The organism is Nonomuraea sp. NPDC052265 (assembly GCF_044547985.1).
Lineage (GTDB): Bacteria > Actinomycetota > Actinomycetes > Streptosporangiales > Streptosporangiaceae > Nonomuraea.
On sequence record NZ_JBIUBJ010000027.1, the window covers coordinates 1 to 93,112 of the forward strand.

Annotated in this window: 77 protein-coding genes and 1 pseudogene; 45 read left to right on the forward strand and 33 right to left on the reverse strand. The window is 71.6% G+C overall.

Annotated features, from left to right (window positions below):
* Positions 1–625: 625 nt before the first annotated feature.
* Positions 626–1,006, forward strand: a complete 381-nt coding sequence (locus ACIHAD_RS42945) for a DUF5655 domain-containing protein (protein WP_397360588.1) — start codon at positions 626–628, stop codon at positions 1,004–1,006.
* Between the two features lie 558 nt (positions 1,007–1,564).
* Here ACIHAD_RS42945 and ACIHAD_RS42950 read toward each other — a convergent pair.
* Entirely contained in the window at positions 1,565–1,786 is a 222-nt protein-coding gene (locus tag ACIHAD_RS42950; protein WP_397360589.1) for a hypothetical protein, read from the reverse strand.
* A gap of 95 nt (positions 1,787–1,881) precedes the next feature.
* On the opposite strand from ACIHAD_RS42950, the gene ACIHAD_RS42955 reads away from it, so the two are divergent.
* Positions 1,882–2,457, forward strand: coding sequence for a TetR family transcriptional regulator (locus ACIHAD_RS42955; RefSeq protein ID WP_397360590.1), 576 nt, complete (start codon positions 1,882–1,884; stop codon positions 2,455–2,457).
* A 54-nt stretch (positions 2,458–2,511) separates the two neighbouring features.
* Here the strand turns inward: ACIHAD_RS42955 and ACIHAD_RS42960 are convergent, their stop codons facing one another.
* On the reverse strand, positions 2,512–3,633 hold the full coding sequence (locus ACIHAD_RS42960; RefSeq protein ID WP_397360592.1) for an FAD-dependent oxidoreductase: 1,122 nt from the start codon (positions 3,631–3,633) through the stop codon (positions 2,512–2,514).
* Positions 3,634–3,696: 63 nt separating this feature from the next.
* Here ACIHAD_RS42960 and ACIHAD_RS42965 point away from each other — a divergent pair, with 63 nt between their 5' ends.
* Positions 3,697–4,149, forward strand: coding sequence for a MarR family winged helix-turn-helix transcriptional regulator (locus tag ACIHAD_RS42965; RefSeq protein WP_397360593.1), 453 nt, complete (start codon positions 3,697–3,699; stop codon positions 4,147–4,149).
* Positions 4,150–4,248: 99 nt separating this feature from the next.
* Here the strand turns inward: ACIHAD_RS42965 and ACIHAD_RS42970 are convergent, their stop codons facing one another.
* A complete protein-coding gene (locus ACIHAD_RS42970; RefSeq protein ID WP_397360594.1) occupies positions 4,249–5,187 on the reverse strand; it encodes an alpha/beta fold hydrolase in 939 nt (312 codons plus the stop codon).
* A gap of 88 nt (positions 5,188–5,275) precedes the next feature.
* On the opposite strand from ACIHAD_RS42970, the gene ACIHAD_RS42975 reads away from it, so the two are divergent.
* On the forward strand, positions 5,276–5,863 hold the full coding sequence (locus ACIHAD_RS42975) for a TetR/AcrR family transcriptional regulator (protein ID WP_397360595.1): 588 nt from the start codon (positions 5,276–5,278) through the stop codon (positions 5,861–5,863).
* Positions 5,864–5,905: 42 nt separating this feature from the next.
* Here the strand turns inward: ACIHAD_RS42975 and ACIHAD_RS42980 are convergent, their stop codons facing one another.
* Together ACIHAD_RS42980 and ACIHAD_RS42985 are read right to left on the reverse strand one after the other, a co-directional pair.
* Complete coding sequence (locus ACIHAD_RS42980; protein ID WP_397360596.1) at positions 5,906–6,157, reverse strand: hypothetical protein; 252 nt, start codon at positions 6,155–6,157, stop codon at positions 5,906–5,908.
* 264 nt (positions 6,158–6,421) lie between these two features.
* Positions 6,422–6,667 (reverse strand): hypothetical protein, encoded by a 246-nt coding sequence (locus tag ACIHAD_RS42985; RefSeq protein ID WP_397360597.1) that lies wholly within the window; start codon positions 6,665–6,667, stop codon positions 6,422–6,424.
* On the opposite strand from ACIHAD_RS42985, the gene ACIHAD_RS42990 reads away from it, so the two are divergent.
* Both ACIHAD_RS42990 and ACIHAD_RS42995 read left to right on the forward strand, forming a co-directional pair.
* The gene (locus ACIHAD_RS42990) at positions 6,666–6,842 is read left to right on the forward strand and encodes a hypothetical protein (protein WP_397360598.1); all 177 of its coding nucleotides are present in this window, start codon (positions 6,666–6,668) and stop codon (positions 6,840–6,842) included. The two genes, ACIHAD_RS42985 and ACIHAD_RS42990, sit on opposite strands and share 2 nt — an antisense overlap.
* Positions 6,843–6,989: 147 nt before the next feature.
* The gene (locus ACIHAD_RS42995) at positions 6,990–7,241 is read left to right on the forward strand and encodes a hypothetical protein (protein WP_397360599.1); all 252 of its coding nucleotides are present in this window, start codon (positions 6,990–6,992) and stop codon (positions 7,239–7,241) included.
* Positions 7,242–7,318: 77 nt separating this feature from the next.
* Here ACIHAD_RS42995 and ACIHAD_RS43000 read toward each other — a convergent pair whose 3' ends face one another.
* Positions 7,319–7,903 carry a hypothetical protein gene (locus tag ACIHAD_RS43000; protein WP_397360600.1) on the reverse strand — a complete coding sequence of 195 codons (585 nt, stop codon included), beginning with the start codon at positions 7,901–7,903 and terminating at the stop codon, positions 7,319–7,321.
* Between the two features lie 24 nt (positions 7,904–7,927).
* Positions 7,928–8,098 (reverse strand): hypothetical protein, encoded by a 171-nt coding sequence (locus ACIHAD_RS43005; protein ID WP_397360601.1) that lies wholly within the window; start codon positions 8,096–8,098, stop codon positions 7,928–7,930.
* A 228-nt stretch (positions 8,099–8,326) separates the two neighbouring features.
* On the opposite strand from ACIHAD_RS43005, the gene ACIHAD_RS43010 reads away from it, so the two are divergent.
* Together ACIHAD_RS43010 and ACIHAD_RS43015 are read left to right on the forward strand one after the other, a co-directional pair.
* Positions 8,327–8,887 carry an RNA polymerase sigma factor gene (locus tag ACIHAD_RS43010; RefSeq protein WP_397360602.1) on the forward strand — a complete coding sequence of 187 codons (561 nt, stop codon included), beginning with the start codon at positions 8,327–8,329 and terminating at the stop codon, positions 8,885–8,887.
* Positions 8,884–9,564 carry a hypothetical protein gene (locus ACIHAD_RS43015; RefSeq protein ID WP_397360603.1) on the forward strand — a complete coding sequence of 227 codons (681 nt, stop codon included), beginning with the start codon at positions 8,884–8,886 and terminating at the stop codon, positions 9,562–9,564. The genes ACIHAD_RS43010 and ACIHAD_RS43015 overlap by 4 nt, the downstream gene beginning before the upstream one ends.
* 22 nt (positions 9,565–9,586) lie before the next feature.
* On the opposite strand, the gene ACIHAD_RS43020 is transcribed toward ACIHAD_RS43015, so the two are convergent.
* The 3 genes from ACIHAD_RS43020 to ACIHAD_RS43030 all read right to left on the reverse strand — a co-directional run bounded on the left by ACIHAD_RS43020 (position 9,587) and on the right by ACIHAD_RS43030 (position 12,491).
* On the reverse strand, positions 9,587–10,087 hold the full coding sequence (locus ACIHAD_RS43020; protein WP_397360604.1) for a hypothetical protein: 501 nt from the start codon (positions 10,085–10,087) through the stop codon (positions 9,587–9,589).
* A 64-nt stretch (positions 10,088–10,151) separates the two neighbouring features.
* Positions 10,152–11,663, reverse strand: a complete 1,512-nt coding sequence (gene glpK, locus ACIHAD_RS43025; protein WP_397360605.1) for a glycerol kinase GlpK — start codon at positions 11,661–11,663, stop codon at positions 10,152–10,154.
* Positions 11,664–11,684: 21 nt separating this feature from the next.
* Positions 11,685–12,491 (reverse strand): MIP/aquaporin family protein, encoded by an 807-nt coding sequence (locus ACIHAD_RS43030; RefSeq protein WP_397360606.1) that lies wholly within the window; start codon positions 12,489–12,491, stop codon positions 11,685–11,687.
* 110 nt (positions 12,492–12,601) lie between these two features.
* Between ACIHAD_RS43030 and glpD the strand changes: the two genes are divergently transcribed.
* Positions 12,602–14,284, forward strand: coding sequence for a glycerol-3-phosphate dehydrogenase (glpD, locus tag ACIHAD_RS43035; protein ID WP_397360607.1), 1,683 nt, complete (start codon positions 12,602–12,604; stop codon positions 14,282–14,284).
* A gap of 10 nt (positions 14,285–14,294) precedes the next feature.
* On the opposite strand, the gene ACIHAD_RS43040 is transcribed toward glpD, so the two are convergent.
* Positions 14,295–15,281 carry a S66 peptidase family protein gene (locus ACIHAD_RS43040; RefSeq protein WP_397360608.1) on the reverse strand — a complete coding sequence of 329 codons (987 nt, stop codon included), beginning with the start codon at positions 15,279–15,281 and terminating at the stop codon, positions 14,295–14,297.
* Positions 15,282–15,495: 214 nt separating this feature from the next.
* On the opposite strand from ACIHAD_RS43040, the gene ACIHAD_RS43045 reads away from it, so the two are divergent.
* Positions 15,496–16,008, forward strand: coding sequence for a hypothetical protein (locus tag ACIHAD_RS43045; RefSeq protein WP_397360609.1), 513 nt, complete (start codon positions 15,496–15,498; stop codon positions 16,006–16,008).
* A 170-nt stretch (positions 16,009–16,178) separates the two neighbouring features.
* Here ACIHAD_RS43045 and ACIHAD_RS43050 read toward each other — a convergent pair whose 3' ends face one another.
* Together ACIHAD_RS43050 and ACIHAD_RS43055 are read right to left on the reverse strand one after the other, a co-directional pair.
* Positions 16,179–16,676, reverse strand: coding sequence for a hypothetical protein (locus ACIHAD_RS43050; RefSeq protein ID WP_397360610.1), 498 nt, complete (start codon positions 16,674–16,676; stop codon positions 16,179–16,181).
* A 75-nt stretch (positions 16,677–16,751) separates the two neighbouring features.
* The gene (locus tag ACIHAD_RS43055; RefSeq protein WP_397360611.1) at positions 16,752–19,265 is read right to left on the reverse strand and encodes a collagenase; all 2,514 of its coding nucleotides are present in this window, start codon (positions 19,263–19,265) and stop codon (positions 16,752–16,754) included.
* 153 nt (positions 19,266–19,418) lie between these two features.
* Between ACIHAD_RS43055 and ACIHAD_RS43060 the strand changes: the two genes are divergently transcribed.
* The gene (locus ACIHAD_RS43060) at positions 19,419–20,375 is read left to right on the forward strand and encodes a LysR family transcriptional regulator (protein WP_397360612.1); all 957 of its coding nucleotides are present in this window, start codon (positions 19,419–19,421) and stop codon (positions 20,373–20,375) included.
* Positions 20,376–20,385: 10 nt separating this feature from the next.
* Here the strand turns inward: ACIHAD_RS43060 and ACIHAD_RS43065 are convergent, their stop codons facing one another.
* From ACIHAD_RS43065 to ACIHAD_RS43080, 4 genes are read right to left on the reverse strand one after another with little or no spacing between them, the layout of a single operon-like run.
* Positions 20,386–23,382, reverse strand: coding sequence for an alpha-mannosidase (locus tag ACIHAD_RS43065; RefSeq protein ID WP_397360613.1), 2,997 nt, complete (start codon positions 23,380–23,382; stop codon positions 20,386–20,388).
* 25 nt (positions 23,383–23,407) lie between these two features.
* A complete protein-coding gene (locus ACIHAD_RS43070; RefSeq protein ID WP_397360614.1) occupies positions 23,408–24,289 on the reverse strand; it encodes a carbohydrate ABC transporter permease in 882 nt (293 codons plus the stop codon).
* A 1-nt stretch (position 24,290) separates the two neighbouring features.
* Positions 24,291–25,163: a carbohydrate ABC transporter permease gene (locus tag ACIHAD_RS43075; RefSeq protein ID WP_397360615.1), complete on the reverse strand. Its 873-nt coding sequence runs from the start codon at positions 25,161–25,163 to the stop codon at positions 24,291–24,293.
* 7 nt (positions 25,164–25,170) lie between these two features.
* Entirely contained in the window at positions 25,171–26,460 is a 1,290-nt protein-coding gene (locus ACIHAD_RS43080) for an ABC transporter substrate-binding protein (protein ID WP_397360616.1), read from the reverse strand.
* A gap of 100 nt (positions 26,461–26,560) precedes the next feature.
* Between ACIHAD_RS43080 and ACIHAD_RS43085 the strand changes: the two genes are divergently transcribed.
* From ACIHAD_RS43085 to ACIHAD_RS43095, 3 genes are all read left to right on the forward strand, one after another.
* The gene (locus ACIHAD_RS43085; RefSeq protein ID WP_397360617.1) at positions 26,561–27,586 is read left to right on the forward strand and encodes a LacI family DNA-binding transcriptional regulator; all 1,026 of its coding nucleotides are present in this window, start codon (positions 26,561–26,563) and stop codon (positions 27,584–27,586) included.
* 114 nt (positions 27,587–27,700) lie between these two features.
* Positions 27,701–28,933 carry a glycosyl hydrolase gene (locus ACIHAD_RS43090; protein WP_397360618.1) on the forward strand — a complete coding sequence of 411 codons (1,233 nt, stop codon included), beginning with the start codon at positions 27,701–27,703 and terminating at the stop codon, positions 28,931–28,933.
* Positions 28,934–28,947: 14 nt separating this feature from the next.
* Entirely contained in the window at positions 28,948–31,350 is a 2,403-nt protein-coding gene (locus ACIHAD_RS43095) for a discoidin domain-containing protein (RefSeq protein ID WP_397360619.1), read from the forward strand.
* Positions 31,351–31,390: 40 nt separating this feature from the next.
* Here ACIHAD_RS43095 and ACIHAD_RS43100 read toward each other — a convergent pair whose 3' ends face one another.
* From ACIHAD_RS43100 to ACIHAD_RS43115, 4 genes are all read right to left on the reverse strand, one after another.
* Complete coding sequence (locus ACIHAD_RS43100; protein ID WP_397360620.1) at positions 31,391–33,382, reverse strand: dipeptide ABC transporter ATP-binding protein; 1,992 nt, start codon at positions 33,380–33,382, stop codon at positions 31,391–31,393.
* 12 nt (positions 33,383–33,394) lie between these two features.
* Entirely contained in the window at positions 33,395–34,300 is a 906-nt protein-coding gene (locus ACIHAD_RS43105) for an ABC transporter permease (protein ID WP_397360621.1), read from the reverse strand.
* Positions 34,297–35,259 carry an ABC transporter permease gene (locus ACIHAD_RS43110; protein ID WP_397360622.1) on the reverse strand — a complete coding sequence of 321 codons (963 nt, stop codon included), beginning with the start codon at positions 35,257–35,259 and terminating at the stop codon, positions 34,297–34,299. Before ACIHAD_RS43110 ends, ACIHAD_RS43105 begins: the two co-directional genes overlap by 4 nt.
* A 67-nt stretch (positions 35,260–35,326) precedes the next feature.
* Positions 35,327–37,138 (reverse strand): peptide ABC transporter substrate-binding protein, encoded by a 1,812-nt coding sequence (locus tag ACIHAD_RS43115; protein ID WP_397360623.1) that lies wholly within the window; start codon positions 37,136–37,138, stop codon positions 35,327–35,329.
* 220 nt (positions 37,139–37,358) lie between these two features.
* Between ACIHAD_RS43115 and ACIHAD_RS43120 the strand changes: the two genes are divergently transcribed.
* From ACIHAD_RS43120 to ACIHAD_RS43190, 15 genes are all read left to right on the forward strand, one after another.
* Entirely contained in the window at positions 37,359–38,507 is a 1,149-nt protein-coding gene (locus ACIHAD_RS43120) for an ROK family protein (RefSeq protein ID WP_397360624.1), read from the forward strand.
* A gap of 17 nt (positions 38,508–38,524) precedes the next feature.
* A complete protein-coding gene (locus tag ACIHAD_RS43125; RefSeq protein WP_397360625.1) occupies positions 38,525–40,000 on the forward strand; it encodes a M81 family metallopeptidase in 1,476 nt (491 codons plus the stop codon).
* A gap of 163 nt (positions 40,001–40,163) precedes the next feature.
* A complete protein-coding gene (locus ACIHAD_RS43130) occupies positions 40,164–41,948 on the forward strand; it encodes a serine protease (protein ID WP_397360626.1) in 1,785 nt (594 codons plus the stop codon).
* A 133-nt stretch (positions 41,949–42,081) separates the two neighbouring features.
* Entirely contained in the window at positions 42,082–42,471 is a 390-nt protein-coding gene (locus ACIHAD_RS43135) for a VOC family protein (protein WP_397360627.1), read from the forward strand.
* Between the two features lie 212 nt (positions 42,472–42,683).
* Positions 42,684–42,890 carry a cold-shock protein gene (locus ACIHAD_RS43140; RefSeq protein ID WP_055509312.1) on the forward strand — a complete coding sequence of 69 codons (207 nt, stop codon included), beginning with the start codon at positions 42,684–42,686 and terminating at the stop codon, positions 42,888–42,890.
* A 158-nt stretch (positions 42,891–43,048) separates the two neighbouring features.
* Positions 43,049–44,863, forward strand: a complete 1,815-nt coding sequence (gene asnB, locus ACIHAD_RS43145) for an asparagine synthase (glutamine-hydrolyzing) (RefSeq protein WP_397360628.1) — start codon at positions 43,049–43,051, stop codon at positions 44,861–44,863.
* 16 nt (positions 44,864–44,879) lie between these two features.
* A complete protein-coding gene (locus tag ACIHAD_RS43150; protein ID WP_397360629.1) occupies positions 44,880–45,770 on the forward strand; it encodes an SseB family protein in 891 nt (296 codons plus the stop codon).
* Positions 45,767–46,171: a hypothetical protein gene (locus ACIHAD_RS43155; protein WP_397360630.1), complete on the forward strand. Its 405-nt coding sequence runs from the start codon at positions 45,767–45,769 to the stop codon at positions 46,169–46,171. The genes ACIHAD_RS43150 and ACIHAD_RS43155 overlap by 4 nt, the downstream gene beginning before the upstream one ends.
* 95 nt (positions 46,172–46,266) lie before the next feature.
* Positions 46,267–46,662: a YbaB/EbfC family nucleoid-associated protein gene (locus tag ACIHAD_RS43160; RefSeq protein ID WP_397360631.1), complete on the forward strand. Its 396-nt coding sequence runs from the start codon at positions 46,267–46,269 to the stop codon at positions 46,660–46,662.
* The gene (locus tag ACIHAD_RS43165) at positions 46,659–46,994 is read left to right on the forward strand and encodes a hypothetical protein (protein ID WP_397360633.1); all 336 of its coding nucleotides are present in this window, start codon (positions 46,659–46,661) and stop codon (positions 46,992–46,994) included. The genes ACIHAD_RS43160 and ACIHAD_RS43165 overlap by 4 nt, the downstream gene beginning before the upstream one ends.
* A 3-nt stretch (positions 46,995–46,997) precedes the next feature.
* A complete protein-coding gene (locus ACIHAD_RS43170; protein WP_397360634.1) occupies positions 46,998–57,317 on the forward strand; it encodes a hypothetical protein in 10,320 nt (3,439 codons plus the stop codon).
* Between the two features lie 46 nt (positions 57,318–57,363).
* Positions 57,364–57,888 (forward strand): hypothetical protein, encoded by a 525-nt coding sequence (locus ACIHAD_RS43175; protein WP_397360635.1) that lies wholly within the window; start codon positions 57,364–57,366, stop codon positions 57,886–57,888.
* On the forward strand, positions 57,881–58,432 hold the full coding sequence (locus tag ACIHAD_RS43180) for a hypothetical protein (protein WP_397360636.1): 552 nt from the start codon (positions 57,881–57,883) through the stop codon (positions 58,430–58,432). The genes ACIHAD_RS43175 and ACIHAD_RS43180 overlap by 8 nt, the downstream gene beginning before the upstream one ends.
* 118 nt (positions 58,433–58,550) lie before the next feature.
* Positions 58,551–59,654, forward strand: coding sequence for a family 2 encapsulin nanocompartment cargo protein terpene cyclase (locus tag ACIHAD_RS43185; RefSeq protein WP_397360637.1), 1,104 nt, complete (start codon positions 58,551–58,553; stop codon positions 59,652–59,654).
* A 41-nt stretch (positions 59,655–59,695) separates the two neighbouring features.
* On the forward strand, positions 59,696–60,550 hold the full coding sequence (locus ACIHAD_RS43190) for a geranyl diphosphate 2-C-methyltransferase (RefSeq protein WP_397360639.1): 855 nt from the start codon (positions 59,696–59,698) through the stop codon (positions 60,548–60,550).
* On the opposite strand, the gene ACIHAD_RS43195 is transcribed toward ACIHAD_RS43190, so the two are convergent.
* Together ACIHAD_RS43195 and ACIHAD_RS43200 are read right to left on the reverse strand one after the other, a co-directional pair.
* Positions 60,551–61,354 carry an MBL fold metallo-hydrolase gene (locus ACIHAD_RS43195; RefSeq protein WP_397360640.1) on the reverse strand — a complete coding sequence of 268 codons (804 nt, stop codon included), beginning with the start codon at positions 61,352–61,354 and terminating at the stop codon, positions 60,551–60,553.
* A gap of 40 nt (positions 61,355–61,394) precedes the next feature.
* A pseudogene (locus ACIHAD_RS43200) lies at positions 61,395–62,612 on the reverse strand (4-hydroxybenzoate 3-monooxygenase); the annotation flags it as partial.
* Between the two features lie 82 nt (positions 62,613–62,694).
* Between ACIHAD_RS43200 and ACIHAD_RS43205 the strand changes: the two are divergent.
* The gene (locus tag ACIHAD_RS43205; protein ID WP_397360641.1) at positions 62,695–62,910 is read left to right on the forward strand and encodes a hypothetical protein; all 216 of its coding nucleotides are present in this window, start codon (positions 62,695–62,697) and stop codon (positions 62,908–62,910) included.
* Between the two features lie 37 nt (positions 62,911–62,947).
* Positions 62,948–63,307 (forward strand): ArsC/Spx/MgsR family protein, encoded by a 360-nt coding sequence (locus tag ACIHAD_RS43210; protein ID WP_397360642.1) that lies wholly within the window; start codon positions 62,948–62,950, stop codon positions 63,305–63,307.
* Between the two features lie 4 nt (positions 63,308–63,311).
* On the opposite strand, the gene ACIHAD_RS43215 is transcribed toward ACIHAD_RS43210, so the two are convergent.
* The gene (locus tag ACIHAD_RS43215) at positions 63,312–64,166 is read right to left on the reverse strand and encodes an FRG domain-containing protein (RefSeq protein WP_397360643.1); all 855 of its coding nucleotides are present in this window, start codon (positions 64,164–64,166) and stop codon (positions 63,312–63,314) included.
* Positions 64,167–64,299: 133 nt separating this feature from the next.
* Between ACIHAD_RS43215 and ACIHAD_RS43220 the strand changes: the two genes are divergently transcribed.
* The gene (locus ACIHAD_RS43220) at positions 64,300–64,914 is read left to right on the forward strand and encodes a PHP-associated domain-containing protein (RefSeq protein ID WP_397360645.1); all 615 of its coding nucleotides are present in this window, start codon (positions 64,300–64,302) and stop codon (positions 64,912–64,914) included.
* 107 nt (positions 64,915–65,021) lie between these two features.
* On the forward strand, positions 65,022–65,504 hold the full coding sequence (locus tag ACIHAD_RS43225) for an aldo/keto reductase (protein ID WP_397360673.1): 483 nt from the start codon (positions 65,022–65,024) through the stop codon (positions 65,502–65,504).
* Positions 65,505–65,808: 304 nt separating this feature from the next.
* On the opposite strand, the gene ACIHAD_RS43230 is transcribed toward ACIHAD_RS43225, so the two are convergent.
* Entirely contained in the window at positions 65,809–66,648 is an 840-nt protein-coding gene (locus tag ACIHAD_RS43230) for an NmrA family NAD(P)-binding protein (RefSeq protein ID WP_397360646.1), read from the reverse strand.
* A gap of 223 nt (positions 66,649–66,871) precedes the next feature.
* On the opposite strand from ACIHAD_RS43230, the gene ACIHAD_RS43235 reads away from it, so the two are divergent.
* The 4 genes from ACIHAD_RS43235 (at position 66,872) to ACIHAD_RS43250 (ending at position 70,095) form a co-directional block, all read left to right on the forward strand.
* On the forward strand, positions 66,872–67,555 hold the full coding sequence (locus tag ACIHAD_RS43235; protein WP_397360647.1) for a response regulator transcription factor: 684 nt from the start codon (positions 66,872–66,874) through the stop codon (positions 67,553–67,555).
* Between the two features lie 88 nt (positions 67,556–67,643).
* The gene (locus ACIHAD_RS43240; protein WP_397360648.1) at positions 67,644–68,243 is read left to right on the forward strand and encodes an NADPH-dependent FMN reductase; all 600 of its coding nucleotides are present in this window, start codon (positions 67,644–67,646) and stop codon (positions 68,241–68,243) included.
* Between the two features lie 11 nt (positions 68,244–68,254).
* On the forward strand, positions 68,255–69,256 hold the full coding sequence (locus tag ACIHAD_RS43245) for an ATP-binding cassette domain-containing protein (RefSeq protein ID WP_397360649.1): 1,002 nt from the start codon (positions 68,255–68,257) through the stop codon (positions 69,254–69,256).
* Positions 69,253–70,095: an ABC transporter permease gene (locus tag ACIHAD_RS43250; protein WP_397360650.1), complete on the forward strand. Its 843-nt coding sequence runs from the start codon at positions 69,253–69,255 to the stop codon at positions 70,093–70,095. Before ACIHAD_RS43245 ends, ACIHAD_RS43250 begins: the two co-directional genes overlap by 4 nt.
* A gap of 165 nt (positions 70,096–70,260) precedes the next feature.
* Here ACIHAD_RS43250 and ACIHAD_RS43255 read toward each other — a convergent pair whose 3' ends face one another.
* Complete coding sequence (locus ACIHAD_RS43255) at positions 70,261–73,434, reverse strand: AAA family ATPase (RefSeq protein WP_397360651.1); 3,174 nt, start codon at positions 73,432–73,434, stop codon at positions 70,261–70,263.
* Between the two features lie 47 nt (positions 73,435–73,481).
* Positions 73,482–74,678 (reverse strand): cytochrome P450, encoded by a 1,197-nt coding sequence (locus ACIHAD_RS43260; RefSeq protein WP_397360653.1) that lies wholly within the window; start codon positions 74,676–74,678, stop codon positions 73,482–73,484.
* Positions 74,679–74,818: 140 nt separating this feature from the next.
* On the opposite strand from ACIHAD_RS43260, the gene ACIHAD_RS43265 reads away from it, so the two are divergent.
* Both ACIHAD_RS43265 and ACIHAD_RS43270 read left to right on the forward strand, forming a co-directional pair.
* Positions 74,819–76,336 (forward strand): FAD-dependent monooxygenase, encoded by a 1,518-nt coding sequence (locus ACIHAD_RS43265; protein WP_397360655.1) that lies wholly within the window; start codon positions 74,819–74,821, stop codon positions 76,334–76,336.
* 19 nt (positions 76,337–76,355) lie between these two features.
* Complete coding sequence (locus tag ACIHAD_RS43270; RefSeq protein ID WP_397360656.1) at positions 76,356–77,309, forward strand: NAD-dependent epimerase/dehydratase family protein; 954 nt, start codon at positions 76,356–76,358, stop codon at positions 77,307–77,309.
* Positions 77,310–77,327: 18 nt separating this feature from the next.
* Here the strand turns inward: ACIHAD_RS43270 and ACIHAD_RS43275 are convergent, their stop codons facing one another.
* The gene (locus tag ACIHAD_RS43275; protein WP_397360657.1) at positions 77,328–78,968 is read right to left on the reverse strand and encodes a glycoside hydrolase family 2 TIM barrel-domain containing protein; all 1,641 of its coding nucleotides are present in this window, start codon (positions 78,966–78,968) and stop codon (positions 77,328–77,330) included.
* 77 nt (positions 78,969–79,045) lie between these two features.
* Between ACIHAD_RS43275 and ACIHAD_RS43280 the strand changes: the two genes are divergently transcribed.
* From ACIHAD_RS43280 to ACIHAD_RS43290, 3 genes are read left to right on the forward strand one after another with little or no spacing between them, the layout of a single operon-like run.
* On the forward strand, positions 79,046–79,894 hold the full coding sequence (locus ACIHAD_RS43280; RefSeq protein ID WP_397360659.1) for a carbohydrate ABC transporter permease: 849 nt from the start codon (positions 79,046–79,048) through the stop codon (positions 79,892–79,894).
* Positions 79,895–79,924: 30 nt separating this feature from the next.
* Complete coding sequence (locus tag ACIHAD_RS43285) at positions 79,925–80,938, forward strand: LacI family DNA-binding transcriptional regulator (protein ID WP_397360661.1); 1,014 nt, start codon at positions 79,925–79,927, stop codon at positions 80,936–80,938.
* A gap of 11 nt (positions 80,939–80,949) precedes the next feature.
* Entirely contained in the window at positions 80,950–81,699 is a 750-nt protein-coding gene (locus tag ACIHAD_RS43290; RefSeq protein ID WP_397360662.1) for a sulfite exporter TauE/SafE family protein, read from the forward strand.
* Here the strand turns inward: ACIHAD_RS43290 and ACIHAD_RS43295 are convergent.
* The 3 genes from ACIHAD_RS43295 to ACIHAD_RS43305 form a co-directional block, all read right to left on the reverse strand.
* Positions 81,696–82,898, reverse strand: a complete 1,203-nt coding sequence (locus tag ACIHAD_RS43295) for an FAD-dependent monooxygenase (RefSeq protein ID WP_397360664.1) — start codon at positions 82,896–82,898, stop codon at positions 81,696–81,698. The genes ACIHAD_RS43290 and ACIHAD_RS43295 overlap by 4 nt on opposite strands.
* A complete protein-coding gene (locus ACIHAD_RS43300; protein WP_397360666.1) occupies positions 82,895–83,491 on the reverse strand; it encodes a PadR family transcriptional regulator in 597 nt (198 codons plus the stop codon). Before ACIHAD_RS43300 ends, ACIHAD_RS43295 begins: the two co-directional genes overlap by 4 nt.
* A gap of 65 nt (positions 83,492–83,556) precedes the next feature.
* Complete coding sequence (locus ACIHAD_RS43305; protein ID WP_397360667.1) at positions 83,557–84,276, reverse strand: hypothetical protein; 720 nt, start codon at positions 84,274–84,276, stop codon at positions 83,557–83,559.
* A gap of 198 nt (positions 84,277–84,474) precedes the next feature.
* On the opposite strand from ACIHAD_RS43305, the gene ACIHAD_RS43310 reads away from it, so the two are divergent.
* Complete coding sequence (locus tag ACIHAD_RS43310) at positions 84,475–86,034, forward strand: cellulase family glycosylhydrolase (protein WP_397360668.1); 1,560 nt, start codon at positions 84,475–84,477, stop codon at positions 86,032–86,034.
* Between the two features lie 54 nt (positions 86,035–86,088).
* Here the strand turns inward: ACIHAD_RS43310 and ACIHAD_RS43315 are convergent, their stop codons facing one another.
* On the reverse strand, positions 86,089–86,667 hold the full coding sequence (locus ACIHAD_RS43315) for a TetR/AcrR family transcriptional regulator (RefSeq protein WP_397360669.1): 579 nt from the start codon (positions 86,665–86,667) through the stop codon (positions 86,089–86,091).
* A 144-nt stretch (positions 86,668–86,811) separates the two neighbouring features.
* Here ACIHAD_RS43315 and ACIHAD_RS43320 point away from each other — a divergent pair, with 144 nt between their 5' ends.
* Both ACIHAD_RS43320 and ACIHAD_RS43325 read left to right on the forward strand, forming a co-directional pair.
* Positions 86,812–88,341, forward strand: coding sequence for an MDR family MFS transporter (locus ACIHAD_RS43320; protein ID WP_397360674.1), 1,530 nt, complete (start codon positions 86,812–86,814; stop codon positions 88,339–88,341).
* 162 nt (positions 88,342–88,503) lie between these two features.
* Entirely contained in the window at positions 88,504–91,407 is a 2,904-nt protein-coding gene (locus tag ACIHAD_RS43325; protein ID WP_397360670.1) for an AAA family ATPase, read from the forward strand.
* Here ACIHAD_RS43325 and ACIHAD_RS43330 read toward each other — a convergent pair.
* Positions 91,404–93,112 (reverse strand): M28 family peptidase (locus ACIHAD_RS43330; protein ID WP_397360672.1); only part of this gene is annotated, 1,709 nt, incomplete at its 5' end. The genes ACIHAD_RS43325 and ACIHAD_RS43330 overlap by 4 nt on opposite strands.

The window sequence follows — 93,112 nt, forward strand, 5'->3', positions numbered from 1 at the left end:
ATGGGTGCAAAGCCGAAATCCGCATTGGACGGATTCCGCGTCGCCGCGATAGGACCACACACCCGGAGATGACCGGAAAACAAAAAATGCACCTGGGGCTACATACCGTCAGGTGCACACAAGTTCTTATGGGTACCACAACTGCAACTGAGCCCAATCTAGCACATGTGCCGTCGTGCTGCGCATGCCCCCCGCCAACGCCGACATCATCCGCGCGCCATTGCCGCCTTGACCTGCAAGTTCCAGGTTCAACTGCGCTGTTGCCCGCACCGCGCCACCCCGATCGGCCAGGCAATCTCCTCGTCCTGCAGCTCATCGAAGAGGCCGCCATTCAGGCTGGGAAAGGCTCACGGTTCCGGGCCCCGCAGGTGTCCCGGCCAGCGCGGCCTGCCTGAACGACCGAGCAGACCAGCAGGTCGGCGAGGTACCCGGCGGCAGCGGGCCGCTCGCCGGTCGAGGATCGGCTGAGCGCGTAGCGCCTGCACCTGCGTTACCAGGCGGCACCGGCCAGGACGGACGAACCTTGCAGCCGGAGCAGCCCCGGCGCTGGTTAGCGCGCCACCCAGCGCCGCGCTCGGGTTCTCGGCCCGGAAACCGTCGCTACCGCCTGCTACTTTCTCGGTCCATGGACCTGAGGACCTGGACGATCGACGGTCACCTCGACGGCAAGCCCGACACATCGGTAGCCCTGTACCACGAATTCGTCAGGCTGGTTGAGGCGTGCGGACCCTTCACGTACGCGGTGTCCAAGAGCATGATCACCGTCAAGGGGACACGTCGAGGATTCGCCGGGGCAAAGCCAGACGCGCGAGGGCTCCGAGGGTACTTCGACATCCAGCGCACGATCGGCGACGACGCTCGCATCACCAGCGTGTCTCCGTACACGAAGCGGCTATACGTTCATGCCTTCCGAATCTCTGATATCGCCGAGCTTGATGAGGAATTCGCCGGCTGGCTCCGCGAGGCGTACGAAGTGGGTCAAGGCGGACATCTGGGAGCTTCTTGAGAAGGCCGGCCCCGACACGTGGCGTGAAGTCCCTGGTCGTCAGCTGATCGTCGGGCGATTGGACAGGGAACGAGTGGTCGATCACGGACGCTCACGGCCGGCCTTCCGTCCAGCTCAGCGCCCCGCCCCCGGGTGATCGTCGTAGTTCCCGAGCTGACAACGCCGCTTCCATCACAACTCCGCCTGCATGCCCAGGAGGACAAGCAAGATCCGGAACGTGCCTGGAATGGCCTTGCCGCAGTCGTGAGGGGCTGGGCGATCACACGCAGGTCAGCACATCGTTGGTCCACCGAAGGACAATCCACTTCTGATCCGACGCCGTTCGAAGCCGCGTGCCCGTACGGTCGGCAGGGCACATGATCTTGAGAGACTTCCCAGGCTGATGTTGACTTGGCCGTACAGCCATCTGAACACGTGTGGCTCGCTGCGGTGGTTGAGCCGATCCGATCGGCGTTCCCGTCGGCGACGGTCAGAAGGCGACCGGGAGCGGGGTGTAGTCGTTCAGGATGATGGAGCCGGTCTTCTCGGCCGGCTTGGCGCCGAGCCTCTCGCCCCCACCTAGCGGGGACGTCGGCGAAGGCGGGCCTGGACGCGCAGGAGGCTGGGGACGACGGCGTACACCACGGCGGGGACCACGATCGCGGTGAGCACCAGAGTGCGCAGCGGCAACGGCAGCGGCGCGAGGACAGGCCCCATCACGGCCTGGACCAGCATGATCATTGAGTAGACCGACAGCCAGGTGATCGCGGCGCGGTGGTGCACAGACGGGGTGGAAGCCATGATCCAGCCTTTCGAGACGTATTTCCAACTCGCTGGTTGGATACTGCCATGCACAACTCCAACTGTCCAGTTGGAGTTGCGGGTATGCTGCGACCATGGCCTGGAACACGGAGAGGACGCGGCAGCTCCTGCTGGACGCGGCTGTGCGGGAGTTCGCCGACCACGGCCCGGAGGCGGCCCGGCTGGATCGCGTGGCCGCCGCCGCGGGCGTCAACAAGGAGCGCATCTACCAGTACTTCGGCAACAAGGAACAACTGTTCTCCGCCGTGCTGACCTGGGCGCTGAAGCGGCTGGCCGAGGCCGTGCCGCTGGACGAGGGTCTGGCCGGCAACCTGCCGGAATACGCCGGACGCGTGTACGACTACCACCGTGAGCATCCGCAGTTCATCCGCCTGCTGCACTGGGAAGGGCTGCACCGCGGCGACGCCCCCGTCGCGGCGGAGGAGCAGCGCGCCGCCCACTACGCCACCAAGCTGGCCACGCTCGCCGCCGGTCAGAGGACAGGCGCCCTGAACGCGGACTTCGCGCCCGGCGAACTGCTCTACGCCGTGATCGCCCTGGCCGGATGGTGGTACGCCACTCCGCAGCTCGTTCACCTGATCATGGGAGAGGCGGGCGCGGACGGCGCCCGGGACACCCTTGTCCGACTGGTCGCCAAGCTCGTCGGCTGACGTCGTTTCCCTGTCGGGGCCAAGGCTGTCGCTCGCTTCTTCTGATGCCCGTTCTCAGCCGGAGAGGGCGGTGAGGCGGTTGCTGAAGCGGGCGAGCATCCCGCTCTGGGACGTCTCGGACACCATCCGGCCGATGAGCGGGGGGATCCGCCAGTTGGCGGGGCTGCGCCTGGCCAGCCGGGACACCAGGTTGACGTGCGGGTAGCGGGCCCGTTCGTAGGCGCGTAGCCGTTGCGCCGGGTCGCCGCCCTTGGCGAGCTCGCGCCCGAGCACCCACACGTCCTCAAGGGTCTGGTTGGCGCCCTGGCCGAGGGTGGGCGGCATGAGGTGGGCGGCGTCGCCGAGCAGGGTGACGCGACCCTTGCCCCACTCCCGGCGTACCTTCTGCCAGTGATGACCGAAGAAGTCGAGGTCGTCCTCGGACGCCTGGGCGAGCAGTTCGGGGACGGGGGACGCCCAGTGGCCGAAGCGGCGCCCCAGCTCGGCCAGGGGCGCGGCGGGGCGCGGCTCGCCGGGGGTCCAGCGCACGTCGAACCACCACTGGAGGTTGCCGTCCCCGGCGGGGATCATCCCGCACGCGCCCTCCCGGCCGGTGATCATGAGGTGGAGGTGGGTGCGGGTGAGGTCGATGTCGATCCGGCTCAGGGCCTGCCAGGTGCCGAACGTGGCCGTCCGGATGGGGACGTCGCCCCACAGCTCGCGCCGGACGACCGAGTGGTGGCCGTCGGCTCCGACGAGGAGGTCCCCTGTGATCGTCGAGCCGTCGTCGAAGGTCGCCGTGACGCTGTCGCCGTCCTGGGTCACCGTCCGGCAGGCCGTGCCGTAGCTGATCAGGTCGTCGGGCAGCCCCTCGGAGAGCCGCTCCAGCAGAAGGCGGCGGGAGATCGACTTGTTGGGGAAACCGAAGAGCGTGGCCGCATGGGCCATGTCCGAGCTGAGCCGCAGTCGGCCGTCGGCTGTCAGCGCGTCGATCCGGTCGAACCGGCCACCGACGCCGTCGAGGCTCACACCGAGATCGTGCAGCACCGCCGCGCCGTTGCTGAAGATGCTCAGCCCGGCGCCGCCCGTCCGCAGGTCCGGCGCCTGCTCGAAGATCCGCACCTGGTGCCCGGCAGCCAGCAGGCTCCGCGCGACGGCCAGGCCGCCCACCCCGGCGCCGATGACAAGAACGTCCATTTTATCTCCAAATCGAAGTTACTTCGATTCAAAGATACATCGGTGTGAAGTACATTGGGTGGAGTGACCGACAAGCACCCAGAAGAGGACGTCTTCCGCGAGTTCCTGATCGCGGTCATGCTGCACATCGAGGCGATCGCGGACCGGCTCGGCGTGCACCACGTGGACGTGGCCGCCCTCATCCTGCTGGAGATGCGCGGCCCGCTCCCCGTGGGAGTCATCTCCGAGGAACTGGGGCTGCCGTCCGCCTCCGCGACCCGGCTCATCGACCGTCTGGAGAAGGCCGGTTATGTACGGCGGGTGCGCGGCGAGCGCGACCGGCGCATGGTCACCGTGGAACTGCTTGAGGGTGGCATGGCCGAGTACCACGCCACCCGCATCACCTCCGAGCGGCACCTGGGTGAGATCCGCGCGGACTACACGCCGGAGCAGGTGCCGTTGATGCTGGGCATTCTCACCGGCGTCGCCCGGGCCTACCGCTCGGCGACCAAGGAACTGCGCGAGCAGTCAGGCTGAACGGCCGCGACGGCTGCATCCGCTCACGCGACGACTGTTTCCGCTCTGGCGGCGGCAGGCCGGGAGGCTCTGCCTCGCTCTCACCGGCTCGCGTTGGGGTCACGGCGTGTCGCGGGTACGGTCGACCTCGTCGGCGAACGCCAGGACCCGGGCGTTGACGCGCTCGGGGAACTCGCCGTTGATGGCGTGGGAGGCGTCCGGCCACAGCTCGACGACGCCCTGGGCGAGCAGTCGGCGAGCACGCAGGGCGGCCTTGCGCGGGTTGTGGATGATGCTGCGTCCGGCGATCAGGGCGAGCACGGGCACGTCGAGCCCGGCCACCTGGTCGTCGGTGGGGTACGTCGGCGGCGGCAGGAAGGCGGTGAAGTCCCGCATCCCGGCCGAGATCAGGTTGGCGACGGGTTCGTCGTCGGAGGCGTCGGCTCCGCCGGAGATCCAGCTCAGCAGCTTCCTGCGCCACGACTCGGGGAAGGACGGCACCACCGAGCCCAGCGACACGACGACCACCTTCCAGGTGATCCGGCCGAAGACGACGGCGGGATCGAGCAGGCTCACCGAGGCGATCTTGTCGGGGACCTTCAGAGCGAGATGGAAGGCGCTCCACCCGCCGATGGACACCCCGAAGAGGTGGACCCGGTCAAGGCCGAGCCCGGCCAGCAGCTCCGCCAGCCAGCTCGCCTGGTCGGCCGCGCTCGCGAACGCCCGCGTCTGCACCGAGAGGCCGGGCTCGCCGAGCAGGTCGACCGCGTAGACCGGCCGGTGGGCGATCAGGCCGGCCACATTCGCCTCCCACATCGGGGTGGACGCGGTGCGTCCTGGCAGCAGGAGAAGCGGCACGCCGTCGCGGGCGCCGAAGCGATAGACCCGGACGGTCCCGAAATGAGTTGTCACGTCCTGGATCTGGCTGGGTTCGGGTAGCTCGCCCATGGCCTGGTCGTAGGCGTTCCGGTAGCGCGCGAAGGCGGACGCGTCGCGGAAGTGGCCGAGCCGCCGCCGGCGGAACGCGGCCCCGATGTTGGGTTCCACAAGGTCGTTCACGTACGGGATCCTCCGCTCGCCTTTCGCGATACGGTCGTATCGCATCCCTGTCACGATACACTCGTATCGCGAAGACAGGAGGCGGGCCGTGCCGAAACAGGTGGACCACGCGGCGCGGCGGGCCGAGATCGCCCACGCCGCCCTCAGGCTGTGCGCTCGGGACGGCCTGACCGGCGTGAGCATCGGGCGGGTCGCCCAGGAGGCCGGCGTCTCCAAGGGGCTGGTGCAACACTATTTCCCGGCGAAGGCCGATCTGCTGCGCGCGAGCGCGTACCTGCTCAGGCAGGAGATCGAGCGCCATGTCCGCGCGGCGCTGCTGGACGCCGTCAGCCCGGCCGACATTCTGCGGCGCACGCTGCTCGCCGTCGTCGAACTGGGGACGCGCGCTCCCGTGTTGCTGCTCGCCGGCCACGCGTTCCTGGCCACGGCCGTCTCCGACCCTGACGTACGCGAGCTGTACCGCGCGGGCGGTGACATGGTCCATCGGGAGATCGCCGCGCTCGTGGCCGCCACCGCGCCGGAGCCGGGCATCGATGCCGGGGCCGAGGCTCACGTACTCCTCAGGCTCGCGCGCGGCCTGGCCGACGGGGTGCTGGTCGGGGAACTGGGCGTCGCGGAGGCGGTCGCGGTCCTCGACCACCAGCTCGGGCGGATCGGCTTGCCCGCGGACCTGTGACCGGAAGGCGGGTTCCCGACAGGACGCCGACCGTGCCGGTGTTCAGGCGATCCCGGCACTGCCTTCGCGGTTGACCACCACTGCCCTCTCCGTGGCAGGCACATTCTTGTATCCCTGGTCGATTTCATGCTCAGGCGAATGGAGAGTGCGGAACCTGCGAACGGACGCAATTCGTTGAGGAGACCGACTATAGGTGGAAGCACGTTGATCGAGGGCCGAGAGGAGAGTCATGCGATTGTCAGACTGGTTGCAATCAGCATCCTTCTTCGGGGTGGTGGTCGCCTTGCTGCTCACGACTCTCCAGCTCAGACTGGCGGCGCGCCAGTCACAGGCCTTCACGCGCTCGATGCAGTACGCGAGGGTTCTCGGGCACGAGATCGGCCGACCTGAACAACCGGCGCATCTACATGATCGGGAAGGTGGACATCTTCGAGGGCTGTTATTTGAGCCGCAAGAACGGGCTCATGCCGGACGACGTATGGCTCACCTGGCAGCGCATCATGCGGGCGGACGTGCAGATAAAGAGTTCCAGGAAGTCCGGCCCATCGCGCGAGTGTATTACGACCTCGAATTCGGCACGAGGGCCGGCTCGTCCACGGCGGGCAGGTGACGCACCTGACGCCGCTTCAGCGTGTGGTCAGCGAGATGGCGCATCAGATCCGTCATTACCCTTTCGACGGAGACGGCTGCCTTGATCCGGAGCTGCCTCTGATGAAGCTGGCCGGTGTCGTCGTACTCAAGCCGGATGCCGTCCCCATAGGGATGGAGGGAAATCGCCATCGCCTTTCTCAGCAGGTTCGACATGGCCGAGGAACACCACAACGGCACCCTCGCCTTCCGCCCGGTCCGCGATCGCGCCTTCAGCGACAACATCCTCTCGCTGGTCCGCCGCGAGAAACACGGCCACGGCCTCGCCGGCCTCCTGTTCGCCGAAGAAATCATCCAGACCCTGGAATCCGTGACCTACCCGTCCCTCTGACGACACGGCCGACCAGGACGGCCAAGACGGGCTGCCCGTCTTCGGCCCAGGCATTCCAGACAGCCCATCCTTCAACCCGCGCTAGACTCCCACCCGCGCACAGACCTCGCCATAGCGGACGCGACGTTGGCGTTCGGGCTGTTCCTGATGATCCGGGCGAATCTGGTGCTCATGCCGGTCGACATGTTCGTCAACACGGTCTTCAAGCGGACGGGCTACAAGTGGGGCAACATCAAGACGGCCTTCGACTGCACGTTGCTGCTCGTCTCCGCGGCGATCGGGCTGATCTTCCTCGGCGGGCCGCAGTTCATCCGCGAGGGGACCATCATCAACGGCATCCTCGTCGGGCAGTACATCAAGCTCTACTTCTTCCTGTTCAAGAAGTTCTCGCGGGCGTGAGCTGACGTCCGTCGCGACAGGGGCCTCCGGGACCGGGCACACCGGCTCCCCGGCGGCCCCTTCGCCGTTCTCGGGGGTCAGGTGCCCGGGACGAGGAGGTCCTCCACCGGCTGCCGGCGGGCGGCCGGGAGGTGGCAGGCGTCCATCGCGCGCCGCAGCAGGGCGGGGTCGAAGCCGTGGGTGCTCAGGTGATCGATGATCGGGCCGTACCGATCGGCGCGGTCGCGCAGGAGCTCGGTGGCCAGCCGGATCTCCAGCCGGACCGCCGGCACCCGGTGCGAACCGCACGCGACCAGGACGTGGTGCCGCCACGGCCCCTCCCCGACGCATTCCAGGGCGTCCGAACCGGCCTGCCGCTCGACGGTGCTGAGCTCGACCTCGACCCCGTTCACCGCGAACCTGGCGAAGTACTGCGCGGACTCCGGCAGCCACGCGGCGGCGTGGACGCGGGGGAACGACGAGAGGGCCGCGGCGAACGTGTCGAGCTCCGCCCGGCCGGACATCAGCAGGTCGATGTCCCCGGCCGGCAGGGGGACGCCCTGCAGAAGTGCGGCGCTCGTGCCGCACAGGCGGTAGGGGATGGCGGTGCCCGCGGCGTCGAGTGTCATGGCCAACGCCGTGGTGACGTCCGCCCGGCTCAGGGATCTCGTTTCGTGGCCCATGCCGGGCAACGTAGCAACGCGCGGCTAGCTCTTGCCACGTTCGTGCAGGAACTCGGCGATGGAGATCCAGGAGTCGGCGAGGCGCTCAAGCCGTTCCATCAGCGCCAGGTCGGTGATCGTCTCCGCGTTGTAGAGCAGGCGGGCGGCGTTCGCGATGGCGATGTCCACTGTGGTGGTGACGTCTGGCTGGTTCACCGTGCGTTCCGTCCGTCTTCGCTGCTGGGGGGATGGCCGACGGTTTGCCGTGGCATCAGGAGCATAAGCCACGCTCGTGCCGGGTGTCGTCCGGGTTTCGGCGTCCGGGCGCGGGTGGTGGGAGGCGTCCGGGCGCGGGTGGTGCGGGGCGTCTGTTCTGTCAGCTCTCATAACGTTTTCTCGGCTGCTGACCAAGAAGGGGTGTAATCGACGAAGGGAGCACGGCCGGTGCGTCGCAAACAGCCGGACATCGCTACGGATCCGGGCGCGTTCGAGGCCTTCTACCGGCGCCACGTCGATGCGATCACCTCGTTCCTCGCACGCCGGGTCGACGATCCGCACACGGTCGCCGACCTGGTGGCCGAGGTGTTCGTGGCGGTGCTCGACTCCGCGCACACCTACCGGCCCGGACGTGGCAGTGAGATCGCCTGGCTGTACGGCGTGGCGCGCAACACGCTCTCGGCCGAGCGGCGGCGGGCGTTCAAGGAGTCGAGACTGGCCGATCGCGTCGGCGGGCGAAGGCACCTCGACTCCGACGACATGACCGCCCTGGTGGACCGCATAGACGCCGAGAACCTGGCCAGAAGCGCCTTCCGGGCCATGGCCGGACTGCCCGACGGTGACCGCGCGATGCTCGAACTGGTCGTCATCGACCAGCTCACGATCGGCGAGGCGGCCACCGCTCTGGGGATCCGGCAGGGAGCCGCCCGGGCCAGGTTGCATCGCGCCCGCCACGCGCTCAGGGACGTGCCGGAGATGGCCCCCTTCGTCATGGAAGGAATCCGATGAACTTCAAGGAGCACGTACTGATGGAGCTCAAAGCCGAGATCGAGGCCCGCAACGGAGCCAGACGCCGGCGCGCCAGGCGGCGCCTGCTCACCGGCGCGGCGGTGGCCGCCGTCGCCGCCGCGGCGGCCGTCGTGACCCCGTTCCTCAACGGCTCGGACGCCCCCGCCTACGCGGTCACCAAGAACACCGACGGCACGATCACGCTGAGGATCAACGAGTTCCGGGACCCCGCCCAGGTGGAGAAGGACCTGAAGGCGCTCGGCCTGGCCGCCGACGTCTCGTACCTCAAGCCCGGCACCCGTTGTGCCCCCGACCGCGCACCCGCCGACGCCGGCCCCTTCTTCACCAAGGAAGAGCTCCAGAGCAAGGACCCCGCGGTCCACGAGAGGATCAGGAAGGCGATCGAGAACAGCCCCAACGCGAAGACGTTCCGGCTGGGCAACGGTCAGGTTCAGATCGACCCGAAGCGCATCAAGCCAGGGCAGACCGCCGTCATGGAGTTCACCGAGGACGACGACCAGACCTCGGGTCCGGAGAAGCCCAGGGCGCTGTGGCAGTTCGGCGGCTTCCTGGTCGACGGGCCTGCCAAGCCCTGCAAGGTGATCGACGACCCGTCCTGGAACCAGATGCCCGACCCGAAGGAGCACCCGGAGGCGTACCCGCCGCCCGGCATGTGAACAACCGCCCCCCGTAATCCGGTCAGGGGCACCCCGCGACGGCCTCCAGGCAGGCCGTCGCGGGGTCGTTCCTCAGCGACCGGGAAGGCTGATCGTCCTCGGGACCCTGGAGGTCGATGCGCTGGTGGGCCAGCGTGCTCTCGGAGAGTTTGCGGGCCGTCGCGGTCATCTTGGCGACGGGCCGCAACGCCCGGTCGGCGACCAGATGACCGAAGACCAGCGCGAACAGGCCGACGCCCAGCAGGATCAGCACGGACTGCTGGACCATGAGGTGCAGGATCTGCTCGTTCAGCTTGACGGCCTGGATCTCTATCTGGTGCCGCCAGATCGTCACCAGCGCGCCGGGCGTGCCCGGCGGCACGTCGAGCGAGAACTCCACGTTGTCGAGCACCGAGCGCAACAGCAGGTAGGTGACGGTCAGGAGGAGCGTGCCGCCGACGAACAGAATGGATCCGTACGTGAGCGTGAGGCGGGCGCGGATGCTCAGCCTTCCGAACAGCTCTCCATGGGACGGTAATCGCACGCGGTCTCCTTCCGCCGGAGACCTCATTGTGGGTGCCGCGCCGCTAAGCGCACGGTAAGGGCGGTCAGGACTCCCAGTCGAGGGTGCGGCTCACCGCGCGTTTCCAGCCCGCGTACCCCTTCTCGCGCTGCTCGTCGCTCCACTCCGGGTTCCAGCGCCGGTCCTCGGCCCAGTTGGCGCGCAGTTCATCGGTGTCCTTCCAGTAGCCGACGGCCAGCCCGGCGGCGTACGCGGCGCCCAGCGCGGTGGTCTCGGCCACCACGGGACGGCTGACCGGCACGCCCAGGATGTCGGACTGGAGCTGCATGCACAGGTTGTTCGCGGTGACCCCGCCGTCGACCTTCAGCACGTCCAGCACCACGCCGGAGTCCTGCTGCATGGCCTCCACGACGTCCCTGCTCTGGTAGCAGATGGCCTCCAAGGTGGCCCGCGCGAGATGGGCGTCCCTGTTGTACCGGGACAGGCCGACGATCGCGCCGCGCGCGTCGGGCCGCCAGTACGGTGCGAACAACCCCGAGAACGCCGGGACGAAGTACATCCCGCCGTTGTCGGTCACCTGCCGGGCCAGGTCCTCGCTCTGCGCGGAGGAGCGGATGATGTGCAACTGGTCGCGCAGCCACTGCACGGCCGACCCCGTCACGGCGATCGAGCCCTCCAGCGCGAACACGGCGGGTTGCCCGGCGAACTTGTAGGCGACGGTGGTGAGCAGGCCGCGCTCGGAGCGTACGAGGTCGGTGCCGGTGTTGAGGAGCATGAAGTTGCCGGTGCCGTAGGTGTTCTTGGCCTCGCCGGGCGAGAAGCAGACCTGGCCGACGGTGGCCGCCTGCTGGTCGCCGAGGATCCCGGTGATCGGCACCTCACCGGCGAACGGGCCGTACCTGCTGGTCATGCCGTAGGAGGCGGGCTCGGACGACGGTCGGATCTCCGGCAGCATCTCGCGCGGGATGCCGAAGAAGGACAGCAGCTCGTCGTCCCACTCCAGCGTCTCCAGGTCCATGAGCATGGTGCGGCTGGCGTTGGTCACGTCGGTGACGTGCACGCCGCCGCGGACGCCGCCGGTGAGGTTCCACAGGGTCCAGGTGTCGGTGTTGCCGAAGACGGCCTCCCCCCGCTCGACCGCCTGGCGTACGCCCTCGACGTTCTCCAGGATCCACTGGATCTTGCCGCCGGAGAAGTACGCGTCCGGCCGCAGGCCCGTCTTCCTGCGGATGACCTCGCCGCGGCCGTCCTGTTCGAGCCGCGCGGCGATCCTGGCGCTCCTGGTGTCCTGCCACACGATGGCGTTGCAGTACGGGCGGCCGGTGCGCGGGTTCCACACGACCGTGGTCTCGCGCTGGTTGGTGATGCCCACGGCGGCCAGGTCGGTGTCGTGCAGCCCGGTGCGCTGGAGCGCGGTCTCGATCACCGCGGAGGTCCTGGTCGAGATCTCGATCGGGTTGTGCTCCACCCAGCCTGCCCTGGGGAGGATCTGCTCGTGTTCGAACTGGAACTTGCACACCTCCAGGCCGCCATGGTTGAAGATCATGAACCTGGTGCTGGTGGTGCCCTGGTCGACGGCCCCCACGAAATCGGGCATGGTCGTTCTCCTCCGGTCGGGTCAGACGCGGCCCGCGTCCTCAAGGTCGGGCTCGGGCTCGGGGAGGAACCGGGCGATCATCAGCTGGTAGAGCCCGGCGCCGGCCACGCCGCCGAGCAGGGGGCCGACGATGGGCACCCAGAAGTACAGGCCGCCGTACTGGTCGCGCCAGGCGCCCGAGTAGCCGGTGAGGAAGCTGGCCAGGCGCGGGCCGAAGTCGCGCGCGGGGTTGATCGCGTAGCCGGCGTCGGCGCCCCACGCCATGCCGATGCCGACGATGAGCAGGCCGATGACCACGGGGCTGAGGTTGGCGCTGGGCGCGAGGTTGTGCGAGTCGGACAGAGCGAACAGGACGAACATCAGGATGGCGGTGCCGATGATCTGGTCGCGGAACCCGCCCCACATGCCCACCGGCAGCGAGCCGTTGCCGGGCAGGGTGGAGAAGACGATCTGGGTCTTCAGCGTGTGCCCGGGGTCCACCTTGGTCAGCACCTCGGTGTAGTTCCAGCGCACCAGCAGCGCCCCGGCGAACGCCCCCACGGTCTGCGCCAGCGAGTACGGCACCACCTTGGCCCAGGGGAACCCCCGGAAGGTCGCGAACGCCAGCGTGACGGCCGGGTTGAGATGGGCGCCGGTGATCCGGCCCGCGACGTAGACGCCGAGCGCGACGCCGATGCCCCACGCCCAGGCGATGCTGTCGTGGTCGCCGATGCCGGCCGCGACCACCTGGGCGACGACGCCGACCCCGAACAGGACGAGCACCATCGTGCCGGCGAACTCGGCGATGAGCTCACCGGCCAGTTCCAGCCGCTTGACACGTTCGACCACCGCTGCCCCCGCTTTCGTGGTGTCGGCGTTGTGTGCCATTCCCCGATCGGGGAAACGTATACGGATTGTGAGCAGTTGAGCACTAAACGTTGTTCGGGGGATCGATGAACATGACCGGGGCGATGGACGCCAGGAACCGTCAGGCCGCCATCGACCGGCTGGCGGAGCAGTCCTTCGACGTGCTCGTGATCGGCGGCGGCGTGACCGGCGCGGGCGCCGCGCTGGACGCCGCCTCCCGCGGGCTGCGCGTCGCGCTCGTGGAGAGCCGCGACCTGGCCTCCGGCACGTCCAGCCGGTCCAGCAAGCTCATCCACGGCGGGCTGCGCTACCTGGAGCAGTTCGACTTCAAGCTGGTTCGCGAGGCGTTGAAGGAGCGCGACCTGCTGGTCTCGCGGCTGGCCCCGCACCTGGTCAAGCCGGTCACGTTCCTGTATCCGCTGCAACACGGGCTCATCGAGCGGCCGTACGTGGGAGCCGGGCTCACCCTGTACGACACGCTGGAGGGCATGCGCCGGCCGATGCCCCGGCACCGGTACCTGTCGGTCAAGGAGTCGCGCCGGATGGCCCCCGGCCTCCGCGCCGACGCGGTGTCGGGCAGCATGATCTACTTCGACGCGCAGGTGGACGACGCGCGCTTCACGCTCACCCTGGCCAGGACGGCCGCCGCGCACGGCGCCGTGATCGCCACCCGGACGCGGGTCGTCGAGATGCTGCGCGACCAGGGCAGCGAGCGGATCGTCGGGGCCCGCGTCCATGACGAGGAGACCGGCCGCGAGCTCGACGTCAAGGCCGACGCCGTGGTGGTGTGCGCGGGCGTGTGGACCGACCCGATCAACGGGCTGCCCGGCTCGGCGCCGGCCGGCTTCAAGGTCAGGATGTCGAAGGGCGTGCACGTCATGGTGCCCGGCGAGGCCATCGCCTCGTCCACCGGCATGATCATCCCGACCGAGAAGAGCGTGCTGTTCATCATCCCGTGGACGCGGCGGCGGTGGATCGTCGGCACCACCGACACCGAGTACGACGGCGACCGGGAGGAGCCGTCGGCCACCGGCGAGGACATCGACTACATCCTCGACCGCGCCAACGCCGTGCTGGCCAGGCCGCTGACCCGCGACGACGTGGTGGGCGTCTACGTGGGGCTGCGCCCGCTGGTGGCGGCCGACGAGAGCTCGGCGACCACCAAGCTGTCCCGCGAGCACGTCGTGGACGTGCCGATGCCCGGCCTGGCCACGATCGCCGGGGGCAAGTTCACGACGTACCGGGTCATGGCCAAGGACGTGGTCGACGCGGCGCTGGAGGGCTTCGACGTGCCGGACTCGGTGACCGACCGGCTGCCGCTGATCGGCGCGGACGGGCTGCCGGCGGTGCGCGCGTCCGTACGGCGGCTGGCCGAGGACCACGACGTGGACGCCGACGTCGTGGAGCACCTCGTCCAGCGCTACGGCACGCTGGCGCCAGAGGTGCTCGCCCTGGTCGACGGCGACCACTCGCTCGGCGAGCCGCTGGTGGAGGGCTGCCCGTGGATCAAGGCCGAGGCCGTGTACGCCGTCACCCACGAGGGCGCGCTGCACGCCGAGGACGTCCTGTCGCGCCGGACCCGGATGCTCATCGAGGCGTTCCCCGCCGCGCTCGACGCGGCCCCGGTGGTGGCGCGGCTGATGGCCGGGCTGCTCGGCTGGGACCAGGACCGGGTCGAGGCTGAGGAGGCGCGCTGCCGCACCCTGATCGAGGCCGAGCGAAAGGCCCTGGCCGAGGCCACGGCCCCGCGCCGCGAGGCCGCGGCCGCGTCCTAGCGGCGGGTGGTCAGTGGCGCAGGAGGGTCAGGGACGGTTCGGGGGTGACCGTCAGACGGGCCCGGCCGCCGATCGGGAAGGTGGCCAGCGGGTTGGTGTGGCCGACGTCGACGTTGGCCAGGACGGGGACGTCCCGCAACCCCGGCTGCGTCTCGACGATCTGCTCCAGCAGGGCGCGGGTCATGTGGCTGGCCTGCTGGAACCGTCCGATGACCAGGCCGCGGACGGTCTCGGCGCCCGGGAGCTGGAGCAGCGAGGTGAGGTTGCGGGCGAAGGTGGCCGGATGCGACTCCAGGTCGTCCTCCACGATCAGCAGCGCGCCGTCGAGTGACGGCATGTACGGCGTGCCCTGCAGCAGGTTCAGGGTGCACAGGTTGCCGCCGACGACACGCCCCTCGGCGGCGCCGGGCCGCAGCGGCCACCAGCCCTCGCCGCGGATCGGCTCGCGCTTGTCCTGGTCGAGGAACCACAGGTCGTCGGTCCAGTACTCCGCCGCCGCCAGCTCGACCGGCGCGTCGCCGAACAGGACGGAGGTGAACCACTCCAGGGTCTGCTCGAAGTGGTCCCGCATCCCGAACGTCGACCAATGGGGCCCCGAGTACGTGACCAGCCCGGCGCGGGCGAGGACGGCGTTCTGCAGCGCGGTGATGTCGGAGTAGCCACAAAGGATCTTGGGGTTGGCCCGGATCAGCTCCCAGTCGAGGTGCGGCAGGAGCTCGTTGCAGTTGTAGCCGCCGATGACCGTCAGGATCGCCGCCACCGACGGGTCGGCGAAGGCGTCGTGCAGGTCGGCGACGCGGGAGGCGACGCCGGTGGAGTTGAAGGCGTCCCGTTCGTCGACGTGGCGGCCGTAGGTGAGCGTCAGGCCGAGCTCGGCGAAGCGGGCGTCGATGAGAGCGGTGTGGTCGTGTTCCATGACCATCGCGCGCGAGCAGGCCGGCGCGACCACGCGGACCACGTCGCCCGCCTTGAGTTTGGGGGGATGGATGACGTCCATCCAGCGAAGCATAGGCGAGCCGCTTTCCGCCTCCGCCCATACCGCGAACGAGGCCGCGTCGGGGGATCGGCGCGGCGTGGCCGGTCACCAGCCGGATCGCCACCTGCCTCGACGACGTGATCGGACGGTGTTCGCGGCCGTCGCGCGGGGTGCGGCACGCCGGGTGAGGAGCAACTCCGGGGTGGGGTCCGTCCTGGCGTCTAGGGTGTTTGCCATGGTCAAGTGGCTCGTACTCCTGCTGGCTTGCTCGTTGACCGGGTGCGCCGGTCCCGTCGGGACGGCCGGGCGCACGTCGGCGCCCACGTCCGCGTCCACGTCCGGGTCCGGGTCCGGGTCCGGGCCGTCCTCGTCCATGACGCCGAGCGCGTCGTCGCCCGACGCCGCCGGCGCGGGTGGGAGGGAGTTCGGCGGGTGCGGGGACGCCCGGTGCGAGGTCACCCTCAAGGCGGGGGACGTCCTGCGGTTCGGGCAGCGTCACGGGATCTCCCGGTTCGCCGTCGGGAGCGTCGAGGGCGACAAGGTCACCTGGGAGGCGGACTTCACCGGGGGCGGGGACATGAGCTCCCAGGGCGAGCAGGGCGGCTCGTCCACCTGCAAGTTCGACGAGGGCGGGGGCTGCTCGGGCTACATCCGGGGCGTCACCACGCTCACCCTGAACGACGTCGTCCTGCGTTTCCTGTCCTTCGAGCGCGGCCGCGCCGTCGTACGGGTGACACCGAAGCGATGACCGCGTCCCGCTGACGTCCCCCGAGATCCGGCGATTACCGGCCGTGCTCATCTTGACCACGACCCACACGATCACGGACGTCCTGCGCTGGTCAGACTGGCGGCGTCGCCATCAGGCAACCGCCCGACACCGCCACTACCAGCGCAGATCCCAACCATGATCGCGATGTGTCACTGGAGTGCTGAGGCTGTACCGGGGCGACCGGGAACGAGGTCTACGTCACGCCGGTCGCCCCGGAATGAGCCCTCGACCTCTCGCGGCGCGGCACCGGCACCCAGGGGTGAGGGCGCGGGTCCTGGAGCAGTGGCGGGTCGGGGTGCGGGCGGGGCTCCTGGAGGAGATGGCCCGCTGGAGCCGCCGGACGAGCAGCGCACGCGCCCGGCTCCGCCCGCCGGGCAGCCGGTCGAGCAGGCGCCGGGGCCAGCAGGTAGAGGGCGTGCCAGGTGGGCGAGCCGGGGAGGAAGCCCATGCCGGGCCTTCAGGTCGTCGAAGGGCGGCTTGGAGGTGTTGAAGCCGATCAGGTCGGTGCATCCGGACATGGCGTTGATCAGCCGGGACTTCACGTCGGGCCGGGGCAGGATCTTGGCCAGGCCGGCGGCGCTGACGTCGGTGTAGGCGATCGAGGTGGCGTCCTCGCCCCTGCTCTCGATGAGCCGGTCGTCGATCACGCCCTGCCGCAGGCCCTGCTTGGCCCGGGCCGGGACCGGCGGGAGGGGGCTCGCCGGCCCCGGCGCCCGGGTGGTCTAGTACTCGGTCTTGACGCTCGCGCCCGAGAAGGTCTGCGCGGCGTGGAGGCTGATGTAGTTGTAACCGGCGGGCGGGTTGTTGATCACCAGGGTCTCGGCGTTGCCCGACGCGGTGGAGCGCTGGGTGTAGGCCGAGGTGGTGGCCCAGGTGGCGGCGTTGTAGTAGAGGTCGGCGTTCCCGGTGCCGCCGGAGGCGGTGATGGTCAGCCGGGCCGTGCCCGCGGGCAGGTAGATGTAGAGGTAGGCGTAGTTGCCCTGGGTGGCCGACAGGTTGCCGCGCTTGCAGTTCTTGTCGAGCTCGCGGGTGTCGGAGGCGGTGCACTCCGGCGTCGAGCCGCCGCCGGTCGACACCGTGACCTGCTTCGACGCGGTCGCGGTGGCGCCGCCGTTGTCGGTGACGGTCAGCGTGACCGTGTACGTGCCCTGCGCCGCGTAGGCGTGCGACGGGTTGGCCGCGGTGGAGGTGGCGCCGTCGCCGAAGTCCCAGCGGCGGGCGGCGATGGTGCCGTCGGAGTCGGTGGAGGTGTCGGTGAAGGCGGCCGTCAGCCCACTGGCCGTGGAGGTGAAGTTCGCGGTGGGCGCCTGGTTGCCGGTGCCGCCCCCGGAGCACGCCCCGGCCGCGCAGGCGGCGAGCCAGGTGTACCAGTCGGAGTCGTAGCGGCTGCCGATCGTGCTGGTCAGGAAGGACCTGGCGGTGCTCCACGCGCCGGTCCGGTACGAGCCGAGCAGCGTCGCGACGTCGGCCGGGTGCTTGTCGAACATGTAGCGGACGGCCAGGTAGCCCCACCGGTAGATGCGGGTGGTGTCATGGTCGTAGGTGGTGTTCCACAGCGTGCTGAGGGCGTACGTGCGGTTGCCTGCCTCGGTGATCGCCGCGTCGTAGACGACCTTGCGGTAGGAGTAGGAGACGTACTCGGCGAAGCCCTCGATCCACCAGATGGTCGGCGTGCTCACCCCGGCGTTGAAGTCGCCGTACATGTCGAACCGGCCGTCGAGGTAGTGGGTGTACTCGTGGTTGAGGTTCCAGATCTGGAAGTCGGGGCGCAGCCACTCGGCCTCGTAGGCGATGAACCTGGGCTGGTTGCCCGCGGCGGCGGGGTCGCCCTCCAGGTACATGCCCCCGTTGTTGGTGTCGATGCCGAACATCGCGCCGGCGTAGGTCTGGTAGTCGGTGCTGGAGTCGAAGACCACCACCTCCAGCGTGGTGTTGTTGTCGCTCGCGACCGGGCCGTTGTCCTTGACCAGGTTGTGGAAGAAGGCGTCCTGGTTGGCCAGGCTGGCGCAGGTGGAGGCGAGCTGGCCGGCGGTGACGTCCTGGGCGCGGATCCTGATGCTGGCGCTGCACGTGTGGGTGATCGGCAGCACGCTGGCCGCCAGGCGGTTCGCCAGGTCGCAGGTGCCGTAGTAGGAGCAGTTGGCCTTGTCGTAGGAGTCGGTCATCTCGGCCACGCCCACCCACAGCGGCGCGGTGGCGCCGGTCATGGCGCTGCGGCCGAGCAGGTTCTTGGCCAGCGGCCGGACGGTGGCCTGCAACGTCGTGTGCTGCAGGAAGCGGCCCAGCTCGCGCCCGGCGTTGGAGGCGAGGTAGGCGCGGTCGGTGCCGAGCAGGTTGAGGTGGTTCGTGGCGAAGGAGTTCAGGGAGTCCAGGACGCTGCGGTCGGCCTGCACGGCGCTGACGAACGCGGGCACCTGGTGGCCGCGGAAGAGCACGGTGTAGACGTTGTTGACCGCGTTGAGCATCCACCACGACGCGTCGTAGGAGCTGTTGTAGCCGTCGAGCAGGCGCTTGACCACGTACAGGTAGCGGTCGTTCTGCTCGGCGCTGTCGATGAGGGTGACGGCCTCGGCCAGCACCTCGCCGTTGGCGTCGCTGACGGTCGAGGACCGGGAGCTGCCGAAGAAGGCGTCCAGGCCCGAGCGGATCGCGGTGGTGAGCGCCTGGCCGTACGTGCCGACGTCACCGGAGTTGTACCAGTGGACGTAGTAGCCGGCGCGCAGGTAGAGGACCAGTTGCGCGGTGCCGGTGGTGTTGTCGCCCGGGTAGTTCGCCGAGTTGTCGCGCAGGGCGTAGGCGACGGTCGTCATCTGCGCCTCGCGGAAGGCGTTGTAGGCGTCCGAGCCGGTCAGGTTGAACAGGGTGTTGACGCAGTCGGTGGCGCTGGCCTTGATCTGCTGGACCAGGGCGCTGCCGGTGCGGCTGGTGAAGTCGGAGATGTTGCAGGCGGCCGCCGCCGCGACGCTCTTCCGCGCCGACGGTCTCGGGTGCTCCGGCCGCGTGGCGGGTTCGTCGTAGTCGCGGCGCAGGGCGTCCTTGGCCGCGGGCTGGGGGGCCCGGTCGCGGGTGTCGAGCCGGGTCTTGCCGACGTGCGGGGCTTCGTCGGCCGGGACCGCGAGGCGGGCGGCCGGGGGCGGTTCGGCCGCCGCGCTCGCCGGTGTCGCGGCGAACGGTGGGAGAAGGGCTAATGCGGCCAGGGGAACGATCAGCCGCCAGCCGTGCAGGACCTTGCGCACAAGAACCTCCGGGGGGTATCCGCATGGATGCGAGGTCGGGTACGAGTGTGCGGTCCGTCCGGAGGGCGTGGTCATACGACGCCGCATAAGTGTTGCCTATGGGCGTTCCGAATGCGTCGCCAAGAGCCATCACATGTCACATAATCCTGAGCTATGGACCTGGATCTCCGGCATCTCCGAATGGTCTGTACGATCGCCGAAGCGGGCAGCGTCACCAAGGCGGCCGCGCGCCTCGGGCTGTCCCAACCGGCGATCACCACCCAGCTCCGCAGGATCGAGGACATGGTGGGTGGCGAGCTGTTCACCCGCAGCCGGAGCGGCGTCGAACCCACCCAGCTCGGACGTCAGGTCATCGCCCGCGCCCGGATCGTCCTGTCGGAGATCGACGCGCTCTTCGGCGACCTGCACGACGCGAACCCGGCCGTCACCGGGCTCCGGCTCGGGTGCAGCCATCTGGCGTGCGTGGCCAGCGTGGTGGACCGGGTCGGCGAGGCGTTGCCCGGCCGGTCGATCTCCCTGCGCATCGAGCCGTCCAGCGTGCAGCTCGCCGACGCGCTCACCCACGGCCAGCTCGACGCCGCGCTCATGGGCATGATCGAGGGCTTCGACGTCACCCTCACGCCGCCGGTCGTCACCCGCACGCTGGTGCCCAGGTATCCCATCTTCGTGGCCATGTCCGCCGGGCACCCGCTGGCCGAGCAGCCCGAGGTGCACCTGTCCGACCTCAGGGACGAGCGCTGGATCAGCCCGCCCGGCGCCGACGACGGCTCACTCGCCGCCCTGCGCGCCTCCTGCCGGGCCGCCGGCTTCGAGCCGGACGTGCGCTACGACGCCCCCAGCGGGGCCGGGCGCCCGCTGGTCGCCGCCGGGCTGGGCGTGCGCCTGGTGGACCCGACCTGGCCGGTGCCCGAGGGCACCGCCGTACGGCCGCTGGTGGGCGAGCCGCAGGTCGGGCACCTGGTCATGGCCTGGCGCAGGGACCTGATCGGCCCGGACGCGGCGGCGGCCATCTACCGCGGGCTCGCCGCCGCCTTCGAGGATCACATCGACGACAACCCCATCTTCCGCCAGTGGTGGGACGAGCACCCGGGCGCCCATCCCCTCCGCTGACCCCCCGCGATCAGCGCGCCAGCCGCAGAGTCACCAGCTCGAACGGCCGCAACGTCACCGGGATCGACCGGCCGGGCCGCTCCGGCTCGGCCAGCGGGCGTTCCAGCAGGTCGGTCACGGTCACCGAGGTGACGGGGAAGCCGGCCGTGAGCGTGGCCGCCGCCCGGCCGCCGCGCGACTCGTGGAAGCGCACGACCACGTCGCCGCTGCCGTCGTCGGCCAGCTTGACCGCGGTGACGACGACCGCGTCGTCGTCCACCGTGACCAGCGGCGCCACCTCGGCGTCGCCGGACAGCACCCGCTCGGGCAGGTTGACGAACCAGCCCTCGCGCACCGCGTCGCCGATCGTCGCGCCGGGCAGCAGGGCGTGCCGGAAGGTGTGCCTGCCCTGGTCGGTCTCGGGGTCGGGGAAGCGGGGGGCGCGCAGCAGCGACACCCGCAGGGTCGTGGTGGTGCCGCCGTCCTCGCGGACCGTGCGGGTCACGTCGTGGCCGTAGGTGGAGTCGTTGACCACGGCCACGCCCCAGCCGGGCTCCTCCAGGTGCACGAACTTGTGGTTGCACGCCTCGAACTTGGCCGCCTCCCAGCTCGTGTTGGTGTGGGTGGCGCGGTAGGCGTGGCCGTACTGGCTCTCGGAGGCGTAGCGCTCGGCCCGCACGTCGAGGGGGAAGGCCAGCTTGAGGAACTTCTCGGTCTCGTGCCAGTCGACCTCGGTGGCGATGTCGACGCGCCGCTCGTGCAGCGAGATCACCTGCGTGACGGACGAGCCGCCGAACGAGCGGGTGACGACGACCGAGCCCGGCTGCTCGCCGGCCCTCACCTCGTCGGCGGCGGTGAGGTCGAGGACGGTGTTGCGGTAGAACTCGTCCACGTCCCAGGCGTCCCACATGTTCGGGAAGTCCTGGTGGAGCTGGAGCAGGTTGGCGGCCTGGCCGGGGGGCAGGGTCTCGCGCCGGGCGCGCAGGTCGTAGGCGGAGACGATCAGGCCGTGCCCGTCCACCTCGACCCGGAGCAGGCCGTTGTCCAGCACGTAGCCGCCGCCCTCGCGGGGCTCCCTGCTCGTGGCGGCCCCCGGTACGGCCGGGGCCGCGCCGCCGGCCGGCACGCCGTCGCGGGCGTGCGGGGCCGCGTTGAAGACGAGCTCGCGGGAGCCGTCCCCGGCCAGGGCCCGCTGGGCGTCGCCGATCAGGCCGGTCAGCTCCTCGGCCAGCGCCGCGTAGGTGTTCCTGGCCTCGCGGTGCACCCAGGCGATCGACGACCCGGGCAGGATGTCGTGGAACTGGTGCAGCAGCACCGTCTTCCAGATGCGGTCGAGCTGCTCGTACGGGTACGGCGCGCCGGCCCGTACGGCGGCCGTCGCGGCCCACAGCTCGGCCTCGCGCAGCAGCGACTCGCTGCGCCGGTTGCCCTGCTTGGTCTTGGCCTGGCTGGTCAGCGTGGCCCGGTGCAGCTCCAGGTAGAGCTCGCCCACCCAGACCGGCGGGTTGGGGTATTCGGCCTCGGCCTTGGCGAAGAAGCCGGCGGGGGTCTCCCAGGTGACGGTGGCCGAGCCCTCCAGGTCGCGCAGCCGGGCGGCCTTGGCCACCATCTCGCGGGTCGTGCCGCCGCCGCCGTCGCCCCACCCGGTGGGGGCCAGCGAGTGCCGGGCGACGCCCTTGTCCTTGAAGTTGCGGGCCGCGTGCGCGATCTCCCTGCCGCTCATCGAGCAGTTGTAGGTGTCGACCGGCGGGAAGTGCGTGAACACCCGCGTCCCGTCGATGCCCTCCCACAGGAACGTGTGGTGCGGGAACGTGTTCGTCCGGCTCCAGGAGATCTTCTGCGTGAGCAGCCGCTTCGAGCCGGCCGCCTTGATGATCTGCGGCAGCCCGGCCGCGAAGCCGAACGTGTCCGGCAACCACACTTCCTCGTTGTCGACGCCGAACTCGTCGATGAAGAAGCGCTTGCCGTGCACGAACTGGCGGGCCATGGCCTCGGAGCCGGGCATGTTCGTGTCGGACTCCACCCACATGCCGCCGGCCGGGACGAACCGCCCGGCCGCCACGGCCTTGGTCACCTTGGCCCACACCTCGGGCCGGTGCTCCTTGATCCACGCCCACTGCTGGGCCTGCGACATCGCGAAGACGAACTCCGGCTCGTCGGCCAGCAGCGCCGTCATGTTGGAGGCCGTACGGGCCACCTTGCGGACGGTCTCGCGCAGCGGCCAGAGCCAGGCCGAGTCGATGTGCGCGTGCCCGACCGCGCTGATCCGGTGGGCCGAGGGTACGGCGGGCGCGGACAGCACGCCGGCCAGCTCGGCGCGGGCCGCCTCGGCGGTGGCGTTGACGTCCTGGAGGTCGATCGCGTCCAGGGCGCGGTCGATCGCCCGGGTCAGCTCCGCGCGGCGGCCGCTGTCGGCGGGCAGCTCGTGCATCAGCTCCCCGGCGACCTCCAGGTCGAGGATCAGGTTCCACACCGTCTCGTCGAACACGGCCAGGTCCATGCGCACCAGCCGGTACTGCGGCTCGCCGCCCGCCGTCTCCCGGTCGCCGAGCGGGGTGGGCACGAACGGCTTGTAGCCGAGCACGACCGGGTTGGAGGCCGCCTCGATCCGCAGCTCGACGTGCTCGCCGCCGGTCGCCGGCGCGCCGACGCGCACCCACTGGTTACGCGGGTTGAGCCCCTTCACCGGCGTGCCGTCGGGCAGGTGGACCAGGCCCTCGCACTGGAAGCCCGGCATGTTCTCGTCGAAGCCGAGGTCGAGCACCGCCTCGACGGTCCGGCCCGCCCAATCCAGCGGGACCGTGCCGGTCACCGTGAACCAGCTCGTGCCCCACGGCGCGCCCCACGCCGTGCCGACCGCGATCGGCTCGGCGGGCGCGGCCAGCCCTTCGGCGACGGGTACGGGCTCGCCCGGCGCGTGCCAGACGCGTACGTCCATCGGCACGGACTCGGGATAGACGGCCGGGCGCAGACGTTCGTCCAGCACGCGCTTGAGACGGGCTTCGACCAGTGTGCGGTCGTCATGCATCGGAGAGCTCCCTAGAGGTGAGGGGTCAACCCTTGATCGCGCCTTCCGCGACGCCCCTGAAGAAGAAGCGCTGGAGGGACGCGAACACGATCACGATCGGCAGGAAGGAGATCATCGTGCCCGCCGCGATCAGGCGGGGGTTGGCCGTGAACGTGCCGTTGAGGTACTGCAGGCCCACGGTCAGCGTGTAGTGGTCGGGATCGTTGAGCACGATGAGTGGCCACAGGAAGTCGTCCCAAGCGCCGATGAACGCGAAGATCGTGATCACACTCAGCATGCCACGGACGTTCGGCAGTCCGATATGGCGCAACCGCTGCCATGCGGTCGCGCCGTCGATGATCGCGGCCTCGTCCATCTCGGGCGGGATCGAGCTGAAGGCGACCCGCATGAGCAGCACGTTCAGCATGCCGATCGCGCCGGGCAGCGCCACGCCGGGCAGCGTGTCGGCCAGGCCCAGGTCGCGGACGATCACGTACTTGGACACGATCGTCACCTCCTCCGGCAGCACCAGCGTGGCCAGGAACGCGCCCAGCAGCAGCTTGGCACCCCGGAAGCGCAACTTGGCCAGCGCGTAGCCGGCCAGCGTGGCGCCGACGGCGTTGCCGGTGACCACGATGGCCGCCACGACCACCGAGTTGGCGGCGTACGACCAGACCGGGATCGTGCGGGCGACCTCCACGAAGTTGTCCAGCGTGGGGCGCTCGGGCAGGAAGGCCGGTGTGCTGGTGTAGATGTCCTCGTCCAGGCTCTTCAGCGACGTGGACAACTGCCACAGGAACGGCGAGACGGTGATCGCCAGCACCAGCAGGAGCAGCGCGTACCGCAGCGCCCGCTCCCCCGGCGAGATCGTGTTGAACGAGCCCCCGCCCGGACGGCGGCGCCGGTGGGTCGGATCGGTCCGTGCCACCTCAGGCCGCCTTCCTGTCGAGCCGCAGCAGCAGGAGCATCGGGCCGATCGTGATCACCAGCAGCACGAGGCTCAGCGCGGAGGCGTAGCCGAGATGGCCGGAGAAGCCGCGGCTGTACATCTGGATCAGCATGACCACCGACATGTCGCGCCCGCCGGGGCCGCCGGTGCCGTTCGACAACACGTACAGCTCGGAGAAGACGCGCAGCGCCGACACCGACACCAGGACCGAGACCAGCAGCATGGTGTTGCGCACGCCGGGGACCGTGACGCTCCAGAACCTGCGGATCGCGCTCGCGCCGTCCACGGCGGCCGCCTCGTGCAGCTCGCGCCGGACGTTCCCGAGCGCCGACAGGTAGATGATCATGTAGTAGCCGAGGCCCTTCCACACGGTCAGGCTGATCGCGCTGAACAGCAGCAGCCACCGGTCGGTCAGGAACGGCACCGGCGCGGCGATCACGCCCAGCCACTGCGCGAAGCCGTTGACCAGGCCGCGGTCGTCCAGCAGCCAGCCCCAGATCAGCGCCACCACCACGGCCGAGGCCACGACGGGGGTGTAGAAAGCGGTGCGGAAGAACATGATCCCGGGCAGCCGCTTCTCCACCAGGATGGCGATCAGCAGCGGCAGCATCGTCAGCAGCGGCAGGCAGACCAGCATGAACACGACGCTGTTGACCAGCGCGTCCACGAGCTGGTCGTCGTTCAGCACCCGTTCGGCGTTGGCCAGGCCGGTGAAATGCCCGCCGCCGAGCGGCTTGGCGTTCGTGAACGACAGCACGACCGTGTTGATCGATGGCCAGACGTTGAACGCCACCAGCCAGACGGCGGCGGGCAGCACCAGCAGCCACGGCGTGAACCAGCGGCGGTGGGTCATCGGCTGCTCAGCCCTTGAGCAGTTCGTTGCACTTCGCCACCGACTTGTCCAGCGCCTCCTTGGAGCCGATCTCGCCGCTGATCGCCGCCGCGAACTGCTGCCTGACGTACTTGCTCATGGCCTCGGTCACCTCGTACGGCTGCAACACCTTGGCCTTGGCCAGCGAGGTGAACGCGGTGACCTTGGCGTCGCCGGAGTTCGTGCCGTCGCTCCTGCTGAAGAACGGGTCGGCGGACGACGCCTTGGTGCTGGGGAAGATGTTGACCAGGTGGGCGAAGGCGGCCTGGTTCTCGGCGTCGGTCACCCAGCGGGCCAGGGCCAGCGCGGCGGGCGGGTTCTTGGTCTTCCCGGAGACCGACAGGCCCTGGACGTACAGCGGGGGCACGTCCCAGACCGGCGAGGAGACCACCTTGGGGGCCAGCGTCGGGTTGTCGGTGGCCAGGCTGGTGATGTAGTTGCCGCCGCCGGTCGTCCAGGCGACCGTGCCCTCGTTGAACAGCTTGGCGTTGCCCGCGTACGTGTCGGTCAGCACGTCGCGCGGCAGCAGGCCGTCCTTGAACGCCGCCCGGTAGCGGTCTAGCACGGCGACGGCCTCGGGGGTGTTGAAGACGAAGCTCCGGCCGTCCTCGGCCAGGATCTTGACGCCCGCCTGGGTGAGGTCGCCCAGCTCGGGGCGGCGGCTCATCAGGTAGACCTTGCCGCCGGACTTCTCCTTGACCGTTTTCGCCTGCGCGACCAGCTCGTCCAGGCCCGCCGGCGGCTTGGCCGGGTCGAGGCCGTACTTCTTGAGCAGCTCGGAGTTCCAGTAGTTGACGTCGGTGTTGAGGTACCAGGGGTAGCCGTAGACGCCGTCGTACCCGGAGAACCGGTACGCCTCGACGCCGCCGGGGACGTACTCGTCGGCCAGCTTGGCGTCGGCCCGGCCGACGTCGAGTAACAGGCCCTGCTTGACCAGGGGCAGCGCGAAGTCCGGCGGCAGGTTGGTGACGTCGGGCAGGGTGCCGCCGGCCGCCTGGCTCAGCACCTTCTCGGAGTAGCCGTCGGCCGGCTGGTCGAGCCATTCGACCTCGACACCCGGATACTTCTTCTCGAAGGCGTCGATGACGCCCTGGACGTAGTCGGTGAACTTGGGCTTCAGCGCCCACGTCTGCAGGCTCACCTTGCCCTTGACCTCGCCGGTCAGGCTCGCGCTCGGCACGGCCGGCCCTTGTTCCGAACCCTGCTCCGCGCCGCCGAGCCCGCAGCTCGTGGTGATCATCGTGGCGGCCACGGCCAGTCCTGCCCAGTACCTTCGCATGAAGCACTCCTTCTGGGTACTAAACCGCTCTAGTTGCGGGACTATCCACCGGGCTACACTGCGGTGTCAATAGATGAGACGAATCCGTGAGGAGCCAGCCGTGGGCCGACCGACGATCGCCGACATCGCCGAGAGGGTCGGGGTGTCGAAGGGCGCGGTGTCGTTCGCACTCAACGGCCGTCCCGGCGTCAGCGAGGCGACCAGGGCCCGCATCCTCCAGGCGGCCAAGGAGATGAACTGGCGGCCCCACAGCGCGGCCAGGGCGCTCGGCGGGTCCAGGGCCGAGGCCGTGGGGCTGGTGATCGCCAGGCCGGCCAGCACGCTGGGCGTGGAGCCGTTCTTCGCCCAGCTCCTGTCGGGGCTGCAGGCCAGCCTGTCGGCCCAGTCGGTGGCCATGCACCTGCTGGTGGTCGAGGACGTCGAGGCCGAGATCGAGGTCTACCGCGAGTGGGCCTCCGCGCACCGCGTGGACGGGTTCATCATGGTCGACCCGCAGGTCCGCGACCCGCGCATCGACGCGCTCCAGGAGCTGGAGGTGCCCGCCGTGGTGCTCGGCGGGCCGGGCGGCCACGGGTCGCTGTCGAGCGTGTGGGCCGACGACCGGGAGGCGATGTTGTCGGTGGTGGACTACCTGGCCGCGCTCGGCCACCGGCGCGTGGCGCACGTGGCCGGGCTGCCGCGCTTCCGCCACACGCAGCGGCGGATGCGCGCGCTGCGCGACTCCGTGCGCAGGCTCGGACTGGTCGAGGCGGTGTCGGTGCCGACCGACTTCAGCGACGCCGAGGGCGCCGCCGCCACCAGGACGCTGCTGTCGCGCGGGCGACGGCCCACCGCGATCGTCTACGACAGCGACGTGATGGCGCTGGCCGGGCTCGGGGTGGCGGGCGAGATGGGGGTGCGCGTGCCGGACGAGCTGTCCATCGTGGCCTTCGACGACTCGGTGCTGACCCGGGTCACGCATCCGGCGATCACGTCGTTGTCGCGGGACACGTTCGCGCTGGGCGGGCAGGTGGCCGAGGTGCTGCTCGAACTGATCGCCGACCCGGGGCGCAGGCGCGACCTCAGGACCGCCACGCCGCGGCTGGTCGTCCGCGAGAGCACCGCGCCCCCGTCCCGCGGCGCCTGACCGCGTCCCGGGCTTCCCCGGCGGGCCGCCGGGGCGTCCTGGAAGCGGTGTCTTGGCAAGCGGACTAAACCGATTTAGGGTTCGGGGAGTTCGAATCGACTCCTCGGAGGACGTGTGCCCTTCCCCTTGCGTTTCGGCGCCAACTACGTGCCCTCGGAGGGCTGGTTCTACAGCTGGCTCGACTTCTCGGCCGACGCCGCCCGCCGCGACCTGGCCGACCTGGCCGGGATCGGCCTCGACCACATCCGGATATTTCCGGTCTGGCCGTGGATTCAGCCCAACCGCGCGCTCATCCGGCAGCCCGGCATCGACGACGTGCTCGCCCTCATCGACATCGCCGCCGAGTTCGGCCTCGACGTCTGCGTCGACCTCCTCCAGGGCCACCTGTCCAGCTTCGACTTCCTGCCGTCCTGGGTGCTCACCTGGCACCGGCGCAGCCTGTTCACCGACCGGGACGTCCGCGACGGCCTGGCCGCGTACGTCGACCGGCTCACCCGCGAGGTCGCCACCCGCGGCAACGTGTTCGCCGTGACGCTGGGCAACGAGGTCAACAACCTCTTCCCGGCCAACGGGACCACCCCGGAGTCCTCCTCGGCCTGGGCCGCCGAACTGGTCGGCGTGGCCCGCGCCGCCGCCCCCCGCCTGCTCGCCCTCCACTCCCTCTACGACGCCACCTGGTACGACCCCGGCCACCCCTTCCACCCGGCCGACAACGTCGATCTGGGCGACCTGACCACCGTGCACTCGTGGGTGTTCAACGGCGTGTCCGCCCTCGACGGCCCGCTCGGCCCGGCGACCGTCTCCCATGCCGACTACCTGGTCGAGCTGGCCGCCGCCACCGGCGCCGACCCGGCCCGCCCGGTCTGGCTCCAGGAGGTCGGCGTGCCCGCCCCTGACGTGCCCGCCGCCGACGCGCCCGCGTTCGTGCGCGGCATGCTCGACCTGGTCACCGCCAACCCGGCGCTCTACGGCGTCACCTGGTGGTGCTCCCACGACCTCGACCGCTCGCTGGCCGACTTCCCGGACCGCGAGTACGACCTCGGCCTGTTCACCGTCGACCACCGGATCAAGCCGGCCACTCGGGAGCTGGCCGCCGTGATCGCCGAGCACCGCCGCTCCGGCGGCGCCCGGCAGGGTGACGGCGGCGGCAGGCCCGCGCTCGTCTGCGAGGCCGACCTCGCGACCGAGCCCGGCCGGCGCGGCGAGGTCGCGCCGGGCAGCCCCTTCCACGCCGAGTGGGTACGGCTGCGCCGATCGGGGCCGGTGGCCATCGTCACCAAGGCCCGGAGCGCGGACGCCGCGCATCTCGAAGCTCGGGGGATCGACACCGTCCTGACCCAGGCATGAGACAAGGAGCTCAGATGCCACGCAGGCTGTTATCCATCTTGTGCGCGGCGGCCTCATTGGCCGCCGCGCTGGTCGCGGGCCCGGCCCAGGCCGCCGCGGCCCAGCCCGGCGACCAGCCGTACGCCTCCTACTGGTACCCGGACACCATCCTGTCCTGGGACCCGGCGACCGACCCCGACGCCCGCTTCAACCGCTCCCGGGTGCCGCTGCGGCCCAGGATCCAGGACCCGGCGCTGAAGGCCAACGCCGACGCCCGCGCCGGCGAGGGCCGCATCGCCTCGCTGGTGTCGTTCGGCCCGACCTCGAACAACCCGTCGCAGGGCTCGTACGACCCGAACTACTACGCCTTCGGCTACTGGCAGTACGTCGACACGCTGGTCTTCTGGGGCGGCTCGGCGGGCGAGGGCCTGATCCTGGCGCCCAACCCGACGGTCATCGACGCCGCCCACCGCAACGGCGTGAAGGTGTACGGGACGGTCTTCTTCCCGCCCACCGCCTACGGCGGCCAGATCCAGTGGGTGCGCGACTTCGTCCGCAGGTCCGGCTCCTCGTACGTGGTGGCCGACAAGCTCGTCCAGGTGGCCCAGCACTACGGGTTCGACGGCTGGTTCGTCAACCAGGAGACCGCCGGCGGCGACGCGGCCCTGGCGACCGAGCTGCGTTCGCTGATGAAGTACGCCAGGGCCAAGGGCCCGGTCGAGTTCATGTGGTACGACGCCATGACCGAAAGCGGCTCGGTCTCCTGGCAGAACGCCCTGACCACCGCCAACGACGCCTTCCTGGCCGACCCGGCCAAGGTCTCCGACTCGATGTTCCTGAACTTCGGCTGGTCGGCGAGCGGCCTGGCCTCCTCCCGCGACCGGGCCGGCTCGCTCGGCCGCAGCGGGTACGAGCTGTACTCGGGCATCGACACCGAGGCGAACGGCTACGGGACGGGCGTGTCCTGGGACGCGCTGTTCCCCGCCGGCCGGCCGCACGTCACCTCGCTCGGCCTCTACCGCCCGGAATGGACGTGGAAGTCCTCCTCCAGCCGGGACGACTTCCGCACCAAGGACGCCCGCTACTGGGTGGGCGCGAACGGCGACCCGTCGGACACCTCGACGTCCTCCTCTTGGAAGGGCCTGGCGACGTACGTCGCGGAGTCCAGCGCGGTCACCGCGAAGCCCTTCGTGACCGGGTTCAACGCCGGGCAGGGCGACTTCTACAACGTCGGCGGCGTCCGGGTGCGGACCGGCGGCTGGAACAACCTGTCGCTCCAGGACGTGCCGCCCACCTACCAGTGGCTGGTCTCGTCCGCCGGGACCAGGCTCACGCCCTCGATCGACTTCGGCGACGCCTACGAGGGCGGTTCCTCGCTGCGCCTGCGCGGCCGGCTGGACTCGGTCAACACCGTCCGGCTCTACCAGACGAAGCTGCCGGTGGCCGCCGACACCAAGCTCTCGGTCGTCTTCAAGGCCCCGGCGGCGGGCGCGACGAACCTGCGGGCGGCCGTCGCCTTCACCGACGCGCCCACCACGTTCACCACGTTCGACCTCGGCTCGGCCGCGGGCACCGGCTGGGAGCGCAGGACGCTCGACCTGTCCGCCCACGCCGGCCGGACGATCGCGCAGCTCGGCCTCCAGGTCAGCGGCGGCAAGGACGCCTACGACATCCGCGTCGGCCAGATCGCGGTCTACGACGGCGCGGTGGACGTCCCTCCCGCCCCCACCGGCGTGACCGTGCTCGGCGCCACCGACGTGTCGGCCGGTCGCAAGTCGCTCCGCCTGTCCTGGACGGGCTCCGGCCAGGTCCACCACTACGACGTCTACCGGCGTGATCCCGACGGGACGCGTACCCACCTGGGCGCCACCCCGAACGACGCCTACTTCGTCCCGCAGCTCGACCGGGTGGGCACGGAGACCTCGACCACGATCGACGTCGAGGCGGTCTCCCCCGAGTACGGCCGCTCCCCCGCCGCCTCCACCACGGTCACCTGGGGCGGCGGCCCCGGCGACAGCAACCTGGCGCTCGGCCGGCCCGCCACCGCCTCGGGTCAGTGCAACGCGGCCGAGGGCCCGGCCAAGGCCGTCAACGGCAGCGTGACCGGCGGGAACGCCGACAAGTGGTGCGCCCTGACCAGCGCGAAGTGGCTGGAGGTGGACCTCGGCGCGGCGAAGGAGCTCACCCGGTTCGTGGTCAGGCACGCCCAGGCCGGCGGCGAGCAGGCGAGCTGGAACACCCGTGACTTCACCGTCCAGGTCCGCTCGTCCGCCTCGGACCCGTGGACCACGGCCGTCACGGTCACCGGCAACACCTCCGGGACCAGCACGCACCCGGTCACCGCGACCGCCCGGTACGTGCGGCTGAACATCACCCGGCCGGCCCAGGACGCCGACCCGGCGGCGCGGATCTACGAGTTCGAGGTCTGGGGCTCCTGACGGGGGCCGAGGTGCCGGCCCGCCTGCCCGGGCCGGCACCTCACTCCGCCGTGCGCAGCGGGAAGTGGCAGGCCACCTGGTGCGCGCCGCCCGCCAGCGGCGGTTCGGTCCCGCAGATCTCCTGGGCGAGCGGGCAGCGCGTCCTGAACCGGCATCCCGTGGGCGGGTTCTGCGCGCTGGGCAGCTCGCCCTTGATGGCGACGCTCGTGCGCGGGGCCACGCCGGGCTCGGCGGAGGGCACGGCCTCGATCAGCGCCTGCGTGTACGGGTGCCGGGCGGCCCTGACGACGTCGCGGGCGGGCCCGACCTCGACGAGCTTGCCCAGGTACATGACGCCGATCCGGTCGGACATGTAGTCCACGACGGACAGGTCGTGGCTGATGAACACGTACGACAGGCCCAGCTCGCGCTGGAGGTCCCGCATGAGGTTGAGCACCTGGGCCTGGATGGAGACGTCGAGCGCGCTCACCGGCTCGTCGCACACGATCAGCCGCGGCTCCAGGGCCAGCGACCTGGCCAGCCCGATGCGCTGGAGCTGGCCGCCGGAGAACTCGTGCGGGTACCGGTCGAGCACCCGTCGCGGCAGTCCCACCTGGTCCAGCAGGGTGCCGATGCGGGAGCGGCGGCCGGCCCGGTCGCCGGCCTGCTGGATCTCCAGCGGTTCGGCCAGGATGGAGTCGATGCGCATGCGCGGGTTCATCGCCGCGTAGCTGTCCTGGAACATGAGCTGGACCCGCCGGTGCATGCGGCGGCGGGCGCGCCGGTCGAGCGTGGCGATGTCGGCGCCGTCCACCACGATCCGGCCGGAGGTCGGCTCCTCCAGGCCGACGATCAGCCGGCCCACGGTCGACTTGCCGCAGCCCGACTCGCCCACGAGCCCGAACGTCTCGCCGGGGCGCACGTCGAAGCCGACCCCGGCGACGGCGCTCACCTGCGGCGCCTTGCGGCCCAGCGAGCCCGTGCCGTCGTAGTTCTTGACCAGTTCGCGGACGGACAGGATCGGCGCGGCCCCCTCCTGCGGCCCGGCCCGGTCGGGCCGCGGCGCGGCGGCCTCGGCGCGCGCCCGCGGCTGGAGCACCGGGTGCAGGCAGGCGTGCTGGTGCTCGCCGCCGGACAGGGTCACGTCGGTGGTACGGCACTCCTCGGTCGCGAACCGGCAGCGGGGCGCGAACCGGCAGCCGGTCATCGGCCGGGACAGGTCCGGCGGCAGGCCGGGGATGCTGTAGAGCGCGCCGCCCTCGTGGTCGGCCGCGCCGGGCAGCGACTCCATGAGGGCCTCGGTGTAGCGGTGGCGCGGCTGCCGGAACAGCTCGGCGGTGGTCGCGGCCTCGACCACGCGGCCGGCGTACATGACGGCGACGCGGTCGGCGCGGCTGGCGATCACGCCCAGGTCGTGGGTGACCAGGATGACCGCCATCTGGAACTCCTCGCGCAGGTCGTCGATGAGTTCGAGGATCTGGCGCTGGGTGGTGACGTCGAGCGCGGTGGTCGGCTCGTCGGCGATGAGCAGCCGGGGCGAGCAGACCAGGGCCATGGCGATGACCACGCGCTGGCGCATGCCTCCGGAGAGCTGGTGCGGGTAGGCGTCGGCGATCTTGTCGGGACGCGGCATGCCCACCCGGCGCAGGATCTCCACGGCCCGCTCGCGCGCCTCGGCCTTGCCGACGCCCTGGTGGACCCGGAGCGGCTCGGCGACCTGGGCGCCGATGCGCATCGTGGGGTTGAGCGAGGTGAGCGGGTCCTGGAACACCATGCCCATCTCGACGCCGCGGATCCTGCGCATCTCGGCGGGCGGCAGGGACAGCAGGTCGCGGTCCTCGAACAGGATCTCGCCACCGACGACCCGGCCGCCGGACGGCAGCAGGCCCATGATCGACAGTGCGGTCATGGTCTTGCCGCTGCCCGACTCGCCCACGATGCCGAGCGTCTCGCCCTGCCGCACCTCCAGGTTGACGTGGTCGAGGGCGTGCACGACGCCCTGACGCAGCGGGATGTCGGTGCTGACGTCGCGCAGGCGCAGCAAAGGGCTCATGTTCCGTTCCTCCTAGCGCCGCCGGAGGCGGACCTCGAAGACGTCCCTCAGCCCGTCGCCGATGAAGTTGAAGGCGAGGACGATGAGGATGATGGCGATCCCTGGCGGGTACAGCAGCCACCAGTAGCCGCTGTAGGTGTTGGCGAGGCCGTCGGAGAGCATCCCGCCCCAGTTCGCCGCGGGTGGCGGCACGCCGAGGCCGAGGAAGGACAGGTAGGCGACGTACAGGATGGCGTCGGCGACCTGGAAGGTGGCGTTGACGATCACGGTCCCGATGGCGTTGGGGATGATGTGCCGCCGTACGGCCCTGCCGCCGGTGCCGCCCATCGACCGCATGGCGTGGACGTACTCGCGGGAGCGCAGGGTCAGCGCCTCGCCGCGGACCAGCCGGGCCGGGCCCAGCCAGGCGAAGGCGCCGATGATGAGGATGAGCATCGGCACGGTCGGCGTGACGATGGTCGCCATCAGCATGAACAGGAACAGCGAGGGGATCGACATCATCGCGTCGACCACCCGCATCATGGCCGCGTCCACCCAGCCGCTGGTGAAGCCGGCGATGGCGCCCCAGATCGTGCCCACGACCGTGGCCAGCACGCCGGCGGCCAGCCCGACCACGATGGACGTCTGCCCGCCGAGCAGCAGGCGGCCGAGCTGGTCGTAGCCGACGCCGTCGGTCCCCAGCGGGTGCCCGGGGGTGCCGGGGGCCAGGTAGACCGAGGCGAGGTCGGTGTGCACCTGGTCGGTCCGGTAGAACAGCGGCCCGAGGAAGCACAGGCCGCCCAGCACGATGAAGATGATCAGGCCCAGCAGGGCGAGGCGGTTCTCGGCGAAGACCGTCAGCGCCTGGCGCCACTGGCCGCGTACGGGTGCCTCGTCGGCGGGGACCGGCGTGCCGGCCGCCTCGGCGGGTGCGGTCATGAGCGGGCCGCCGTCCTGAGCCGTACGCGGGGGTCGACGGCGGCGTACAGCAGGTCGGCGAGCAGGGCGCCGAACACGGTCGCGACCGCGATGATCAGGGTGACGCCGAACAGGATCGGGAAGTCCCGCTTCAGCGCCGCCTGCCAGAAGAGCTGGCCCATGCCCGGGTAGTTGAACAGGGCCTCGACGACCAGGGCGCCGCTGAACAGCGCGGGCAGGTACATCCCGAGCAGGGTGATGACCGGGAACAGGCCGTTGCGCAGCGTGTGCCGGGCGACGACGCGCGCCTCCGACAGGCCCTTGCTGCGGGCGGTGCGCACGTAGTTCTCGTTGAGGTTGTCGACCATCGAGGAGCGCACGTACCGCGAGTAGACGGCGACGGTCACGATGGCGAGCGTGACGGTGGGCAGGACGAGCCCGGCCGGGTCGGCGAGCACCTCACCGAGGGTGAACCCCTGCGAGGCCTCCGGCGGCAGGATCGGCCAGACCTGCGAGAAGAGAATGATCATCATGAGACCCATGAAGAAGATCGGCGTGGCGTAGGCCAGCAGCGACAGGGTGGTGATCGTGTAGTCGGGCCACCTGTTGCGCCGCATCGCCTGGACGACGCCGAGCGGGATGGCGACGACGACGGCCAGCATCGTCGAGAACAGCGACAGCACCATGGTCTTGGGCAGCCGCTGGCCGATGGCCTCGGCCACCGACTGGTTGAGCTGGAAGGAGTAGCCGAGGTCGCCGCGCACGAGGCGGCCGACGTACATGGCGTACTGCTGGATCCAGGGGCGGTCGTAGCCCATCTCGTGGTCGAACGCCGCGAGCTGCGCCAGCGTCGCGTCCTTGCCCAGGGTGGCCCGCGCCGCGCCGCCCGGCAGGAGATGCAGGATGACGAACGTGATCATCGTGACCAGCACGACGATGATCAGGGCCTGGCCCAAGCGGGTGATCAGATACCGGGCCACGCGTGGACCCTCCTTGCTCCGGGGACCCCGGCGGCCCCCGCACGGGCCGCCGGAGTCGGGGACGGTCTCAGCTCTTCCAGGACCAGTCCTGGAAGAACATGTTGTTCATCGGGTCCTGCGTCACGCCCTGGAGCCCGGCGCGGTACGCCGAGATCTGGTAGACGGGGTTCGGCATCCACAACACCGGCAGGTCCTGGGCCAGGCGGTCGTTGTACGCCTTCAGCGTCGCCTCGTCGTCGGAGAACTGGGTGGCCTCGATGAGCTTGTCGGCCTCGGGGTCGCTGTAGCTGCCCAGGTTGACCGGGGCGCCGGTGGCGAACAGCCGCTCGCCGCTGGGGAAGGCCGGGTAGTACCAGCTGCCCTGCGAGCCGAAGAACGACATGTCCCACGAGCAGGTGGAGTCGGACGCCTTGCACGCCGGGGTGACCGCGACCGAGTCCGGCACCTCCTTGATGGTGAGCTGGATGCCCAGCTTGGCCATCTGCGACTTGATCTCGGCGAACATCTTGGTCGTCGCGGAGAAACCGGTCTGGCTGGTGACGGTGAAGGCCAGCTTCGCGCCGGACTTGACGCCCTCGCCGCACTGGTCGGCGCCGGTGCCCGGCTTCTGGCAGGTCGTCTGGCCGTCGGGGGTCACCTGCCAGCCGTGGCTCTCCAGGAGCTGCTTGGCCTTGGCCGGGTCGAAGGAGTAGGCGCAGCCTTCGCTGGACCCGTTCGTGCCGGGCTTGGCCGGGACGGGACCGCAGGTCGGGGCGGCCGTGCCGGACCAGATGACCTTGCTGATGGTCGGCTGGTCGATGAGCGACTGCAGGGCCTGGCGCAGGTAGAGCTGCTTGAACAGGGGGCCTGACTCGGGGTTGTTGAAGTTGAGCTGGAGGTAGGTGATGGACCAGCCGTACCAGGGGGCGATCTGGTAGCCCTTCGACTCCAGGTACTTCTGCTGCGACAGGTTGGCCGGCGGCACGTAGCCGTAGTCGATCTGGCCCGCGCGCAGCACGTTGAACTCGGCGTCGTCACTGGTGAAGGGGCGCAGCGTCACCGACTTGAGCTTCGGCTTGTCGGTGCCGGAGTAGTTCGGGCGGGCGGTGAGGACGACCTCGCCGTTCGGCACGTACTTCTCCAGCTTCCACGGGCCGCTGTTGACCTGCCACAGCTCGTTGGTCGCGTACGTCTTGGGGTCCTTCGACGCGGCGGTGAGGAAGTCGAAGACCTTCTTGGCGCCCTCGGGGGTGGTGTCGAGGTCGCTCACCTTGCCCGTGGCCGAGTCCTTGTCCCAGACGTGCTGGGGCAGCGGCACGATGCGGTTGAGCTGGTTGCCGACGAACCACCCGGTGTTGTACGTCTTCGTGGTCGTCAGGGAGAAGGTCTTGTCGTCCTTCACCTTGAACTCGGCGATGTTGTCCGGGAAGCCGCCTTCGCGGTAGGACGCCCACTTGTCCTTGTTCGCGGTGACGAGGTTCCACCAGAACTGGATGTCACGGGTGGTGACGGGCTTGCCGTCGGACCACGTGTTGTCCTTCAGGGTGATCGTCAGCGTCTTGCCGCCGTCGCTCACCTCGGGCGGTCCGGCCATCGAGCGCTCGGGGTCGATGTTGTACTTCGCCGTACCGTCCAGCAGGTACTCGTACACGTGGCGGTACTGGGCGGAGCCGAAGATGACGTTCTCGCCCTGGGTGAAGCCGGGTGCCGAAATAGGCAGGATCCAGTTCGGGGTCCTGAGGGCGACGGTCACGCCGTCCTTGCTCTGGCCCCCGCTCTGGGCGCCTTTCTGCGCGCCGCCGGCGGACCCGCTGCACGCGGTCAGCGCCAGCCCGAGGGCCAGCACGCCCGCCAGGGCGCCGGTGCCGCGGAGCCCGCGCCGGTGGAATCTGCTCCCCATGGGATCTCCTCGGTTGACGTCGCACGGCGCCCTGCGCTTGCCGGGGGGCCTGGTGCGTTCAATGCGGAGAATGTATAGATGGTCCCGCATGAAGTCAACGGAAATAATTCGCTTTGTTCGCCTACTTCTTTCGGGTTAGAGTCGAAGTCGCCGATGCCTCATGATGGGGCTCTGTTGCGACGACGGGCCTGCCGGGGAACCGGCCTGAAGGAGGAGCGGCATGCCGGAGCCAACGAGTCCCGCCAACCTGCGTGAGCAGGCGCTCAGCCTCTTGGCGAGCGGTGCGGTGACGTCGCGCGCCGACCTGGTCGAGACCCTTCAGGTGGCTCCGTCCACAGTCTCCAGCGTGGTCCGGCGGCTGCTGGAGGAGGGGGCCATCCTGGAGGAGGGAGTGGGCCGCTCCACCGGCGGGCGGCGGCCACGGATCCTGCGCCTGCGCGACGTCCCGGGCGCCTTCGCGGTGTCCGAGCTGGGCGCCCAGCACGCGCGCGTGGGGTTGTGCGCGCCCGACGGCCGGCTGCTGGCCGTACGGGAGATCGCCACCGACATAGCGGCAGGGCCCGGCGAGGTCTTCGACGCGATCGGGCGGGCGTACGAGCAGCTCAGCACGGCCAAGGCCCCCGGCCAGGCGCTGCTCGGCATCGGCGTCGCGCTGCCCGGCCCGGTCGAGTACCCGCACGGCCGGCTGATCGGCCCGGCCCGGATGCCCGGCTGGAGCGGCTTCGACGCCCAGAGCCACCTCAAGGCGCGCTTCGGCGTGCCCGCGGTCGTCGACAACGACGCCAAGGCCGCCGCCATCGGCGAGTATGTCAGCCGGGGCCGCGACCCCGGCGACATGATCTACGTCAAGGCCGGCACCGGCATCGGCGGCTGCCTGGTCAGCGGCGGCCAGATCTACCGCGGCGGCCGCGGCCTCAGCGGCGACGTCACGCACGTCCGGGTGGCCGACAGCGGCGAGCGCGAGTGCTCCTGCGGCAGCCGCGGCTGCCTGGAGACGGTGGCCAGCGGCGCCGCCCTGGTCCGCCAGCTCAAGGACCGGGGCCTGCGGGTCAGCACGCCGCGCGACGTCATCGCCGCCACCGTCGACGCCGAGCCGTCCGTGGTGACCCTGGTCCGCCACGCCGGCGGCCTGCTCGGGGTCGCCCTGTCCGGCCTGGTGAACTTCCTCAACCCCGACGCCGTCGTCATCGGCGGCGCGCTGTCCAGCCTCGACGTCTACGTGGCCGCCGCCCGGAGCATGCTCTACAAGCGCTGCCTGCCGTCCATGACCCAGTCACTCTCCATCGAGGCCAGCGCCGCCGGCCCGGACGCGGCCCTGATCGGCCTCGGGCATCTCGTGCGCGCCTCGGCCGACGTCCGTCCCTCCTAGGCAAGGAGTCCCCGCCCGTGTCCCGTCCCCTCCGCGTCGCCGTCGGCGGCGTGCACATCGAGTCCAGCACCTTCTCCCCGCACCTGAGCACCGCCGCCGACTTCGAGGTCACCCGCGGTGACGCCCTCCTGGCGCGGTACGGCTGGCTCGCCGAGCCGTGGGCGGCCGAGGTCGAGTGGATCCCGCTCGTCCACGCCCGCGCCCTGCCCGGCGGGGCCGTGGCCAGGGAGACGTACGACGCCTGGGCCGCGGAGATCGCCGCCGGGCTGGCCTCGATCGACCCGGTGGACGGCGTCCTGCTCGACATCCACGGCGCGATGAGCGTGGTCGGCCTGGAGGACGCCGAGGGCGACCTGATCACGGTGGTCCGCTCGGTGACCGGCGGAGGGCCGTTCGTCTCGGCGGCCATGGACCTGCACGGCAACGTCTCCCACCGCTTCTTCGACGGGTGCGACCTGCTCACCTGCTACCGCACCGCCCCGCACGTGGACGTCTGGGAGACCCGCGAGCGCGCGGCGCGCAACCTGGTGGAGGCGCTGCGCCGCGGGCAGCGTCCGCACAAGGCCCTGGTGCACGTGCCGATCCTGCTGCCCGGCGAGATGACCAGCACGCGCGTCGAGCCCGCCAAGGGCCTCTACGCCCGCGTCCCCGAGGTCGAGGCCAGGGACGGCGTCATCGACGCGGCCATCTGGATCGGCTTCGCCTGGGCGGACGAGCCCCGCTGCCGCGGCGCGGTCGTCGCCACCGGCACCGACGCCGCCGCCACCGCCGAGGCCGCCCGCGAGCTGGGCGAGCACTTCTGGGCGGCGCGCGACGCGTTCACCTTCGTCGCGCCCACCGGTTCCATGGACGAATGCCTCGACCAGGCGCTGACCGCGGTCAAGGACCCGGCCAGGCGCCCGTTCTTCATCAGTGACTCGGGCGACAACCCGGGCGCCGGCGGCGCCGACGACGTCACCTTCGCCCTCGAACGCATGCTGGCCCGTCCCGAGATCGCCGGCGGCTTGGTCCGCGCGGTCTACGCCTCGCTGGTCGATCCCGAGTCCGTGGCCCAGGTCGCCGGCCTCGCGCCCGGCTCGCCGGTCAGCCTGCGCGTCGGCGGCCGGATCGACGCGCGCGAGCCGGGGCCGCTGCCGATCGAGGGCGTGCTGGAGGCGGTCGCCGACGACCCCGACGGCGGGCTGTGCGTCAGCGTGCGGGTGGGCGGTCTGAGCGTGTTCGTCACCTCGCGCCGTATGCAGTACCGCGAGCTGGCCTCCTACGCCCGGCTGGGTGTCTCGGTGGACGAGGTGGACGTGGTGACGGTCAAGATCGGCTACCTGGAGCCCGAGCTGTTCGACGCGGCGGGCGACTGGCTGCTGGCCCTGACGCCGGGCGGGGTCGACCAGGACCTCCAGCGGCTGCCGTACGAGCGCCTGGCCCGGCCGGTCTTCCCCCTCGACTGCGACTTCGACGCCGACCTCACCGTGGTCACCGCACGCTCGACGCCCTGACGGGCGCCTCCCCGGGCGGAAGCCGGGGCTCGCCTCCCTGGACGGACGGGTGGCGGGCCCGGTTCCGGCAGGGCTTGGAGGGGGCTCCCAGTCGGCTCCAAGCCAGGAACAAGAGGGCTGACTCATCATTCCGCCTGTGAGCGGATATTTCAGGAAAAGGCTGATGAGGGTCGCCGCGGGTGCGGCGGTCGTCGCGGCGGTCATGCTGCCCGCGCTGCCGGCGGCCGCCGACGGCTCCCCCGACGAGCGGCCCGACGTCCCGGTCGGCACCTGGCTGGCGGCGCGTACGCAGCCCGCGGTGCAGCTGACCAGCTTCACCTACACGGCGACGGTGTCCGTCCCGTCCAACACGATCAACGAGGCGGCCTACAACCAGATCGTCCAGGAAGCCGTCACCGCCGTGCAGTCCGGCAAGATCTCCTCGGACGAGCGCAGCATCGGCAAGTGGGTCTTCCAGCAGATCGCGGCCAACGTGGACACCTACGTGTCCTCGACCACCCCGATGCGTACGGTCGAGGCCGAGGTCGGCGGCATGTGCACCGGCTGGTGGGTCACCCCCGACGGGTACATGGTCACCGGGGCGCACTGCGTCCAGATCGGCGAGACCGCGCTCAGCCAGCTCTTCGCGCAGCAGGCGCTGGCCAAGTTCAACAAGAAGGACGCCAAGGAGATCATCAGCGGCCTGGGCGACCTCAAGAACGACGAGGAGATCGTCAAGCTCGCCCAGCAGATCTACGTCACGTTCAACTCGACCCACATGCAGCTCAGCAATCTCAAGCAGAGCCTGTCGGTCATGCAGAGCCTGCCGGGCGGCGGGGTGGACAAGACGGCCAAGGCGGTCCCGGCCGAGCTGGTGTCGGTGGGCGAGAGCTACCCGGGCAAGGACTTCGCGCTGCTCAAGGTCAACGGCCAGCAGAACCTGCCGACCGTGCCGCTCGGCGACGACGCCGACGTGCGCACCGGTGACACCCTCTACATCAGCGGCTTCCCCGGCCTGGTCACCAACACGCCGTTCTTCAGCCTGGAGTCGAAGCTGGAGCCGGCGCTGACCGAGGGCCCGTACAACGCCAAGCGCACCACGCAGACCGGCGTGCCGTACATCCAGACGCAGGCGCCGTCCTACCACGGCAACTCCGGCGGCCCGGTGTTCAGCAAGGACGGCAAGGTCATCGGCATGCTGATCGCGGGCACGGTGAGCGAGGGCGGCGAGGCGTCGGAGAGCGAGAGCTTCGTCCTGCCGGTGGGCATCATCAAGGAGAAGCTCGGCGAGAAGAACGTCAAGCCCGCCCAGGCCGTCACGACGACCCGGTACAACGAGGCGCTCAACGACTTCTTCCGGCACTACTACTCCGACGCGCTGCCGAAGTTCCGCGAGGTTCAGGCGCTGTTCCCGAACCACCCGTACGTGGCCAAGTACATCAGCGACTCCCAGCAGGCGATCTCCGCGGGCAAGGACGAGACGCCCAAGCCGATCCTGATGTGGGTGCTGATCGGCGGCGGCGTGCTGCTCCTCCTCGTGCTCGTCGCGGTCCTGGTCAAGGTCCTGCGCGGACGGCGGCGGCCCCAGCCGCCCGTCATCTCGCCCCAGCCCGGGTACGGCGCGGTCCAGCCGCCGCCGTGGCAGCAGCTCCCCGCGGCCCAGGCCCAGCTCTCGCCGCCGGCCCAGCCGATGCAACCGGCCCAGGGCCCGTACGGCCACAACGGCTACGGCTCCGACGGCTACGGCGGGTACGCCGCGGGCGGTCACGCCGCGAGCCCGTACGGATCGGCGCCGGACGCCCAGTTCCACCAGCCCCCTCACCCGCAGCCCGGCGGCGACCAGACCAGATCCGTGCGCTACGGCCAGTTCGCCCCGCCCTCGGACCCCAGGTCCGGGCAGGTCGCGGACCTGGAACGGCAGATCGCCGACCTCCAGCGCCGGCTCGGCGACCAGCCCCCGAACGCCTGACGGGCCCGCGTGAGCCAGGCCCCGCCAGACACGTCAGGATGCGTGGCCCCGGAACCCCATGGCGGGTTCCGGGGCCACGACATGCCCCCGGCCGATCCGGCCCGCCGCGCCCCCCACGGCCTACGATGACCCCGTGGACGTGCTGAGCAGCCGCGTGCTCCTGCGGCCGAGCGACCCCGGACGCACTCGCCGCTTCTATGCCGACACCCTCGGCCTGGCGGTCTACCGCGAGTTCGGCCCCGACGACGATCCGGGCATGGTCTTCTTCCTCGGCCAGGGCTTCCTTGAGGTCGCCGGGCGTTCCGACGGCCCCGCGACCGGCGGCACGCTGTCGATCTGGTTGCAGGTCCGCGACGTCGGGCGCGAGGAGCGGCGCCTGCGGCAGGCGGGCGTCACGGTGCTGCGCGAGCCGCGGCTGGAGCCGTGGGGCCTGGTCGAGATGTGGATCGCCGACCCCGACGGGCATCGCATCGTCCTGGTGGAGGTGCCGCCCGGCCATCCGCTGCGCCGCGACCCGCGGTGAAGGCCCCCAAGTTTGCACCCGACGCGAAGCGTGTGCTAACGTAAGTCACGTTGCAGTTGTGGTACCCATAAAAGACTTTGTGCGCACCTGAAAGGGCTGGATCTTCAGGTGCGTTTTATGTTTTCCGGTCATCTCCGGGATGGGCTCATCGCGGCGACACGGGAATTCGCGCGGTGCGGATTCCGTCTCTGCACATCTGAAGGAGAACCGATATGGCAACCGGTACCGTGAAGTGGTTCAACTCCGAAAAGGGCTTCGGCTTCATCGCCCAGGACGGTGGCGGCGCTGACGTCTTCGCCCACTACTCCAACATCGTCTCCAACGGCGGCTACCGTGAGCTGACCGAGGGCCAGAAGGTGGCCTTCGACGTCGTGCAGGGCCAGAAGGGCCCGCAGGCGGAGAACATCGTTCCCGCCTGACGTCTCACACAGCCCGCGTCTGGGCCCGCACCTCTCCGGGGTGCGGGCCCAGACCGCTTTCAGGGGCCATGTGATCGGGTATGGACCGATCAGCTCCGCACGGTTATGTTGCGAGGGCGTCAGGCAAGTTGTCAGACTTCGTCTGAGAGGACCCTCGTATGTGCGGCATCGCCGGATGGGTGGACTTCGACCGCGACCTGACCAGCGAACGGGCCACCGCCCTCGCCATGACGGCGACCATGAGCTGCCGGGGCCCCGACGACCAGGGCCTCCACCTCGAACCCCACGCCGCGCTCGGCAACCGCAGGCTCGCCGTCATCGACGTCGAGGGCGGCCACATGCCGATCGAGGCCGAGGGCCTGGCCGTCATCACCTACAGCGGCGAGGTCTACAACTTCCGGGAGCTGCGCGAGGAGCTGGCCGCCAAGGGCCACCGCTTCCGCACCAGGAGCGACACCGAGGTCGTGCTGCGCGGCTACCTGGAATGGGGAGAGGGCGTCGCCGACCGGATCAACGGCATGTACGCCTTCGCCGTCTGGGACGAGCGCGAGCAGGAGCTCGTCCTGATCCGCGACCGCATGGGCATCAAGCCCCTCTTCTACTACCCCCTGCCCAACGGCGTGCTGTTCGGCTCCGAGCCCAAGGCGATCCTGGCCAACCCGCTGGCCCCGCCCGTGGTGGACCTCGACGGCCTGCGGCAGCTCCTCAGCCTGGCCAGTGTCCGGCAGCGGTCGGTCTACAAGGGCCTGTTCGAGCTGCCGCCCGGCCACCTGCTGCGCGTGGGCAGGCAGGGCACCCGGCTGCGCCGCTACTGGTCGCTGGAGGGCCGCGAACACACCGACGACCTCGACACGACCGTCCGCACGGTGCGCGAGCTGCTCGACGACATCATCGGCCGGCAACTGATCTCCGACGTGCCGATCTGCACGCTGCTCTCCGGCGGCCTCGACTCCAGCGTCGTCACCGCGCTGGCCAGGACGCACGGCCCGATCCGCTCCTTCGCCGTCGACTACGCCGGATACGCCGAGCACTTCAGGGCCGACGAGTTCCGCGGCGACCCCGACCGGCCGTTCGTGCGGATGCTGGCCGATCACGTCGGCTCCGAGCACACCGACATCGTCCTCGGGCCGGCGGAGCTGGCCGACCCGGAGCTGCGGGCCTCGGTCGTCCGGGCCTGGGACGCGCCGAGCTTCATGGGCGACATGAACTCCTCCCTCTACATGCTGTTCCGCGCCATCCGCGAGCATTCGACCGTGGCGCTGTCGGGCGAGTCCGCCGACGAGATCTTCGGCGGGTACGCCTGGTTCCACCTGCCGCAGACGGTCGAGGCCGACACCTTCCCGTGGCTGGCGATGGTGATGCGCGAGCAGCAGCCGGCCGACATGCTCGACAAGTCGCTGATCCGGCAGCTCGACCTGGACGCCTACACGGCCGACGGCTACCGTACGGCGCTGGCCGAGGTGCCCCACGTGGCCGGGCAGGACGCCCGCGAGCGGCGCATGCGCGAGATCTGCTACCTGCACCTCACCCGCTTCCTGCCCTTCCTGCTCGACCGCAAGGACCGGATGAGCATGGCCGTCGGCCTGGAGGTGCGCGTGCCGTTCTGCGACCACCGGCTCGTCGACTACGTGTTCAACACGCCCTGGTCGATGAAGACGTTCGACGGCAGGGAGAAGAGCCTGCTGCGGGCGGCCGGGGCCGACCTGCTGCCCGAGCCGATCCTGCGCCGGGTCAAGGCGCCGTACCCGGTGACCCAGGACGTGGGCTACGAGCAGGCGCTCCGCGCGGCGCTGCGCGAGCTGGCCGCCGGCAAGGACGCGCCGGTGCTGCAGTTGCTCGACCCGGACGCCGTCCGGGAGGCCGCCTCGGCGCCGGCCGAGAAGGTGACGACCACGATGAGCAGGTACGGCCTGGAGCTGGCCCTGGACCTGAACGTCTGGCTGACCACCTATGGCGTGCGCCTGGAGCTGTAGCGGGCAGACTGGGCGGATGACGTCCAGTGATCATTTGCCGGCCACGCCGTTCGAGGAACAGTTGTGGGCGGCCCGCCAGGACGGGCAGGACGCCCTGTGCCTGGGCCTGCTCCGCGACGCCGACCTGGCGTTGCCGATCACCGCCGCCGCGGCGGCCGGGACCGAGCCGCCCGCCTGGGCGACGGCCACGGACTCCGGCCGTACGTGGGTGGTGGCCTTCACCTCGGTCGAGGCGATGGTGACCGCGACCGGCGGCGTCGCCACGCACTGCCGGGTCGTCTCGCCCGCCGAGCTGGCGGCCGGCTGGCCCGACCCGCGGTGGGGCCTGGCGGTCAACCCGGGGCTGGGGGCCGCGTTCCTGCTGGAGCCGGGGACGCTGGCCAGGCTGGCGGTGCCCACGCTCGTCCAGGACCTGCTGCTCGCGCCCGACTCGGGGGTGCCGGTGGTGCAGAAGCTGCTGACTCCGGCCGACATCGGGGACCTCCTGGTGACGGGCGAGCCGCGCGTCTCCGGCTACTGCCACCACGCCCTCGACGTCTCCCACATCGCCACGCCCGCCGTGCTGGCCGACGCGCTGGGGCAGCCCGACATGCTGACCGAGAGCGGCTCGCTGAACATCCTGCGCTGGCGTCCCGTCGGCTTCGGTCTCTACCGCACCCCGTACGGCGGGCGCGACGAGGAGGGCCGGGACGCGGTGGCCGGCTGGGTGGTCGAGGAGCCCCCGTTCGTGGGCATGGGCCTGGTGCCCAACGTCGACCAGGTCATCCGCGAGTACAAGGTGTACGGGGTGGGCCTGCCGCACGGCACGGAGATCTGGGAGCTCACCGCCCAGGGAACCGAGCACCGGCGCGCGCTCTACCACGGTGACCTGCGGCGATGGCTGCTGATCGGCAGGGAGGCACGATGACCTGGCATTTCTACCGCGCTCACTGGCAGGGCTCCGGCTACGCGGCCAGCCCCGAGCCGCACGCCCTGGAGCTGTGGGTACGCCTGCGCACCACCGATCCGGCCGACGGCTTCGAGGAGGTCGAGCCCGGCTGTCACGTCCGTACGGTGCCGGTGGCCGAGTGCGCGTCCCTGGAGTTCGTGACCACGGAGTGCACCTGGCGGGACGAGCGGTTCCAGGTGCACGACGAGCGTGACGGCCTCCTCCTGCTCGAATACCTGGGCGGCTCGGCGCCCGCGGCGCTCGCGCTGGGGCTGGAGCGCGTCGAGCGGGGGGTGTACCGGGCGTGGGTCCCGAGGGCGGAGATCGCCGAGCTACGCGAGGAAGTTGTGGTGATAAGTCCCCTGAGTGACCATTTTTGATGATTAGCTCTTGTCTCCTGTTGTTCATGTGACAGAAACTGGCCTGAAAGGTCAATGTGACGTAAGAGTCACGCGGCATGGGGGCCGGGGGTGTCATGGATTCTCCTGACGTGGCGGGGATGCGGGCGTACGGCGACGAGCTGCGCGACATGTTCCGCCAGATCCAGGACGTGGGCATTGAGCTGCACCAGCAGGCCAAGGCCATCCAGGTGACCGAGACCTCGCGTGACGGCCTGGTCTCGGTGACCGTCGGCTCGCGCGGCGAGCTGGTCCGGCTCGACATCGACCCGCGCATCTACCGGCGCCCCGACGCCCGCCACCTGGCCGACACCATCGCCGAGACCGCCCGGCTGGCCACCGAGCGCGCGCGGGAGCGCATCACCGAGATCTTCGAGCCGGTGATCCCACGCGAGGACTTCCAGGCACATCTGGACGGCGACCTCGAAACCGTCCTGACCCGGCTCGCCGACCGCATGGGAGGCCGCCGATGAAGCCCTGGGACGGCACCCAGATCATCAAGCCCGTCGTGGACTCGGGCATCTCCCAATGGACCACCATGGCCGAGGACTGGGAGAAGGAGTCCGCGCGGCTGGTCGCCGCGGTCGTCGAGGCGCTGGCCGCCGCTCCCTGGGGCGGCGGCACCGAGGGCGAGGCGTTCAAGAGCTCCCATTTCCGCGACGACGGCCCCAACCGCATGCTCAACCAGTACGTCGACCTCTCCAAGCAGATCACCGACGCGTGCGGCAGGCTCCGCGCGAGCATCGACAACACCCTCGGCACGGACGCCGACATCGAGCAAGAGCTCAAGGCGCGAGAGGTCTGACGCGTGACGCACAGCGCCACCGGCCCCCAGGGGCCGACTTCCGCGGGCTCGTCGGGCCAGGCCACCGTGCAGCCCCCGGTCCGCATCGACCGGGACGTGGAGCCGGTCTGGGAGACCGAGGTGCTGCCCGACTGGGTGGTCAACTGGCTGATCCCGATGTTGTCGGCCGGCCAGAAGTGGCCGGAGGCCAGCGAGAGCGGGATGTCCAAGCTCGCCCATACGTACCACGCGCTCGCCGCCGGTGCGATCGGCACCGCGCCGCGCGCCGGCTCGGCCGTGCGGACCGTGGCGACCGGCTGGGTCTCGCCCGCCAGCGCCGACTTCGTCTCCCGCGCCAAGTTCCTGTACGGCAACGAGGCCGGCATGGCGGGCGCGGCCAGGACGTCCCAGTCTCTCCAGGCCCAGTCGGACAACTTCGCGGTCGAGACCCAGTACTCCAAGATCTCCGTCAACGTGGCCTTCTGGGTCACGGTCGTCGCCATCGCCATCGCGCTCTTCGTCGCCTTCTTCACCGCCGGGTCCTCCACCGCGATCATCGGGCCGTACGCGGCCGCGGGCCGCGCGGCGATCAGCCGGATCCTGGTCCGGCTCGCCATGATCGGCGCCAGGGAACTGGGGGCCGGCAGGCTGGCCAGGGTGACGACGCTCAGCGGCGCCACCGGCCGCGGCCTCATCGCCAGGCTGCTGAGCTCCTCGATCGGCCGCGAGCTGATCGAGGAGATCGGCGAGGAGTTCTTCATCGACGCCGCCTCCCAGTACCAGCAGATCAAGATGGGCACCAGGAAGGACTGGGACTGGAAGAAGTCCCAGGCGGCGATCATCGGCGCCGGCGGCGGCGCGCTCTTCGGCACCGCGCTGTCCGGGCCCGTCTCCAACGTCACCCGGCACATGCCGGGCTTCCCCGGCCGCGCGATGACCACCGGCCTGACCAACACGATCGCCTCCCCCGCCGGCAGCTTCCTCGCCAACGGCCTGGTGTACGGCCAGTGGGAGAACCCGTTCTCGGCCGACTCCCTCATGGGCGGCTTCATGGGCGGCGCCGGGCGTACCGGGTCGATCAGCCCGTTCAACCCCGAGGTGTACACCACGCTGGCCAACCCGGTCACGGCCCTCGCCTCGGCCTACGACACCGCCGCCCGTACCGACGCGGCCCGCGCGGGCGGCGACCCCAGCACGGGGGGCGGGCAGCCGCCGGCCAACAGCCCGGCCCCCACGGGTGGCAACGGGCCCATCGTCCCCACCTCGACGCAGGCCGCGCCCGGGCAGAACCAGAACGACGACGTCAGGCGCGGCACGCCGTCCACGTCCGCCCCCGACTCGGACTCGACCCCGCGCCGCGGCTCCAGTTCGCGGGACGGCCGCCAGGACACCGACCGCGAGCCCCGTGCCGACTCCGACCAGAACCTCGACGAGGAGACGTCGCAGGACGACGACACCAAGCCGCGGCAGCCGAGGAACAACTCCGCACCGGCTCCCCAGCCCGCCGCGGCCCCGGCCTCCCAGCAGGCGCAGGACGGCTCGCAGGACTCCCGCCAGAACACCACCCAGACCCGCGACACCCAGCAGGACGACCAGACCGGACCGGCCCCCCAGCAGGACACCCAGCCCGCGCCGTCAGCCCAGCAGGACAGCCAGCCCGCGCCCTCCACGCAACAGGACGCCCAGCAGAACACACAACAGGACGCCCAGCCGAACAACCAGCAGGACGTCCAGCAGAACAACCAGCAGGACACGCGACAGGACAACCAGCAGGACACTCAGCAGGGGCCGACCGCGCAGCAGGGCGACCAGCCGGGATCGGCCGCCCCCCAGACCGCGGACACCCCCGCCACGACGTCGGCCGCCGCCCCCGACACCGCCCCGCCCGTGCCCGTCCCCGGGTCCGTCCGGGCCCGTACCGCGCTGGTGGACGCGCTCACCGTGGACTTCCCCGGCGCGGTCGTCGGCCCCAACGGCGACCTCCTCATCCCCTCCCCCGACGGCAGCGTACGGGTGATCCGCGCCGCCACCATGAGACGCGTGCGCGCCGCCCTGGACGCCCGCGCCGACGAGGTCACCGACGCCGACGAGCTGCAGGCCGAGGCCACCGCCCTGGTGCTGCTGGCTCAGGAGGGCGGCGATACCCTGCAGCCCGCGACGAGCAGGCCGGGCACGGTCACGTCGAGGCCGGTCCCGGGCACCCGGTACGTGCCCGACGCCCGGCCGGGCACCCGGTTACAGCCCGGAGAGGTCCGCGCGGGAGCCGACGCGCTGCGCGCGTCCCTTTTCCTGAACCAGGACGTCGAGGAGATCACCTGGTCGAACGACGGCACGCTCGTCGTCCGCACCAGGAACAACGGCACCCACCACTTCCGCCCGGTCGTCGGCGAGATGACCGAGGGCCTCATGGGCGAGACCGAGCTCTCGACCGGCGAGGACGCGCAGCACGCCCACGTCGTGCACTTCGCCCCCGGCATGGACCCGAGCCAGGTGTCCCGGGTCTGGCTGCACGAGATCACCGACACCCTGCAGAAGACGCAGGAGAACACCGGCGGCAAGCGGCGGGGCTTCCTGCGCCGCCGCAAGGCGACCAGCGAGCCCACGCAGGACATGTGCGCCCAGGCCCAGCTCAACGAGCTGGCGTTCCTGGCCGAGCAGTGGCACGCGGCGCAGACGCCGCAGGAGCAGCGACTCCTCGCCCTCGACATCGACGGCGTGTCCCGCCAGCTCGCCGAGCGCGGCCACACCCCGCCGCTGCCGCCGTGGGCGCCCACGCAGGCGTCCCGGCCGAGCCACGCCCCGCCGCTGCCGAACGGACGGCCGTCGCGGAGCGAGCTTTCGGGCGTCATCGAGGCGTTCGAGCGGGCCGAGCAGGCACTCAAGGAGCAGATCGCGGCGAAGCGGAAGAGCGCCGAGGAGGCCAAGGAGGCGATTCGCAAGGCGCGGCAGGAGGCGCGGAAGGCTGACAGGCAGCACGACCAGGGCCACACGGAGCGGGCGCGCAAGGCGCGGCAGGAGAGCCGCAACCATCGCGCCACCCGGGAACGGCACACCAGGATCGCCGACGCGTACGAGGCCGCGCTGCGCGAGGCGACCCGTACCCGGCGGACCTACCAGCAGCTGCTCATGGCGTTGAACGAGATCGAGAACCCGAGCGCGCCCGCCGGGCCGGTCGGCATGCGGCCCGTCGCCGAGCGGCTGGCCAACCAGGTCCTGCAGCAGCACGCCGCGTACCTGGACGCGCTGGCCGCCGCGTTGCCTCAGGAGATCAACCTGGCCGCGGCACAGCCGACGGGCCGGCTGGCCCACGTGTCCGCCCTCACCACCGCCGTCAACGACCTGCTGGCCGACAACGACATCGGCCGCAGGTTCACCACGCACGAGCTGGAGGGGGCGATCCGGGCGGACTTCCACAAGGCCGTCTCCGCCGACGGCCTCGTGCTGCAGGTGGGGCACCACGGCAAGGCGGCCGAGGTGCGCATCAAGCTGACGCTCGCCGACCTGGTCGAGGTGCTCGATCCGGCCATCAAGGGGTCGGAGATGATGGTGGGCCTGTTCCACCAGGCCGGCCGTACGGCCTCGGTCAGCCAGGCGGGCAGCGGCGGGCTGTCGATGGGCTTCAACACCAGCGTCCTGGCCCAGTTCCTGCCCGAGGACCACGTGGCCAGGACGGTGGCACAACTGCTGGGCGTCGGTCTCGGCGCCTCGATGGGGCGCAACTGGTCGACCGGCGGCGGAGCCGGCATGTTCGCCCAGACCGGCTCGGTCACCGACAACCGGAGCGAGTCGCTGCTGTTCGACGCCGCCGCGACGTGGACGGCCGAGATCCGCACCGGCCAGGACGAGAGCTGGCGAGGGACCGTCACGGTCGACTCCGGCGCTCCGGGCGACGCGGCGAGCCAGCGGGTGTGGTTCTCGCACGCCGCCACCGACCAGCCGCCGAGCAGGCTGGCCCGGGTCGACCCCGCCAGGCGGCGCACGAAGATGCCCAACGTCATCGTCCAGAGCATGAGCGACCTGGAGGGCGCCCTCGACATGCTCGCGGACGTGCTCGGCGGCGACTACGCCGAGGTCGGCACCTCGGCCCGCGACGCGCTGCGCGGGTTCGTCACCCATGAGCTGCCCCACAGCCTGCAGACGGCGGTCAACGGCGGGCTGGAGCGCGTCTTCACCAAGAACGGCGAACCGCAGGTCCAGGTGCGTGCCGAGAGCCGTGTCGTGGTGGAGCTCTCCCAGCCGGTCGGCGGCTCGACCTCCGAGGAGTGGGAGGAGGAGGTGCTCGTCGACTTCGTCCAGGCCCCGGCGAGCGCCTCGTCGGGCGCCTCGCTCGAAGGCAGCGCCTCGGCCGGGTTCAAGGCTCCGGGGTTGGAGGGCGTGGACCTCGGCGAGTACCAGCCCACGATCGGCCCCAAGGCCAACGGGGCGAGGGGGGCGTCGCGGTCGTACTCGGCCACGGCCAACAAGCAGGCGATCCACCCCAGCGTGCACCGCAAGACCCACCCCAAGCAGAGCTACCGGCTCGTGGTGGTCACCACGTTCACCGTGGAGCGGTTCGGTGAGCCGCCCGTCACGTTGACGCCGGTGCGCAGCACGGTGCTGGCCGACATGCGCGAGTCGGCCGCCTACCGTTTCGGCCTGCCCGTGGACAGCGCTGCGCTGGTCCACAAGGGCGGACAGCCGGTCACCGACGCCAACGGCGACCAGGTCCTGCGCGGCGACCCCGACCCCGCCCCGCCACCCGGCCGCAAGCCGGAGCTGCCCATATGGCTCGGCGACGGGCCGGGGCAGATGCGCGGCGCGGGCCCGGCGCTGGTGCAGGACATCGAGGGGCTGGAGGAGTTCCGGAAGAAGGTCCTGGACGAGCTGGCCGAGCGCGGGGTCATCCCCAAGGTCGTGAACGGCGTGCCGGAGTACTCCACCAACAGGCTCGCCCGCGCCAGCCAGATCCTGAACCGGCAGGAGCTCATGGAGCAACTGTCGGAGCAGCGGATCCGCGCCGCCTACGACTCCCTGGCCCAGGACGGCATCATGCTCGACCTGACGCTGCACGGTCTCAACGCCGCCCCCGAGCACTACATGCTGCACCTGTCGCTGCAACAGGACTTCGACGACGTGACCTACGTCGGTCACACCGACACCCAGACGGTGGTCAACCTCGACATCGGCTCCGACACCTCGGCCCGCGGCATCAGCAGGTCCAGGACGTACAGCGGCGGCGCGTCGGTCAGCGAGAGCGACGGCCCGGACAAGGGCCAGGACGGCCTCACGCACGAGGTCGGCGTCAACGGCGGCGGCAACCGCACCCGTACGGCGGGCTCCAGCGCCGGCGGCACGACCAACATCGTGGGCCTGGATGAGAGCAGCGGCCCGGTCGCGATCCTGAGGCTGGGCCACCATATGGCCGCCGACCTGCTGCACAACGGCACGACGACGACGATCGCGACCACAGAGGGCTCGGCCCAGCTCGTCTTCGCCGCCGACCTGCTCCCGTCGAAGAAGGAGACGCCGCCCGCGCCGATCGGGCGGATGTCCCCGAAGCTCAGGTCCATGGCACAGCTGCTGCACGTGGACGTGGGCCGTCCCCTGGACGCGGCCCGCCAGGTGCTGCCACGCGGCACGACCGCCGACTCCGTGGCCCTCCAGCACCTCATGGCGTTCCTGAACGTGCGCAACCTGGTCGGTCATCCGAAGCTGCTGAACCGGCCGCTCACCACGGACGGCGCGATCCGGCCGAACGGGGGGCCCACGCGCTCGTCGCTGTCGGTGTCCGGCGAGATCGGCGAGACCGAGGTGCTGGGCATCGTCGACCACGTCACGGGCAAGATCAAGTTCGGGCTCGGCAGCGCGGGGATCTCGTGGGGCGGCTCGTCCGGTCTGTCCACCGGAATGTCGACGAGCGCCTCCGACCTCGACGACGGCGGCACGACCAGCGACGGCGGCTCCCTCTCGCTGCCTTCCCGGTCCGGCGGCACGTCCGAGTCCACCTCGCTCTTGGACATCTGGGGCAGCGAGGAACTGCTGATCAAGTATGGCCGCCACTACATGCTGCGCAGCACGGTCGATCTCACCCTCACCGGCTCCGAAAGCGCCGAGCACGGGGTGCCGACCGGCGACCGTATCACCGTCAGCGGGTCCAGCACGGAGACCGTCTCCGGCACCGCGCTGTTCGCGGTCGCCGAGGACGACGCGCTGCTGATGTACGGAGCAGGCGACCTCGACCTGCCGCCCCATCTGGTCGGCGACGCGGTCGAACGGTTCCTCAACGGCAGCCTGACCCTCGACCGGAGCATCGCGGTCCCGCTGATCCAGCGCTACGTCAAGGACATGGCGCAGTCGGGGGTCACCAACGAGTACACCGACCGCCACACCCCGCAGGCCCTGCTGACCAAGCTCAAGGAGGTCGCCGGGCTCGGTTCCCCCGCCCCGGGAAGCCCGCAGGAGAAGCTCGACCAAGCCCTGGACGACGCCGCCGAGCAGCTCGAACGCTCCAGGGACGTGGTGCTCGCAGCGCCGTACGACCGGTCGGTGGGCGCGAGCGCGACCGAGTCGCTGACCCTGACGGACGAGAACGGCGACCCGGTCGACGTGATCGACGCGGTCCGGAGCGCCGTGCAGGACGCCCTGCCGGGGGCGCTGGACGAGAGCACCACCCTCGGTGAAGAGCTGAACGTCGACTTCTCCGAAGACGCCGCGGTGATCCACGTCGCCGACATGTGGTCATCGCGGGGCTTCGAACGCAGCTACCACGTCCAGCAGGGCGCGCAGGTCACGCAGGCCGAGGAGGTGACGGTCAGGGTACGCCTCGAACCCGTCGGCGACCCGCGCACGGCCAGGCTCCTCAGCCAGACGTCGCAGGCCGGTCTGATCGTCCAGCACTACCGATACACCGACCAGACACATTCGGAGTCGTACAACGGGTCCTATTCGGCCGGCCTCGACTCGGCCACCGGCGATCCGGCCGGCGGCCAGGGCGGCGGCCTGTCCACCGACCGCGGACGCGGGTACTCGGGCTCCACCAACCACCAGAACACGCGGCTGCAGCGGATCGGCCTGTTCAACGGGCTGACCCAGGTGGAGCAGCAGATGCGGCTCGTCATCGAGGTCGAGCGCCGCCCCGTACGGGGAGGCAGGATCCCGGCCGGCGCCAAGAAGACCGCCGACACGCTCCAGCGCAAGCCGCGCGCCACGCCGCCGGTCGTCTACAACGCCACGCTGGTGCGGCGCATCCCGACCGGCATGACCAGGCCCGTCGCCGAGGACCCGGGGCCGGTCGTCATGAACGCCGACCCCCGGCAGGCCGAGCTGCATCCCGGCTTCTTCCCGCAGGCGTTGTGGGAGAACCCGGCCAAGCCCAGCCTGTACGAGGTCGTCACCGCCCAGCTCACCAAGATGCTGGGCGCGGCGGCGGTCCAGGAACGCCGTCCCGAGCTGATCAGGCGGCTGGCGCCGTCGGCGCTGCTGACCGCCTTCGAGCGGATGACGGGGCCCTCGGGCGAGCCGGTCGTCCCGGTGTCCAGGCAGAAGTTCAAGGACCAGGGCGTGACCGTCACCATCCACGCCCGCACGTCCGACATGACCATCGTGGCTGGCCCGTACGACGCGGAGAAGGGCCAGGTGGACCGGCAGGCCGACAGCCAGAACGTGAGCGTCTCCCGCGGGCGGACGACCCCGCTGGGCTGGGGCGCCAACGGGTCGGACAGCTCGACCGGGGTCAACGGCGGCGTCAAGGGCGGGGAGCAGACGTCCGAGAGCGTCGGCGACCACCACGGCGCCCGCCGCGAACGCAGCATGTTCGAGAAGGGCAAGGCGTACACGGTCCGCTTCCGGGTGGACTACGACCTCGACTTCCAGTACATGGCGCGGCTGCGCGACGGCAACGAGCACCCGGTCGGCGACCCCGTCCACCTGCCCGCCGCGTCGACCGGCGAGGTGGACGTGGTCCTGTTCGGGGAGGAGATCGAGGAGCTGCGCGAACGCATGGCGGCGGGCGTACGGCTCGGGCCGCCGCGTCCCGGCGGCCCGCCGCCCGCGACGTTCACCTTCGTGCCCACGTCCGAGCGGCAGAACCCGATCCAGACCCTCCAGGAGGCCCGCCTGGCCGCCCGCGACCGCGGCGAGGTGGCCAGGGTGGCGGTCTGGGAGGCCGACGGCCTTCACCGCTACCGCGTCATGCCCGACGGCTCGCTGTTCAGCGAGACCCTGGACGGCGGCTTCGCCGAGGCGTTCGCGGGCCTCGCGCCCGACCTCCTGGACGCGGCCCGCGCCGCGGACCTCGACCTGCGCGACGTCTTCATGAACCCGAGCACGGCCGGCACCTTCACCGAGCAGGTCAAGGCCGCGCTCGACGCCCGCGGCGCCCTTCCCGCGCCCGCCGCCCCGGCCGCCTGGCCCGCCACCGCCACCGCCACCGCCGAGCACTCGAACCCGGTGGGCGGCAGCGTGGCGCAGGGCGTGACGCCGTCCGCCGGGATGCCGTCGCCCGCGATCGAGAACAGCCCGTTCAGCAGGTCGGCCCGCCCCGAAGGGGTTCCCGACCTCACCCTGGACGAGCTGCGCGGCCAGCCCGTCTCCGCCGTCGACCTCGGCGGCACCGCCGCCCACGTCGGCTGGACCGGGGACGACGTCCTGACCGTCCAGTTGCCGGGCGTGCCCGACCAGCACGTCCGTGTGGTGGTCGGGGACCCGGGCGACGGCCTGAACGCGATGACCGAGCCCCGCGCGGGCACCGCCGAGGACCCGCACCTGCTGCGGATCTGGGGGCGCGTGCACCCGGACCTGGTGTCGTCGATCCTCGTCCACGACCTCTCGCACGTCGCCCAGACGGCGACCGCGGCGGCGGCCGGGATGCCGCAGGGCGTGCTCAGGACGTCGCCGGCGGGCGAGCACACCGAGGGCACCGACCTCTGCCTGCTCCCCCGCCTGGACGAGCACGCCCACCTGGCCGACAAGTGGCACGCCACCACCGACCCGGCCCGGCGGGAGCGCCTGGCGGCGGCCATCGACGCCCTCGCCGACGACATCCGCCGGCGCGGCCACACCCCGCCGCCCCCGCCGTGGGGCACCGGGCCGCGCGCGCCGGCCGCACCGGAGCCGCAGAGCCGGATCGCCCGCCTGCTCAACGGCGGCTCGGCCACCGGCCTGGACACCTCACCACCCGGCCTGGGCAAACTGGCCGAGATCGCCGGCGTCCCGGCCATCACTCCAGGTGGCCCGGCGAACGGCGTCGCGCCGAACGTGGGACCGGCGGACACGTTCACGGTGACCACCCCCGAGGGCGACTTCACGCTGACCCTGGCCGAGGCCGCCCCCGGCGCGGCCGGGGTGACCGTCGAGTCGAGCGCTCCCGGCAACCTGACGCTGCGGGTGCCCGCCGACGACGGCCACCGGGCCACGAACGCCGTCGCCGAGCAGGTCGCGGCCCACGCCGCCGCACTCGCGGGCGACCCCGCCACCGGCACCGGCCCGGCCCGTCCGGCCCCCGGGCGGCCAGGCCCGGTCGAGGCGGCGGCGCTGGCCCGGCTGCGCGGGCTGGCGCGGGCGGCCGCCGACGCGGGCCCGATCCGCTCGCGCGCCGAACGGGCGGCGCTCCAGGAGGAGGCCCGGCGGCTCGGCCTGGCGAACGGCCAGCAGGGCGCGGCGTCCAAGCTGGTGGAGCTGTCCCGCGCGGGCGACCTCACCCCCGCCCTCGTGACGGCGATCCGCGGCCACGCGACGCTCCCCGAGACGGCCGCCGCCGGAGCCGTCGGACGGGCCGCCGCCCTCATGGGCGGCCGCGTCCACGTCCACGGCCCCGGCCTGCTCGACATCGTGCTGCCCGGCCGCGCGCCCATCGCCGTCGAGATCCGGCGGCCCGGATCCGGCCGGAACGACCCGGGCGTGCTGACCTACGAGGTGGACCCGGCCCGCACGGTCGGCGCGAACGAGCGGGCCGCCGCCGCGACGGCCGCCGCCGCGATCGCCCGCACGCTGGGCCTGCCGCCCGCCGACAGCCAGGAGCTGGCCGAGCTGCACGAGGCCCTGCGCCAGGCCCGTACGGCCAACGTCAGGCAGCGCGCCGGACGCCTGGGCGTGCTGTTCGACCTGGTCACCCAGGCCCGCCCGGAGATCCTGCGGCAGCTTCCCCCGCAGGTGGCCACCGAGCTGGCCACCCTGGCGGAGGGCCACCGTCCCCGCGACTGGCCGGCGATCCTGGACAACCTCCGCGTGATGGCGAACACGACCGGCTGGGAGCGACCCGACGGCAAGTGCGTGTGCCCGGCCGACGGCCCGTGCGCGTGCGGCCGCCGCCTGGACGAGGCCCGGCCGGTGACGCTGGATCTCGACCCCCAGGCGATGGCGGTGTGACGGGCGGGACGTCGGGCATCATGGGAACCCCGAGGAGAGGACGACTATGGCTTTCGCGGTGGCGCGGACGAGGGACGAGGCGCATCTCTACCTCGACCTCAACCCCTGCGCCTGCGGGTCCACCGACACGACCTGGCGCAACGGGCTGATCGACGTCGAGGGCGAGCTGGTCAACCGCTACTTCGGCCCGTGCGAGGAGTGCGGCACGCCGCGCGAGTTCGTGTTCGGGCTGCCGGAGCGTCCGGTGATGCCCGCCGGGTTCCCGACGTTCGGCGGCCCGGAGCCGTCGGAGCTGCTCGACGCGGGCGAGTGGTTGTGGGTGGCCGACCTGACGGCGAGCGACGTGCCGGTGGCCGACCGGGCCGAGGCCCTGCGCACGCTCAGGATCGCCGCCGCGGCGGTGGAGGAGGCCGTCAAGTTCGTGCCGGCGGGCGCGGACGCGGTGCCCGACGACGGATTCTGGTCAGAGCGCGGGCAGGGGGTGCGGGCGGCCGAGCCGGGCCGGTTCCAGCTCGACCGGCTGCTGGTCGTCCGCGACACCTACCAGTCGCTGGCGGGTGAGTATGCCTGAGCAGGGTCTGGGCCGCTCGCTCGTCGAGGCGTACGTCTACATCGACCTGGTGGCCCACTCCGGCCTGCCGGGCGCCTCCCGGGGCGCCACGGTCGCCCAGGACCCGGAGAACCTTCGGGTGCGCCTCGGCGACGTGGAGGTCGTGGTCCCGGTCGAGGCCGAGCGCGCGGCCAGGGAGACCGGCGCGACGTTCGGCACCGGTCTGTCGGAGCTGCTCGACCCCGGCGAGTGGGTGCTGATCGCCACCACGTACGCGAGCCGGGCCCTGGAGGAGGGCCTGTTCTACGCCGCAGGCCCGGCGGTGCCCGAGCGGTACGACGCCGTGGCGACCGGCTGGCGCTTCGCCGCCGACGCCGTGGTCGAGGCGCTGAAGTTCTTCCCGCCGCAAGCCGCCGAGCTGCCGCCCGACGCCTTCTGGAGCGACCTGGGCAGGACCGTGCGCGAGACCGAGCCGGAGCGCCTGACCAGGGAGAAGCTGGAGGACGACCTGGCCTTCTACCGCAAGAGCCTCGACGACTTCGAAAGCCTGCACACAAGGCCCTGACCGCCAGAGTGCGCCCGCAGGAGGGTAAGGCTCTCATTACCGATTGGCTACTCTACTTTTAGTAGCCGAATAACTACTTTCGGTAATGTCCTGCTCCTCCTCAGGGAAGAGGCGCGCCATGCCCCAGTACGCCGCGACCCCGCGGCTCCCGACCGGCCCCACCGGCCTCGGAACCTCCGCGCTCCACCTTCCGATCCCCGCTCCACCCCCCGCGCCGCCGCGGCGGCTCCCGGCGCCCATCCCCTATGTCGAGCGGGAGTGGGGCGACGGCTCCTACCCGCCGCTCTACTGCCCCGAGACGGTCCGCGACGACCCGGCGCTCGGCGCGGAGGTCGACCGGCGGCTCGTGGCGTGGGCCGAGAAGGTGGGCCTGCACGCCGGGCGGATGGACGAGTTCGCCGCCACCGGGTTCGGCCGGCTGGCGATGCTCGCCCATCCCGACAGCGACGACCCCGACCTGCTGCTGATCGCGGCGCAGATGAACACCGCCTGGTGGGCGGCCGACGACTACTACGCCGACGAGACCGACCTCGGCGCGAGCCCCACCGAGCTGCCGCCGCGCCTCGCGCTCGTCATGTCGGCCATGGACCCGCCGCCGCCCGCGGGCGGGTACACCGAGCAGCTCGAAGAGGCGATCGAGGCCGACCCCGTGCTGGTCGCCCTGCGCTCGGCCACCGGACACCTGTCCCGCCACGGCACCCCGTCGCAGGTCATGCGGGCCTGCAACACCACCTTCCAGATGTACGTGAGCTGGACGGCGTACGCCGCCTGGCGCTACCTGGAGACGCCGCCGCCCGTCTGGCGCTACCTCGCGGCCCGGCAGCACGACAGCTTCTACACGTCCATGACGCTCATCGACGTCGTCGCCGCCTATGAGCTGCCCGCCAACCTCTTCTACGACCGGCGTTTCCACACCGCGCTCATGCAGGCCGGCACGGCCAGCGTCATCGTCAACGACCTCCACTCCGTGGCGAGGGAGGCGGCCGACGAGCTGCCCGACTCCAACGTCGTCCTGCTCATCGCGGCCGAGGAGGAGTGCTCCACGCGCGAGGCCACCGAACGCGCCGTCGCGCTGCACAACGACTTCGTCAAAGGCTTCGAGACCAGCCAGCGCGAGCTCGCCGCAGTTCCGTCCGCGGAGCTGCAGCGGTTCCTGCGTGGCGCCCAGGGCTGGATGGCCGGTTGCCTCGAATGGCACGGCAGCAGCAGCCGATACCACTGATCACGACCGGCCGCCCCCGGCCGGGAAGGAGCTCTTCCCAGGTGACCGTCAACACCCATTCCTCCGTCCTCACCAGCCACTACCAGCACTCCGTCGCCGGCTACTGGAACGCCGAGAAGAACCCGGTCAACCTGCGCCTGGGCGACGTCGACGGCCTGTACCACCACCACTACGGCATCGGCGAGGTGAACTGGACGGTACTCGACGGCCCCGAGGACACCCGCGAGGACCGCATCGTCAAGGAGCTCCACCGCCTGGAGACCGCCCAGGCCGACCTGCTGATCAGCCACCTCGGCCCGCTCGAACCCCACCACCGGGTGCTCGACGCCGGCTCCGGCCGCGGCGGCGGCAGCCTCCTGGTCAACATGCGCCACGGCTGCGAGGTCGACGGCGTGTCCATCTCCGAGTCGCAGGTCGCCTTCGCCAACGACCAGGCCAAGAAGCGCGGCGTCGACGACAAGGTGCGCTTCCACTTCCGCAACATGCTGGAGACCGGCTTCGAGACTGGATCGTTCCAGGCGAGCTGGAACAACGAGAGCACCATGTACGTCGAGCTGTCCCTGCTGTTCGCCGAGCACTCCCGCCTGCTGCGCCGGGGCGGCCGGTACGTGTGCGTCACCGGTTGCTACAACGACGCCTACGGCCTGCCGTCCCGGGCGGTCAGCCAGATCAACGCCCACTACATCTGCGACATCCACCCCCGGAGCACGTACTTCGAGCAGATGGCGGCCAACCGGCTCGTCCCGGTCAGCGTCGTGGACCTGACGGCGGCCACGATCCCGTACTGGGAGCTGCGCGCCCGTACCCATCTGGCCACGGGCATCGAGCAGTCCTTCCTCGACGCCTACAAGAACGGCAGCTTCCAGTACCTGCTCATCGCGGCCGACCGCGTCTGATCAACCGGCCACCGCGGCGGCCAGCTCCCACGGGTCGTGGGCCGAGAACACGCTCACCTGGTCGCCGTGGTCCCGTACCAGCTCCCGCAGCCGGGCCTGGGTGCCGAGCCGCAGGTCGTGATGGACCTCCGCGTGGGTCTGCACGACGTCCATCAGCGGGTGGGGATGCGGGTCGGCCAGGAGCTCGCGGTGGTAGTAGTAGGCGTCGCCGCAGTGCAGGAGCCACCGGTCCCCCTCCCGGACGGCGACGCCGGTGTGCCCGGCGGTGTGCCCGCCGAGGGGGACCAGCCTGATGTCCTCGGGCAGGCCGTCGAGCCCGGTCGAGGCGAAGCCGAACCAGTCGTCGTTCGCCTCCGGGGTGTAGGTGACCCAGTGGGGGCCGTGCGCCCAGTGGGCCGGACGGTAGCGGAAGCTCGGGGCCTCCGACAGCGCCGCCTCCAGCTCGGCGGCCAGCAGGTGCACCCGCGCGTCGGGGAAGTCCGGCAGGCCGCCGCAGTGGTCGACGTCGAGGTGGGTGACGATGACGTGGCGCACGTCCTCCGGCCGGTATCCCAGCCGGGCGATCTGGCGCACGGCGGTCTCCTCCTCGGCCAGCACGGGTTCGGCCATCTGCACCCAGTCGGCGCCGAGCGTGCCGTCGGGGTCGCGCACGTCGCCGAGCCCGAGCCCCGTCTCGACCAGCACGAGACCGTCGGCCGGGGTCTCCACCAGCAGGCAGTGGTTCACGGCGGGTGCGGCGGGCGGGCCGTCGTAGGTGGCTTCGATCGTCCGTACGGATCCGCAGTTCAGGTGATGAATCCTCATAGGAGGATGGTGGAACTTGAACTGCGGTTCAAGTCAACTCTCAGCCGCCCGCCATCAGGTCGCCGAAGGCGCGGGCCGCCGGGCCCGAGGTGAACAGCCGGTCGAGCCGCGCCCTGGCCAGCCGGCGGCGGAACGGCCCGGCCAGGCTCTCGTCGCCCGCCTCGTGGGTCATCTCCGTCATCCAGCGGGAGAACTCCTGGTGGTTCCACACCCGTTCGAGGCAGGTGGCGGAGTAGGCGGCCAGCGGCTCCTCGTCGCCCTCCCGTACGGCGGCGCGCAGCGCGCGGGCCAGCACGTCGGCGTCGGCGACCGCCAGGTTCATGCCCTTGCCGCCCATGGGCGTGATGATGTGGGCGGCGTCGCCGACCAGGAAGAGCCGGCCGTAGCGCATCGGGTCGACGACGTGGCTGCGCATCTCGACGGACGCCTTCTCGCCGATCGGGCCGTCCGGCAGGTCCTCGTCGGCCAGGCGCAGCCGCAACTGGGCCCAGACCCGCCCGTCGGGCCAGTCGGCGGCGGTGGCGTCGGGGGCGCACTGGAGGTAGAAGCGGCTGGCCCGCGGGCCGCGCGGGAAGTGGGCGGCGAACCCGTGAGCGGTGATCGCCATGAGCGGGTAGCTCGGCGGCGGGACGTCGGCGAGCACCGTCAGCCAGCCGATGCCGTAGTCGTGGGAGTAGGTGGTCAGGGCGTCGGCGGGCACGCCGGCCCGGCTGACGCCGTGATGGCCGTCGCAGCCGGCGACGTAGGAGCAGGCGATCTCGTGCGTGCGGCCGTCGGCGTCGCGGTAGGTGACCGTCGGCGCGGCCCCCCCGACGTCGCGCGGGGTCACTTCGGCCGCCTCGAACCGCAGGTCGCCGCCGGATTCGAGGAGGCGCGCGAGCAGCCTGCCGACGAGGACCTGCTGCGGCACTAGACGGCCCAGCCGGCCTTCGGTGATCGCGGGGACGTCGAGGAAGCGCCGCTCGCCGTCGACGCGGAACTCGAACCTGGTCTCCTGCGGCATGCCCGCCAGGACGGTGTCGGCCAGGCCCCACTCCTCGAAGACGCGCGCGCCGTGGTGGTCGAGGATGCCGGCGCGCTGACGCTGCTCGACGTACGGGCGGCTCTGCCGTTCGAGCACCACGCACTCGACGCCGGCCTGCCGAAGCAGGCTCGCCAGGGTCAGGCCGGCCGGACCGGCTCCGATGACGACGACCTCGGTGGTCTCTCGCCTGCTGGGCTCCCCGGACATGGCGGTCCTTTCGCCTCGGTGACGCGCAGTGGTACCCGGCCAGGATGATCACGATGATAGTCCGTACGGTCACCAGCGCACCGGGACTTCGATCACCCCGTGGACGGCGGTGCCGACGCGCGACGGCGCCTCCGCCGGGGCGACCGCCAGGCGCAGGCCGGCGTGGGCGGCGAGCTGCTGCTGCTCGTCCGTCGAGGAGGCGGGCGGCCGGCGAGACGGGCTCGGCCGGTCCGCCCACAGCCTGCGGGCGGTGATCCTGCGCCACCCCTGGATGGCCTCCGTGCTCGACGGCCTGGAGGCCCGGCTCGCCTCATCGGCCGGCTGACCTCCGCCGGGCGCCCCGGCGTGAGAACCTCGGCGTCATGGAAATCTGGATCAACCCCGACTGCTCCAAGTGCCGCTCGGCGTTGTCGATCCTCGACGCCGAGGCGGCCGACTACAGGGTCCGCCGCTACCTGGAGGACCCGCCCTCGCCGGACGAGCTGCGCGCCGTCCTGGCCAGGCTCGGGCTGGAGCCGTGGGACATCACGCGTACGGGCGAGCCGGTCGGGGCCGAGCTGGGCCTCGACGCCTGGCCGCGCGACCTCGACGCCCGCGAGCGCTGGGTCGCCGCGCTGTCGGCGCATCCGGTCCTGATCCAGCGGCCGATCATCACCGCCGACGACGGGCACACCGTGATCGGCCGCACCGAGGAGGCCGTGCGGGGCACGCTGCCCGGGTGAGCGGTCAGTCCTTCATCCGGCCCTCCTGCTGGCCGTGGCGCTCGGGTCCGGCCATGCTGGAGCCGCCGGCCGGCACGTCGACGCTGCCCGGCGAGTAGTAGCGGCGCAGCCATTCGGCCAGGCCGTCGAGGCCCGGGAGCAGCACCCGCTCGGTGATCCCGGCCTGGTCGAGCCGCCGCCGGATCTCGACCTTGACCTCGGCCGGGATCGACCAGCCGCGCCACAGCCCGGGATGCGCGACCAGCCAGTCGTCGAGCTGGTACGTCGCCCCCGACATCGCCGACAACACCGACGACTGGTTGATCATGCGCTCGTCCAGCGAGGGCGGCTCGAAGAAGACCACGAACGGGCGGTCGCGGCCGAGGGCGTCGAAGCGGGCCAGATCGGCGGCGCGCTCGGCGAGCATCTCGGTGCTGAAGAGCAGCGCGCCCTCGCCGTCGAGCACCTCGCGCAGCGGCTCGGGCAGCAGGCGGTGCGCGCCCGCGCAGTCGACGGCCAGCAGGACGGCGTCGTCGCCGGGCCAGGACGCGGTGGCGAAGTGCAGGGCGACCAGCGGGGAGAAGGTCCAGTCCAGCAGGCGGGTGGGCAGGCCGTGGTGCTGGCCGAGGGCCAGCCAGTCCCAGACGGTGGGGCCGGGGGCGGCTCTGTGCGCGTATTTTCTGAAATTTCGTATCAAGTGGGCTTCTAGGGTGGCGTAGTCGCCCGCCAGCCGCGCGAGCCTGTGCACGTGCGAGTACGCGCTCTTCGCCAGGCCGCGGAAGACCAGCGTCGAGTGCGCGTAGGCGAGCCCTTCGGCGTGGCCGGCCGCGCTGATCGCGTCGTCCAGCTCCCGCCAGGACGACACCGTCACCATCCCCATCCGCCTCCGGTGCCCCTGCGCGTCCCTGTCACACCTGCCGCCATCAGGACGGGAGGGGTTGAACGACGGCCAACCGACCAGTCAGTATGGTGAAAAAATCCAGAGGGAGGACGATATTTCGCGACTGCTGCGCGTGGACTGCCACCTCCACACCGTGCACTCCGGCGACTCCGTCCTGCGGGTGGCGGAGCTGGCCGAGCGGGTGGCCGCCGAACGGCTCGACGTCGTCTGCGTCACCGATCACCACACCCTCGCCGGCGCCCACGAGGCGCTGGAGCGCGACATCGGGGCCCGCGTGATCGTGGGCGAGGAGATCAGGACCGGCGGCGGGGAGATCATCGGCCTCTTCCTGACCGAGCGGGTGCCGTACGTGCTGCCCCTGGCCGAGGCCGTACGGCGGGTCCGCGCCCAGGGCGGGCTCGTCTACGCCCCGCACCCGCTCGACCCCGGCCGCTCCTCGCTGGGCGCGGCGCGACTGGCCGCGCTGTGCGAGGGCGGGCTGGCCGACGTGGTCGAGGTCTTCAACTCCAAGGTCCGCGACCAGGCGTGGAACACCGGCGCGGCGGAGATGGCCGCCCGGTACGGCGTCCCCGGCGCGGCCGGTTCCGACGCCCACGACGCGTACGGGGTGGGCGCCGCGTACGTGGAGATGCCCGACTTCGACGGCCCGCGCTCGTTCGTGGCGGCGCTCGCCGAGGGCAGGATCGTGGGCGAGTACCGCGACCACGCCGCCTGGCCCGCCCGCTGAGCGGCGCCCGTCCGCCCCTTGAGCTGGAGTGGACTCCAGGTCCTAAAGTCGCGGACTATGACAATGCGCTACCGCGTACTCGGCGGCACCGGCATCGAGGTGAGGACCTGCTGCCCCTCTGCCGCCGGTACGGCATGGGCGTCCTGACCTGGAGCCCGCTCGCGTCGGGCTTCCTGAGCGGCCGCCACCGCAGGAACGGCGACATCGACCTGACCACCGGCCGGGCCGCGCTGACCCCCCACCGCTTCGACCCGTCGATCCCGGAGAACGCCGCCAAGCTCGACGCCGTCGAGAAGCTGGTCGAGGTCGCGGGCGACCTCGGCTGCACGCTCCCCCAGCTCGCCGTGGCCTTCGCCGCCGCGCACCCGGCGGTCACCTCGGTGATCACCGGGCCGCGGACGATGGCCCAGCTCGACGACCTGCTGAAGGGCGCCTCGCTCACGCTCGACGACGCCGCGCTCGACCGGATCGACGAGATCGTCCCGCCGGGGCGCGACATGTACCAGCCGGACGGCGCGTGGCGTCCGGAGTCACTGACCGACCCGGCCCTGCGCCGCCGCCCGCTCGCCGAGCGCGCCGCGGCCGGCTAGGCCCACAGGCTGTGGACGACGGCGGCCACCCGCCGGCCCTGCTCGCGGCCGGCGTGGGCCGCCGGTGACCGTACGGCGGGGTCGAGCGGGTTGGGGCCCATGGCCGCGACGGCTCCCTCGTCCGGGCTGATGATCTCGACCGCGGAGCCTCCCTCGCGCAGCGGGGCAGCCTCCTGTTCGAGCGACGTGCCCCGTAGCCACCGGCCGCGCCGGGTGGGCGTGGGGTCCGGGCGAGCGTGGGGTCCAGGCGTTCTGCGGCGGGCGTGGGGGCGGGCGTTCTGCGACGAGGCGTGTGGTCAGGGGGTCAGGTGGTCAGGAAGTCGGTCGCGTGGTCGTGGGCCCATGAGCGGAACGTGCGCGCGGGCCGGCCCAGCAGCTCCTCGACCGTGCCGGTGACGCGTTCGGGGGTGTGCGTGAACGACTCCCACGCCCTGAGCCGCGCCTCCACGAACGCCGGATCCCCCCAGGCGGCCGTCAACTGCTCGCGGGCGATCTCCGGCGGCAGGTCCTCCCAGCGCACCTCGCGTCCGATCACCTCGCCGACGGTCCGCGCCAGCTCCTCCTGGGTGATCGACTCGGGGCCGGTGATCACGTACTTGGCGCCGTCGTGGCCGGGGGTGGTGAGCACGTGGGCGGCGACGTCCGCGATGTCCCGCTCGTGGATCACCGATCTGGCGGCCTTCCCGTACGGGAGCCGTACCACTCCACGCCGGATCTGCGCGGCCCAGGCCAGGGTGTTGGTGGCGAAGTCGATGGCCCGGACGAACGTCCACCGCGTCCCGGACGCCCTGATCAGCCGTTCGATCTCCTGGTGGTAGATCGTGGCGGGCTCGCCGTCCTCCAGGTCGGTCACGTCCGCCGACAGGTACACGACCTGCTCGGCCCGCCCGGCCACCGCCGTCACCACCCGGTGATCGACGGGGATGCCGGGCCACATCAGGTACACCCGGTCCACGCCGTGCAGGGCGGGCTCAAGTGTGTCGAAGTCCGCCAGATCCCCGCGTACGGGCTCGACCCCCTCGGGGAGCACCGCCCTGGCCGGGTCACGGACCAGCGCCCGCACCTCGTGCCCCGTCTCCGCGAGGGAGGAGACGACATGCCTGCCCACGTTGCCGGTCGCGCCGGTCACCAGAATTCCGCTCATGAAGGCAGCCTAGAACCTCGACCGCAGTCAAGGTCTATTCAAAGAACCAAGTCGTCCGAGTGATAAGGCGCACATTCCGGGTAGCGGCAGTCGCGGTGATCGCGCTTCAAGGGATGGGAAGGGCCCGGCCCCGGCCGGGCCCTTCCGCTGTCCCCCGGCCCTCACAGGCGATTCACAAGCGGTCCTCAGACAAACCTCATACACGCCCGGCATCGTTCCCGGCATGCACCCGACCGGTTCGACCGTCACGCCCGGATCCGCGCGCGGCTCGTACGCCGTCCTCGTCGTGGACGAGCGGCCGCTCGGCGAATCCCTCTCCCGCGCGATGCGCCGCTGGGACGTGCGCAGCCTGCGCGGCGGCGAGGCGGTCAGGGCGGTACGCGGGTTCCGTCCCGGTGCGATCGTCCTGGACGTCACCACCGGCGGACGGCTCCTGCCCCGCCTGCGGGCCGCGCTGCCCGGCGTGCCGGTCCTGTTCCTGACCGCGCCGGACTCCCCGCCCGACCGGGCGGCCGGGCTGCGCGCGGGCGCCGACGACTACGTGACGCGGCCGTTCAGCGTGGACGAGGTCGTGATCAGGCTGCACGGCCTGCTGCGCCGCTCGGCCGCCGCGCTCGCCGTCGGCGACCTCACCCTGGACCAGGAGACCCGCTCGGTACGGCGGGCCGGCCAGGACATCAGGCTGACCCCGACCGAGTTCGAGCTGCTGCGGCTGCTCATGCGCCATCCGGGACGGGCCCTCAGCAAGGCGCAGATCCTCGACCGGGTGTGGGCCTACGACTTCGCCGGCCAGGGCAACATCGTCGAGCTGTACATCTCCTACCTGCGCCGGAAGATCGACGCGGACCGCCGTCCGATGATCCACACCCTGCGCGGCGTCGGCTATGTGCTCAGACCCGCCGCCTGACGGCCCGCTAGATCCCGTCTGGCGGGCGTCTGGCGGCCGTCTCGCGCCTCCTTGGTGAGAGCCCGGAACGGGCCGAGGGAGGTGGACGATGGCAGGCGAAGAGGACACCGCCGGCGGGAGCGCCGTACCGCTCCGCCTCGCGGTGATCATCGCGAGCACCCGCGTCGGGCGGGTGGGCGAGACGGTGGCGAAGTGGTTCGCCGGCCGCGCCCGCGACCGTCCCGACCTGGCGGTCGGCCTCCTCGACCTGGCCGACTACGCCTTCCCCTGCCGCTACCCCGAGCAGAGCACCCCCTCGATGCGGCGCTTCACCGACGCCGTCGGCGAGGCCGACGCCTTCGCCGTCGTCACCCCCGAGTACAACCGCAGCTTCCCGGCCTCGCTCAAGCAGGCGATCGACTACGCCTACGACGAATGGCAGGCCAAGCCGGTCGGCTTCGTCGCCTACGGCTCGGGATCTTCCGGTCTGTACGCGGTCGAGCAGCTCCGTACCGTCTTCTCCGCCCTGCATGTCGTGACGATGCGCGACTGGGTCGGCCTCGACCTGCTGGGGAACGACGTAACCGGGAGCGGCGAACCGTACGACACCGACGACCGCGTACGCGCGGTCGCGGCCATGCTCGACCAGCTCACCTGGTGGGGCCGGGCCCTGCGCGACGCCCGGCACGCCCGGCCGTACTGCTCATGAGAGGAACACCCATGCGAGACCTGGCGATACAGACCTCCGGCCTGGTCAAGGTCTTCGGCGACAACCGCGCCGTGGACGGCCTCGACCTTGAGGTGCCGGCCGGCACCGTCTACGGCGTGCTCGGCCCCAACGGCGCGGGCAAGACCACCGCCGTACGCATGCTGGCCACCCTGCTGCGGCCGGACGGCGGCGAGGCCACCGTGTTCGGGCACGACGTGGTGCGCGAGGCCGACGCCGTGCGCGGCCGCGTCAGCCTGACCGGCCAGTACGCCTCCGTCGACGAGGACATGACCGGCGCCGAGAACCTGATCCTGCTCGGCCGCCTCCTCGGCCACCGCAAGCCGGCCGCCAGGGAACGGGCGGCCCAGCTCCTGGAGGCGTTCGGGCTGACCGAGGCCGCGGGGCGGCAGGTCAAGACGTACTCGGGCGGCATGCGGCGGCGCATCGACATCGCCGCCAGCATCCTCAACACGCCTGACCTGCTCTTCCTCGACGAGCCGACGACCGGGCTCGACCCGCGCAGCCGCAACCAGGTCTGGGACATCGTCCGCATCGTCGTCGCCCACGGCACCACCGTGCTGCTCACCACCCAGTACCTGGAGGAGGCCGACCGCCTGGCCGGTCGCATCGCGGTGATCGACCACGGCAAGGTCATCGCCGAGGGCACGCCGGGCGAGCTGAAGTCGTCGGTCGGCTCGGGCTCGGTGCACGTACGCCTGCGCGACCCCGGCACCCGTCCCGAAGCCGAACGGCTGCTGGCCCAGACCCTCGACGCGCCCGTCTACCTGGACGCCGACCCCGTGTCGCTCACCGCCCGCATCGCCGGGAACGGCCGCGAGGCCGCCGCTGCCGAGCAGGCCTCGCGCGCGCTCGGCCGCCTGGCCGAGGCCGGGATCGTCGTCGACGACTTCTCCCTCGGCCAGCCCAGCCTGGACGAGGTCTTCCTGGCCCTCACCGACCACCCCGCCACCGAGTCCGCCGAGTCCGCGACCGCGCAGGAGGCCGCAGCATGACCGCCACCACCGAGACCGCCCCGACCTACTCCCCCGCCGCCGACGTGCTCGGCACCGTGCTGGCCCCCGGGGCCAAGCCGCCCCGGCCGAGCGCGTGGTCGGCGTCGGTCACGTTCGGCTGGCGGGCCATCCTGAAGATCAAGCACGTGCCCGAGCAGCTCTTCGACGTGACCGCGTTCCCGCTCATGATGACGCTGATGTTCACGTACCTGTTCGGCGGCGCCCTGGCCGGCTCCCCGACCGACTACCTGCAGTTCCTGCTTCCCGGCATCATGGTCAGCAGCGTCGTGATGATCACCATGTACACCGGGGTCGAGGTCAACAAGGACATCGAGAAGGGGGTGTTCGACCGCTTCCGCACCCTGCCGATCTGGCGCCCCTCGACCATGGTGGGCTACCTCCTCGGCGACGTCCTGCGCTACACCATGGCCTCGACGGTCATCCTCGCCGTCGGCCTGGCCCTGGGGTTCCGTCCGCAGGGGGGTGTGGCGGGCGTACTGGCCGGGATCGTCCTGCTGCTCGGCTTCTCCTTCGCCTTCTCGTGGGTGTGGACGATGTTCGGCCTGCTCATGCGGAGCGAGAAGTCGGTGATGGGCGTGAGCATGCTCGTCCTGTTCCCCCTGACCTTCCTGAGCAACGTGTACGTCGACCCGGCCACGATGCCCGGCTGGCTGCAGATCTTCGTCAACGTCAACCCGATCACCCGCCTGGTGGCCGCCGTCCGCTCGCTCATGGCCGGCACCCCCGACATGGCCGAACTGACCTGGGTCCTGATCGCCTCGGTCCTCCTCATCACCATCTTCGGCACCCTCACCATGCGCCTCTACAACCGCAAGTAGCCCCGGTACGGATGTCCCACCAGCGGCAGGCCACGCACTCACCGCAGTGCGTGGCCTGCCGTCTCCGGCGTGGTCTCGCCCATTGCGGGACGGGTGGGTGACGGCGCCGCCGGCGCTCGCGCGTACGGCCTCGAAGATCTCGCCTCGCCCCGCCCGTCGTGTTGGTCAGAGGTGCCAGGTGATGGTGTGCAGGGGTTGGTAGCGGCAGGTGGCGCCGGTGGAGATGGTGGCGCGGAGGTGGGTGGCGAGTTCGGGGTGGGTGTGGGTGAGTTTGCGGAGGGTGTCGCGGATTCTGGCGGTCACCGTCTTGCGGGCGCGTTCGGCTTCGTCGCCCAGGCGGCGGGAGCGGCCGCCCAGTCCGGCGGCCGTGCGGAGCTCTTCCAGCAGGGCCGCTCGTTCGCGGTCGTGTTCGGCCGCCCGGTCGTCGTCGCCGCGTTCGGCCGCCCGGTCGATCTCGTCGTCGAGGACGGACAGGCGGCGGCGGTAGTCGGCCTTGGCCTCCTCGTCGAGCACGGCGTCGCCGCCCAGCCCGCGGGCGGCCAGCACGAGGTCGCCGCCCTCCGGGGCGAGCAGGTGCACGGCGGGGATGTCGGCGCCGGGGTGGCCGAGCAGGTTGTGCAGGTCGCGCAGGCCCTTGGCATCGGGCATGTGGGCCAGCCGGCCGGCGAACCGGAGGGTCCAGACCTCGCCGTCCTTGCGGAAGTCGCCGGTGGCCGGCTCGGGGCCGGGGCCCTCGTCGCGTTCGGGGGCTTCCGGGGGCGTGGCCTCGGCGGCGGCACTCCGCTGCGGTGGGAGGGCGTCGAGGACGTGGTTCATGCCGAGCTCGGTCGCCTCGCGACGGACCTCCTCCAGCAGGGGACCGGCCCGGCCGACGTCGCCGCCGCCCAGGAGGGCCTCGGCCAGGCGGGCGCGGGCCAGGACCGACCACGGGCGGGCCCGCATCCGGTCGGCCGAGCGGTACGCCCGCGTGAACCCCTCGGCCGCCTCCTCCCACCGCTCCTCGGCCAGGTCGAGCATGGCGATCCACAGGTCGTACGGCCCGCTGATGTCCCACCCGTAGTAGGACACCGCCCACCGCCCCCGGTACGGCAGCAGCGCGGCCCGCGCCCCGGCGGCCAGCTCCCGGTCGCGGGTGGCGGCGGCCAGCTCCGCCTCGAAGCGCAGCCACAGCGGCTCGGTCATGCGCCCGACCGCCGCGCCGGCCAGGTGGTGGCGCAGCGCGGTGCCGACGTCGCCGGCCTGGAGGGCGGTCAGCGCCTCCAGCAGGCCGCGGTCGGGATGGCGGCTGGACCTGAGCCTGCGCAGGACGTCTTCCTGCTCCTCCACCCGGCCCTGGAGCCAGAGCAACGCCCAGCGGTGGTGGTCGAGCATGACGTCGAAGTCCTGGTTCCTGCCGTCGAGGGAGAGCCCCGTCATCAGCGACTCGGCCTCGGCGAAGCGGCCCGCGAGCGCGGCGACGATGCTGGCGTCGACGGCCGTGGTGACGTTGAGGTGGGCGTCGTCGGTGCTGCGGCCCTTGGCCGCGTAGTCGTGGAACTGGGCGAGGTAGCGGGGGTCGCCCTCCTCGATCATGGCGACCCAGCGCAGGGCGCCGGCGTAGTGTTCGAGCTCCTGGTCGGAGGTGCGCCGGGCGACGGCGAGCAGCTCGCCGGTCAGGGCCACGCGCTCGCCCGCCGTGCCGGGGCCCCAGATGATGTCGTGGTGGGCCCACAGGCTGAAGGCCAGGGCGTCGTCGTCGCCTCCCTGGCGGGCCTGGGCGGCGAGGTGGAAGACCAGGTCGAGGGCCAGGCGGTCGTCGGGGGCCGGCTCGCCGACGAGCTCGGCGTGGGCGCGGCGCAGCCGGTCGAGCGAGCTGTCGTGGCCGTAGTGGGAGCGGAAGACCAGCGCGACGCGGGCGGTCAGCTCGGGGTCGCCGGCGGCCAGGGCGCCGGCCTCCTCGAACAGACCGCGCGCCTCGTCGCGCTCGCCGCGGTGGTGCAGCTCCCTGCCGAGGTCGAGACAGACGAGCACGCGCCGGCGCGGCCCGGCGGCGGCGCTCACCTCGTGGGCGCGGCGCAGGTGGCCGAGCTCCTCCTCGCCGGCGAGCCGGCTGCGGGCGGCGCGGGCTGCGGCCTGGAGGAGGTCGATCGCGCGCTCCGGGGCGACGCGGTCGCCGGCGAGGTAGGCGTGCCCGGCCAGGTCGCTCGGCAACATCCGGCGGGCCAGGCCGGGGCTGCCGTCGAGGGCGCGGACGACGGCGGCGTGCAGGTCGCGCACGTCGGCGACGGCGTCGTAGAGGGTCTCGCGGACCAGGTCGTGGACGAAGGCGAACCGGCCGCCGCCCTTGGTCACCACCAGCCTGGCGATCACCGCCAGATCGAGGAGGCGGTCGACGTGCGCGACGGGCGCGGCCACGGTGGCGGCCAGCACCTGGCGGTGGAACTCGCGCCCGAGCACGGCCGCGGCGGGCAGCAGCTCCGACACCGGACGCGGCAGCAGGGACAGGCGGCGCAGCAGCGCGTCGCGCACGCCCGGCGCGACGGCGGTGGCCGAGCCGCCGCTGCGCCACAACCTGGCCGTCTGCTCGACGAAGAACGGGTTTCCGCCCGTGCGCACATGGACCTCGGCCACCAGGTCGGCGGGCGGGTCGTGGCCGGCGGTGCGGGCCATGAGGGCGCCCACCCCGGCCTGGTCGAGGCCGGTGAGCGTGATGGAGGTGGCCTTGGCGACGAGCGGGGACAGCAGGTCGCGCAGCGGGTGGTCGACCGGCTCGACCTCGGCGTCGCGGTAGGTGCCGATGAGGAGCAGGCGCTCGAACCAGGTCTGCCGGGCCGCGAACTCCAGGAGCCTGAGCGAGGCGGGGTCGGCCGCGTGGAGGTCGTCGATGACGATCACGAGCGGGTGGTGCTGCGCGAGCGCCACCAGGGCGGTGGTGACCGCGTCGTAGATCTGGAACGCGGAGGCGGGGTCGGTCTCGGCGGTGGCGGTGACCTCGATGTGCGGCTGGGCGGGCGCCCCCGCCTCGCCGAGGAGGGCGGCCAGGCTGCCCCCGGCCGACTGCTCGGCCTCGGCCCACTCGTGGGGGGCGGCCGCGCGGCGCAGGGCGCGGATGACCTGGACCCACGGCCAGTAGCCGGGGGCGCTGCCGGAATCCCAGCAGGCGCCGCCGACCACGAGCGCGCCCCTGCGCCTGGCCTCGGCGGCGGCGCTGGTGACGAGCGTGGTCTTGCCGATGCCGGCCTCGCCGGTGACGAGGACCAGGCCGCCGTGGCTGTCGATCACCCGCGTGACCTCGGCACGCAGCAGCGCGGCGGGGTGGCCCCTGCCGATCAGCTCGTGTGGCCTGGCTTCGGTTGGCATGACACCCGCACGTTATCCGCCGCCACCGACAAACCGCGTGCGCGCCGCTACCAGGCGACCTCCAGGGCGGTCAGGCCGTACACGACGTTGAAGGAGCGGAACTCCGGCGTGGCCTCGGTCGGGCGCAGGCCGGGGAAGCGTGCGAAGAGCGCGGGGAAGGCGATCTTCATCTCCATGCGGGCGAGCGGCGCGCCCAGGCAGTGGTGGACGCCGTGGCCGAAGGCGATGTGGCCGGGGGCGCCGCGGGTGATGTCGAGGGTGTCGGGGTCGGCGATGAAGGCCGGGTCGCGGTTGGCGGCGGGCAGCGAGCACAGGATCATCTCGCCCGCGCCGATGGTCCGTCCGGCCAGCTCGACCTCCCTGGACGTGATCTTGATCGTGCCGGAGTGGACGATGCTGAGCCAGCGCAGCAGCTCCTCGACCGTCGCGTCGATGCGCTCGGGCTCCTTGCGCAGGAGTTCGAGCTGCCCGGGGTTGCGCAGCAGGGCGAGCGTGCCGAGCGAGAGCATGTTGGAGGTCGTCTCGTGCCCGGCGAGCAGCAGCAGGTTGCCGATGCCGACGAGCTCGCTGGTGGTCAGGTCGTCGCCGTGCTCGCGGATGAGCATGCCGAGCAGGTCCTCGCCGGGGTCGGTGCGCATGCGGGTGACCAGGTCGCGCATGTACGCCCGCGACTCGAAGCTGGCCGCCACCCGCTCCTCGACCGGCAGCGACAGGTCCAGCATGCGCCCGGAACGCCGCTGGAAGTCGGCCCGGTCCTCGTACGGCACGCCGAGCAGCTCGCAGATCACCAGGGAGGGGATCGGCAGCGCGAACGACGACACCAGGTCGGCCGGGGAGCCCGCGGCCTCCATGGCGTCGAGGTGCTCGTTCACGATGTCCCTGATGCGGGGCTCCAGCCGCTTCATCCGGCGGATCGTGAACTCGGGCGTCAGCATCCTGCGCAGCCGGGTGTGCTCGGGCGGGTCCTGGCCGAGCAGGTTGCCCGCGCGCAGCTCGGCGAGCTGCTCCTCGGTCAGCTCGGGCGCTCCCGGCATGCGGGCGGAGCCCTGCCTGGCGAGTTTGAACCGTTCGGCGTCGCCCAGGACCTCGCGGACGTCGGCGTACCGGGTCACCACCCACGCCTCCAGGCCGAGGAGGGAGTCGATGCGCTTGATCCGTTCCTGGTCGCGCACCTCACCCAGCTCGGGGGCCGGATCGAACTCCACCCGCCGCATGTGCAGCGGCACCGCCGAGGACTCAGTCATGGAACGACCGTAACAAGTCCGGCGGCCGTCCTCTAGATCGTTTCCGATCGGTGATCCGGCCGGGGTTTCGGCCCGAGCTTGACGTGGGACGCGCGGCGCTTGGAGTATGCCGATGATCATCGTGACGAATGGGAGCAAGTGTGCGCCAGACCGACATACCGGTGCTGATCGCCGGAGGCGGGCCCGTGGGACTGGCGACGGCCGTGGAGCTGGCCCATCACGGGGTGCGCAGCATGGTCGTCGAGCCGCGCGAGAGCGTGTCGTGGCTGCGTCCGCGCGCCAAGACCACCTCGGCGCGGTCGATGGAGCTGCTGCGCAGGTGGGGGCTGGCCGGGACGCTGCGCGCCCGGTCGCCGCTCGCGGTCTCCTGGTCGGACGAGGCGGTGTTCACCACCGGCCTGCTCGGCCGCGAGATCACCAGGATCGGCGGCTGCTTCGGCCTCGACCTGACCGGCTCCGACCTGGCCGCCGAGCCCGGCCAGCAGGTGCCGCAGCCGATCGTCGAGGAGGTGCTGCGCGAGGCCGCCGGTGACGCGCTGCTCACCGGCTGGCGGGTGACCGGCCTGCGCGAGGACGCCGACGGCGTCACCGCCGACCTGGCCACCGAGGACGGCGACACCCGCCAGGTACGCGCCGCGTACGTCGTCGGCTGCGACGGCGCCCGCAGCGTGACGCGCGCGGCCATCGGCGCCCGCTACGAGGGCAGGCAGGACGCCAGGCCCAACTTCAACGTCGTCTTCCGCGCGCCCGGCCTGGCCGAGCGCGTCCCCCACGGCCCCGCCGTGCACTACTGGGTGCTGAACCCGGCCCAGCCCGGCATGCTCGGCCGGCTCGACCTGGAGGACCTGTGGTGGTGCATCGCCCAGGGCGTCCCGGCGGAGGGCACCGATCCCGTCCGCCTGGTCCGCAACCTGGTCGGGGCCGACGTCGAGGTCGAGATCCTGGCCACCGACCCGTGGACCGCGCGCATGCTGCTGGCCGACCGGTACGCCGGCGAGCGGGTGTTCCTGGCGGGCGACGCCGCGCACCAGAACCCGCCCTACGGCGGTCACGGCTTCAACACCGGCATCGGGGACGCGGTCAACCTCGGCTGGAAGCTGGCCGCCGTACTGAACGGATGGGCGCCCGCCACCCTGCTGACCAGCTACGAGACCGAACGCCGGCCGATCGCGGCGGCCACGATCGAGGCCGCCGCCGCCAACATGGCCACGCTCGCCCCCGAACTGGCCGATCCCGCGCTGATGGGGCCGGAGCCGGAGTTCGCGCGGGTGCGCCCGGCCGTCGCGGAGGCGGTGCGGCGGACCAAGGACAGCGAGTTCCACAGCCTGGACCTGGTGCTGGGGTACACGTACGCGGGGTCGCCGGTGGTGGCCGGCGGGTGCGGCGAGCGGCTGCCGCACCGGTGGCTCGCTCCGGGCGAGTCGCTCTACGACCGGCTCGGGCCTGGGTTCAGCCTGGTGGGCGACCTGTCGGCGCCGGAGGCGAAGGTGCTGGTGGAGCGGGCGGCCGAGCTGGGCGTGCCGCTGCGGGAGGTGGATCTGCCGGACGCCGCGGGGACACTGGCGCTGGTACGCCCTGACCAGCACGTGGCCTGGCGCCCGTCGTCCGGCCAGGACGCGGCCCACGCCCTGGACCTGGCGATCGGGCGTCCGGGCTGAGCCGGTTTAGGGTGGGCGCATGCGTGTAGTGGTGATCGGGGCGAGCGGGCACATCGGCACCTATCTGGTTCCCCGGCTGGTGGACGCGGGCCACGACGTGGTCGCGGTCAGCCGGGGCAGGCGGGAGCCGTACACGCCGCACGGCGCCTGGCAGCGGGTGAGCGCCGTGGTCGCCGACCGGGAGGCCGAGGAGGCCGAGGGCACGTTCGGGCGGCGGATCGCCGAGCTGGAGGCCGACGTCGTCATCGACCTCATCTGCTTCACCGAGGCGAGCGCCCGCCACCTGGCCGGCGCGCTGGCCGGGCGGGTGCGGCACTTCCTCCACTGCGGCACGATCTGGGTGCACGGCCCGAGCACCCGCGTCCCGACGACCGAAGACCGCCCGAAGCGCCCCATCGGCGAGTACGGCCGTCAGAAGGCCGCCATCGAGGCGTACCTGCTCGACCTGGCCGCACGGGAGGGATTCCCGGCCACGATCGTCCATCCCGGGCACATCACCGGCCCCCGCTGGATCCCGGTCAATCCGGCGGGCAACCTCGACCCGGCCGTGTTCCAGGCCCTCGCCGACGGCGAGGAGGTGCGGCTGCCCAACCTGGGCATGGAGACCGTGCAGCACGTCCACGCCGACGACGTCGCCCGGCTGTTCATGGACGCGCTGAACAACCCGGCCGCCGCCAGGGGCGAGAGCTTCCACTCGGTGGCCGTGACCGCGCTGACGCTGCGCGGCTACGCCGAGGCGGTGGCGGGCTGGTCCGGCAGGGAGGCGCGGCTTGCGTACCTGCCGTGGGAGCAGTGGCGGCAGACCGTGCCGGAGCGGGACGCCCGCGTCACCTACGACCACATCGCGCACAGCCCCCACTGCAGCATGGAGAAGGCCGGACGCCTGCTCGGCCACCGCCCCCGTCACACCTCGCTGGAGGCGATCGCGGAGGCGGTCGACTGGCTGGTCGCGGCGGGCACCCTCACCCGCTGACCGATCTCGGACGCGCGCTCAGCGGGCCTCGTTGACGCAGCGCAGCACCGGGGGCGAGGTGAGGGCCTCCGGGGGCAGGTCGAGCTCGGTGGTGACGTGGAAGGTCACGCTCTCGCCCGGCAGCAGGGTGACGAGCTGGTCGTCCACGGTGGCGGCCGGGTCGAGGCGGTCGGGGAACAGGGCCAGCTCGCGCAGGACCGTCCCGGCGGTCACGGTGACGGCGAGGCCGCCGTCCTGCGGCGTGACGGTCGCGGTGTACTCGGCCGCCGGGTAGGCGATCCGTGGGTCCTCGGCGAACGTGAACACCCTGCGCAGCCCGTCCAGGTCGGCCGTGAGCAGCTCGCGGGACGGGTCGCCGGGCGTCCCCGCGGGCAGGGCCAGCGTGGCGCGGGCGGGCACGGCGACCGGCTCGTCCCGGGCGGCCAGCACCCGGCCGTCCAGGTCGCGCCTGGCCAGGGTGAGCGTGCCGGTCCACTCCTCGTCGGTGTCGTTGACCAGGACGATCTCCGCGTCCCGCCGGGTGATCAGCCGGTCGGCGTAGGCGCGGCGCAGCGCGTACCACAGAGGTTTCCTGCGGCCGGCGCCGTCGACGGCGGCCCACGAGGTCACCGGCCAGCAGTCGTTGAGCTGCCACACCACGGTCCCCATGCAGTACGGCATGAGCGAGCGGAAGCGCTCGACCCCGAAGGCCATCGCCCGCGCCTGGTTGAGCTGGGTGTAGTAGTGCCAGTCGTCGAACGTCTCGGGGCGCGGCAGGTGGTCGCCGAGCCCGCTCATGAGCTTGGCGTTGCCGTCGGCCGTCTTCTGGTGGTGCAGCACGCCGGGCGAGTCGGGGGCCAGCGGCTCGTCGGAGACCGCCGCGCGCAGCGTCGCGTACGCGGGCGGCCCCTGGAAGCCGAACTCGGCGACGAAGCGCGGCGTGTAGTCGGCGTAGTGGGTGTAGTCGCGCGACCCCCAGACGGTCCAGATGTGCACGGTCCCGGTCGAGGGGTCGTGCACGTCACGGTCGGGCACCCCCGAGTACGGGCTGCCCGGCCAGTACGGCCGCGTCGGGTCCAGCTCGGCCACGACGCCGGGCAGCAGGTCGTAGTAGAACCCCGAACCCCAGCTTTTGCCCTCCAGCGGCGCCCGCCAGCCCCAGTGCTGGTGGCCCTCGATGTTCTCGTTGTTGCCGCACCACAGGACGAGGCTCGGGTGAGCCGACAGCCGCGACACGTTCTCACGGGCCTCGGCCTCGACCTCGGAGCGGAAGGGCTCCTCCTCGGGGTAGGCCGCGCAGGCGAAGGGAAAGTCCTGCCACACCATCAGGCCCTCGCGGTCGGCCAGGCGGTAGAAGTCCTCCGACTCGTAGACGCCGCCGCCCCACACGCGCAGCGCGTTCGCGCCGGCCGCCGTGGCCTGGGCGAAGCGTTCGGCCAGGCGCTCGGGGGTGATCCTGGCGGGAAAGGGGTCGTCGGGGATCCAGTTGAAGCCGCGGACGAACACCTGCCTGCCGTTCACGATCAGCCGGAAGGCGTCGGCGTCCAGCTCGACCGTGCGGAAGCCGATGTCGCGCCGCCACCGGTCGGACCCTGCGCCGACGGTGAGCGCGTACAGGGGCTGGGCGCCGTGCCCGCGCGGCCACCACGGCTCGGCGTGCGGCACCTCCAGGCGCAGCACGGCCTCGGTCGCGCCCTGGTCGAGCTTGGCCTCGACGCCGACGCCTGGCTCGTCCCCGAGGAGAGGAACCCGGTCGCATGAGCACCATCGACCCGCGCGGCGGCCTGCGGCCGGTCGTGACGGCGCTGAAGTACTCGTCGCTCGTCGGCGCCGCCGTGGTGGTGACGCTGCCGCTGCTGACGATGTTCGCCACGTCGTTCAAGACGCCCCGGGAAATGGCGAGCGGCGACATTCTCGCGTTGCCGGAGAGTTTCCTCAATTTCGAGAACTACGAAATCGCCTTCGCGAACGGCGACATGCTCCTGGCGTTCGGGAACACCGCGTTCATCCTGCTGTTCTCCGTCGCCGGGACGATCCTCATCGGGTCGATGGCGGCGTACGCGATCGACCGTTTCACCTTCCGCCTGAAAAAGGTGGTGGTGGCGCTGTTCCTGGTCGCGACGCTGGTGCCCGGGGTGACCACGCAGGTGGCCACGTTCAAGGTGATCGACGCGTTCGGGCTGTTCGACACGCGGTGGGGGCCGATCCTGCTGTTCATGGGCACCGACATCGTCGCCATCTACATCTTCCTGCAGTTCATCAGGAACATCCCGGTCTCCCTCGACGAGGCCGCCGGACTGGACGGGGCCTCGTCGTTCACCGTCTACCGCCGGGTCGTCCTGCCGCTGCTCAAGCCCGCCGTCGCCACGGTGGTCATCATCAAGGGCATCACCGTGTACAACGAGTTCTACATCCCGTTCCTGTACATGCCGTCGGAGGAACTGGGCGTCATCTCCACGTCGCTGTTCCGGTTCAAGGGGCCTTTCGGCGCGCATTGGGAGGTCATCTCGGCGGGCGCGGTGCTGGTCATCCTGCCCACCCTGGCGATATTCCTGGCGTTGCAGCGGTTCGTCTACAACGGATTCACCGCCGGAGCGACGAAGTGAAGGCGGCGGATGTCCGCCTACGATAGGCGCGTGAAGCGACTGACCATCAGCGACATCGCCGAGCGCGCGGGGGTGTCGATCGGTGCGGTCTCCTTCGCGCTCAACGGCCGTCCTGGGGTCTCCGAGACCACCCGGCGGCGCATTCTGACGATCGCCGCGGAAATGGGCTGGCGGCCCAACGCCGCGGCCCGGGGCCTTTCCGAGTCGCGGGCCCACACGGTGGGGCTGGTCATCGCGCGCAGCGCCGACACGCTCGGGGTCGAGCCGTTCTTCATGAGGTTCATCGCGGGCCTGGAGAGCGAGCTCGCGCTCTCCCGCACCGCGCTGCTGCTCCAGGTCGTGCCCGACCACGCCAAGGCGATCGAGGCCATCTGCGACTGGTGGGCCGAGCGGCGCGTGGACGGCCTGGTGGTCACCGACCTGTGGGCCGACGACGCGCGGCTGCCGCTGCTGGAGTCGCTGTCCGTCCCGGCCGTGCTGGTGGGCCGGCCGCGGCCGGGCAGCGGCATGCCCGCGGTCTGGAGCGACGACGCGGCGGCGGTGACCGAGGCCGTCGACCACCTGGTGGGCCTCGGCCACCGGCGCATCGCCCGGGTGGCCGGGCTGCCCGCGCTGGAGCACACCCAGGTGCGCACCGCCGCCTTCCACGCGGCGATGGCCCGCCACGGGCTCGATCCGGCCGCCGTGGTGGACACCGACTACACCTGGGCGGCCGGCGCCGACGCGACGCGGTCGTTGTTGTCGGGCGCGGCCCGGCCGACGGCGATCACGTTCGACAACGACGTCATGGCCACCGCCGGGCTCAGCGTCGCCCGTCAGCTCGGGGTCGGGGTGCCGCACGAGCTGTCGATCGTCGCGGGCGACGACTCCCAGCTGTGCGAGATGGTCTTCCCCACGCTGACCGCCCTCTCCCGCGACGTCCAGGCGTACGGGGGGCACGCGGCCCGCACGCTGCTCGCCCGGCTCCGCGGCGGCGCGCCGAGCTCCTTCCAGGACGCCACCGCCCGCCTGGTGGCCCGCGAGAGCACCGCGGCCACGCACTAGAGTCACCCGCCATGACACCTTGGGAGATGGCCGCGGTCTTCGCGGCCGGCATCGGAGCGGGAGGCATCAACGCCGTCGTCGGTTCCGGGTCGCTGATCACGTTCCCGACGCTGCTGGCCGTCGGCCTGCCGCCGATCACCGCCAACGTCTCGAACAACATCGGCCTGGTGCCCGGCGGCGTGACGGGCGTCCTCGGCTACCGCGCCGAGCTCAAGGGTCAGCGCGGCCGGCTGCTCCGCCTGGCCTCGGCCTCGGCGCTGGGCTCGTTGATCGGCGGGTTGCTGCTGCTCAACCTGCCCGAGCGCACGTTCACCGTGGTCGTCACGGTGCTGATCGGGTTGTCCTGCGTGCTGGTTCTGGCCCAGCCCAGGATCAGCCGGATGCTGGCCGGCCGCCCCCGGCTGACGCACGGCGGACCCTGGTTGTGGCTGGGCGTGCTGGCCGCCGGGGCGTACGGCGGCTACTTCGGGGCGGCGCAGGGCGTGCTGCTCATCGGCCTGCTCGGCATCTTCCTCGACGAGGAGCTGCAACGCGTCAACGCCGCCAAGAACGTGCTCTCGCTCGTGGTCAACGCCACGGCCGCCGTCCTCTACACGCTGGTCGCCGACGTGGACTGGTGGGCCGTGCTGCTGGTGGCGCTCGGCTCGACGGTCGGCGGGTTCCTCGGCGCGCGGGTGGGACGCAGGCTGCCCGCGCCGGTGCTGCGCGGCGCGGTCGTCTGCATCGGGGTCGTGGCGATCGTCAAGCTCCTGACCGCCTAGGCCGGGACGGTGACCGGCTCGTCCCAGTCGACGCGGTAGCGCTGCTCGGGGCCGAGGGCGCGTTCGGGGGCGAGGAACGTCCTCGTGGCCACCGGCATCATCAGCCGCATCATCGTGACGGCGAAGGGCCCGAGCGTCTTGCTGCTGTTCGTCCTCGACGCGCGGGCGGCGACCTGCTCGACGCGGTCGCGGCGCAGCCGTACGTAGGCGTCGAAGGCGTCGGGCACGCCGGGCAGGTCGCGCAGGCAGCGGGCGAGCTGGACGGCGCTCTCGGCGGCCAGCGAGGCGCCCTGCCCCGAGCTCGGCGAGGGCGCGTGCACCGAGTCGCCCACCAGCACCATCCTGCCGCGGTGCCATCGCGGGACGCTCGGCATGATCTCCACCGAGCCGAGCGCCACCAGGTTCTCGGGGGACGTGTGCCGCACCAGCTCCTCCCCCGGCGCCTCGCCCGCGAAGAGCTCGCCCAGACGGCGCAGCCACTCCCCGGCCGGCACCCGGCGGGCCTGCGCGGACGTCGTCGGCCCGGCGTGCGGCACGTTGCAGAACCAGGCCGTGCGCCCGTCGGGCTGCACCCAGTAGCCGAGGAACGCCCGCCGCCCGAACACGAAGTAGGACGCCTCCCCCTCGGCCGGGACGGCGACGTCGGCCAGGCCGCCGAAGTTCAGCAGGGGCACGTGACGCGGCCCCGGCGCGGCCGGGTCGATCAGGGACCGGACCACGGAACGGATGCCGTCGGCCCCGACCAGGATGTCGGCGCTCGCGCCGCTGCCGTCGGCGAAGCGGGCGGTGACGCCGTCGGCGTGCTCCTCGACGCCGACCAGGCGCCGGCCGTACTCCGTGCGGACGCCGGCGGCCAGGGCCCGGTCGCGGACCGCGCCGTAGAGCTCCGAGCGCCACATCGCCTGGCTGGGCGGCAGGTCGGGCAGTCCGGCCAGCTCGCCCATGCGCCTGCCCGCGCCGTCGCGGACGACCGTGTGCGCGATCGGCTGACCGACCGCCCTCACCGCCTCCTCCGCGCCCACGACCCGCAGCGCGGCGAGCCCGTTCGGGGCGATCGTGAGCGTGCCACCGACGCCCTCCGCGCCGCTGTCGTACGCCTCGTACAGGGTCGCCTCGATCCCCGCGCGGCGCAGCGCCATCGCGGTGACGGGACCCGCGATGCCCCCGCCGATCACCATTGCCGTGCTCACTGCTGTCATTGCCGACTCCCGAACATCTCGTGCCAGGTCCTGGCGTAGTCAGGTGCGCTGAGGGACTCGATGAGGCGGGCGATGAAGGCCAGCTCAGCGTCGAGCACCGCGAGGCGGTAGTCGTCCTCCACGAGGAACACCCACGCCACGCCGCCCGCGCGGGCGGCGTCGGCCGTGCGGGCGAGCGCGGCCCGTCCGGCGCTCAGCGCCGCCGCGCGCCGTTCCAGCAGCCCGACGGCCTCGGCCGGGTCGAGCACGCTGATCAGCGACAGCGCGACGCCGAAGTGCGGATAGTCCTCCTGCGGCGTCGAGACCAGCTCGCGCAGCCAGTCGTAGAGCTCCTCGCGGCCCTCGCCGGTGAGCTCGTAGAGCGTGCGCTCCGGCCGCTCGGTGTCGCGGACGGTCTCCCGCTCGACGATGAACCCCGCCTTGGCGAGCTGCTTGACGACCATGTAGAGGGAGCCGCGGTTGTACTTGAAGCTCTTGTCCTTGTCGGTCTCCTGCAGACGGCGGCCCAGCTCGTACGGGTGCATGGGCTCGACCAGCAGGAACGCCAGCACCGCCAGCGCGAGCGGGTTGGCCACCTTGCGCCGCTTCTCCATCGGAAGTCCCCTTTAGTTGATGTCAACTATCCATCCTCGGCTAGTCGATGTCAACTATAGAGGTCTCAGCCCGCCATCCCCACGAAGAACGCCACCGGGACCAGCGCGAGAGTGAGGGCGAGCGCCCACCAGCGGGGCGCGGGGCCCGTCCGCAGCACCGCGACGCCCATGGGCACGAGCGCGACGGCGAGCCCGGCCAGCGCGGCCAGCGCGACCGGGTCGCTGCTGCCCTTGAGCACGCCGAGCGGCAGCCCGGCCGCCAGCGCCAGCGCGACGCACCTGGCCACGCCGGTCGCCCCGGCCCCGAGGGCCCTGGCGCGGAAGGCGCCCACGGCCAGCACGATCCAGCCGCCCATGATGCAGACGTTGACCGCCTTGAACACGTGGAAGGCGCCGTAGGTGCCGGCGACGGCCCGCCGGGCGGCGTCCGGGCCGAGCGCGTCCACGAGCTGGAAGGCCAGATGGCTCACCCCGGCGTGGAACACCCTGCCGAACAGCCCCAGCACCGCCAGCGTCACGCCCCACCTGGCCAGGGCCGGGTGGGTGGCGCCGATCACCCGGCCGAGCGCGGTCACCGCGGGCCACAGCAGCACGGCGCCCGCGGCGTACAGGCTGTAGGAGAGCACCATGCGGGCCGGGTCGGCGGCGTAGGCGGCGAGCTGGCCCGGGAAGAAGTCGTCGGCGCCGAGACGGAGGAGGACCCCGGCCATGAGCAGCGCCGGGCCGAGCACCAGCCCGGTCCCCTCCACCCAGCGCCCGGGGATCGTGATGTGTGTGATCGTCATGACCACCATCCAAGTGACGGGCGCGTCCCGGCACATTGGCGCGGCCGCGAGGAACCGCACTCCACCTGGCACTACTCCGGCATGAAAGTTTCAGGCGTTCTCGCAGGTCAGGACTGGTGACGAGAGCCCTCGCATTGACGTGCCCGAACGCGGCGGCCGAGCATGACGCCGCGTTCCCCTCCTGGAAAGGGCATCCCCATGCAGACCTCGAAGGCGGCACTGACCGCCCTGGCCACGGTGGTGGCCGGAGCGACTGTCGCCGTCGCGCTGACCACCACCCCGGCGGGCGCGGCGACCGGAACAGGGACCGGCTACCTGCACACCAGCGGCAACAAGATCCTCGACAGCACCGGGGCGACCGTCCGGCTGACCGGGATCAACTGGTTCGGCATGGAGACCGACAACAAGACCTTCCACGGCCTGTGGTCGAGCAACCCCTGGAAGAGCCAGATCGACAAGATGGCCGCGCTGGGTTACAACACGCTGCGGGTGCCGTACTCGAACGACGCGCTCAAGCCGGGGGCCACCGCCACCGGGATCAACGACTACGTCAACCCCGACCTGGTCGGCCTGTCCCCCATGCAGATCCTCGACAAGGTCGTGGACTACGCGGGCGTCAAGGGCATGCGGATCATCCTCGACCGCCACCGCCCGACCGCGGCCGGCCAGTCGCCGCTCTGGTACGTCGGCGCCACGCCCGAGAGCACCTGGATCAACGACTGGAAGACCCTGGCCCAGCACTACGCGAACAACCCCACGGTCATCGGCGCAGACCTGCACAACGAGCCGCACGCCGAGGGCACCAACCCCAACGCGACAGGCGCCTGCTGGGGCTGCGGCGACCAGGCCCGCGACTGGCGCCTGGCGGCCGAACGGGCGGGCAACGCGGTCCTCGGCGTCAATCCCAACTGGCTGATCTTCGTCGAGGGCGTGAGCTGCCCGAGCGGCGGCCTGTCGAACGTCTGGGACAACGACCCGAGCAACGACGAGGACTGCGGCTGGTGGGGCGGCAACCTGTCGAAGGCCGGCCAGTACCCGGTACGGCTCAACGTGGCGAACCGCCTGGTCTACTCCCCGCACGAGTACGCCACCTCGGTCTACCACCAGACCTGGTTCGACGCCCCCGACTACCCCGCCAACATGCCCGCCATCTGGGACAAGTACTGGGGATACCTGTACAGGCGGAACATCGCGCCGATCATGATGGGCGAGTTCGGCACCACGCTGGCCTCGAACGTCGACAAGGTCTGGCTCCAGGAGCTCATGAAGTACACCGGGACCGGGGTGAACGGCATGTCGTTCACGTACTGGTCGTGGAACCCGAACTCGGGCGACACCGGCGGTATCGCCAATGACGACTGGACCACGATCAACCAGGCCAAGCAGGACATCCTGCAGCCGTACCTGATCCCGCCGGCCGGGGGCGGGGGGAACCCGACCGCGTCGCCGACGGTGAACCCGCCGGGGCAGTGCACGGTCGGCTACAAGCAGACCAACGCCTGGCAGGGCGGCTTCCAGGGCGAGGTGACGGTGAAGAACACCGGGACGTCCCCGATCGGCGACTGGACCGCGACCTGGACGCTGCCCTCGGGGGTCACCCTGAACAACGCCTGGAACGCGGTGGTGACGGTCTCGGGCACGACGTGGACCGCCAAGGGGCCCGACTGGGCGAGAAGCCTGGCGCCGGGGGCGTCGGTGGCGATCGGCTTCACCGCCGACGGCACGGCCGCCACCCCCGCGAACACCACCTGCTCCTGACCCGCCACCCCGCCGACCTCCCGCCCGCGCTTCCCCGCCCAGGGACGCGGGCGGTCAGGTGAAGGGCCGGGACATCTCGTCGAGCATCTCGGCCATGACCTTCCGCAACGAGCGCGACTGGCGCTCCTCCACCCAAAGGTGCGACCCGAGCCGCAAGGCCGTGAGGAACCCGGCCGCCATGACCTGGGGACGCACCGGGCTCTCCCGCTCGGAGATCGCCTGGACCAGGTCGCGCTCCAGCGCCGCGTGGTTGGCGAGTTGCCGGGCGAGCAGCGACGGGTGCCGCTTGGCCAGGCGGGCGCGTACGGCCCACTCCCGCGCCGGCTCGCCCACCTCCTCGAACACGTCGTCGATCGCGCCGCACAGCGCCTGCCAGGCGGTCCGGCCGGTCGGCTGGGCCCGCACCTTCTCGACCAGGTCGCGGATGCGCTGCTCCTCGCCGTAGAGGACGGCGTCCTCCTTGCCGGCGAAGTAGTTGGAGAACGTGCGGCGCGAGATGTTGGCGGCGTCGGCGATGGTCTCGACGGTGACGGCGTCGAGGCCGTGCTCGCCGACGAGCCGCATCGCCGCCTCGTGCACGGCCTGCCGGGTCTCGGCCTTCTTGCGCTCGCGCAGCCCGCCGGTGCTGTCCATGATGCGCCAAGCCTACCGTTCGGGAATATATGCTCAGCGGGCAAACTTTCCCATTGGGCATTGTTTTAACGTAGGAGGAGGCCGCGCATGAGCGCACCGACCGTCCCGGCCGCGCCGCCGGGTCAGATGAGCCATCGGCAGATCATGGAGGCCCTGAGCGGGCTGCTGCTCGTCCTGTTCGTGGCGATGATCAGCGGCACGATCGTGTCGGTCGCGCTGCCGCAGATCATCGGCGCGCTGAACGGCACGCAGTCGCAGTACACCTGGGTGATCACCGCCTCGCTGCTGGCGTCCACGGCCTCCACCCCGATCTGGGGCAAGCTGGCCGATCTGTTCAGCAAGAAGCTCCTGTTGCAGATCTCTATCGTGATCTTCATGGTCAGCTCGGTGGCCTGCGGCTTCGCCCAGGACACCGGCCAGCTCATCGCCTTCCGCGCCCTCCAGGGCCTGGGCATGGGCGCGCTGCAGGTCCTGGTCCAGGTGATCATCGCGGCGATGATCAGCCCGAAGGACCGGGGCAAGTACAACGGCTACCTCGGCGGCGTCATGGCCGTCGCGACCGTGGCCGGGCCGCTGCTCGGCGGCCTGATCGCGGACACCTCCTGGCTCGGCTGGCGCTGGTGCTTCTTCGTGGCGGCGCCGTTCACCGTGATCGCCTTCCTGCTGCTGCAGAAGACCCTGCGGGTGACCCACGTGCGCCGCGAGGGCGTCAAGGTCGACTATGTCGGCGCCACGCTGATCGCGCTCGGCGTCAGCGTGCTGCTCATCTGGGTGACCTTCGTCGGCAACTCCTTCGACTGGCTGTCCTGGCAGACCGCCGCGATGGTGCTCGGCGGCGTGGCCGTCCTGGTGATCGCGACCTGGGTGGAGACCGTGGTCAGGGAGCCGGTCGTGCCGCTGCACGTCATCCGCCGCCGTACCCCGGCGCTGGCCATCCTGGCGAGCCTCGCGGTGGGCATGGCGATGTTCGGCGGCTCGGTCTTCCTCGGCCAGTACTTCCAGATCGGCCGCGGCTACAGCCCGACCGAGGCGGGGCTGCTGACGATCCCGATGATGCTCGGCGTGCTGCTGTCCTCGGCGATCTCCGGGCGCATGGTGTCGAAGAGCGGGAACGTCAAGCCGTACATCGTGACCGGGTCGATCGTGCTGACCGTCGGGTTCCTGGTGCTGTCCACGATGGACCACCAGACCTCGCTCGTGCTCATCGCCGGCGCGATGGTGCTGGTCGGCGCGGGCGTCGGCATGTCGATGCAGAACCTCGTCCTCGCGATCCAGAACACCGTGCCGCTGCGCGAGCTGGGCGCGGCCAGCGGGGCCGTGACGTTCTTCCGCTCGCTGGGCGGCACGGTGGGCGTGTCGGTGCTCGGCGCGGTGCTGGCCAACCAGGTCGCGACCGGCATCGCCGAAGGGCTGGCCAAGATGGGCATCGACCCGGCCAAGGCGGCCGCCGGCGGCAAGAGCACGCTCAACATCGCGGCGCTGCCGGAGCCGTTCAAGAGCATCGTCCGGGCCGCGTACGGCGACGCCACCGGGCACATCTTCCTGATCTCGGCGGGCATCGCCGTGGTCGGCGTGATCGCCACCCTGTTCCTCAAGCCGACCAAGCTCCGCGACAGCGTGGACCTGGCCGAACCCGCCCCGGCGAGCGACGGCAAGACCCCCGTCGCCCCCTGAGGCGCCGTCCGCGCGGGACGGGGCGGTGGAGGGAGCCGGGACCACCGGCGCCACCAAGGGCACGGCATTTGACCGGAAAACAGAGGGTTGACCCGCGTTGACCTGTGATGGATAACAGTATTCCGACAGGGGGAGTAAACCTGCACTGTTACGGAGACCCCGATGACAAGCCTGGCTTCTCCTGGGTTGATCGGGCGTGACGCCCAGTTACGCTCGCTCACCGACGCCATCACCGGCCCGCCGGCCGTCATCCTCGTGCAGGGCGAGGCGGGCATCGGCAAGACCCGGCTGGTCAGAGCCGCGCTCGACCAGTTGCCCGACGGCGAACGCACCGTCCTGATCGGCCATTGTCACCAGATCCGCGAGCCGTTCCCGTACGGCCCGGTGTTCGACGCGCTGCGGCACGTCGCGGGCGCGCTGCCGGAGACCGGCACGCTCAACCCGGTCACCGGCGCCCTGCGCGGCTACCTGCCGGAGCTGGCCGGGCACCTGCCGCCGGCGCCGTCGCCGCCGCCCCTGGACGACCCGCGCGCCGAGCGTCACCGCCTGTTCCGCGCGGTGCACGCGCTGCTGGCCGCGGTGTGCCCGGCGGTGCTGGTGATCGAGGATCTCCACTGGGCCGACGACGGCACCCGCGACCTGCTGCGCTTCCTCACCGACCAGCCGCCGGCGGGGCTCGCGCTGGTGGTGACGTTCCGCCGGGAGGGGCTGCCGGTGCCGGGGCTGCCGTTCGGGCGCGCGTACCGGCGTCCGCCGGGGGTGCGCAGCGAGGTGATCTCGCTGACGCCGCTCGACGTCGAGGGGGTGCGCAGCCTGACCGGGGCGCTGCTCGGCCGTTCGACGCTGACCTCCGACTTCGTCACGAAGCTGCGCGACCGCACGGCGGGCGTGCCGTTCGTGATCGAGGAGGTGGTGCGCTCGTTGCTCGATGACGAGGGCCATTTACTCGGCGGCGAGGAGGAGCCGGAGGTCCTGGAACGCATGGCGGTGCCGCTGCTGCTGCGCGAGGCGATGGCCGAGCAGCTCACCGGGCTGTCGCCGGCCGCGCTGCACGCCGTGCACACCGCCGCCGTGCTCGGGCTGCCCGCCGACGAGCCGCTCATCGCCGCCGTCTCCGGGCACCCGCTGGGCGACGGGCTGAGCCAGGCGTTGAAGGCCGGCGTACTGCTCGAACAGCACGACGGCCAGTACGGCTTCCGCCACGCCCTCGCCCAGCAGGCCGTCTACGACGCGATCCCCGGCCCCGACCGGCGGCTCACCCACCAGCGTGCGGTGACCGCGCTGTCCGCCCTCGCGCCGCCGCCGCTCGTCCAGCTCGCCTACCACGCCAGGCGCGCCGGGGACTTCGAGTCCTGGCAGCGGCACGGCCCGGCGGCGGCCGACCACGCCGCCGCCATCGGCGACATCCCGCTCGCCGTCGAGGTGCTGGCGGGCATGCTGGCCGACCCGAAGCTCCCGCACGACGCGCGCGGCCCGCTCGCGCTGCGGCTCAGCCGGGTGGCCGCGATCGGGCTGTCCTACCGGCGGGTGGTGCGCTCGCTGCGCCACCTGCTGGCCGAGGACTTCCTGTCCCGGCACGTACGCGGCGAGGCCCGGCTCAACCTGGGCGTGCTGCTGTCCAACCAGGCGGGCGTGGTCGCCGCGGGCCGCCAGGAGATCCTGCTCGCCCTCCCCGACCTGCACGACCGGCCGAGCCTGGCCGCGCGCGGGCTGGCGCTGCTGGCGATGCCCGCCTGGGGCGACGAGCCGCTGGCCGCCCACGAGGAGTGGATGAACCAGGCGGAGAAACTGCTGGCCACGGTCGAGGATCAGGATCCCGAGCTGACCGCCGCCGTGCACGCCAACAAGATCAGCCTGGCCATGATGCTGGGCTCGCCGGACGCGTTCGACCTGGCCGCGACGCTGCCCGCGAACGACCCGTCGGCGGCGGTGCGCCGGCAGGTGTCGCGCGGCTACTCCAACCTCTTCGACGCGGCCATCGCGCTCGGCCACTACGCCCCCGCCGAGCGCTTCGCCGACCAGAGCAGGCGCATCGCCGAGGAGACGGGCGCGCAGTACCCGGTGTTCCTGGTGGAGATGTCCTCGATCCGGCTCGCCCTGCTGACCGGCCGCTGGGAGGGCCTGCGGGAGCGGGCGGTCGCGGCGGTCGAGATGACGGCCGAGGCGCCGCTGCTGGCCGTGGACGCCCGGCTGGCGCTGGGCATGCTGGCCCTGGCCAGGGGCGAGTGGGAGGAGGCCGCCGAGCACCTGGTGGCGACGGGGGTCAACGACCTGGAGTCGGGGTTCCTGCCGGTCGCCGCCGTGGCCTCGGGCGGCCTGATCGAGCTGCACCTGACCCGCGACTGCCCGCACGAGGCGCTGGCCGAGGCCGGGCGGGCGGTGGCCAGGCTGCGGCGCAAGGGCATGTGGGTGTGGGGCGACCAGCTCGTGCCGCCGGCCGTGGCGGCGCTGCTGAAGGCCGGACGGGCGGAGGAGGCGGAGGAGCTGGTGGCCGAGTTCGCGGCGGGCATCGAGGGCCGCGACGCCCCCTCCGCGCACGCCGGTCTCGACGCGGCGACCGGCTCGCTGGCCCTGGACCGGGGCGCGTACGAGGAGGCGGCCAGGTGTTTCGCCAGGGCGCGGGCGGCGTACGAGGCGATGCCCAGGCCGTACAGCGTGGCCAGGACGGCCGAGTCCGAGGCGGCGGCCCGGCTGGCGATGGGCGACCGGGCGCGCGCCGCGGACCTGATCGCGGACGCCTGCGAGCGGTACGCCGGCCTGGGCGCGACCCACGACGCCGCCCGCTGCCGCCACCTGCTGCGCGAGATCGGGCCGGGCAGCGCGCCGCGCAGGGGCAGGAAGGGCCGCAGCGGGGTGTTGTCGCCGCGCGAGGCCGAGGTGGCCAGGCTGGTCGCGCTCGGCCGGACGAACAGGGAGATCGCCGAGGTGCTGTTCCTGTCGCGGCGGACGGTGGACACGCACGTCGCCCGGGTGCTGCAGAAGCTCGGCGTGCGCACCCGCAACGACGTGAAGGAGCCCCGGCCGGATGACCGGCCGGGGCTCGCTCCCCCTGAGTCCGACGGTTAGACCGTGATGCTCCAGGAGTCCAGGAAACCGGTGTCACCGAGGTAGACGTCCTCGATGTCCAGGGTCCAGGTGCCGGCCGCCTGCTGGCTGACCGGGACCGAGAAGGTCCTGGTGCCGTACTGCGTGCAGGTGGTGCCGCCGTAGGCGTCGACCACGTACCAGGTGCCGTTCGGGCCGCGGAGCCAGATGTCGAGGTCCTCGGCGCAGGTGTGGCTGATCGTGATGGACACCTTGACCGGGGAGGCCGCGGTGCCCGTCGCCGTGGACGTGATCGAGCTCTGGGTGTTGGAGTAGTCCCTGATCTGGTAGTCGGTGTCGTTGGTGAACGTCCGGCCGCCCGAGGTGCCCTGGACGGTCAGCGCGTACGACGTGGTGTGCGTCGCCGTCTCGCCCGTGCCGGTCACGGTGATCGTGTAGCTGCCCGCCGGGGTGGTGGGCGAGGTCGCGATCGACAGGCTGGACGAGCCGCCCGACGTGATGCTGGCCGGGTTGAACGAGGCCGTGGCGCCGGTCGGCAGGCCGCTCGCGGACAGGTTCACCGTCTGGGCGGTCCCGTTCGTGGTGGTCGAGCCGATCGTCGTCGTGGCGGTGGAGCCGGCCTGCACCGTGCCCGAACCGGGGCTGGCGGAGAGCGAGAAGTCACGCGGCTGGGTGGTGCCGCCGACCGCCTGCTTCCAGATGGCGTACGCCGCGGCGTCGGCCGCCCGGTCGATGATGGTGTCGTTGATGTTGGAGGTGGTGTCGCAGGAGGAGTGGTAGCAGGAGTCGTAGGCCCGGTTGGCCGTGCCGCCCCACTTGCTCGCCTGCGCCGAGGTCTTGATCGCGCTCGCGCCCGCCGCCACGCCCGAGCTGGCGATGCCCGCGTTGCGGAAGGAGGCGTCGTCGGAGCGGTTGGCGCCCTCGGTGTTCTCCTCCGGCTGCAGGTTCAGCTTGTCGTAGAACTCCTTCAGGAAGGCCGCGCCGGTGGTGGTGATGTTGTTGATGAAGTAGCCACCGTTGGGCGAGCCGGTCATGTCGTAGTTGTAGTAGACCTTGATCTTCGCCCGCTCGGTCGAGCTGAGCGAGGCGACGTAGGCCTCGGAGCCGTTCAGGCCCTGCTCCTCGTCGGTCCACCAGCCGAACCGCACGTGCTTGGTGAGCGTGGGGTTCTTCTGGGCCAGGGTCAGCGCGACCTCGAGCAGGTTGGACGAGCCGGAGCCGTTGTCGTTGATGCCCGGTCCCGCGGACACGCTGTCCAGGTGGGCGCCGGACATGATGACCTGGTTGGCGTCGCCGCCGGGCCAGTCGGCGATCAGGTTGGGGCCCGCGCCGCTGGTGCAGTAGGAGACGCTGCAGCTCTGCCGCACCACGGTGTAGCCGGCCGCCTGGAGCTTCTGCTCGATGTAGGACACCGACTGGAGGTAGCCGTTGGTCGTGGACCTGCGGTTGCCGCCGTTGCTGCTGGCGATGCTCTGGAGCTGCGCCAGGTGCGCCTTGATGTTGGTGAGGCTGATGTCAGGCGGGTCCTGGCCGCCGGGGCCGCCGGTGCCGACCGTGAGCGTGAACGTCGCGTTGTGCGTGGTCGTGCCGGTGCCCGTGACCGTGATCGGGTACGTGCCCTGCGCGGTGGTGGCGCCGACCGACAGCGTCAGCGTCGAGGAGTTGCCGGAGGTGACCGAGGAGGGGTTGAAGCTGGCGGTGGTGCCGCTGGGCAGCCCGGTGGCGG

What these genes read in the sequence shown, in the direction of transcription:
- ACIHAD_RS43015 (WP_397360603.1), top strand. Translation starts at nt 8,884, where the DNA reads ATGAACTTCAAGGAGCACGTACTGATGGAGCTCAAAGCCGAGATCGAG.
- ACIHAD_RS43295 (WP_397360664.1), bottom strand. Translation starts at nt 82,898, where the DNA reads ATGACAGCAGTGAGCACGGCAATGGTGATCGGCGGGGGCATCGCGGGT.
- ACIHAD_RS42985 (WP_397360597.1), bottom strand. Translation starts at nt 6,667, where the DNA reads ATGTCGAACCTGCTGAGAAAGGCGATGGCGATTTCCCTCCATCCCTAT.
- ACIHAD_RS43180 (WP_397360636.1), top strand. Translation starts at nt 57,881, where the DNA reads ATGCCTGAGCAGGGTCTGGGCCGCTCGCTCGTCGAGGCGTACGTCTAC.
- ACIHAD_RS43230 (WP_397360646.1), bottom strand. Translation starts at nt 66,648, where the DNA reads ATGAGCGGAATTCTGGTGACCGGCGCGACCGGCAACGTGGGCAGGCAT.
- ACIHAD_RS43300 (WP_397360666.1), bottom strand. Translation starts at nt 83,491, where the DNA reads ATGGAGAAGCGGCGCAAGGTGGCCAACCCGCTCGCGCTGGCGGTGCTG.
- ACIHAD_RS42995 (WP_397360599.1), top strand. Translation starts at nt 6,990, where the DNA reads ATGATCCGGGCGAATCTGGTGCTCATGCCGGTCGACATGTTCGTCAAC.
- ACIHAD_RS43280 (WP_397360659.1), top strand. Translation starts at nt 79,046, where the DNA reads ATGAGCACCATCGACCCGCGCGGCGGCCTGCGGCCGGTCGTGACGGCG.
- asnB (WP_397360628.1), top strand. Translation starts at nt 43,049, where the DNA reads ATGTGCGGCATCGCCGGATGGGTGGACTTCGACCGCGACCTGACCAGC.
- ACIHAD_RS42945 (WP_397360588.1), top strand. Translation starts at nt 626, where the DNA reads ATGGACCTGAGGACCTGGACGATCGACGGTCACCTCGACGGCAAGCCC.
- ACIHAD_RS43255 (WP_397360651.1), bottom strand. Translation starts at nt 73,434, where the DNA reads ATGCCAACCGAAGCCAGGCCACACGAGCTGATCGGCAGGGGCCACCCC.
- ACIHAD_RS43235 (WP_397360647.1), top strand. Translation starts at nt 66,872, where the DNA reads ATGCACCCGACCGGTTCGACCGTCACGCCCGGATCCGCGCGCGGCTCG.
- ACIHAD_RS43215 (WP_397360643.1), bottom strand. Translation starts at nt 64,166, where the DNA reads ATGGGGATGGTGACGGTGTCGTCCTGGCGGGAGCTGGACGACGCGATC.
- ACIHAD_RS43120 (WP_397360624.1), top strand. Translation starts at nt 37,359, where the DNA reads ATGCCGGAGCCAACGAGTCCCGCCAACCTGCGTGAGCAGGCGCTCAGC.
- ACIHAD_RS43185 (WP_397360637.1), top strand. Translation starts at nt 58,551, where the DNA reads ATGCCCCAGTACGCCGCGACCCCGCGGCTCCCGACCGGCCCCACCGGC.
- ACIHAD_RS43160 (WP_397360631.1), top strand. Translation starts at nt 46,267, where the DNA reads ATGGATTCTCCTGACGTGGCGGGGATGCGGGCGTACGGCGACGAGCTG.
- ACIHAD_RS43140 (WP_055509312.1), top strand. Translation starts at nt 42,684, where the DNA reads ATGGCAACCGGTACCGTGAAGTGGTTCAACTCCGAAAAGGGCTTCGGC.
- ACIHAD_RS42955 (WP_397360590.1), top strand. Translation starts at nt 1,882, where the DNA reads ATGGCCTGGAACACGGAGAGGACGCGGCAGCTCCTGCTGGACGCGGCT.
- ACIHAD_RS42990 (WP_397360598.1), top strand. Translation starts at nt 6,666, where the DNA reads ATGGCCGAGGAACACCACAACGGCACCCTCGCCTTCCGCCCGGTCCGC.
- ACIHAD_RS43245 (WP_397360649.1), top strand. Translation starts at nt 68,255, where the DNA reads ATGCGAGACCTGGCGATACAGACCTCCGGCCTGGTCAAGGTCTTCGGC.
- ACIHAD_RS43210 (WP_397360642.1), top strand. Translation starts at nt 62,948, where the DNA reads ATGGAAATCTGGATCAACCCCGACTGCTCCAAGTGCCGCTCGGCGTTG.
- ACIHAD_RS43150 (WP_397360629.1), top strand. Translation starts at nt 44,880, where the DNA reads ATGACGTCCAGTGATCATTTGCCGGCCACGCCGTTCGAGGAACAGTTG.
- ACIHAD_RS43095 (WP_397360619.1), top strand. Translation starts at nt 28,948, where the DNA reads ATGCCACGCAGGCTGTTATCCATCTTGTGCGCGGCGGCCTCATTGGCC.
- ACIHAD_RS43000 (WP_397360600.1), bottom strand. Translation starts at nt 7,903, where the DNA reads ATGGGCCACGAAACGAGATCCCTGAGCCGGGCGGACGTCACCACGGCG.
- ACIHAD_RS43080 (WP_397360616.1), bottom strand. Translation starts at nt 26,460, where the DNA reads ATGCGAAGGTACTGGGCAGGACTGGCCGTGGCCGCCACGATGATCACC.
- ACIHAD_RS43105 (WP_397360621.1), bottom strand. Translation starts at nt 34,300, where the DNA reads ATGACCGCACCCGCCGAGGCGGCCGGCACGCCGGTCCCCGCCGACGAG.
- ACIHAD_RS42950 (WP_397360589.1), bottom strand. Translation starts at nt 1,786, where the DNA reads ATGGCTTCCACCCCGTCTGTGCACCACCGCGCCGCGATCACCTGGCTG.
- ACIHAD_RS43115 (WP_397360623.1), bottom strand. Translation starts at nt 37,138, where the DNA reads ATGGGGAGCAGATTCCACCGGCGCGGGCTCCGCGGCACCGGCGCCCTG.
- ACIHAD_RS43075 (WP_397360615.1), bottom strand. Translation starts at nt 25,163, where the DNA reads ATGACCCACCGCCGCTGGTTCACGCCGTGGCTGCTGGTGCTGCCCGCC.
- ACIHAD_RS42960 (WP_397360592.1), bottom strand. Translation starts at nt 3,633, where the DNA reads ATGGACGTTCTTGTCATCGGCGCCGGGGTGGGCGGCCTGGCCGTCGCG.
- ACIHAD_RS43100 (WP_397360620.1), bottom strand. Translation starts at nt 33,382, where the DNA reads ATGAGCCCTTTGCTGCGCCTGCGCGACGTCAGCACCGACATCCCGCTG.
- ACIHAD_RS43040 (WP_397360608.1), bottom strand. Translation starts at nt 15,281, where the DNA reads ATGGACGTCATCCATCCCCCCAAACTCAAGGCGGGCGACGTGGTCCGC.
- ACIHAD_RS43195 (WP_397360640.1), bottom strand. Translation starts at nt 61,354, where the DNA reads ATGAGGATTCATCACCTGAACTGCGGATCCGTACGGACGATCGAAGCC.
- glpD (WP_397360607.1), top strand. Translation starts at nt 12,602, where the DNA reads ATGACCGGGGCGATGGACGCCAGGAACCGTCAGGCCGCCATCGACCGG.
- ACIHAD_RS43165 (WP_397360633.1), top strand. Translation starts at nt 46,659, where the DNA reads ATGAAGCCCTGGGACGGCACCCAGATCATCAAGCCCGTCGTGGACTCG.
- ACIHAD_RS43250 (WP_397360650.1), top strand. Translation starts at nt 69,253, where the DNA reads ATGACCGCCACCACCGAGACCGCCCCGACCTACTCCCCCGCCGCCGAC.
- ACIHAD_RS43325 (WP_397360670.1), top strand. Translation starts at nt 88,504, where the DNA reads ATGACAAGCCTGGCTTCTCCTGGGTTGATCGGGCGTGACGCCCAGTTA.
- ACIHAD_RS43320 (WP_397360674.1), top strand. Translation starts at nt 86,812, where the DNA reads ATGGAGGCCCTGAGCGGGCTGCTGCTCGTCCTGTTCGTGGCGATGATC.
- ACIHAD_RS43045 (WP_397360609.1), top strand. Translation starts at nt 15,496, where the DNA reads ATGGTCAAGTGGCTCGTACTCCTGCTGGCTTGCTCGTTGACCGGGTGC.
- ACIHAD_RS43240 (WP_397360648.1), top strand. Translation starts at nt 67,644, where the DNA reads ATGGCAGGCGAAGAGGACACCGCCGGCGGGAGCGCCGTACCGCTCCGC.
- ACIHAD_RS43130 (WP_397360626.1), top strand. Translation starts at nt 40,164, where the DNA reads ATGAGGGTCGCCGCGGGTGCGGCGGTCGTCGCGGCGGTCATGCTGCCC.
- ACIHAD_RS43305 (WP_397360667.1), bottom strand. Translation starts at nt 84,276, where the DNA reads ATGACGATCACACACATCACGATCCCCGGGCGCTGGGTGGAGGGGACC.
- glpK (WP_397360605.1), bottom strand. Translation starts at nt 11,663, where the DNA reads ATGCCCGATTTCGTGGGGGCCGTCGACCAGGGCACCACCAGCACCAGG.
- ACIHAD_RS43315 (WP_397360669.1), bottom strand. Translation starts at nt 86,667, where the DNA reads ATGGACAGCACCGGCGGGCTGCGCGAGCGCAAGAAGGCCGAGACCCGG.
- ACIHAD_RS43310 (WP_397360668.1), top strand. Translation starts at nt 84,475, where the DNA reads ATGCAGACCTCGAAGGCGGCACTGACCGCCCTGGCCACGGTGGTGGCC.
- ACIHAD_RS43175 (WP_397360635.1), top strand. Translation starts at nt 57,364, where the DNA reads ATGGCTTTCGCGGTGGCGCGGACGAGGGACGAGGCGCATCTCTACCTC.
- ACIHAD_RS43155 (WP_397360630.1), top strand. Translation starts at nt 45,767, where the DNA reads ATGACCTGGCATTTCTACCGCGCTCACTGGCAGGGCTCCGGCTACGCG.
- ACIHAD_RS43290 (WP_397360662.1), top strand. Translation starts at nt 80,950, where the DNA reads ATGACACCTTGGGAGATGGCCGCGGTCTTCGCGGCCGGCATCGGAGCG.
- ACIHAD_RS43260 (WP_397360653.1), bottom strand. Translation starts at nt 74,678, where the DNA reads ATGACTGAGTCCTCGGCGGTGCCGCTGCACATGCGGCGGGTGGAGTTC.
- ACIHAD_RS43270 (WP_397360656.1), top strand. Translation starts at nt 76,356, where the DNA reads ATGCGTGTAGTGGTGATCGGGGCGAGCGGGCACATCGGCACCTATCTG.
- ACIHAD_RS43060 (WP_397360612.1), top strand. Translation starts at nt 19,419, where the DNA reads ATGGACCTGGATCTCCGGCATCTCCGAATGGTCTGTACGATCGCCGAA.
- ACIHAD_RS43065 (WP_397360613.1), bottom strand. Translation starts at nt 23,382, where the DNA reads ATGCATGACGACCGCACACTGGTCGAAGCCCGTCTCAAGCGCGTGCTG.